At 33.9% G+C, this 115,343-nt stretch carries 99 protein-coding genes and 2 tRNA genes (2 of these 101 running past the window's edge); 43 read left to right on the forward strand and 58 right to left on the reverse strand.

Features of this window, described 5'->3' with window-relative positions; genetic code table 11:
- The 4 genes from BUA98_RS19250 to BUA98_RS19265 all read right to left on the reverse strand — a co-directional run.
- A protein-coding gene (locus BUA98_RS19250; protein ID WP_072975544.1) for a glycoside hydrolase family 125 protein crosses the window boundary here: on the reverse strand, positions 1-390 show its 5' end (the start). The gene continues 1,071 nt to the left of window position 1, outside the view; the window shows 390 of its 1,461 coding nt (coding positions 1-390); its start codon is at positions 388-390; its stop codon lies beyond the left edge, outside the window.
- Between the two features lie 4 nt (positions 391-394).
- On the reverse strand, positions 395-2,677 hold the full coding sequence (locus tag BUA98_RS19255) for a GH92 family glycosyl hydrolase (RefSeq protein ID WP_072975176.1): 2,283 nt from the start codon (positions 2,675-2,677) through the stop codon (positions 395-397).
- Between the two features lie 60 nt (positions 2,678-2,737).
- Entirely contained in the window at positions 2,738-5,014 is a 2,277-nt protein-coding gene (locus tag BUA98_RS19260) for a GH92 family glycosyl hydrolase (protein ID WP_072975178.1), read from the reverse strand.
- Between the two features lie 390 nt (positions 5,015-5,404).
- Positions 5,405-6,415 carry a LacI family DNA-binding transcriptional regulator gene (locus BUA98_RS19265; RefSeq protein ID WP_072975180.1) on the reverse strand — a complete coding sequence of 337 codons (1,011 nt, stop codon included), beginning with the start codon at positions 6,413-6,415 and terminating at the stop codon, positions 5,405-5,407.
- Positions 6,416-6,723: 308 nt separating this feature from the next.
- Between BUA98_RS19265 and BUA98_RS19270 the strand changes: the two genes are divergently transcribed.
- From BUA98_RS19270 to BUA98_RS19295, 6 genes are all read left to right on the forward strand, one after another.
- Complete coding sequence (locus BUA98_RS19270; RefSeq protein ID WP_072975182.1) at positions 6,724-8,250, forward strand: glycosyltransferase family 39 protein; 1,527 nt, start codon at positions 6,724-6,726, stop codon at positions 8,248-8,250.
- Entirely contained in the window at positions 8,251-8,787 is a 537-nt protein-coding gene (locus BUA98_RS19275; RefSeq protein ID WP_072975183.1) for a DUF4269 domain-containing protein, read from the forward strand.
- Positions 8,788-8,914: 127 nt separating this feature from the next.
- A tRNA-Met gene (locus tag BUA98_RS19280) sits at positions 8,915-8,987 on the forward strand.
- Positions 8,988-9,266: 279 nt separating this feature from the next.
- Positions 9,267-10,751: a hypothetical protein gene (locus BUA98_RS19285; RefSeq protein WP_072975185.1), complete on the forward strand. Its 1,485-nt coding sequence runs from the start codon at positions 9,267-9,269 to the stop codon at positions 10,749-10,751.
- A gap of 23 nt (positions 10,752-10,774) precedes the next feature.
- A complete protein-coding gene (locus tag BUA98_RS19290; protein ID WP_072975187.1) occupies positions 10,775-11,494 on the forward strand; it encodes a hypothetical protein in 720 nt (239 codons plus the stop codon).
- Positions 11,495-11,545: 51 nt separating this feature from the next.
- Positions 11,546-11,983, forward strand: a complete 438-nt coding sequence (locus BUA98_RS19295) for a peptidase associated/transthyretin-like domain-containing protein (protein WP_072975188.1) — start codon at positions 11,546-11,548, stop codon at positions 11,981-11,983.
- Between the two features lie 410 nt (positions 11,984-12,393).
- On the opposite strand, the gene BUA98_RS22660 is transcribed toward BUA98_RS19295, so the two are convergent.
- From BUA98_RS22660 to BUA98_RS19345, 10 genes are all read right to left on the reverse strand, one after another.
- Entirely contained in the window at positions 12,394-12,591 is a 198-nt protein-coding gene (locus BUA98_RS22660; RefSeq protein ID WP_086065458.1) for a CPBP family glutamic-type intramembrane protease, read from the reverse strand.
- On the reverse strand, positions 12,579-12,848 hold the full coding sequence (locus BUA98_RS19305) for a hypothetical protein (protein ID WP_072975190.1): 270 nt from the start codon (positions 12,846-12,848) through the stop codon (positions 12,579-12,581). Before BUA98_RS19305 ends, BUA98_RS22660 begins: the two co-directional genes overlap by 13 nt.
- A gap of 111 nt (positions 12,849-12,959) precedes the next feature.
- Positions 12,960-13,412, reverse strand: coding sequence for a hypothetical protein (locus tag BUA98_RS19310; protein ID WP_072975191.1), 453 nt, complete (start codon positions 13,410-13,412; stop codon positions 12,960-12,962).
- Between the two features lie 229 nt (positions 13,413-13,641).
- The gene (locus BUA98_RS19315; RefSeq protein WP_072975546.1) at positions 13,642-14,277 is read right to left on the reverse strand and encodes a hypothetical protein; all 636 of its coding nucleotides are present in this window, start codon (positions 14,275-14,277) and stop codon (positions 13,642-13,644) included.
- A gap of 306 nt (positions 14,278-14,583) precedes the next feature.
- Positions 14,584-17,022, reverse strand: coding sequence for a DUF4982 domain-containing protein (locus BUA98_RS19320; protein ID WP_072975193.1), 2,439 nt, complete (start codon positions 17,020-17,022; stop codon positions 14,584-14,586).
- A 283-nt stretch (positions 17,023-17,305) separates the two neighbouring features.
- Positions 17,306-18,337: a glycoside hydrolase family 53 protein gene (locus BUA98_RS19325; RefSeq protein WP_244279232.1), complete on the reverse strand. Its 1,032-nt coding sequence runs from the start codon at positions 18,335-18,337 to the stop codon at positions 17,306-17,308.
- Between the two features lie 5 nt (positions 18,338-18,342).
- A complete protein-coding gene (locus tag BUA98_RS19330) occupies positions 18,343-19,440 on the reverse strand; it encodes a glycoside hydrolase family 53 protein (RefSeq protein WP_072975195.1) in 1,098 nt (365 codons plus the stop codon).
- Positions 19,441-19,548: 108 nt separating this feature from the next.
- Positions 19,549-20,616 (reverse strand): SusE domain-containing protein, encoded by a 1,068-nt coding sequence (locus BUA98_RS19335; RefSeq protein WP_072975197.1) that lies wholly within the window; start codon positions 20,614-20,616, stop codon positions 19,549-19,551.
- A 31-nt stretch (positions 20,617-20,647) separates the two neighbouring features.
- Complete coding sequence (locus tag BUA98_RS19340; protein WP_072975550.1) at positions 20,648-22,255, reverse strand: RagB/SusD family nutrient uptake outer membrane protein; 1,608 nt, start codon at positions 22,253-22,255, stop codon at positions 20,648-20,650.
- A 10-nt stretch (positions 22,256-22,265) separates the two neighbouring features.
- On the reverse strand, positions 22,266-25,208 hold the full coding sequence (locus BUA98_RS19345; protein ID WP_072975199.1) for a SusC/RagA family TonB-linked outer membrane protein: 2,943 nt from the start codon (positions 25,206-25,208) through the stop codon (positions 22,266-22,268).
- 938 nt (positions 25,209-26,146) lie between these two features.
- On the opposite strand from BUA98_RS19345, the gene BUA98_RS19350 reads away from it, so the two are divergent.
- Positions 26,147-30,205 (forward strand): hybrid sensor histidine kinase/response regulator transcription factor, encoded by a 4,059-nt coding sequence (locus tag BUA98_RS19350; RefSeq protein WP_072975201.1) that lies wholly within the window; start codon positions 26,147-26,149, stop codon positions 30,203-30,205.
- 526 nt (positions 30,206-30,731) lie between these two features.
- The gene (locus tag BUA98_RS19355) at positions 30,732-31,826 is read left to right on the forward strand and encodes a Ppx/GppA phosphatase family protein (protein ID WP_072975203.1); all 1,095 of its coding nucleotides are present in this window, start codon (positions 30,732-30,734) and stop codon (positions 31,824-31,826) included.
- Positions 31,827-31,955: 129 nt separating this feature from the next.
- Here the strand turns inward: BUA98_RS19355 and BUA98_RS19360 are convergent, their stop codons facing one another.
- From BUA98_RS19360 to BUA98_RS19375, 4 genes are all read right to left on the reverse strand, one after another.
- Complete coding sequence (locus BUA98_RS19360) at positions 31,956-32,261, reverse strand: hypothetical protein (protein ID WP_072975205.1); 306 nt, start codon at positions 32,259-32,261, stop codon at positions 31,956-31,958.
- 187 nt (positions 32,262-32,448) lie between these two features.
- Entirely contained in the window at positions 32,449-32,979 is a 531-nt protein-coding gene (locus BUA98_RS19365; protein ID WP_072975207.1) for a hypothetical protein, read from the reverse strand.
- Positions 32,980-32,981: 2 nt separating this feature from the next.
- On the reverse strand, positions 32,982-33,599 hold the full coding sequence (locus BUA98_RS19370) for a cysteine hydrolase family protein (RefSeq protein WP_072975208.1): 618 nt from the start codon (positions 33,597-33,599) through the stop codon (positions 32,982-32,984).
- A gap of 251 nt (positions 33,600-33,850) precedes the next feature.
- On the reverse strand, positions 33,851-34,564 hold the full coding sequence (locus BUA98_RS19375; protein WP_072975210.1) for a leucine-rich repeat domain-containing protein: 714 nt from the start codon (positions 34,562-34,564) through the stop codon (positions 33,851-33,853).
- A gap of 180 nt (positions 34,565-34,744) precedes the next feature.
- Between BUA98_RS19375 and BUA98_RS19380 the strand changes: the two genes are divergently transcribed.
- Positions 34,745-35,233, forward strand: a complete 489-nt coding sequence (locus tag BUA98_RS19380; RefSeq protein ID WP_072975211.1) for a DUF1761 domain-containing protein — start codon at positions 34,745-34,747, stop codon at positions 35,231-35,233.
- A gap of 117 nt (positions 35,234-35,350) precedes the next feature.
- Positions 35,351-36,496 (forward strand): peptidogalycan biosysnthesis protein, encoded by a 1,146-nt coding sequence (locus BUA98_RS19385; protein ID WP_072975213.1) that lies wholly within the window; start codon positions 35,351-35,353, stop codon positions 36,494-36,496.
- A gap of 14 nt (positions 36,497-36,510) precedes the next feature.
- Here BUA98_RS19385 and BUA98_RS19390 read toward each other — a convergent pair whose 3' ends face one another.
- The gene (locus BUA98_RS19390; protein WP_072975214.1) at positions 36,511-37,380 is read right to left on the reverse strand and encodes a diacylglycerol/lipid kinase family protein; all 870 of its coding nucleotides are present in this window, start codon (positions 37,378-37,380) and stop codon (positions 36,511-36,513) included.
- 62 nt (positions 37,381-37,442) lie between these two features.
- On the opposite strand from BUA98_RS19390, the gene BUA98_RS19395 reads away from it, so the two are divergent.
- On the forward strand, positions 37,443-38,405 hold the full coding sequence (locus BUA98_RS19395) for an App1 family protein (RefSeq protein WP_072975216.1): 963 nt from the start codon (positions 37,443-37,445) through the stop codon (positions 38,403-38,405).
- 253 nt (positions 38,406-38,658) lie between these two features.
- Here the strand turns inward: BUA98_RS19395 and BUA98_RS19400 are convergent, their stop codons facing one another.
- Positions 38,659-40,572, reverse strand: coding sequence for an ABC-F family ATP-binding cassette domain-containing protein (locus BUA98_RS19400; RefSeq protein WP_072975218.1), 1,914 nt, complete (start codon positions 40,570-40,572; stop codon positions 38,659-38,661).
- Between the two features lie 66 nt (positions 40,573-40,638).
- Here BUA98_RS19400 and BUA98_RS19405 point away from each other — a divergent pair, with 66 nt between their 5' ends.
- A complete protein-coding gene (locus BUA98_RS19405) occupies positions 40,639-41,022 on the forward strand; it encodes a DUF983 domain-containing protein (RefSeq protein WP_072975552.1) in 384 nt (127 codons plus the stop codon).
- 2 nt (positions 41,023-41,024) lie between these two features.
- Here the strand turns inward: BUA98_RS19405 and BUA98_RS19410 are convergent, their stop codons facing one another.
- The 8 genes from BUA98_RS19410 to topA all read right to left on the reverse strand — a co-directional run bounded on the left by BUA98_RS19410 (position 41,025) and on the right by topA (position 52,062).
- Positions 41,025-42,074, reverse strand: coding sequence for an NAD(P)/FAD-dependent oxidoreductase (locus tag BUA98_RS19410; RefSeq protein ID WP_072975219.1), 1,050 nt, complete (start codon positions 42,072-42,074; stop codon positions 41,025-41,027).
- A gap of 76 nt (positions 42,075-42,150) precedes the next feature.
- A complete protein-coding gene (porN, locus tag BUA98_RS19415) occupies positions 42,151-43,134 on the reverse strand; it encodes a type IX secretion system ring subunit PorN/GldN (RefSeq protein ID WP_072975554.1) in 984 nt (327 codons plus the stop codon).
- Positions 43,135-43,394: 260 nt separating this feature from the next.
- On the reverse strand, positions 43,395-44,384 hold the full coding sequence (gene porN, locus BUA98_RS19420) for a type IX secretion system ring subunit PorN/GldN (RefSeq protein WP_072975221.1): 990 nt from the start codon (positions 44,382-44,384) through the stop codon (positions 43,395-43,397).
- 45 nt (positions 44,385-44,429) lie between these two features.
- On the reverse strand, positions 44,430-45,968 hold the full coding sequence (gene porM, locus BUA98_RS19425; protein WP_072975222.1) for a type IX secretion system motor protein PorM/GldM: 1,539 nt from the start codon (positions 45,966-45,968) through the stop codon (positions 44,430-44,432).
- A gap of 52 nt (positions 45,969-46,020) precedes the next feature.
- Positions 46,021-46,668 (reverse strand): type IX secretion system motor protein PorL/GldL, encoded by a 648-nt coding sequence (gene porL / locus BUA98_RS19430; protein WP_072975224.1) that lies wholly within the window; start codon positions 46,666-46,668, stop codon positions 46,021-46,023.
- 61 nt (positions 46,669-46,729) lie between these two features.
- The gene (gene porK / locus BUA98_RS19435; protein ID WP_072975225.1) at positions 46,730-48,127 is read right to left on the reverse strand and encodes a T9SS ring complex lipoprotein PorK/GldK; all 1,398 of its coding nucleotides are present in this window, start codon (positions 48,125-48,127) and stop codon (positions 46,730-46,732) included.
- Between the two features lie 263 nt (positions 48,128-48,390).
- Entirely contained in the window at positions 48,391-49,542 is a 1,152-nt protein-coding gene (locus BUA98_RS19440) for a formimidoylglutamase (RefSeq protein ID WP_072975227.1), read from the reverse strand.
- Positions 49,543-49,545: 3 nt separating this feature from the next.
- On the reverse strand, positions 49,546-52,062 hold the full coding sequence (gene topA / locus BUA98_RS19445; protein WP_072975229.1) for a type I DNA topoisomerase: 2,517 nt from the start codon (positions 52,060-52,062) through the stop codon (positions 49,546-49,548).
- A 611-nt stretch (positions 52,063-52,673) separates the two neighbouring features.
- On the opposite strand from topA, the gene miaB reads away from it, so the two are divergent.
- From miaB to BUA98_RS19490, 9 genes are all read left to right on the forward strand, one after another.
- Positions 52,674-54,119 (forward strand): tRNA (N6-isopentenyl adenosine(37)-C2)-methylthiotransferase MiaB, encoded by a 1,446-nt coding sequence (gene miaB, locus BUA98_RS19450; RefSeq protein WP_072975231.1) that lies wholly within the window; start codon positions 52,674-52,676, stop codon positions 54,117-54,119.
- Positions 54,120-54,162: 43 nt separating this feature from the next.
- Positions 54,163-54,552 carry a GxxExxY protein gene (locus BUA98_RS19455; RefSeq protein ID WP_072975232.1) on the forward strand — a complete coding sequence of 130 codons (390 nt, stop codon included), beginning with the start codon at positions 54,163-54,165 and terminating at the stop codon, positions 54,550-54,552.
- Between the two features lie 108 nt (positions 54,553-54,660).
- On the forward strand, positions 54,661-55,917 hold the full coding sequence (locus tag BUA98_RS19460) for a sigma-54 interaction domain-containing protein (RefSeq protein WP_072975556.1): 1,257 nt from the start codon (positions 54,661-54,663) through the stop codon (positions 55,915-55,917).
- A 154-nt stretch (positions 55,918-56,071) separates the two neighbouring features.
- Positions 56,072-56,590, forward strand: a complete 519-nt coding sequence (locus BUA98_RS19465) for an LptE family protein (RefSeq protein WP_072975234.1) — start codon at positions 56,072-56,074, stop codon at positions 56,588-56,590.
- Between the two features lie 92 nt (positions 56,591-56,682).
- Positions 56,683-58,431, forward strand: a complete 1,749-nt coding sequence (locus BUA98_RS19470) for a tetratricopeptide repeat protein (RefSeq protein ID WP_072975236.1) — start codon at positions 56,683-56,685, stop codon at positions 58,429-58,431.
- 3 nt (positions 58,432-58,434) lie between these two features.
- Entirely contained in the window at positions 58,435-58,773 is a 339-nt protein-coding gene (gene secG, locus BUA98_RS19475; RefSeq protein ID WP_026985706.1) for a preprotein translocase subunit SecG, read from the forward strand.
- A gap of 141 nt (positions 58,774-58,914) precedes the next feature.
- Positions 58,915-59,190 carry a co-chaperone GroES gene (locus BUA98_RS19480; RefSeq protein WP_012023920.1) on the forward strand — a complete coding sequence of 92 codons (276 nt, stop codon included), beginning with the start codon at positions 58,915-58,917 and terminating at the stop codon, positions 59,188-59,190.
- Positions 59,191-59,260: 70 nt separating this feature from the next.
- Positions 59,261-60,889, forward strand: a complete 1,629-nt coding sequence (groL, locus tag BUA98_RS19485) for a chaperonin GroEL (RefSeq protein WP_072975237.1) — start codon at positions 59,261-59,263, stop codon at positions 60,887-60,889.
- 281 nt (positions 60,890-61,170) lie between these two features.
- On the forward strand, positions 61,171-62,376 hold the full coding sequence (locus BUA98_RS19490; RefSeq protein WP_072975238.1) for an alkaline phosphatase family protein: 1,206 nt from the start codon (positions 61,171-61,173) through the stop codon (positions 62,374-62,376).
- A 97-nt stretch (positions 62,377-62,473) separates the two neighbouring features.
- On the opposite strand, the gene BUA98_RS19495 is transcribed toward BUA98_RS19490, so the two are convergent.
- The 5 genes from BUA98_RS19495 to BUA98_RS19515 form a co-directional block, all read right to left on the reverse strand.
- Positions 62,474-63,313 carry an SDR family NAD(P)-dependent oxidoreductase gene (locus BUA98_RS19495; protein ID WP_072975240.1) on the reverse strand — a complete coding sequence of 280 codons (840 nt, stop codon included), beginning with the start codon at positions 63,311-63,313 and terminating at the stop codon, positions 62,474-62,476.
- Between the two features lie 89 nt (positions 63,314-63,402).
- Positions 63,403-64,311, reverse strand: a complete 909-nt coding sequence (locus tag BUA98_RS19500) for a helix-turn-helix domain-containing protein (RefSeq protein WP_072975241.1) — start codon at positions 64,309-64,311, stop codon at positions 63,403-63,405.
- A gap of 119 nt (positions 64,312-64,430) precedes the next feature.
- Entirely contained in the window at positions 64,431-65,960 is a 1,530-nt protein-coding gene (locus tag BUA98_RS19505) for a SulP family inorganic anion transporter (protein ID WP_072975243.1), read from the reverse strand.
- 333 nt (positions 65,961-66,293) lie between these two features.
- Positions 66,294-66,710 (reverse strand): DoxX family protein, encoded by a 417-nt coding sequence (locus BUA98_RS19510; protein ID WP_072975557.1) that lies wholly within the window; start codon positions 66,708-66,710, stop codon positions 66,294-66,296.
- Positions 66,711-66,838: 128 nt separating this feature from the next.
- On the reverse strand, positions 66,839-67,447 hold the full coding sequence (locus tag BUA98_RS19515; RefSeq protein WP_072975244.1) for a YkgJ family cysteine cluster protein: 609 nt from the start codon (positions 67,445-67,447) through the stop codon (positions 66,839-66,841).
- Positions 67,448-67,736: 289 nt separating this feature from the next.
- Here BUA98_RS19515 and BUA98_RS19520 point away from each other — a divergent pair, with 289 nt between their 5' ends.
- Entirely contained in the window at positions 67,737-68,255 is a 519-nt protein-coding gene (locus tag BUA98_RS19520; protein WP_072975246.1) for a peptidylprolyl isomerase, read from the forward strand.
- 309 nt (positions 68,256-68,564) lie between these two features.
- On the opposite strand, the gene BUA98_RS19525 is transcribed toward BUA98_RS19520, so the two are convergent.
- Complete coding sequence (locus tag BUA98_RS19525; RefSeq protein WP_072975248.1) at positions 68,565-68,960, reverse strand: hypothetical protein; 396 nt, start codon at positions 68,958-68,960, stop codon at positions 68,565-68,567.
- Between the two features lie 90 nt (positions 68,961-69,050).
- Between BUA98_RS19525 and BUA98_RS19530 the strand changes: the two genes are divergently transcribed.
- The 5 genes from BUA98_RS19530 to BUA98_RS19550 all read left to right on the forward strand — a co-directional run bounded on the left by BUA98_RS19530 (position 69,051) and on the right by BUA98_RS19550 (position 73,896).
- The gene (locus tag BUA98_RS19530) at positions 69,051-69,257 is read left to right on the forward strand and encodes a hypothetical protein (protein ID WP_072975249.1); all 207 of its coding nucleotides are present in this window, start codon (positions 69,051-69,053) and stop codon (positions 69,255-69,257) included.
- 30 nt (positions 69,258-69,287) lie between these two features.
- Positions 69,288-70,343 carry a hypothetical protein gene (locus BUA98_RS19535; RefSeq protein WP_139257027.1) on the forward strand — a complete coding sequence of 352 codons (1,056 nt, stop codon included), beginning with the start codon at positions 69,288-69,290 and terminating at the stop codon, positions 70,341-70,343.
- Positions 70,344-70,633: 290 nt separating this feature from the next.
- A complete protein-coding gene (locus tag BUA98_RS19540) occupies positions 70,634-71,683 on the forward strand; it encodes a hypothetical protein (protein ID WP_139257028.1) in 1,050 nt (349 codons plus the stop codon).
- 442 nt (positions 71,684-72,125) lie between these two features.
- Positions 72,126-72,497 (forward strand): nuclear transport factor 2 family protein, encoded by a 372-nt coding sequence (locus tag BUA98_RS19545; RefSeq protein ID WP_072975255.1) that lies wholly within the window; start codon positions 72,126-72,128, stop codon positions 72,495-72,497.
- A gap of 166 nt (positions 72,498-72,663) precedes the next feature.
- A complete protein-coding gene (locus BUA98_RS19550) occupies positions 72,664-73,896 on the forward strand; it encodes a TMEM143 family protein (protein WP_072975257.1) in 1,233 nt (410 codons plus the stop codon).
- 109 nt (positions 73,897-74,005) lie between these two features.
- On the opposite strand, the gene BUA98_RS19555 is transcribed toward BUA98_RS19550, so the two are convergent.
- Entirely contained in the window at positions 74,006-74,560 is a 555-nt protein-coding gene (locus BUA98_RS19555; RefSeq protein ID WP_072975259.1) for a DUF4494 domain-containing protein, read from the reverse strand.
- Positions 74,561-74,872: 312 nt separating this feature from the next.
- Between BUA98_RS19555 and BUA98_RS19560 the strand changes: the two genes are divergently transcribed.
- From BUA98_RS19560 to BUA98_RS19615, 11 genes are all read left to right on the forward strand, one after another.
- Positions 74,873-75,574, forward strand: a complete 702-nt coding sequence (locus tag BUA98_RS19560) for a gasdermin (protein WP_072975261.1) — start codon at positions 74,873-74,875, stop codon at positions 75,572-75,574.
- 62 nt (positions 75,575-75,636) lie between these two features.
- Positions 75,637-76,287 carry a DUF6624 domain-containing protein gene (locus BUA98_RS19565; RefSeq protein ID WP_139257029.1) on the forward strand — a complete coding sequence of 217 codons (651 nt, stop codon included), beginning with the start codon at positions 75,637-75,639 and terminating at the stop codon, positions 76,285-76,287.
- A 55-nt stretch (positions 76,288-76,342) separates the two neighbouring features.
- Positions 76,343-76,807 (forward strand): Mpo1 family 2-hydroxy fatty acid dioxygenase, encoded by a 465-nt coding sequence (locus BUA98_RS19570; protein WP_072975265.1) that lies wholly within the window; start codon positions 76,343-76,345, stop codon positions 76,805-76,807.
- A gap of 361 nt (positions 76,808-77,168) precedes the next feature.
- Positions 77,169-77,921 carry a hypothetical protein gene (locus tag BUA98_RS19575; protein ID WP_139257030.1) on the forward strand — a complete coding sequence of 251 codons (753 nt, stop codon included), beginning with the start codon at positions 77,169-77,171 and terminating at the stop codon, positions 77,919-77,921.
- Between the two features lie 111 nt (positions 77,922-78,032).
- Positions 78,033-78,713 (forward strand): metal-dependent hydrolase, encoded by a 681-nt coding sequence (locus tag BUA98_RS19580; RefSeq protein ID WP_072975268.1) that lies wholly within the window; start codon positions 78,033-78,035, stop codon positions 78,711-78,713.
- Positions 78,714-78,873: 160 nt separating this feature from the next.
- Positions 78,874-79,782: an alpha/beta fold hydrolase gene (locus BUA98_RS19585; protein ID WP_244279233.1), complete on the forward strand. Its 909-nt coding sequence runs from the start codon at positions 78,874-78,876 to the stop codon at positions 79,780-79,782.
- Between the two features lie 271 nt (positions 79,783-80,053).
- A complete protein-coding gene (locus BUA98_RS19590; RefSeq protein ID WP_072975270.1) occupies positions 80,054-83,293 on the forward strand; it encodes a VIT domain-containing protein in 3,240 nt (1,079 codons plus the stop codon).
- 638 nt (positions 83,294-83,931) lie between these two features.
- Positions 83,932-84,534, forward strand: coding sequence for a hypothetical protein (locus BUA98_RS19600; protein WP_072975271.1), 603 nt, complete (start codon positions 83,932-83,934; stop codon positions 84,532-84,534).
- 94 nt (positions 84,535-84,628) lie between these two features.
- Positions 84,629-85,087: an SRPBCC family protein gene (locus BUA98_RS19605; protein WP_072975273.1), complete on the forward strand. Its 459-nt coding sequence runs from the start codon at positions 84,629-84,631 to the stop codon at positions 85,085-85,087.
- Positions 85,088-85,244: 157 nt separating this feature from the next.
- Positions 85,245-85,616 carry a hypothetical protein gene (locus tag BUA98_RS19610; protein ID WP_072975274.1) on the forward strand — a complete coding sequence of 124 codons (372 nt, stop codon included), beginning with the start codon at positions 85,245-85,247 and terminating at the stop codon, positions 85,614-85,616.
- 4 nt (positions 85,617-85,620) lie between these two features.
- Positions 85,621-86,163, forward strand: a complete 543-nt coding sequence (locus BUA98_RS19615) for a hypothetical protein (RefSeq protein ID WP_072975276.1) — start codon at positions 85,621-85,623, stop codon at positions 86,161-86,163.
- 69 nt (positions 86,164-86,232) lie between these two features.
- Here BUA98_RS19615 and BUA98_RS19620 read toward each other — a convergent pair.
- The 15 genes from BUA98_RS19620 to mraZ form a co-directional block, all read right to left on the reverse strand.
- Positions 86,233-86,306 (reverse strand) — tRNA-Arg (locus BUA98_RS19620).
- 76 nt (positions 86,307-86,382) lie between these two features.
- A complete protein-coding gene (locus tag BUA98_RS19625; RefSeq protein ID WP_072975278.1) occupies positions 86,383-86,832 on the reverse strand; it encodes a GatB/YqeY domain-containing protein in 450 nt (149 codons plus the stop codon).
- A gap of 201 nt (positions 86,833-87,033) precedes the next feature.
- Complete coding sequence (gene ftsZ, locus BUA98_RS19630; protein WP_072975279.1) at positions 87,034-89,031, reverse strand: cell division protein FtsZ; 1,998 nt, start codon at positions 89,029-89,031, stop codon at positions 87,034-87,036.
- An 84-nt stretch (positions 89,032-89,115) separates the two neighbouring features.
- The gene (gene ftsA / locus BUA98_RS19635) at positions 89,116-90,540 is read right to left on the reverse strand and encodes a cell division protein FtsA (RefSeq protein ID WP_072975281.1); all 1,425 of its coding nucleotides are present in this window, start codon (positions 90,538-90,540) and stop codon (positions 89,116-89,118) included.
- 6 nt (positions 90,541-90,546) lie between these two features.
- On the reverse strand, positions 90,547-91,269 hold the full coding sequence (locus BUA98_RS19640) for a cell division protein FtsQ/DivIB (RefSeq protein ID WP_072975282.1): 723 nt from the start codon (positions 91,267-91,269) through the stop codon (positions 90,547-90,549).
- Positions 91,256-92,605, reverse strand: a complete 1,350-nt coding sequence (gene murC / locus BUA98_RS19645) for a UDP-N-acetylmuramate--L-alanine ligase (protein ID WP_072975284.1) — start codon at positions 92,603-92,605, stop codon at positions 91,256-91,258. Before murC ends, BUA98_RS19640 begins: the two co-directional genes overlap by 14 nt.
- Before the next feature lie 154 nt (positions 92,606-92,759).
- Positions 92,760-93,845 (reverse strand): undecaprenyldiphospho-muramoylpentapeptide beta-N-acetylglucosaminyltransferase, encoded by a 1,086-nt coding sequence (murG, locus tag BUA98_RS19650; protein WP_072975285.1) that lies wholly within the window; start codon positions 93,843-93,845, stop codon positions 92,760-92,762.
- 42 nt (positions 93,846-93,887) lie between these two features.
- Positions 93,888-95,201 carry an FtsW/RodA/SpoVE family cell cycle protein gene (locus tag BUA98_RS19655; RefSeq protein ID WP_072975287.1) on the reverse strand — a complete coding sequence of 438 codons (1,314 nt, stop codon included), beginning with the start codon at positions 95,199-95,201 and terminating at the stop codon, positions 93,888-93,890.
- A 76-nt stretch (positions 95,202-95,277) separates the two neighbouring features.
- Entirely contained in the window at positions 95,278-96,609 is a 1,332-nt protein-coding gene (gene murD / locus BUA98_RS19660; protein ID WP_072975288.1) for a UDP-N-acetylmuramoyl-L-alanine--D-glutamate ligase, read from the reverse strand.
- Entirely contained in the window at positions 96,610-97,842 is a 1,233-nt protein-coding gene (gene mraY, locus BUA98_RS19665; protein ID WP_072975290.1) for a phospho-N-acetylmuramoyl-pentapeptide-transferase, read from the reverse strand.
- A gap of 81 nt (positions 97,843-97,923) precedes the next feature.
- Positions 97,924-99,387, reverse strand: a complete 1,464-nt coding sequence (locus tag BUA98_RS19670) for a UDP-N-acetylmuramoyl-L-alanyl-D-glutamate--2,6-diaminopimelate ligase (RefSeq protein ID WP_072975291.1) — start codon at positions 99,385-99,387, stop codon at positions 97,924-97,926.
- A complete protein-coding gene (locus BUA98_RS19675) occupies positions 99,384-101,390 on the reverse strand; it encodes a penicillin-binding protein (RefSeq protein ID WP_072975293.1) in 2,007 nt (668 codons plus the stop codon). Before BUA98_RS19675 ends, BUA98_RS19670 begins: the two co-directional genes overlap by 4 nt.
- On the reverse strand, positions 101,381-101,728 hold the full coding sequence (locus tag BUA98_RS19680; RefSeq protein WP_029273288.1) for an FtsL-like putative cell division protein: 348 nt from the start codon (positions 101,726-101,728) through the stop codon (positions 101,381-101,383). The genes BUA98_RS19675 and BUA98_RS19680 overlap by 10 nt, the downstream gene beginning before the upstream one ends.
- Before the next feature lie 15 nt (positions 101,729-101,743).
- On the reverse strand, positions 101,744-102,652 hold the full coding sequence (gene rsmH, locus BUA98_RS19685) for a 16S rRNA (cytosine(1402)-N(4))-methyltransferase RsmH (protein WP_208858006.1): 909 nt from the start codon (positions 102,650-102,652) through the stop codon (positions 101,744-101,746).
- Positions 102,627-103,100, reverse strand: a complete 474-nt coding sequence (mraZ, locus tag BUA98_RS19690; RefSeq protein WP_026985666.1) for a division/cell wall cluster transcriptional repressor MraZ — start codon at positions 103,098-103,100, stop codon at positions 102,627-102,629. Before mraZ ends, rsmH begins: the two co-directional genes overlap by 26 nt.
- 378 nt (positions 103,101-103,478) lie before the next feature.
- Here mraZ and BUA98_RS19695 point away from each other — a divergent pair, with 378 nt between their 5' ends.
- The gene (locus BUA98_RS19695) at positions 103,479-104,243 is read left to right on the forward strand and encodes an alpha/beta fold hydrolase (protein ID WP_072975295.1); all 765 of its coding nucleotides are present in this window, start codon (positions 103,479-103,481) and stop codon (positions 104,241-104,243) included.
- 42 nt (positions 104,244-104,285) lie between these two features.
- A complete protein-coding gene (gene yihA / locus BUA98_RS19700; RefSeq protein WP_026985664.1) occupies positions 104,286-104,906 on the forward strand; it encodes a ribosome biogenesis GTP-binding protein YihA/YsxC in 621 nt (206 codons plus the stop codon).
- Between the two features lie 124 nt (positions 104,907-105,030).
- On the opposite strand, the gene gldC is transcribed toward yihA, so the two are convergent.
- Both gldC and gldB read right to left on the reverse strand, forming a co-directional pair.
- Positions 105,031-105,366 carry a gliding motility protein GldC gene (gldC, locus tag BUA98_RS19705; protein ID WP_026985662.1) on the reverse strand — a complete coding sequence of 112 codons (336 nt, stop codon included), beginning with the start codon at positions 105,364-105,366 and terminating at the stop codon, positions 105,031-105,033.
- Complete coding sequence (gldB, locus tag BUA98_RS19710; RefSeq protein WP_072975297.1) at positions 105,366-106,322, reverse strand: gliding motility lipoprotein GldB; 957 nt, start codon at positions 106,320-106,322, stop codon at positions 105,366-105,368. The genes gldC and gldB overlap by 1 nt, the downstream gene beginning before the upstream one ends.
- Positions 106,323-106,421: 99 nt before the next feature.
- Here gldB and nadE point away from each other — a divergent pair, with 99 nt between their 5' ends.
- Positions 106,422-107,228 (forward strand): NAD(+) synthase, encoded by an 807-nt coding sequence (gene nadE / locus BUA98_RS19715; protein ID WP_072975298.1) that lies wholly within the window; start codon positions 106,422-106,424, stop codon positions 107,226-107,228.
- 96 nt (positions 107,229-107,324) lie between these two features.
- On the forward strand, positions 107,325-107,954 hold the full coding sequence (locus BUA98_RS19720) for a response regulator transcription factor (RefSeq protein ID WP_026730588.1): 630 nt from the start codon (positions 107,325-107,327) through the stop codon (positions 107,952-107,954).
- On the opposite strand, the gene dnaG is transcribed toward BUA98_RS19720, so the two are convergent.
- From dnaG to BUA98_RS19745, 5 genes are all read right to left on the reverse strand, one after another.
- Positions 107,951-110,014: a DNA primase gene (dnaG, locus tag BUA98_RS19725; RefSeq protein ID WP_072975563.1), complete on the reverse strand. Its 2,064-nt coding sequence runs from the start codon at positions 110,012-110,014 to the stop codon at positions 107,951-107,953. The genes BUA98_RS19720 and dnaG overlap by 4 nt on opposite strands.
- 128 nt (positions 110,015-110,142) lie before the next feature.
- Entirely contained in the window at positions 110,143-111,234 is a 1,092-nt protein-coding gene (locus BUA98_RS19730; RefSeq protein ID WP_072975300.1) for a porin family protein, read from the reverse strand.
- Positions 111,235-111,278: 44 nt separating this feature from the next.
- Positions 111,279-112,007 carry a hypothetical protein gene (locus tag BUA98_RS19735; RefSeq protein WP_072975301.1) on the reverse strand — a complete coding sequence of 243 codons (729 nt, stop codon included), beginning with the start codon at positions 112,005-112,007 and terminating at the stop codon, positions 111,279-111,281.
- Positions 111,994-112,554 (reverse strand): RNA polymerase sigma factor, encoded by a 561-nt coding sequence (locus tag BUA98_RS19740; protein ID WP_072975303.1) that lies wholly within the window; start codon positions 112,552-112,554, stop codon positions 111,994-111,996. The genes BUA98_RS19735 and BUA98_RS19740 overlap by 14 nt, the downstream gene beginning before the upstream one ends.
- 198 nt (positions 112,555-112,752) lie before the next feature.
- Positions 112,753-113,730, reverse strand: a complete 978-nt coding sequence (locus BUA98_RS19745; protein ID WP_072975305.1) for a polyprenyl synthetase family protein — start codon at positions 113,728-113,730, stop codon at positions 112,753-112,755.
- Positions 113,731-113,888: 158 nt separating this feature from the next.
- Between BUA98_RS19745 and BUA98_RS19750 the strand changes: the two genes are divergently transcribed.
- Positions 113,889-114,749 (forward strand): hypothetical protein, encoded by an 861-nt coding sequence (locus BUA98_RS19750; protein ID WP_072975307.1) that lies wholly within the window; start codon positions 113,889-113,891, stop codon positions 114,747-114,749.
- An 87-nt stretch (positions 114,750-114,836) separates the two neighbouring features.
- Here the strand turns inward: BUA98_RS19750 and rlmN are convergent, their stop codons facing one another.
- Positions 114,837-115,343, reverse strand: partial view of a dual-specificity RNA methyltransferase RlmN gene (gene rlmN, locus BUA98_RS19755; RefSeq protein WP_072975309.1) — the final stretch only. Its footprint extends 537 nt past the window's final position; the window shows 507 of its 1,044 coding nt (coding positions 538-1,044); its start codon lies off the right edge, out of view — the gene reads right to left on this strand; it ends in the stop codon at positions 114,837-114,839.

Consider the following 115,343-nt stretch of genomic DNA (forward strand, 5'->3'; position numbering starts at 1 on the left):
TTTATCTTCTTTTACAAACGGAATATAAGGCCAAATTTGAGCTGTACTATCACGAAGCCACATTGCATCGATATCACCGGTAATTACATACGTATCTGGTTTTCCATCGATAATTTCAAAATCGACTGTGGTGTCCAATGTGTTTGGAAAACAGTTTTCGAACAGCCACGCCAGTTCCGGATTTGCAATTTGTTTTTTAATTCTGGTAATTGCTGCTTCGACTGCTTTACTTGTAAATTTTCGCTCTGCTAATGGAGGTCTTTTGCTAATAAAATCTTTAAGTGCAAAATTAAAAGCATCTGACTGCATTCCAAAAACATCGGTTTGGAGTGCCAATAATCCTGCTGAAAAAATTCCGGTGTTTCTGATAAATTTTCTACGTGATTGCATAGTATTATTTTGAAGTTGAATAAGAATATGGAAAGGCACTTGCCGACGTTCCTCTTTGTAAATTTGGCTCACTTGTCATATCAAAATTCAATTCTCCACCTTTTAAAATATCAAAATGGTTGATGAAATTTTTAGTATAACCTGCATTATCCCATTTTAAATCCTGAACATATTTATTGGTTTCTGAATTTTTTGGTGCATTTATAGTAAGTTGTTTTCCGTTTTCTAGTTTCAATATTAATTTCTTAAACAATGGCGCGCCCAAAACATATTCGTCCGTTGCCGGGCAAACCGGATAAAATCCCATTGCGGAGAAAATATACCAGGCTGAGGTTTGTCCATTATCTTCATCACCGCAGTAACCATCAGGAGTTGGTTTGTACAAACGGTTCATAACTTCTCTGGACCAATATTGTGTTTTCCAAGGTTCTCCAGCATAATTATACAAATAAATCATGTGTTGAATGGGCTGATTTCCATGTGCGTATTGTCCCATATTCATGATCTGCATTTCGCGAATTTCATGAATTACTGATCCGTAATAACTGTCGTCAAAAACTGGAGGAGTTGAGAAAACGGCATCTAATTTTGCTGTGAATTTTTTCGGTCCTGCCATTAAATCAATCAATCCCTGAATGTCGTGAAAAACGCTCCAGCTGTAGTGCATGGCATTTCCTTCTGTAAAAGCATCGCCCCATTTTAACGGATTGAAATTTTTCGGAAAACTTCCATCTTTATTTCTTCCACTCATAAAACCAATTTCAGGATTATAGAGCTTTTTATAATTCATCATTCGTTTCTCAAATACGCTGATTTCCTTTTTAGGACGATTTAAAGCTTTTGCTAATTTCCAAATTGCAAAGTCATCATAGGCATATTCCAATGTTCTGGCTGCGTTTTCATTGATTTTGACATCATAAGGCACATAACCTAAAGTATTGTAATACGAAACTCCCGTTCTTCCAACAGCATCCATAGGCCCTTCATTATTGGCACCATGAACCAAAGCTTCATATAAAGTATTGATATCGTAACCGCGTAAACCTTTCATATAAGCATCTGAAACCACAGAAGCTGAATTATTTCCCACCATTACGTTTCTAAAACCAGGACTTGACCATTCTGGTAAAAAGCCACCTTCCTTATAATCATTAATTAAACCTTCCTGCATTTCTTTATTTACAGAAGGATAAACCAAATTCAGCAATGGATAAAGAGCGCGGAAAGTATCCCAAAAACCAGTTCCGGCATACATATAACCTGGCAAAATATTTCCGTTATACGGGCTGTAGTGCACCGTTTCTCCTTTTGCGTTTATTTCATATTGTTTCTGAGGAAAACAAGTGGCACGGTACAAGCAAGAATAAAAGGTTTTTAACTGTTCGTCATTATTACTTTCTACGGCTATTTTATCCAAAACTTTGTTCCATTCTTTTTTAGAAGCTGTGACAGTTTCATTGAAAGAAGCGTTTCCTAATTCTGATTTTAAATTCAGTTCTGCCTGTTCAGGACTAATAAAAGAAGAAGCTACTTTTACGTTTATTATTTCGCCTTTTTTAGTTTTAAAACCAACCACTGCTCCGGCATGATTGTCCTGCAATTCTAATTTATCTTTTTGCAAGCCTGCATCATTCCATGTAGAATTTGATGCAAATGGTTTATCAAAAACCAAAACAAAATAGTTCTTGAAATTAGTTGGAACTCCTCCGCTATTACGGGTTGTATAACCGATAATTTTATTTTCAGAAGGAATAATTTTAACATAAGAACCTTTATCGAATGCATCAATTACAATAGAAGATTGCTCATTTTCAGGAAATGTAATCTGAAAATGGGCCGCTCTTTCTGTTGCTGTAATCTCTGTCGTTACATCATAATCTGCCAAATAAACGCTGTAATAATAGGGTTTTGAAACCTCTGCTTTATGACTGAACCAGCTCGCTCTGTCTGCTTCGGCGAAAGCCAGTTTACCCGTTACCGGCATAATCGAAAACTGACCGTAATCGTTCATCCACGGCGATGGCTGATGCGTTTGTTTGAAGCCTCTAATCTTTTCGGCTGTATAAATGTAAGCCCATCCATCTCCCATTTTACCGGTTTGCGGTGTCCAGAAATTCATTCCCCATGGCCTGCAAATTGCCGGATACGTATTTCCGTTGGAAAGACTGTGCAGCGATTGTGTTCCCATTAATGGGTTAACATATTCTACCGGTTCTAAAGTTTTAACTTGTGCATTTGCAGCAAAACACTGTATTAATCCTAAAATTATTAAACTCTTTATTCTCATATTTTTATGCTTTAAACTAAGTAATTCTTAAATCTAAAATCTGAACTCTTAAATCTAAATTTAAAGAGGTCTGTCTTCTTTTTTTACTCCAAAAGTTGTTGATGGCTTACTTCCCATATACAATTTCAATTCACCGCCTTTCACAATCATATCGTGTGTGATATATGATTTTGTGTACGGTTTTCCGTTATATTCTGCTTTTTGGATGTACATATTGGATGCGTTGTTATCAATTGCTTTTACTGTAAATGAAATTCCTCTTTTATGATGAATTACCGCTTCATTTACCAACGGGCTTCCGAAAACATAAATCCCGTTTGCAGGATTAACGGAATAAAAACCCATTGAAGATAAAACGTACCAGGCAGACATTTGCCCTAAATCTTCATTACCACATAATCCGTCTGGTTTTGTCGAATAGAATTTATCATCGATTTCACGAATTAATTTGGCTGCTTTCCAAGGTTCTCCGGCATAAGCATACAAATACGGAATATGGTGATTTGGTTCATTTCCTTGTGCATATTGTCCGATCAAACCACTAATATCCGGTGAAACTTCTTCCCCTTCTACTTTATCTGTTATTAGAAATAGTGAATCTAATTTGGCTAAAAATTTACTTTCATTTCCAAATAAATCAATTAAACCATAAGGATCCTGCGGAACCAACCAGGTATATTGCCATGCATTTCCTTCAACATAATCGTCTTTACGGTGCGCCGAAGAAAGCGGATTGAAGGGCGTTCTCCAGTTTCCATCGGTTAATTTACCACGCATAAAAGTGGTTTCTTTATCAAAATAAAGCTTGTACAAATTGGCTCTTTTTGAGAAATAAGTATAATCTTCGGTTTTGTTTAGTGATTTTGCCATTTGTGCTACGCAGTAATCGTCAATAGCATATTCTAAGGCGTTTCCAACCGTTTCCAGCATTTTATCAGCCGGAATATATTCTAATTTTTGCACGTAATCCATTCCGTCACGTGTTTGCATAGCCGTTTTTTTGATGGCTTCGTAGGCCAATGCCACATCATAATCACTGTATCCTTTTAAATAGGCATCAACAATTACGGCGATAGAATGATTTCCGTTCATCGTATTGGTTTCATTCCCCATTAAATGCCAAACCGGCAATCTCCCTTGTTGTTGGTAAATGGCTAAAAATGATTTTACAATATCATTAATTTTATCCGGCTGCGTGATGGTGTATAAGGGATGCAAACCTCTGTAAGTATCCCAAAGTGAAAAAGTCGTGTAGTTGGTGAAGTTTGCCTTTTCGTATACTTTTTTGTCTGTTCCTCTGTAATCGCCATTTGCATCATTAAAAATAGAAGGTGCAAAAGCAGTATGATACAGCGATGTATAAAAAACTTTCATTGTTTTATCATCTGCTTTGATCTGGATTTTGCTTAATTCTTTATTCCATTTTGATGTTGCTTCTTTAACCGTTTTATCAAAATCCCAATTCGGAATTTCGGCTTTTATATTCGCAGCAGCATTCTCATAACTTACAGGTGAAATTCCGACTTTTACTAAAACCTGTTTGTTTTTTAAAGAAGTAAAATCCAAAACAGCTTTCATTTTCAAGCCTTCGCCCTCAGTACCTGAAACGGCAGTTTTATCATTATACAATGACAAACTTGAAATGGGTTCTGAAAATTCCATTGCAAAATAAACACGCTGATCTGTAGCCCATCCTTCTGAAAAACGATATCCGACAAGTGTCGTTTCGTTTATTTTTTTGATGAATGTTTTTACCGGTTTATCCCAGCCCACACCATCGGCAAGGTCTAATAAGACATGAGAATCTGTAGCAGAATTGAAAGTATATTTATGAAAACCAACTCTTTCGCTGGCTGTTAATTCGGCTTTAACTTTATATTTATCTAATAAAACGCTGTAATAACCAGGTTTGCTTACTTCATTTTCATGCGAAAAATAAGAGCCATAACCGTTTACCATATCTTCTTTTGTGCCTTTAAAAAGAGGCACTTTTCCTGAAACCGGAAGCAAAAGAATATCATTTAAATCCCCAATTCCGGTACCACTTAAATGTATATGTGTAAATCCTAAAATGGTATTGCTGGCGTAGTTGTAACCGCTGCACCAATCCCAGCCTTCAAAAATATTTACAGGTCCTAACTGAACTGCCCCAAAAGGAACATTCGCCCCCACAAATACGTGACCATGACCCGCAGATCCTATAAACGGATTTACATATTGCGTATAATCTGAATGCGTTGCTTTCGCCTTTTTTTCCTGTGAAATGGAGGTATTGGCAAAAAATAGGTTTAAAGCTAAAATTCCGCTCAACGCTATTTTATGGTATTTTATAAACATATTCTATTCTATTTTTTTATTTGACTTATTTAATGGAATGCGGATTAATCGAATTTAAACTGCTATTTCTTTCTTAAAAACTTAACTCTGAATTTCATAAATGAAACTACATAACTTCAAAAAATAAGCCGGGAGGCACAGGTATTCCAACCGGCTTAATTCAAAACTAACTAACCACTTTTTAAACTTTTCTTTATTTCGCCAATTTCTATTATTACTCCAAAACTTTGGCACTATTTCCTTTAACTAACTGAATTGCAACAGTCTTATTTTATTTTAAGAGCCAATCATTAATTTCTAAATTTTGCCTCTAAAAAATCTAAAACGATTTAGTGAAACGATTAAAAAAAACGAATCGTTTTCTTTTAATTTTAAAATCGTACTACTCTTTTAGACTGACTCTCTGATAATCAAATTGCCTTTCTTCAGGCGTTTTTCAACTTCAAATTTTTCAAGATCGATCATCTGGCTTGTTAACAATTGTATAGCATTAATTGCAATATCTTCAATTGGCTGTGCAATTACACTTATTGTTGGTGTATGCAATTTAAAACTATCATGATCATCAAAACTAATAACCGATATATCTTCAGGAATTCTAATCCCCATTCCTTTAAAAGCCTGAAGACCTGCTAAACCCATATAATTTGCTAAAAACAGAACAGCATCTATTTTAGGATTTTTATTGAAAAAATTTACGAGTTCTTCAATTCTTGTTTCTTCGTTACTGTGATAATTTACATGAAGAACAAGTGATTCATTATACATACCCGCTTCTTTTAAGGCATCTCTGTAACCGTCTTCTCTTAATGTCATCTGAATCATTTCAGAAGTAATATTAACAACAGCTATATTTTTACAGCCTTTCTCAATCAAAAATTTTGTAGCCGAATGCGATGCTTCATAATTATCCATTACAACATGGCTTACTTGCTGTCCCGGAAAATATCTATCGACCAGTACAACAGGTTTTTTCAGCTTTAAAAGAAGATCAATTTTGTCCTCCAATTTTCGTGTTGGTGTAATAATAAAACCATCAACATTTGCCTGCAAAAGACTATGTATCAATTCTTCAGAACGTTCATCGTCATCACCCGTACTACAATAAAAAACTCTGTAATCTATATTTTTGGCCTCATCTTCAATAACCCGCGCCAAATCTGCAAAAAACTGATTCGATATATCCTCCACAATAAGCCCAATAGATCTTGTTTTTCCAGTTCTTAAACTGGTTGCAATCATGCTTGGTCTGTAATGAAGTTTCTCCGCTATATCCTGCACTTTTTTTATAACAGCAGCACTGATTCCCATTTTCTCTCCCTTACCATTTATGACAAAAGACACAGTGGATATTGATACTTCAGCCTTTAAGGCAATATCCTTAATAGTAATCTTTTTCATTGAGAGAGTTCTTTTTACATCTGTTAAATATACACAAATATATACTAAAATAGAATTACTAAAACGATTTTGTAAATATTTTTTAAACAAATCGTTTTTTTACAGTTAATATAAAACACTATCCTCAGCATTTTTTGCACTTTCATGTTAAATTAGAGGCTGTTTTATCCAAAAACAAGCATTTTCACGAAATAGAGACTTAATTTTTGAATCCGGAATTCAGGTAAAACATTTATCCTGAAATTCAAAATAAATGATATATTAGCTAAAGAATTCATGACACTTAAGTTATTTACAACAAAACCTTTATGACCAAAAAAACTATAATTCTGATCGCATTTATTATACTGAAATTTGTTTTGCAATATGTACTGATAAGTCCTGAATATGACTTGCAGCGCGATGAATACCTGCATCTTGATCAGGCACATCATTTGGCGTGGGGATACTTATCTGTTCCACCGGTTACTTCGTGGTTTTCTTACCTGATATTCTTACTGGGGAATTCTGTTTTCTGGGTTAAATTCTTTCCTGCACTTTTTGGCGTATTGACTTTAATAATGGTCTGGAAAACGATCGAAACACTTAAAGGCAATTTATATGCTTTAATTCTGGGTGCAACCTGTATCTTGTTTTCCTGTTTATTGCGACTCAATACATTATACCAGCCCAACTCCTTAGATGTTTTATGCTGGACTGCTTTTTATTATGTTCTTATTCAATATATAACTACCGAAGAAAAGAAATGGTTTTATATAGGAGCGGTTTTATTTGCTTTTGGCTTTCTAAACAAATACAATATTCTCTTTCTGCTTATAGGACTCTTGCCTGCCCTTTTACTTTCCAGTCAAAGAAAAATTTTAGCAGAGAAAAAGCTTTATTTTGCTTTAATTTTGGGATTATTATTGATTCTTCCAAATTTAGTATGGCAGTACAACAATCAATTTCCGATCGTGCATCATATGAAAAAACTGGCCGAAACACAATTGGTTAATGTTGATCGGATTGATTTCTTAAAAGAACAATTGTTGTTTTTTATTGGTTCTTTTCTTGTTATACTTTCAGGATTATATGCTTTGCTGTTTTATAAACCGTTTGCCAAGTATAAACTCTTTTTTGCGTGTATAATTTTCACACTGCTTGTCTTTATTTATTTTAAAGCAAAAGCATATTATGCCATTGGACTCTACCCTGTTTACATTGCTTTTGGTGCTGTTTTTCTTTCGAATATTTTAAACACAGGATGGAAAAGATATTTACAACCGGTTTTCATTCTGATTCCGCTATTGTTATTTATTCCGATGTACAATTTGGCTTTCCCAAATAAAAGTCCTGAATACATAGCGCAGCATCCTGATAAATATAAAGACCTTGGAATGCTTCGTTGGGAAGATGGAAAAGAGCATACTTTGCCTCAGGACTTTGCTGATATGTTAGGATGGAAAGAATTGGCCCGCAAAACAGATTCTCTTTATGCTTCTCTTCCAAATCCGGAGAAAACATTGGTACTTTGTGATAATTACGGACAAGCCGGAGCAATCAATTATTACTCTAAAAAAGGAATCAAAGCCGTTTCTTTTAATGCCGATTATGTAAATTGGTTTAATCTTGATGTGAAATACAAAAATGTGATCAGAGTTATAGAATACGAGGAAGCTGAAGCTGAATTTAAGGAAACTAGTCAGCATTTTGAATCTTCTGCCTATGCGGGTCAAATAACAAATAAATATGCAAGAGAATATAAGACCTCTATTTTTACTTTTATAAATGCCAAAGTCGATATTAATAAAATACTAGAACAAGAAATCAAAGAAGTAACAGATTATAGTAAGTAAATGGTTGATTTTAGCACTATCGAATATTTAAAAAATGGAAATCAGAAACAGATTTTGGCTTATGAGATCTTAACCCGAAATAATGTTTTAGATGATATTGCTGAATTTGAGCCTATTTTAGTTGGCACTATTCCGATAAATATTGATATTGAAAACAGTGATCTTGATATTATTTGTTACTGGAAAAACAAAACTGATTTCAAAACCAAAATTCAGTCTATTTTTGGTAATGAAAAAGAATTCAAAATTCGGGAAACACAAATTGGTGATCAGGAAACGGTTATTGCCAATTTTAGAATTGATCCGTTTGAAATTGAAATCTTCGGACAAAACATTCCGACGAAAAATCAAAATGGCTATAAACATATGATTATCGAAAACCAGATTCTGGCATCAAAAGATGAAAATTTCCAATTAGAAATCATCAAACTCAAACAAAAAGGGTACAAAACCGAGCCCGCTTTTGGCCTTTTATTGGGTTTAAAAAATGATCCTTACCTGGAATTACTTCATTATAAAATTGATTCTAATAAGTAAATCATTTGTTTATACACTTCAAACAACTGTATGTTAAGTAGTTATTAAAATTTCTAAACTCTAAAAAAATATTTCCGTAATTTCTTGCCACAACCGTATTTACTGCTTATCTTTGCACCCGAAACATCGCGGGATAGAGCAGTAGGCAGCTCGTCGGGCTCATAACCCGAAGGTCACAGGTTCGAGTCCTGTTCCCGCTACTAAGAAAAATTAAAAGCCGAGAAATCTAGATTTCTCGGCTTTTTTTGTGGTTCGAAAAATCTTGTTTCAATTTTTTAAAATTTGAAACTCCTGTATTTTCAAGAGAATTTGGTTCGAGTCCTGTTAAGTTAAAAATTTAAAATATTTAAAAATTTATTTTCATTACCGCTCCCAACCTTTTAGATCAAATAATCATCTATCTAAATAGAAACTGGAAACAAAACAATTATTCCTTCTTCTAAAAAATGCTATCTTTCTCCAATTAAATTGATTATTTGATGATTGCAAAATACCCTAAGAAACTACTTTTTATTTTTGTTCTCCTAGCTCAGGTTTGTTCCGGACAAAAAGTTTTTAAAATTAAAGAAGGACAACTTGAGTTTATAAATCTTGAAAAAGGGATTTTCATAAAAAAAGGAAATTCATATTATGAAATAAGGTTAGAGAAAATTAACGATTATGACAAGTTTGCCAGAGATTCTAAATACGAGTTACAAAGTGTGACAATAGAAGAAATAGAAGCTGTAAAAAGAGATAGTTCAACTATTGCTTCACCTGACATCGTAACTTATGACTTTAAAAATTTTGAAACCAAAAAGTTCACAACGATTAATCATGATGGTAATTATCAATTCTATAAGTACAATAAAAATTTCTTCGGAATAGATTTTATAAAAGATTCTAAACAGAAACCCATAAAAGCAAATATTTTTCATTACTGCATTTTAGATTTTGGCAATAACAAGAAAATTATTTATCACGAAGGAGGGTTTATTATTCCGACAAAAGAAAAAATTATTTTTTTGTTTAAAGAAAATGACTTAACTACATCTTTTAGAAATTTCAGAATTTCAGAGCTTAAAAACTTAACAACAGCAGAAGTTTTTTCGTTACAGGTAGAAAAATTAAGACTTAATGAAAATTTCTATAAAATTGACAGCTTAAAAAACAAACGCGTAAAAATTCTAGATGTCTATAACCAGAGAGCTGTCAATAAAACATTTGATTCAATTATTTTTAATGACTACTTTGTAATAGCGTATCAAAAAGCAAAAATTAATCTTTATAATTATACATTTCAGGAGATAAAAATTGCAAATTTAAAAGCGGTTGGTCAAGAAAGATTTTATCCGGTTTTACAGATTATTGAAGGCAATTCAGTAAGAAGAATAAACTTAATTGGAGAAAATTTTAATGCTGGAGATATAAGATACATTCCCGACTTTTCAAATTATTTTGACTCTTCTAGAGTTGAATTTAAAATCACTAAGGAAAATGATCATTTTTATCTGTATACAGATAATATTTTTTCGCTTGTTCCGCGTTTAGCAAGTTTTGAAAATCATTTTAAGCTATTCAATGCTGATGAATACGAAACAATTCAATTTTTAGATGAAAATACTTCTATAACATTAAATTCTGAAATGATGGATTTTAGTGTAAATTTTCCAATTATGATTTATGCAAAACTCAAAAACGGAAAATATAATTTGAGCACAATTGAATATTTAGGGACAGAAAATCCCAATAATGAAATTGTAATATTTAATACTAAATTACCCAAAAACTTAGATGATATTAAATTAATATCTCCTCAAACTTATTTTATTGAAAAAGATGGATTATGTACTCTTTATCCAATAATGAAAAAGATTAAATATAAAAAGTTGGAGAGTTTCCAAAAGAATTTTGCTCGTTTTGAGTTGCCAAATGGGCAAAGAGGCTGGCTGGATTTAAAAGGAAATGAATATTTAGATAACTAAATTAGAAAAAAACATAATTACCTATGAAAAAGCTATTTCGGTTATTATATTCTCTGCTGTTTGTTTCCTGTATTTCAGAAAATAAACCGCTGGAAATTGAAACTAAAAATCCTATTGGAATTGGAATATTGGAAATTAACTCCCATGAAGCGTTACCTATATATTTATCTAAAACCCTTGATGAAGTAATCGATACCATAACCTTTGATCGGGTTTATCTGGGAAAAAACAGTGGAAGCCTCGAAATTAACTCAAGTGTTTTAAAAACAAAATTCAAACCTTATGCTATATCTGCCAGTTCAGGCACAGCCAAAAGTGAAGGCCTCATCAATTCAGGTTTAGCTAGTTATGGAACTACTTTAAAATTTACGGTAATTGAATCGAATCCTAAATATTTTAAAGTCATATTAAATGAAACCACTAAAGAAATCGGATACATTAAACCAATAAAAAGCATTAAAAAGCAGTACGATTATAAAAGCTGGAAAAGTTATCTGCAAAGTGTCCAGATGATAAATCTTTTTAGTAAAGAAGTACTTTATGACAAACCTATGGGATCAAAAACTATTATACTTGATTATCATTGTGCTTTCAAAGTAATAGATGTTCAAAATGAATGGGCAGAAATTAAACCTGTTGATTATAACGTTGGAAGTGAAAAGTGCAAAGATATTCAAGGCTGGATAAAATGGCGAAATAATGATAAAATAACGATTAAAATAATCTTGCAAATTATAGACTAAAAGAACACAAATGTATGTTTCAAATATTATAAATTAACTTCAAAAGTATTTATGAAAAAAATTATATCTCTATTATTCTGTCATCTGGCTATTTTATCATTTGGACAGGAAGCAGTGACAAAAAGCAAATTAATCAGAGGGTTTGTTTTTGATAACTCCGAATATGCAAGCATTCCTTTACCAGTTGTTGAAGTTCCTATTGAAATAATAGGAACGGAAAGAAAGACAAAAACAGACGATGATGGCAAATTTGAAATTGAAGCAACAGAAGGTGACGTTTTAATTATTCAAGGAGACTTTCTTAAAACCCAAAAGGTTTTAATTACAGATAAAAACTGTTATGAGATTAATCTAGGCACTGTGACTGGTACTTACATGATTTCTTTTCAAAGTAAAAAATCCGCTAGACAAAGTAGTCGGTTCTATCGCAAACTCGTAAAGAAATTACTAGAAAAAATTGAAAGCGGTTTTTACGATTGTCGTGATTAAAAAATATTATTTAACCTGATTCAATACATTTAACAATAATTTAAATAGAGACAATGAAAAAATCAATTTACATATTTTGTTTCGTTTTAGGAGTGATAATAAACTGCAATTCTCAAAATCAACTTTCAAAACCAGACAAAAGTCTCCCGACTTTTTACGATTAGTTCTTAGATTTTTTTCGCATCTGGTAAACAGCATTCTAAGAAAATTAGTTTTAAAGTCGGAGGCTTTGAGAGGTTTTCGTTTTTTAATTACATTTGTTTAAAATGGCGCAAAGTCGGAGACATTTGCGCAGCGTGAATAAGGAATACTTCATAGAGCGGGGGATTTCATGGATGTGTTGTTAGTTTTGAACAATTTAGGCTGTACAGTTACTTATAATCTAACTTTTAGAGCAGTGCTAAATAAGCTTACACTACAAATAGATAGCCATACAAATTGTACATAGAGTGTAAAAGAACTGTCAAAACAAAATATAAATTGGTTTGGGTCTTACATTTGATGTAAAACGTATTTAATAAAATACCGCTAAAAAAAGTCATTACAATATATATTGGATTATAGTAATGACATGCTGCAAATAGTATACTTGGTATTATAATAAGTATTTTTTATTTATAATTTTTAATTTTTCAAGAGCTTCATTTGGCAAATATTGAAAAATCAAGGTTTCAATGATTGGCCCTACAATTATAATTATTATAAATTTTTCAATAATTGAAAAATCTTTTAATCCATTTTCAGAATTATTATTGTAATTAAAAAAAATATCATTTATCCAATTAAAAAAATAGCCATTTAAAAGTGCAAGAAATAAAATTATGGAGAACATACATACTAAAAAAAATGCTTCATTGTTTCTCATACCCTCTATTTGAAAATTAAAGACTATTAAATAATTAATAGTCTTTAATAAGTTAAAATAATTTTATCCCCCGATCTCCGAAGTCTTCTCATGAAAAGCTACGCAAATATCTTACAGCATTTCTTCTTTATGAATCTCTTCTATTAAAACTCGTTTTAGGTTTTCAAAATCGGCTGTACCGACAAAAAAAGTTTTTGTCTTATCTTTTGATTTTAAAAGTATGGCATTTCCAAAATTCACATTGTACAACCATCCGTGGTTTGTAATTCGAATTCCTAAACCTGTTAACCAATTAACTTTAATCATTTGAATACTTGCAATATCAATATCTTGTATAGACATTTCTTTTTTAAAAAAACCAAATCCAAAATAAGCAGAAATTTTACTTTCATTCAATGTGATGGTCAGTTTGTGAAAAATGATAAAAATGATAATCAAAAATAAAGCAGGAAAATACAAATTCGTTTTATCCGTAAAAGGATAAATTACTAGTAAAAAAGTAATTATAAAGATTATTAAAATAGAATACGAGAATTGAACATTTTTGTATTTAAGACCTGGCATGAATAAATCTTTTAAAGAAGTTACTATTTATCTCTTTATGTAAAGTAGTGGTATTTTGATTTTCATCGTCAGCGCTAGCATTTGAAAACGATTTTTTTTAAGTAGCAAATACTGATACTTGCTTCATAAATTTTTAATGTAACGTCTAAAATTATTAGCTATAAAAATTTCATTCATTCACATCAAATATAACAATTAAACATTTTCAATAATAAGATTTTTCGTGTTTTTAATTGGGCTTCTCCTCTCTTTGTTCTCCCGATTTAATTTGTATAAAGTCCTCATAATTGGTAAAATACTCCAACCCTAAAACTAAGAGCAGCGAGCTTACATTATATACTTTCTGCATTATGATTGCTAAACCTAAGTAACCAAAACCAAATAGCGTAAAGAAACAGTAAAAAGTCAATAAACAAATAATACAGCAAAATTTAAGAAAATGACGTTTTGACTTTATGATAAATATGGTAATAATAAATAAACCAAGCAATGTTAAAATGATCGATATTGTTCCGAGGTCATGGAAGGGAGTTGCAATTAAGAAAATAAATAATAGGTTAGCAACGCCTATAAATTTTAAAACTTTAGCCCACTGTCTCAAAGGTATTTTTTTTGACATAGTGATAAAAAAAATACCATAACCAACCGAGTGGAATGCCATTCCGATAATTGCCCAAATCCTGCCCGGGTTTTCTAAACCGTTTATCGCTTTTGCGGCAAATAAATTGCTTACGAAATTTTTTGACCAGTCAAAGCCCACAGAATTTTTGTCAAGCAATGAGCCTCCTGGATAAAGTAACGATGCTATTACTAACAAAATCACGGAAATGATCAAACATATCAAAACCGAATATTTTTTTATCATTTGCTTAATTGTTAAACTTTCCATTTGTCAAGTAAATGAGGTGTTTTTTGTATCAAATTATTTTGCAATGGCCTCGAAATTATTTGTATGTGTGATAAAACCTGCCCCTGCTCCCCGAAATATGCCTCAGTAAAACTACACCTTTCTGAAATCCTTCTGGACTGACTTTATTCCATTTTAGACAAATATAAATTAAAAACAGATACATTATAAAGTCGAGAATTTATAAGAAACAAAAAAAATGCGCAAAAGTTATTTGCGCATTTTTTTATAAGAACACTGTTTCATAAAACAGCAACTCTAATATTAAAGTTCTGACTTTAAGTTTACTTTACCTTTCTGAAGCCCTTTACCTGTTACTTCCAATTGGATTGCGCCTGCTGTTTTGACTGCTTTAACCAGGACCACTAATTTACCACTGAAAAGCTTCATTTTGTTTTCATGGAATATTTCCAGCGAAGTTGCATCACCATTACAAGCGGCTCTGTACGTTGCTGCTCCGGTTACCTTAAATTGTAATTCATTCACTGCTGTTGGACATGGAATGCCATTTTTATCTACAACTGAAACCGTTACAAAAGAGATATCCTCACCATCAGCTTTGATAATTTTGCGATCTGCTTCCAGAACAATTTTATACGGATCTCCAGCGGTTTTAACTTCACTTTCGGCAGCTATTTTTCCATTTGAATCAAATGCTACAACTTTTACAGTTCCAGGCTCATATTTCACATCCATCCACATCAAGCGATAGCGGTTTTGTGGAGTAGAATTGTTTTTTTTCTGAACTCCCATGCTTTTTCCGTTTACGAAAAGTTCTGCACTATCATAATTTGTGTAAACGAAAACGGGAGTAATTTCTCCTTCTCTTCCTTTCCAGTTCCAATGTGGTAATATATGAAGCGTTTTATCCTCCTTATTCCATCTGCTTCTATAAAGATAAAAACGGTCTTTCGGAAGTCCTGCTAAATCTGAAATTCCAAAATAAGAACTTCTTGAAGGCCATTTTTCATCATAAGGCGTTGGCTCTCCCAAATAATCAAAACCAGTCCAGACAAACTCGCCGATGACCCAAGGTTTGTCATCCTGAAGTACAAAATCTTCATCAGGAACATTTGACCAGCTGCAAGCTTCTAGATCATACGATGAACTTTGAAAATCATCGTATTGCTTTTCTTTTTGCTGCACAACAGGAAATTTATAAATTCCTCTTGAACTCACTGTTGAAGCTGTTTCTGAACCCAAAATAAATCCTTGTGGGAATGATTTATAAGCTTCTTCATAAAGATGCACTCTGTAATTCAGCCCAGGTACATCCAATAAAGATCCAAAACCTGAGGCCATAGTCTGTTTTACCTGATCCATTCCGACAGTTACCGGACGCGTAGGATCTTCTCTATGAAAAACATCCTGTAAAAATTTAGCTCTGGTCAGACCTTCAGCTCCATATTGATCCGGAACTTCATTTCCTGAACTCCACATTACAATACAAGGATGGTTTCGTGTGGCTCTCACTAAATTTACAATATCTTTTTCTGCATATTCTTCAAAAAAGCGATGATAACCGTTTTGTACTTTTGGCTTTGCCCATTCATCAAAACTTTCAGCCAGAAACATAAATCCCATTTCGTCAGCCAATTCAAGCTGTTCAAAAGAGGGCATATTATGAGAACTTCTGATTGCGTTACATCCCATGTCTTTCAAAATCGTAAGCTGTCTTCGAAGTGCCGCTTTATTTACCGCAGCACCAAGAGGCCCAAGGTCATGATGAAGACAAACGCCTTTAAATTTCGTCACTTTTCCGTTAAGGCTAAATCCTTTATTAGGTTCGTATTTGATTGATCTAATTCCGAATTTTATACTTTGTTCGTCTTTTAAAGTTCCATCAGCGGCGTACAATTTTGTTATTGCTGTATACAAATATGGCGTTTCAGGACTCCATAAATGAGGTATGGCAACAGCAATACTTTGATGAAATTTTCCGTCTTTCATTTCTGTAGCTTTCTGTGTTGCTACTACATTATTGTCCGCATCTTTTATTTGGGTTATCATTGACACATTATTGCCCTTAACCTCAGCTTTAAGATCAACAACAGCGGTATTTTCTTTGATGTCGGGAGTTGTAATAAAGGTTCCCCACTGTACAAAGTTTTCTTCTTCTTTTACGACAATACTCACTTTTCTGTATAAACCTGCTCCGGGATACCATCTTGAAGAAAACGGCATATTGGTTAATTTTACAGCCAATACATTTTCTGAACCAGCAAGGAGATCATTGGTAATATCAATGATAAAATAACTGTATCCATAACCCCATTCTCCTACCTTTTTTCCATTTAAATAAACCTGAGGTTCGCTCATGGCGCCCTCAAAAATAAGAAGCGCTTTTTTTCCTTTTTTAAATTCGGGAATGGAAAATGTGTTGCGATACCAGCCTGTACCAATATGTGGCAGCGCACCGGTACGACCTGTTTTTTCGGTTGGAATTGTTTCTCCATTTTGTTCAATTGCCGAAACTTGTTTGTCCCATTCTTTATCAAAAGGTCCATAAATAGCCCAATCGTGAGGTACGCTCACTTTTTCCCATTTGGAAGCATCGAATTTTACTGAAGATGCTTCTTCTTTCACTTCTTTAGAAAAACGCCAGTTATCTTTTAAAATAACGGTAGTGGATTGTGACCTCATTTCTCCGGAAGAAAAAATTAGTAGAAATAAGAATACTATTGATTTAAAAATTGATTTCATTTTGATTTTGTTCTCTTACTATCAAGAAACTACGTTTTTAAAGATTAAATCTCCTAACTCGTTGGAGGTAATGCATTAAAATTTAATTAAACACATAGAAACATAGATTTTATGATTTTGAAAAAAGAAAATCAAAAAGAAACTCGTTTCTCACACATAGCTATGTGTGTTAATGCAAGTGAAACGCCTTTTTTTGAATCCAATATGCTACATCCTATGTCTTAAAAATAATTACACCTAATGGGTTAACTTAGTTTCTTAATGGCAAAATTTAATTGTTTATTTAATTTTTGAAAGCATCCAATGCCGGTGATGGTTTTCCATCAGGAAGCCAGGCGTTTAACTGATAACCACTCCAGCTTTTTTCGCCTTGTGGTTCCCAATAAATAACACCTAATCCTTTGTTATCAGGTACACTTTTTACGGCTTTTATTGTGGCTTCAAGCATTTCTTTGGTGTTTTGTACTTGTTCAAAGTCACCACCAACTTCGACTACCATCACTTCTTTGTTATAGCGGGAGGCCATGTCTTTTAGATTATTTTCTAAATCTAAAATGGTGCTTTGATAATCGGTTTTGATCCAGTACGGATAATACGACAAACCAATTACATCATATTTTACCTTATTTTCAGTCGCTTTATCAAAAAACCATCTGAATTTTTCACTTTTATTTCCTTCGTCTAAATGAACGATTACTTTAATTTTTGGGTCGATGGCTTTTGTTGCTTCGTATCCTTTATCTAATAATTGTGCCAACTGATTAAAATTGTCTGTGTGTCCTTCCGGCCAAAGCATGCCACTTGGAATTTCATTTCCAACCTGAACCCATTCCGGCGTTACTCCTGCTTTTTTCAACAGTTTTAGAACATCGTAGGTATGTTGATACACATCGGTTAGCAATTCCGGAAAAGAATGTTTTGCCCATGCAGCAGGTTTATTTTGTTTGCCGGGATCTGCCCAGGAATCGCTGTAATGAAAATCGATCATAATACGCATTCCCATTTTTTGAGCTCGAACTGCCATGACAACCGTTTCTTCAGGGCTGCAGTGTCCGCTAGCTTTATCATCATTGGGATTTACCCAAACACGTAACCTAATGGTATTTATTCCGCGATCTTTTAATAGTTGCAGACAGTCTTTTTCAGAACCTTCTGCATCATAAAATTTATAGCCGGTTGCTTCCATTTGGGGCAGCCAGCCAACATCTGCTCCTTTTGAAAAGGAGTTTTTTTCGCTAATCATTTTTGATTTACAAGAAGTAAATCCAAATATAATTAACATCAAAAAGGATACAATTTTAAGTGATTTTTTCATGTGTCTTAGTCTTTACTAAAAGCTTGCATTACAGATAGGGCGTTATTATCAAAACTATACAATGCCTGATTTTCGAAAGTAGAACCACTTGCCGATTGTGGCCCTTTAAAAGCAACCCATTCTCCGCCCCAGTACGCAAATCCTTGTCCAAATTCTGATATTTTTACGATGTTTTTAATATCCATAACAAAAGTTCTTTGTCCTGTTGGCGTTGCCGGATATCCAGGCACTAACTGATCGTTTGTTCCTACAATATTATTCGTCTGGTCATTGTACAATAGGGTAAAAGGATAAGCAGTTTCTGCAATCAACACTTTTTTACTGAATTTCTTTCCTAAAGCATCAATGGTATTTTTTACTACTGTTAAATCTTTACCATGCCAAACAGGATAATAGGATAACCCAATATAATCGTAATCAATACTTTTCATTTTGGTAAAAAACCAATCAGTAGCATCACCATCTACACCTGCATAATGAATCATTATTTTGGTGTTTGGTGCTTTACTGCGAACTGTTGCGCTTGCAGCATTTAATAAAGCGATACATTGTTGTTCGTTACTGATTAGATTTCCTTGTGGCCATAATAATCCACTATTGATTTCATTCCCAATTTGAATAATATCCGGATTGATTTCCGTAATTATTGTAGCGGTATAATCAGCAACTGCTGTTTTTAAATCGGTAAAAGATAAGTTTTTCCATTCTTCAGGAATAGTTTGAATGGCTGGATCGGCCCAATTATCAGAATAGTGAACGGTAAGCCAAACTCTTAAACCGGCTTGCCTTGCTTTTTGAGCCAATTGTTTTACTTCACTTAGACCAGAACGGCCATTTACAGGATTTTTCCATACACGCATTCGGACAGTATTACAACCTGCATTTTTTAGTGTGGTAAGCATTCCTTCGGCTTTGCCGTTGCTGTAAAATTTAGTTCCTAAAGATTCCATTTGAGGAAGAAAAGAAACATCTGATGCCCTGATAAAAGTATCTGTCGCATCTGGTGGGTTAACCGCTTCTGTGTCTGCAGCATCATTACTAGAACATGAAAATTGAATTGCAGTTATAGCAAGTAACCCAAGGATTTTTATATATTTTCTCATGGTATGAGTTATAATTAGTAGAGTTTTGAATTTAAAAGTAAGTTCTTTTTAATGCAAAGAAGAAGCCTCAAAATAAGCTTATGAGGCTTCTCTTCTTTTTTAATTCAATTATGGAGTTGCGATAAACATATAACGTCCATCTAAGTCATTGAACCAGATTTCATATTTTCCAGCCTCAACAATAATATCTCCGCCATTATCACCCCAACTAACATCCCAGCTATTGTTTGCTTTGAATTTCATTTTTCCGGCTTTTAAAGTTTGAGTAACTTTCCAGATATGGGCATCAAAATCAGATTTCACTAAAGGTACTTCTGTGTTCCAACCGGTATCATCGCCTGTTAATACAGAACCAGTTAGACCAATTGTTGCGTACGTTGTCATTGGCCCTGTATAAGGCTCTATTTTATAAGTTAGTTCTTCAAGATTAATTTCAAAACTATAATAACCTGAAGCTGTCGTTGGGAATACACCCGGATCAGGATCGCTTTCTGTTGCTCTGTATTGTACTTTAGCACCATTTGTTCCATAAGCTGGAGCCCAGAAACCAATTTGCTCAATTAATTTGAAACCATCTTTATTAAAATATCCTGTGTAATAGAACTTTGCAGTTTCTTTTGTATCTCTGTAAATTGGCATGTTATTGCTCGTTACACTCCATCCCGCAGCAGTACCAGGTCCTACTAAAAACAAATCAATTTTAGGGAATACACCTCTGTAAGGAGTCAATGCAATCGTAATTGGTGTAGAAAGTTTTGGTTCTGAAAGTGTTGTTCCAACCGTTGATTTAATTCTAACATCGATTGTTCCTTCAACATCAGGCGTAAGACCCAATTCAAGTGCTTTTGCATTAAGCTCCGCAACTGAAATAGACGCATGTGTACTTGTAGAAGTTGTAATATCTATCGGCGCTGCAAACTCAGTATTACTGGCTGCAAACTGTACGGTATAGGTAACTATTGTAGGTGTTCCGTAACTTACTTTTTCCCAGGTAAAAGTGAGGGCAGTGTTGTTAGGTGTGTCTTTATTCAAAATAGTCGAAGAACCATTTTCAGGTGTAATGATTGCAAAAGCCGCTTCCTGAGGCTCTAAGATCATCAAATCTGTTTCGTTTTCACAAGACCAAAGTCCTGTAACTAAAGCAATCGCTATAAAAATTTTATATATGTGTTTCATTTTTCGTATCGTTTATGTTTTAAAAAAAATTTTAGTAACCCGTATTTTGAGTTAGATTTCTATTGGCTCCCAATGATCCTTCCGGAATAGGGAAAACACTCATATAAGAAGGAATAGAGATTCCTTTTGAAGAATTTCCTTTCCACGCCCAATTGTAAGATCCTCCGGTATATTTTCCAAAACGAATTAAATCTTGTCTTCGGTGTGCTTCCCAGTGTAATTCGCGTGCTCTTTCATCAATTAAAAAATCAAGAGTTAATTCGCTTTGCGCAATGTTTCCAACAGTCGAATTACTATTAGCTCTTTGTCTTAAAGCATTTACATAATTTAATGCCTGAGTAGTTGTTCCATTTCCGCCTCTTAAAGTCGCTTCTGCATACATTAAATACACATCCGCTAATCTGAATAATGGAAAATCAGTATCAGCATAAGTAGAACTTATTCCGTTCACTCCTGTAGACGTTTTATTAGAAAATTTAGATAAAATATAGCCTTGTGTTTTTACACCAATATCTTCAATATCAATAGATCTTTGTTTTCCGGGATCACCCTGAACACCTTTTCCTATTGTATTTCTGGTATCCTGACTGAATTTTGTTCCGTCAAATTTTTGAGCAAATTCTTTTCTGATTCTAAGTGCTCCTGTCCAGCCACCAATTCCAAAGTCGGCACCATTATTTTCCCATGCCCCAATTTGCCCGTTTGTTAAAACAGTTGTTGCTCCCCAGTTTTGAGAAACTGCTCCATCTGACTGGATTCCGAAAATAATTTCTGCAGAGGTATTGTTATCTGCTTTAAAGTTGTCCAGGTATTTTGGTTTCAAAGTATAACCGCCTGCAATAACTTCATTACACATTGTAATACAATCATCAAAACGATCCGCCTGAATGTAAACCTCAGCATTCAAATACATTTTTGCCAAAATCATACGTGCCATAGATTGGTCTAAACGTCCGTATTCATTTGTTCTGGCCGCTTTTAAATCTGGTAAAACAGCTTTAAGTTCCGTTTCAACAAAATCAAATAATTGTTTTCTGTTAAACTCAGGTCCTGTAAAATTTATTGGATCATTTTCAGTATACATTGGTGCTTTTCCAAATAAATCCATCATGTTATAATAAGCGTACGCTCTTAAAACACGAACTTCCTGGCGGTAAAGTGCTATATCAGCCAAAGTTGCAGTATTAGTAATACCTCTTGAACTTAACTTTTCTGGTGTACTCTGACGCAAAAATTCATTTGCATAAGAAACAGAAACCATCGCTCTGCTAAACATTCCTAAAATAACAGGATTTGCGGCTGTCCAGATATTACGTTGTAATTCTGCCGTTCCTCCATCATTTTCATAACTCCAAACCAATTCGTCCGTAGTTAATTCCTGCAAGTACAATAAACATCTTGTAAACTGGCTCGTTCCTGCATCTACACCTTCAAGCGATGAATTATCAGGGCCCAATACTCCCGTTAAAGTTAGATTTCCGTATACTCCTGCAAATGCTTTTTTGTATCCGTCAGGTGTAGAAAATAGTACATCAGAAGAGAGAACGTCGTCATCTTCAGAGACTACGTTTAAGTCATCTGTACAAGAATGAAAAACGGTAGTCAATGCTAAAATTGTTATTAAAATATATTTTTTCATCTTTTCGCTATTAAAATTTAAGATTAAGACCAAATAAGATTGATCGTTGTCTTGGATAAATCGTTTTGTCTACACCGTTATTTGTAATTTCAGGGTCTAAACCACTGTATTTTGTAATTACAAAAACGTTCTGAACTCCAGTTGACACTCTTAATGAAGCTTTACTGTTTACCCAGTTGTTCAAAGTGTATCCTAACGTAATATTGTCCATTTTTAAGAAAGAGGCATTCTCTATATAAAGATCTGACAATACAACATTTGAGGTAGTCTGAAAATTAGTTTCTGTTACCTGAGATGGAATATTACTTAAAACCCCTCCGTTTTCCATAGCATCATATTGTGCTCTGCTGGCGTCTACAGCATTAAAAATTCGGTTACCAACACTTGCTCTTAAATTGAACGAAAAATCGAATTTCTTATAATTCATGTTAGATGCAAATCCTAATGTAAAATCAGGATCAGGATTATTATAAATGTATTTATCTGAATCGTTTTTGATGTTATCTCCATTTAAATCTGCAAAAGCCCCTTCAATTGGTTTTCCTTCGTTATTGTATAATTGTTTGTATACGTAGTACGAATAAGGAGTGTAACCTTCTCTGAAAATTTGCCCCGGAGTTCCTGTTCCTGCAATGTTGTCTCCTAAAAAGATATCGGTTCCGTTTACCAGATTTTTGATTCTTCTTTCGAATTTGGCCATATTAAAGTTCATGTTCCAGTTAAAATTTTCTGTTTTAACGGCATTCGCATTAATCGTAAACTCAACACCTTTTGTGGTAAAGCTACCTACGTTTTGATACACGCGATTAGAGAAATTACTACCATCAGATATAGCTGCATTTACTAACAAATCTTTAGATTCTTTGTAATACACATCAAGTCCGGCAGATAAGCGATTGTCTAAGAAACCAAAATCAAGACCTGCGTTGTAGGAAGTAGTTTCTTCCCATTTCAAATTGTTTGTTCTTTTTGAAGGAAGTGCAACCGGAACCGGGCTTTCGCCGAAGTAGTATTCAGAATTCCCACCACCAACCTGGTATTTTTGCAGGTATCCGTTTGGCTCAGGAATGTCCTGTTGTCCTGTTATACCCCAACTTAACCTTAATTTTAAGTCAGATAATGTACTGCTGTCTTTAAAGAAATCTTCTTTGATTTTCCATGCAAAAGCTGCAGATGGAAAATTCCCCCAACGATTGGCTTCCTCAAATCTTGATGAACCATCTCGTCTGTAAGACATCGTTAATAAATACTTATCTCTAAAATTTAGATTTGTTCTGGCAAAGAATCCTATTAAAACAACATCTGTATCGAGAGTGGTTTCAGGAAATGTTGATGGCAAATCAGGGTTTAGGATATTACCTGTTTCAAATCTTGAACTTTGAAATTTTTGATACGAATAACCACCAGTAGCTTCAAAATTCAATGCATTAAAAGTTTTATTATAAACTAAGTAACTATCTAATAATTTGTTTTTTCTGGTTGCTTCTGTATATTCATTTGTCCCGTAAGGAATGTTATTGTTTGATGGAGCAGAACCGGCATCAGCACCAACCAATCTTGTTCTTTCTCCATTTGATTCATCATAACCAACATTCATAACAGCTCGTAAAGCAGGCAAAAAGTGAAATTTATAATCTATTTCAAAATTTCCAAAAATTCTGTCATTCGTCCCTCTATCGTTTGTATTCAACAATTGCGAAACAGGATTTCTTGCTGCAGTTGATACTAATGGATAATTTCCGTTGGCATCAATTCCGGTAGTATATTCAAAATAACCGCCATAAGGTGCGCCTTCCACTTTTATTGGCTGCGTTGGATCAAAACCAATAGCAGCTCCCTCAACAGCATCTGTAAATCTGTTTTTTTCATCTGTATAATTAGCTGAAAGCCTTAATTTTAAATGATTGTCAAGAAACGCCGGATTCATTACTAAACCAACCGTGTTTCTTTTGAAAGTGTTCGTTAAACGCAATCCTTGCTGATCTGTATTTCCCAGTGTTAAACTTGTTGGAATGATATTGAATAAACTTCCTCTAACGGCTAAACTTTGGTCTACCGTTCCGGTATTTCTGTAAATTGCTTTTTGCCAATCTGTATTTGCCGTTCCCAGTTTACTTAGATCATCGCTTCTTCTGTCTGCAATAACGCTTCTAAATTCATCTGCACTAAAAACGTCAACCGTTTTAGTTAATGTACCAGCTGCATATTGAACATTATAATCTACAGATAATGTTTTGCTTCCTTTTTTAGTAGTGATAATAATAACACCATTTGAAGCTCGGGAACCATAAATCGCAGAAGCTGATGCATCTTTTAAAACCGTAATAGATTCTACAGTTGCAGGATTTAATGAGGCTAAAAAGGAAGAAGATCCTGTATTGGTAGTATTATCAAGCGGTAATCCGTCAATAACAATAAGAGGATCATTACTTGCAAAAAGCGAACTTCCTCCTCGAATTCTAATTTGAGAACTAGAACCCGGAGCACCAGTTGAATTTACGGTCAAACCAGCTACTCTACCGTTAAGCAGATTTTCTGTTGTAATATTATTTCCTTTATTAAAGTCTTTGGTCGTAAGTGCCGTAACAGATCCTGTTGCATCTTTCTTTTTTACACTTCCGTAACCGACCTGAACTACTACTTCTTTTAGTAGATTGGTATCTTCTTCAAGATAAACCGTTATGTTTTTTTGTCCGGTAACTGAAATAGTCTGATTGGAATAACCGGTATAAGAAAACGTAATTTGACTATTTGCTTTTACTCCGGATAATTGAAATTTTCCATCGAAGTCCGTAGAGGCACTAATGTTTGCCCCTACTACTTTTATGTTTACTCCTGGTATGGGCTGTCCGGAGGCTTTTTCCAGGACAACTCCGCCTATTGTGTTCTGGGCAAAAACACAAAAAGGAAGTAAGAGTAATAAAAGTAAAAATTTGGTTTTAATTATTTTCATACTTTTTAAATTGGGTTGGTTTAAGTTAGTGTTTATTACTATAAGTGTTGGTTACAAAATGATCGAAAGAATATTAGTCTGCTCTTTCTTTTACAATGAGAAAAGGTTTCCCGATGTCAATTTTAATTGGAATGTTGGTCATGTTTAAATTGTTTTTGGTTAAGATAATTGGTTAGTTTGTTTGCATTGACTTACGCTGAATAAAAAAATAACATTATTACTCAAACGTTATAGCTTATCAATGCACTCTGCAAATTAAGTACAGAGCATCTTATTAAGACAGGGAAAAAATCATTTATAAAAGGGGACAATTTCGTAAAAGTGTACACACGACACTTTATAAAAGCATATTCTGTAATTTTTTAGTTTAAAAAAAATCAAAACACGAATTATTTACCTTTAAAATAATCGATTTAATAATTAAACAGCCTGTTGTTTTTAATCGGTTTATTCTCAAAAAAAACAAACCCATCTCAAAATATTTGTAGAGAAAAAAAATTACCACAGAGTTCACAAAGGAATTCCACAAAGTTCACAAAGGTTTGGACCAAGTCAATCATGTATAGCTTTGCGAACTTAATAAAGCCAATTACAAAGACACCGAAAAAAATACTTTGCGTGCTTTGCGGTAAAATTTACCACAGAGTTCACAAAGGAATTCCGCAAAGTTCACAAAGTTTAGATCAAATCAATCACATACAGCTTTGCGAACTTATTAAAGCCAATTAGAAACACACCGAAAAAATATTTTGCGTGCTTTGCGGTAAAATTAACTGCAAACAAAACAAATGTTATTTTTAAGCATTACATAATAATGTGTTAATTTCGCAAAGTATCAAATTTCAAATATATTCACTTAAAAAATTGATTCAGCTTTTAGATCGCATCCCTTTTATTTTTCGTATATCAGAGAACAGCATGCTTTTAAAAAAATTTCTATGAATAAGTTAATGTTCTTTCTTGTTATTAGTCTTTTGCACCTAAATGCATCTGGACAGAATTACCCGATAAGACATCTTGATATTTCATCAGGACTTTCGAACAATTCTGTTGCCTCTATATATCAGGATCAAAACGGTTATATGTGGTTCGGAACTTTTGATGGATTGAACAGATATGATGGAAATGATTTTAAAATTTACCGCCATATTCATACTGATCCAAATTCTATTCAGGGAAATGCTATTAGCTGTATCGAAGGTGACTTTCAAAATAATTTGTGGATAGGAACAACGGCAGGGCCAGTAGTTTTTAATGCTGAACGATCTTCTTTTAGTCCGCTGCAATATTATGATACGAACAAAAAAATCAAACCTTTAAACGTTACCGCCTACGAAATAATTGCGGTACATTCTTTACACATCATTCTCGTTGCTACAAAAGAGGCAATCGTAGTTTATAAAGAAGGTGAGAAAATTGGAACAGCGATACCTTTCAACGGAAAATTAAATTACATCGCAAGATCAATATCTTATAACGCGAAAAAACAAATTTTCTATGTTTTTATTACCGGAACTGGTCTTTGTCAATATGATATTAAATCAAAAAAAATAACGCTTCTCAATAATACCATTACAGGTGCCAATTGCATTAAACTGACAAATGAAGGGCTCTGGATTGGATCAGACGAAGGGGCATACTTGTATAATCACAATCAAAATACTTATTCTGAAAATTACTTTTCGGAAAAAACGGTTGTACGCGATTTTTATCAGCAGGAAAACAGACTATGGATTGCCACTGATGGAGCTGGTCTTTACACCATTACAAAAAATCAGGATGTTCCTGTTCTTTATCGTGCTAACGGCCCTGTTTCATTGCTTAACAGTAAATCTTTGTATGATATCCTTCAAAGCAAAAACGGCGAAATGTGGTTTGGAACCTTGCGTGGCGGCGTAAGTATGATGGGCAAAAAACCGCTCGATTTTAATCATTTTAAAAGCAAAGATCCCCTGACCAATAAGGAAGATGAAGATCCTGCCGCCAACTTCATGCTTTCTTTCTGCGAAGATGAAAAGAAAAATATCTGGATTGGTACTGATGGGGCCGGAATGCGCTACTGGAACAGAAAACAAAACACTTACGACGTTTACTCTACAACCTCGTCTGCGGGTAGAAAAATTCAGAGCAATTTTGTTACAAGCATCGTCTGGGATTCTGAGAATGCCATATGGGTTGCTATGTGGAAAGGCGGAGTTTGCCGTATTGATCTCAAATCAAAAGCAATTCAGAATTTCTCCATTTACAATCAAATCACTAAAAAAGCAGAACAGGAATCCTGGCTGCTGTTTATCGATTCAAAAAAAACACTTTGGCTTGCCGTTACTAACGGTGGAGCACTATATCAATTTGATAAAAAGCAAAATAAGTTCGTCTGTTACAGTACAACTTTGCGAGATGTTACTTGTCTCTATGAGACCAAAGATGGAAAAATATGGGGCGGAACATTTAATTCTTTTTTTGAGATCGAACCCAAAACAAAAAAAGTAAAAAACTATCATTCCGATTATACTATCAGATGCATAACAGAAGATCAGAACAAAAATCTTTGGATTGGTACTGTTGAAGGAGGTTTGCTTTTATTCAATCGAAAAACGGACACTTTCAAAAAGTATACTACACAAAACGGTCTTTCGAGCAATACAATACTTCGCCTTTTAGAAGACAAAAAAGGAGATTTATGGATGAGCACGTATCACGGAATTTCAAGACTGAATCCTAAGAATAATACTTTCAGAAATTTTGGTGTTTCTGATGGACTTCAGGGCAATCAATTTAGTTGGAATGCCGGCACCAAACTTTCTACTGGAGAATTTATTTTTGGAGGTATAAACGGATTCAATGTTTTTGATCCGGACAATATAAAAGACAAAAAAAATACCGGCAAATTTTTATTAAATGATTTATTGGTAAACAACCAGTCTTTAAAATTAGACAGTCCTTATATCACAGAAAAAAAACTCGAGATGATAAGTGCTGCCGAACTTCCTTATGAAAAATCGGCATTGAGTTTTGATTTTGTTTATCTTGATTATGTTAATTCTGAAAAAATTAATACCGCTTATTTTCTCGAAGGCTGGGACAAAGACTGGAATTATACCTCAAAGAATAACAGGGCAAATTATTCCAGGTTGACGGAGGGAACTTATACTTTCAAGGTAAAAACAACCGATGTTTTTGGAAACTGGACTAACGAAGTAACGCTGGCAACGGTAAAAATCCTTCCACCGTGGTACAGAACATGGTGGGCTTATACCTTTTATCTCATCGCTGCTGCAGGTGCCATTTATGCGTACGTAGGTTATCATAAAAATAAAGAAAGACTGCGCTACGAAATAAAACTGACCCGTATGGAGCATAAAAAAGACAAAGAACATGCTGAAAAACAGTTTTCTATGTTTACTTATATGGCTCATGAATTGCGCACTCCCCTTTCTTTGATTATAAATCCGCTAAAAAGTGCTATTGAGAGAAAAAACCGTTCTGAGGATGATCTTGACTTGAATCTTGCCTATAAAAATGCCAAGAGATTGTTGAGCCTTACCGATCAGTTACTGTTGTTTAGAAAAGCAGAAACGGATCTCGATGAACTCAAAATTTCAAAGATTAATCTAAACAGCTTGTGCCGTGAAATCTATGACAGCTTTACTCAAATGGCGGCGGTTAAAAGTTTAAATTATCAGTTTATTGAAGAAAAAACACCCGCCGAAATATATGGCGATTATGAAAAAATAGAGATTACACTGTTTAATTTAATTTCAAATGCTTTCAAATTCACGCCTAACAAAGGATCTATAAGCATTGAGATAATAGAGAATACCACTGATGTTTCTATTATTATATCAGACACCGGGAGCGGAATTGCTGAGAATGATATTGATACTATTTTTGAAGAATTCAAGCAAGGTCAGTCTAAAGCCAGCAACGGTTTTGGAATAGGTCTCTACGTTGCCAAATATTTTGTAACTAAACATCATGGCGAAATATCGTGCAAAAGCGAAGTAGGAAAAGGCACTTCGTTCACTATTGTACTCCCTAAAGGAAAGACTCATTTTGCAGAAATGAGCATCAATGAAAATTATCCGAAAATGTCGCCTCTTGTAGGGGAACTTCTGGAAGGAATGCCTGCAGATAATCAAAATAGAAATCAATCCTCAACTCCTGAAAATATACAGGAGGAATTAATCAGTACAAAAAAAGTATTGCTGATTGTGGAAGACAATCCCGAAATGAATCATTATCTGGTACAGCTTTTCTCCAATAATTATATTGTTTATTCGGCAGCAAATGGACTTGAAGGATTAAAACTTGTCGAAAAACACATGCCTGATATTGTACTAAGTGATATTTCTATGGAAGGTATGAACGGTATGGATTTATGCAAAAAAATCAAACAAAGTGATGATTTAAGCCATATTCCGGTAATACTTCTTACGGCTACAACCAGCAATGATATTCATTTAAAAAGCATTACTGAAGGTGCAGACGATTATGTCACGAAACCTTTTGACAGCGATATACTTCTGGCGCGTGTAGATGCTGTTCTTCGAAACAGAGGACAATTGCGCAAGTATTTCTTAGACAGCATTACACTTCGTGAAAATGTCAATAAGGTTCCTACTGAATACAAAGAGTTTCTTGACAAATGTATCGAAATCGTAGAGGCCAATCTTGAAAACAGCGAGTTTAATCTAAAGACTTTTTCTGCTGCAATGGGTATGAGTCATTCCAGTCTTTACAAAAAGATTAAAGCAATTTCGGGACAAACCGTAAATGTTTTTATCAGATCGATTAGAATTCGTAGAGCGGCAGTAATTATGCTTACTGAGAATATTAATATCGCGCAGGTTGGCCCTCAGGTTGGTATAGAGGATCAGCGCTATTTCCGTCAACAATTCGTGAAATTGTTTGGAATGAAACCTTCAGAGTATATCAAAAAATATAGAAATTCTTTTAACAAGGAATTGAATATTATTCAGAAGAGAGATATTACCTAATTAGAATTCTTCCCGATAGTAAGGCAAAGCTTCTGAGAAATCTGGAGCTTTTTTTTTACACGGAAACCAATCTCTTTTTAGATTTCTAAAGAAAAAAATCTTACTCAAAATCTCCCTTTCTTAAGTCAAAAATCATTCACAAAATATAAAAAAATCCGGCGTTTTTTCGGCAGGTTTTCAATTTAACGCAAATAACAAAACATACGAAATCAACAATATTTTACTATTTTTAGAAGTTAACTTTAAAAAATAACAAGCAATACCCATCCATAACTAATAAAACATCTAACGTTTACCATTCTCTATCAGTAGGTTAGAAATGTAAAATCCTTATGTTCTATTTTAAAAAAAATCCATATTAATTTAATGCTATGTTTTCTTGAGAACTAGTCTATTTTACTAAATGATTTTATAAATTTGCGATCTTATTTTTAATACTTATTTCACAGTATTTAGACCTGATAATCAAACTATTCTTTCAGACTTTACTTAAAAATAAATAATAACATAACTACAATTAAATCCAATGCTTAAAAAAAACAAATCCCAAATTTTATTTTTTATTCTTTTCAATTTATTTTTTTCAATTACTTCATTTGCTCAAAAAAATCTTTATGCCGGAATTGAAATTGGACGAAGAGCTATAAAAGTTTCAGTTCTTGATGTTAACAATATCAGAAAAGCTGATTATGATATTTTGTATTTTTCAAATGACAGATTTAGTTTTGCTGACCATATTACGGCGAACGGCGAACTTACTCAGGATGATATTACCCAAGCTGGTGTTACAGTTATTAGCCAATTGAGTAAAATAAGAAAAGAGTTTAAGCTTCTTGAAGAAAACATTTTTATAGTTGCTGCTCCGGTTTTTGCATCTGCCCGTAACATTGATGTTTTAAAAAATAAAATCACTTCTTTAACTAATAAAAAGCTTGACATACTTAATGTTAATGAAGAACCTAAAACGTTGGTTAAGGGTGCTATTCCACCTGTAGATTATGCTAATGCTTTCCTTCTTGATATTGGTGCGCAAACTACCAAAGGAGGATACATCGATGAACTTGAAGATGACAAATTAGAATTTATACCTCTTGAACTGGATTTTGGTACAATGACACTTACTGATGCTGTGCAAAAAACAGTTTCCAATCAAAATCAAGTGAATGATATGTCGGTATATCAGGAAAAATCTTTTGACTTTAACACAGTTCTGCGCAAGAAGATCAAAGACCTACTTGATAAAAATCCTCTTTTATTAAAAAAAGAAAAAATCTATTTATCAGGTGGAGCTGTATGGGCCTTTGCAACATTGTATTATAATGAAAACATTAAAGAGCATTATGTTGCTTTAAGTATGGAAGACGTTCTTAATTATGATGCAATCCTGAAAAATAATTTCATCAAGTTTACTACCCTTTCTAAAACCAATAAGGAAGCCGCCAGAGTTTTAAGTACTTATGACCAGAAATACCTTATTTCTGCAAATAACATATTGGTGAGCCTCCTTGAAAGCATTCCAAATTTAGAGACAAAAAAAATATTCTTTGTAAAAGACGGACAAACAATCTGGCTTATCTCACATATTGCAGATCGTTCTAAAAAAGTAAATACTAATTTTTAGAGTATTTCTTTCTAGTCAGAATATTAAACCATAGCCTCAGATTTCTCTGAGGCTATGGTTTTTTTAACATAATAAAAAAAGACCGTTCTTGAGGAACGGTCTTTTGCTATTTTCAGCATTATAAAAAGCTTAAGCTCTAAACAAAGCGTATTTATTGTAGTTGAACAATACCTGGTCATACGGCACAAAAAGCGATTTTATTTTCTCTGAAGAAGCATTAAATGTGATTCCGTTATGTTTTCTAAACAAATAGATTTCTTTCAGACAGTTCGACAAACTTTGGTGTATTTCTGATGTAAAAGTTGGTAATTGTTTATCTCCTACTAATAAATCTATTTGATAATTAGAACTACTTTTAGACAAGTTATTTCCAATAATTCTTATTGTAAAAGTGGTCGCTTTTCCGTGTTGTTCACCTTGATACTGTACTACCATAATTTTAGTATTAAAAGTTTTAAAATTAATTTTTTCATCACTTCAACCTAATTTCAGTTGAATCGAATATTAAAGTTATGAAAAAATATAAGTTGTTTTACAAACTGATCTTAAATTATCAATTTGTGACAAAGTTATATAAAATTCTATTTTCAGAAATTCTTTACTCTTCTGTTTTTACAGAAATTTAATCCCACTTTCCAGCTAATACTTTATTGTGAATATCAGCTGCAAATAAAGGTGTTTCTTCATTATTATGCGCTTCTACATTTTGTAGCATCTGACTCTTTACCATTTCGAGATTTTCAATATTAGCCGCTTTTAATAAGGCTAAAAATTCGGGTGTTGAAATCACCATAACCTTATTTACAAACTCACAGCTATTTGCGGTTTTAGGTATAATTTTAATTTCCCATGTTATTCCTAATTTGGTTATTCCTAAGTCAGAAATCGAATCTGAAACCGAATTAAGCCTACAATGATTTTTCTCTCCAGTTTCTTCTATATAATGTTGTACAAGAAGATTACCTGCAATACGTTCAACATTTATTGACATCCTTTTTCCGTCCTGCGAAAGCGAAGTTCCTCCCGCAATATGGCTGACGGAGCAAGATTGATATTCCTGATCTTTTAACGTAAAAAGCCAATCTGCAATATCTATTTTTTCTGCCACACAATGAATTATTGCCGTTGCAGTACATTCAGCCAATATTTCCATTTTTATGATTCTAAAGTTTTAATAAATTCCTCTGCAGATAAAAGAGAATGTCCGTAATTCGGGAAATTTGTTTCTACCGTGGCTCTTATTTCTTCCTGATTAAAAGCTCCAATTCCATCCTTAATTAAAGTTACATGATACCCAAGTTCTACTCCGTATCTGGCAGTCGAATCAATACAGGTATTGGCGCGCATTCCGGCAATTATAATATGATCGATGTCGTACATTTTTAAAAGAAAATCGAGATCCGTATTGGCAAAACCACTCGCTGTCCAGTGATTTTGAGCTATCAAATCACCTTCTACAGCTAGGAGTTCGGGATGAAACTCAGCTCCCCAGCTCCCTTTTTCAAAAACTGTAAAATTTTTAGTCCCATTATGCGAGGGTGAAAAGAATTTCCAATTTAAATAATCTCCCTTTTGAGTATGCCTGTGAGGCGCATAAACTACCTGAATTTTATGTTTTCTGGCAGCAGTCAAAACCTTTTTTAGGTTCGCTATAACATTTCCAGCTTCCACGGTTTCTTTTACAAAAGGCCATAATTTTCCGTTTTCCGAAAGAAAATCATTAAACGGATCAATTAATATCAAAGCTGTTCTTTCATTTTGGTAAGTACTCATGATTTGAAATTTAGAAGTTACTTTAATTCCTCCTCAAAATTCAAACCCTACTATAATTGACTGATTAACAAATAGATAACTCATATTAAATTATTGATATACCGCTAATAACCTGATACACTTCGAAATATCAAAAAAACATTAAAATTTCAGGGCACAAAAAAAACCGTAATGTCTTACGGTTTTCAGCAATTAACTAAATATATTTAATCAACTTGTTTAACGAGAGTAATTTTCATTCATAAGCACGATTAATTTTGGGTAACAATGGTAGTTTCTTTTTCAGTATTAATTTCTAATAAATGTGGGGTTCCATCCTCATCAAACATAGTCATATTAAGCGGATCTAATAAGGCCAGGTTTTTCGAAACAGTTCCTTTAAATTTATTATAAGAAAGATTCATTTCAGATAAATTATGTAATTTTTCAAGTCCTTTCGGAATTTCGCCTTCAAAGCTATTATCAAACAAACTTAGGTTTTGCAAAGCGTGAAAATTTATTATTTCACTGCTCAAGGTTCCAGATAAATTATTGCTGTTTAAAAGTAAAACTTTCAACGTCGAAATTTGATAGATAGAACCGGGTAAATCACCCTGGATTTCATTATTAAATAACGAAAGTACTTCGAGTTGCTTTAATTTTCCAATCTCTGCGGGCAATTTTCCCTGCAAATTATTTTTATGCAAATCGATAGTTACTAAATTTATCAGATCAAAGAATTCAGCAGGCAACTCTCCTGTCAAATTATTATCATCTAAATACAGTCCAATTACTTTTCCATTTTCAGCCTGAACACCGTACCACGTTGACACAGAAAGCGATAAATCCCATTTAATTTTCCAATTTGCTCCATTTGTCGCATGGTAAAATTTAATTAAGGCATCTTTTTCTTTATCTGAGACAGTATCTGCATAAATATTCAATGAAAAAATAAAAGCTATAAAAAATAAGGTTAAGCTTTTCATAACAAAATTTGGGATTTGTTTACGGTTTAAAATTATGCAATTTCTAGATATAAAGCAGTAAATGTCGATAAAGTGTTAATAAGTATATATTTAACACTAATTATACTACTATATAAAAATCAACGAAGTGAATTGTTTTTTTGATTAAATTTGACCAACTAATTCTAAAAACCTCATATTATGGAAATTAACTTTATTGCATTGTTACTTGCTGGAATTGTCACACTTGTAACTGGTTTTATTTGGTACAATCCAAAAGTCTTTGGAACCATCTGGATGAAAGAAAACAATCTAACTGAAGAAGATCTCAAGACCGGAAATATGCTTAAAATCTTCGGATTTACTTATATTTTCTCTTTAATGATCACCGTAATTTTGATGGGATTAACCATTCATCAATCGGGAGCAGTTGGGATGGTAGGCGGCCCACCTTTGCTAGAAAGTGCAAAACCTTCATTTGCCGCTTTTATGGCAGATTACGGAACGGCTTATCGCACTTTTAAACATGGAGCACTTCATGGTTTCATGTCAGGATTGTTTTTTGCTTTACCGATAATTGGTATTAATGGTTTGTTTGAAAGAAAATCATGGAAATATATTTTTGTTCATGCCGGATATTGGATGTTAACTCTGACTTTAATGGGAGGAATTATCTGTGCTTTTGCATAAAATCATACATACAAAACCCGTTTGATATTCAATTTCAAACGGGTTTTCTTAATAATAACTTAAACCAGATCAGTTATTATAAATATTATCTAATTTTGAAAAAATTAGCTTCCACTTTTGACTACAACTTATTCTTTCGAAATATACAATAGCGCATCATTACTGCCTCAGGAATGGAATTCGCTGACATCTAATAACATTTTTTTGACGCGGGAATATCTTACGGTTCTTGAAAATTCGTGTCCGGTAAATATGATTTGCCATTTCATAGGAATTTTTGAAGAAAAGAAACTTGTTGGAATTGCCATAACCCAATTTTTGTTCGCAGAAAAACTAGAGTCTTTTGGAGATCGCGATCAGTGTTTAAAAACTTCGGTTCGTAATTTTGCTTTTAAAAACTTCGCTTCCCATGTTTTATTTGTTGGTAATAACATGCTAACAGGTCAGAATGCTTTTGCTTTTGATGAAGATATCAAGCAAGCAAAAGCAATTACAACACTCCATAAAGCAATTAATCAGCTTAAAAAAGAATTGAAAGCGAAAGGTAAAAAAGTACATATTACCAGTATAAAAGATTTTACTGAGACAGAGATTAAACCGCTGCAAGCCGAATTCAAAAACAATTATACGTTTTCGACACAGCCTAATATGATTTTTGAAATCAATGAAAACTGGAAAACGGAACAAGATTATATTGACGCTTTGTCTAAAAAATATCGCGATCAATACAAACGTGCGCGCAAAAAAGCGGAGGGAATTATAAAACAGAAAATGTCTTTAAATGATATTTTAAAATACGAAGACATCATTTATGATCTGTATTTTCATGTTGCAAAAAATGCTCCTTTTAACACCTTCTTTTTAGCCAGAAATCATTTTAGCTTTTTTAAGGAAATCATGAAAGATGATTTTTTACTGTATGGTTATTTTTTAGATGGAAAACTAATCGGCTTTAACACCTTAATAAAAAACGGAGCTATAATGGACACCTATTTCCTGGGTTATGACGAAAGTATTCAGCGTGACAAGATGTTGTATTTAAACATGCTTTACGACATGATTGCTTACTCCATAAATAAAGGTTTTAGAGAAATTGTTTTCGCCCGAACCGCACTTGAAATCAAAAGTTCTGTTGGTGCAAAACCGCTAAAAATGTATGGGTTAATTACACACAGTAATACACTGATCAATCATAATATTGCTCGTTTTTTTAATTATCTGGAACCAAAAACTGACTGGCAGGAACGTAATCCGTTTAAATAGTAAACTTTCGAAGTTTACGGAATGGCAATTTTCATCTGCTTGTGCAGAATATGAATCTCTAAGTCCGTTTGCGCTCCGCAGTATTCGCCATCAATTTGAAAACTCACCGGATAGTCAGTCTTTATAGTGGCTTTCTCTGTTGAGATAATCACAACGTCATCTGTATCAATTGGCATGTTACCGGTTATAATTTTTCCAATTAAAAGCAAATCAAGGTTTTTTAAAATGATCAGCTCAAATTTTCCGTCATTCATCGCTCCATTCGGATTAATCACTACACCTGTTCCGTACTTTTGAGAATTGGCAATAACAATCATTCTTGCGGTATGTTCGACAGTTTCATTATTTGCCGAAATTGTGGCTAAAAAAGGTTCATTAGAATCTTTTAAAGTAGTAAAAGCCTGAAGTGCATATCCCCAAATTCCGCGTAAATCGCCCTCTTCATAATTCTTAACCAAATCAGCATTGAGTCCAATATCACTTAAATGAATACTCTTTTTACCGTTGATACAAATCATATCCATTTCGATATAACGATTCAAAAAAGCAATTTTGAGATTCTCTTCAATCGTCGGCGGCAAATTTAAATCAACCGATAATCCGTTTGCAGAACCTGCTGGAAGGATTCCGATAATTACATCGTGTTCTTCCATTGCCTCAGCCACCATTTTTATGGTTCCGTCGCCACCTGCAACTATAATTCGTTCCGGTTTATATTGATTATAAAGCGTTTGTATGTTTTTCTGGTCACTTTTACCGGTAGTTTCATAAACCTCCAGATCAAAACGATTTGTTGTTGCAAACTCCTCAACAGCCTCGATTAAATCGGATTTATCAAGGTCACCAGATATAGGATTTACAACAAATATGATATTCTTTTTCAAAATTTTATTTTTAAAGTCAATTAAAATAATTAATTTACAACATATATAAATATACGTAATTAATGAAACCTATACTACAATTATATCGCGGTTATGCCAATGAACAAGAATTGATTGTTATGGGACATGTTTTCAAAAGAACTTACAATTATGATTTCCAGAAGAAAAACTTCAAAAATGCCCGTTCAATTATTAATCAGTTTAGGATAAAAACACTTCAAAATTTTGATGTTTATCTTAAACTTGGCGATCAGGAAATCCACTCCAAAACACTGGATGACGGTTATTTTAAATTTTGTATTCCGCTTGACAAAGAATTTAGTTTTGGATGGATGGAATATGAAGTTAGCATAAAATACAAATCGGAAATAATAACAGCAATTGGCAGTTTTATTAGACCTCACAAAGGAAATCTCGGAATCATTTCAGACATTGACGATACTTTTTTGATTTCCCACACCAGAAATGTCTTCAAAAAAATGTATATTCTTTTGTTTAAAAATGTAAATGATAGAAAGGTTTTTAAAGATGTTGTACCACATTTTCAAGCCTTAAGTTCGGCTGGAAGAAACAATAAAGAAGAGGAAAATGCTTTTTTTTACATCTCTAGCAGCGAATGGAATTTATACCGGTTTATTGTAAAGTTTACGAAAATACATAAGCTACCAAGAGCGGTTATTTTACTAAAAGATATTAAACGCGGCATTACTGATTTCTTCATGAGCGGAAGAGGCAATCACAATCATAAATTTGATAAAATAAAACATGTTTTGGAATTTTATCCGAATCTTAAATATGTTTTATTGGGAGATGATTCACAGCATGATCCGTTTTTATATGAACAAATCTGTAAAATATTTCCTGTTACCGTAAAAGCGGTTTACATAAGACAAACAGGTAAATTTCAAAAAAAATCTACGAAAGCTATTTTGAAAAACTTAGAAAACTTAGAAGTTTCTGTTTGCTATTTTAAAGATAGCAGTCAGGCAATTATGCATTCTAAATCTATTGGGATTATTAAGTAAATATTGTGGCTATTAGCACGCGGATGACGCGGATTATAGCGGATTTATTTTGCAGATGAAAAACTTGATACAAAAATTTTCAATTGAAACCGATTGTCCTAGCCCAGATTGAAGAGAAAAGCCCGGAGCAAAAAAAGCCAATTTTTCTTGCCGGAAAACAGCGACCAACGGAAGCTCGTTTTATGGCTTAGAAAAATTAGCTTTTTTTGTGAGGACTTGAAACGAAAAGCTAGATCAGCTCCTGAAAATCATCTTAAGCATTAAAATTATCAATTTCTTCCTGAACGATTTCCCAGTCCAAAAGTAATTGATCTAAATCTGCTTTCTTTTTATTATATGCAGTAAAAAAAGAGGCATCTTCGATATGTTTATCATAATTAGAAGCCAACATTTTATCGTCGTGCTGAATGTCTTTTTCTAATTGTTTGATCTGACTCTCCACTTTACTCAATCGGTTTTGAAGCGATTTTCCTTTTTTCTGATCTTCGTATGACGCTTTGTTCGTCTCTTTTGGAGCAGCAGCTTTGGCAACATCTTTTTTCTCGACTTCACGCATGTTTTCAAGATTGCGCTGTTCTAAGAAATAGTTGATATCACCTAAATATTCTTTGATTTTTTGGTCTTTGAATTCGTACACGATATTCGACATTCCCTGAAGGAAATCCCTGTCGTGCGAAACCAATAATAAAGTTCCACCAAATTTTTGAAGTGCCGCTTTCAATACATTCTTAGATTTAATATCTAAGTGATTCGTAGGCTCATCCATTAGCAAAACGTTGATTGGCTGTAGTAATAACTTACAAAGTGCCAAACGGTTACGTTCGCCTCCTGAAAGTACTTTTACCTTTTTCTCTACATCATCTCCACGGAACAAAAATGACCCTAACATGTCACGAACTTTAGAACGGTTCGTGTCCATTGCAGCATCTTCCATCGTTTGAAGTAACGTAATTTCTCCATCCAAATATTCAGCCTGATTTTGAGCAAAATATCCTAATTGAACATTGTGGCCCAATTTGATATTACCCTGATATTCAAATTCATTTACAATGGCTTTAATAAAAGTTGATTTTCCCTGACCATTCTGACCCACAAAAGCAATTTTACTTCCACGTTCTACCAGTAAATCAATATCTTTTAAAATAACTTTATCACCGTAAGCCTTCGTTACATGCTCCGCTTCTACCACTACTCTTCCAGGTTCTTTTGAAACTGGAAAAGAAATATTCATTACCGAATTGTCGTCTTCATCAACTTCAATTCGTTCTACTTTATCTAACTTTTTAATCAACGATTGCGCCATCGAAGCTTTAGAAGCTTTTGCACGGAATTTCTCGATTAATTTTTCTGTTTCTTCAATTTTCTTAGCCTGATTCTTTTGAGTTGCCAATTGCTTTTCACGAATTTCATGACGCAATTCCAAATATTGAGAATAAGGTTTATTGAAATCGTATGCTTTTCCTAATGAAATTTCAATCGTACGATTCGTAACATTATCAAGGAACATTTTATCGTGCGATACAATCACCACAACTCCGGGATAATTACGAAGGAAACTCTCTAACCAGATGATACTTTCGATATCTAAGTGGTTGGTTGGCTCATCCAGAAGCAATACGTCATTGGATTGCAATAATAGCTTCGCCAATTCGATACGCATTCTCCAACCTCCTGAAAATGTTTCGGTTTGGTTATTGAAAACTTCTCTTTTAAAACCAAGTCCTAAAAGAATTTTCTCTGTATCTCCCACATAATTATAACCTCCAAGTAGGTCAAAACGATGGGTATAATCAGATAAATCTTCAATGATCTGGCTATATTCTTCACTCTCATAATCGGTTCTGGTAACCAATTGATGATTGATTTGTTCTAATTTTTTCTCTACAATCTTAATTTCAGTAAAAGCTTCATAAGCTTCTTCTAATACAGTTCTTCCTTGTTCAAAATCGATATCCTGACGTAAAAATCCCATTCGGATATCTTTCTCCTGGGAAATAACTCCAGAGTCAGGAGCAAAATCTCCCGCTAACATTTTAAGCATTGTAGACTTACCCGCTCCGTTTTTACCAACAAGACCAACGCGGTCCCCGGCTCCTAAACGAAAAGTAACTTCTTCAAATAAATATGTTCCACCAAAAGAAACTGAAAGATTGTGTATATTAAGCATAATTTGTGACTATTGTTACAAGCAGTAAAGGTTTAAAAAATGTACCTTTGTTTAAATTTTTTGCAAATGTTAAAAAAAGGATCCAAACTAAATAGTATTTTAACAGGAAGTTGTCCAAAATGTCAAAATGAGAGCATGTATTCGGACAAAAATCCGCTTCATTTGACTAAAGTTCTCAAAATGAACGAAAATTGCAGTCATTGCGGATTAAAATATCAAATCGAACCTTCGTTTTTTTACGGTGCAATGTATGTAAGTTATGGACTAAATGTTGCTGTAGGAATTGCAGCTTTTATTGTTTCATTTGTTTTCTTTGGCGCTTCTATTGAACAATCGTTTTTAGCGATCGTTATAACCCTGATTGTATTATTTCCTTTCGTCTTACGACTTTCACGAAACTTGTACATTAATATGTTTATTTCATACGATCCAAATGCCGGAAAAAAATAATCCTATTTTCTTTTTTTATAGAATCGCTGAATGTCTATTGTAGGATCTAAAGGCTTGTTGTTTTCTATATAATCAAATAAATCCTTCGCCATTGCTGGCCCGAGCATCACGCCACGTGTACCTAAGCCATTTAATAAATGTAAGGAACTATACTTATCATTTGTCCCAATTATGGGTCTTCTATCTTTAACTGTTGGTCTTACGCCTCCAAAATGAGAAACGATTTCAAAATCGCAGTTGATAATTTCCTGAATACGTTCGACTAATTCCGTTTTTCCTTCTTCAGTCGGTTCATCTGTTTTGTCTTTCCAATTATATGTTGCACCCACTTTAAACAAATGATTCCCTAAGGGCAAAATAAAGACGCTGGTGTTGACAATTACATCTAAATCTAGTTCTGGTGCTTTTATAATAAAGAGTTCTCCTTTGGTGCCATCTAACGGCAAATCCTGAAAAAATGGATTTGCATGTAAACCAAAACCTTCTGCAAATATTATATGTTTAGCTTTGATGTCTTTGTATTCAACATGATCATCACTTACTACCAAAGTATCATGTTGAAATGATTCCTGCAGCAATAATTTATTTTCCATTAAATACGCCTGATACTTATCAAGTAAAAGTGATGTATCAACATAACCCGTATGCAAAACTTCACCATAATCAAAAGGAGAATCTATTCCGAAATACTTTTTGAATATTAATTTAGTCGAAAGAAACGGAGCTAACAACGGTTTATCTGAAGCTGCAAACCAGTTATTCTGTTCTTCAATAGAGAAAAACTTTCTAAGAATTGGAAGTTTAAAATTTACCTTCGCTTCTAGTTTAGCTTCAATAGTACTGTAGAAATCTTCCATCAAAACCAATTGTTCTTCTGCTTTCCAAACTTCACTAAAGCGTTTTAAGATCACTGGATTATACAATCCACCAGCAACTCTCGATGATATTTGAGATTTATCATCAATCACTAAAATAGATTTGTTGTTTTTAAGGGCAATTTCAGCAAAAGAAATCCCTGCTAATCCAGATCCGACAATTATATAATCTAACATGTAGTATAGGTAAAAAAATAGAAAAACTCTTACTACAAAGGTAGTGAGAGTTTTTGTTATAATGTAATATAGAATCTTAGTAGTTCCACATATCCTGTTCGAAATTACGAATCTTCTCTTTTACTCTCTCAGATTCTAATAACTGACTTTGGGCATCATCTTTAATATAATCTTTTATCTCCCGATCTCCATATACATTTTCCTCTCTATAAATAATTGAATTAAAACGTCTGGAATTTAGGATCTGATCAAATGAAATATTGGCTGCCGAATTTTCAATAAACGCTTTTGCCTCATGTAAAACATCCCTGGCATTAGGAAAGAAAACCCAAAATAACTCGATATAATCTTTCTCATCACTATTCATTGTATAAACGTCGGGAGTAACAGGACAAATACCAATTAAACGATACTTCAATTCACTTTGACGTTTGTCAAAATACCAGTATCCTTTAATTTTGTATTGTGTAACGTCCTGAGCTGTTAAATCCTGCTTCAGTATATACTCAGAAGGAACTGTTCTTGTAGCTCCTACTGTCTCCTCAACATAAGTGACCACTTTCTTTTTACCAGTACCCGTAACTACTTTTTTCTTCACAACGTGCGTTTTGTAGTCATCAGGGTATTGATTAATTAATTCCCTACCGGCATCTGTGGTATCAATACGCGATAATGATCCTTGTATGTCTTTTATAGATTTTTTAGTATTGAAATAACTGTCTGTATAAACTTCAGTTATTCTTCCACTCCTAATCGCTTTAGTCAAAACATCGTAAAGAGAACGCCTATCCGAACCAATGTTAGCTGTATCTACAGGAAAATATAATGGAAAATTGATTTTCTCATTTAAGTCAATAATCTCCCAGGTAGTTTTTCCCATCAAAACATCTCTGTCATTGACATACCCATAAGCCAATGGCTTATCATTATCAGATATTAACCGGGCAGGAGGCTTTTTACCTATTTGATCAGCTGTTTTTGCATTCAGCAAATTAGATTGCGAGCTCGCGGTAACGCATACCATAAAAACAATAGGCAACAAAAAACTTTTCATCTTCATCATCATATAAATTATTTATAATTGACTCAACGAAGTTTTAATTATTTTATTGTATTTTTCCTACAAAAAATAAATTCAAGAACAGATGAATAGCTTTCAAGAGTAAAGTCCAACAAGAAATTACTTAATTTCTAATTAAACTCAAAACGGCAAACTCAACCTTCTATCCTCATACAAATAGTCCAAAGCAAAATCGATAAAATAAAAAAACTCTTACTACAAAGGTAGTAAGAGTTTTTATTATATTGTAATATAGATACTTAGTAGTTCCACATATCTTGTTCGAAATTACGAATCTTCTCTTTTACTCTTTCAGATTCTAACAATTGGTTTTGTGCATTATCTTTCATGTATTCTTTGATCTCACGATCTCCGTACAAGTTTTCTTCTTTATAGATTACTGCATTAAAACGTCTTGAATTTAAGATCTGATCGAATGAAATTGGCAATGCTGAATTATTGTCGTTAAAAGCTTTTGCTTCATGTAATGCTTCTCTAGCATTCGGGAAGAAAACCCAGAATAACTCAATATAATCCTTCTCATCACTGTTCATCGTATAAACGTCAGGAGTAACTGGACAAATTCCAAGTAAACGATATTTCAATTCACTTTGACGTTTGTCAAAATACCAGTACCCTTTAATTTTGTATTGCGTAACGTCCTGAGCAGTTAAATCTTGTTTAAGAATATACTCAGAAGGAACTGTTCTTGTAGCTCCAACTGTCTCATCAACATAAGTTACCACTTTCTTTTTACCAGTACCTGTAACTACTTTTTTCTTCACAACGTGAGTTTTGTAGTCATCTGGATATTGGTTGATAAGTTCTCTACCAGCATCAGTTGTATCAATACGAGATAATGATCCTTCGATGTCTTTCATAGATTTTTTAGTATTGAAATAACTGTCAGTGTAAATTTCAGTTACTTTACCACTTTTGATGGCTTTCGTCAAAACATCATAAAGAGAACGTCTGTCAGAACCAATATTAGCTGTATCTACTGGAAAATATAATGGAAAGTTGATTTTTTCATTTAAATCAATGATCTCCCAAGTTGTTTTTCCCATCAAGACATCTCTATCATCTACATAACCATAAGCCAATGGCTTATCGTTGTCTGAGATAAGTTGTGCAGGAGTCTTAAGTCCTATCTGATCTGGTGTTTTTGCATTAAGCAAATTCGATTGCGCATTAGAAGCGAAACCGCCTGCGATAGAAACTATAGCTATTAAAAAATTTCTTACTTTCATCATGATATCATTATAAGATATTGAACGTAGTTTTACCTACTTATATTATTGTATTTCGTAAATTACCGGAGCTGTACGTGGTAATAAATAACTACCAGCTCCAACAAGTTTAGTTTTAATTTCAGAAATAGTAACCTGATCTCCTCTTCCAGCTTTAGAAAGAACTGATTTACATTGTGCATTTAATCTGTTACCGTTAACAACAACTGTAGGTTGTCCAGCAATTTTCAGGTTAAATCCAACAACATCTAAACCAACTTCGAAATCAAAATCAAGTAATTTAGCACCAATAGTAGCAATCTCTAAGTTAGATTTAGGTCCTTTAACAACACCCATTTCTCCTCTAATTGTACCTGTTGGACCAGGAATACCTTTAATTCTGAATGATTTCTTATCTGTAACTTTATCACCGTTTGGTAAAGTTCCTGTAACTGAAATTGTAGTTTCAGTACCTGAACCAGGGCTCATGTTATATTTACCAGGTTTTCCAGCAGAAGCTAAACCTGGAGCACTTGCAACAATTTTGTTAGCATCAACACCAGCGAATGAAACAGAGATAGGGTTAACAACACCTCTATAAACAACATTCATTTTATCAGCAGAAATAGTAGCTGAATTTGGTTTTGGCACTACAACGTATGTTCCTTTAAATTTCAAAGGAATGTTTTTCCCATCCTCTAAGAACGTAAATTGTCCATTGATATCCTGTTCTCCAACACCACCAGCAGTTAATGAAATAACAGCTTGTCCGTTAACGATTTGTCCAGGACCTTGGAAAGAAGTTGGTTTAGTGTTTTCGTCGTAACGACCTAAAACTACCTTACCTGTAACTTTTTCTCCTTGGAAGTAAGCATTTTTGTCTAAAACAACAATTGCCTGGTAATTGCTATAAGAAGCAGCAGCAACCGCAGCTTTTCCTAAAGCAGCACTGTATACATCAGATTCTGCTTTTTGAACGTCATTTTGCCAAGCTGAAAGTTTAGCTAATGAAGCAACTGCAGGGAAACCTTTGAAGTGGTAAGCTAAATACTTATCTTTTAAACCTTCTTTGTTTTTTACATCAGAAACATCAAATTTCTTTTCAATCTCAGCAACAATAGCAGCATATTTTTTATCTGCTAAAGCAGCCTTCATAGCAGCTTTGTATGCCTCGATATGAGCGATAATGTCATTTCCTTTTGCAGTATATCCTTCTCCTGTAAACCAGTTGTCGATATTATCACCTTTGTCCATAGACTCATAAGGTAATTTACCAGTTTCTTTGTCAGATTCAAATCCTTTTAAAACATCACCTTTCAAAGATCCGATGTATGCGTAAAATTCTTTCGAAGCTGTTTCAACTTTATGAGCAGTAACTGCAGCGATAGCGAATTCTCCTTTTGCTTCAGCCGCTTTTTGATCTAAAGACATCAATAAACTAGCATTTGATTGTTCAGAAGAAGTGTTAGCGCTTTCAAATTTTTCATTCATTAATCCAAAAGCAGATAAAACTTCTTTGGACATATTCATTGCTAACATTGCGATGAAAACCAGGTACATCAGGTTAATCATCTTCTGTCTAGGGGTTAATTTTCCTCCTGCCATTTTTTTCTAATTAGTTCTTATTAATAAATTTAATATAATAGTTAAAAACTAATTATCCTTTGTTACTCATTGCGGAAAGCATACCACCATAAACACTGTTTAAAGAAGCAATGTTTGCAGTCATTGATTGCATTTGTTCTTTTAATTTAGAAGCATTTTCAGCAATTTCGCTGTTTGCTTGTGCATTTCTTGAAGCACTTTCTAATTGTACTTTGTATAAGCTGTTTAATGACTCCATTTGTGCAGCAGCCATAGACATTTCTTCAGCATATTTCTTTTGTCCTGCAATAGAATCTACTGTTGGAGAGATAGCTTTTGCAGCTCCTTCAAAGTTTTTAATTGAATTTCCTAAGCTTGACATTAATTCTCCGTCAATTTTAGCTTCTTTCAACATAGCATCTAATTTTTGAGACAACAATCCTTGGGCGTCAGTTGGAGTCTCTACTTTGTCAGCTTTTTTTCTAGCCTGACCATTAGCTAATTCCGGGTAAACAAGAGTCCAGTCTAATTCTTCATCTACTGGTTCGAAAGCAGAAAGAGCAAAGATTAACGCCTCAGTTACTAATCCAATTGAAAGCATCAACGTTCCTGTTAACGGTCCGATTTCAAAGTGTGTAATTTTGAATAATGCTCCAATGATTACTACTGCCGCTCCCATACCATAAGCGAAATTCATTGCTTTTTTACTTAATAATGCCATAATACTTTTTTTTAGGTTTTAATAAAATAGATTTGATTTGGTTATTGAATTTAATTGTAATTTACTTTTTCTTTTTGCCTCCTGTTACCTGAGTTCCCATGTAATCTTGTACAGTTCTGAAACCAATATAACTTCTTGCAGAGTCAGCATATTCGTGATCACGTGTACTTACCTGTAGGAAATAAGCAACGTCTTTCCAAGATCCACCACGAACTACTTTTCTTTGGTTGTTTCCATCGATAACGTTTGGATTCATCGTTGAAACATATTCATATGCATTTGGATTGTAAGCTGAATCTGTCCACTCTGAAACGTTTCCTGCCATATTATACAATCCGTAACCGTTTACATCGTAAGATTTAGCTTCTACTGTATACAAAGCCTCATCAGCAGCATAATCTCCTCTGCTTGGTTTGAAGTTTGCTAAGAAACATCCTCTGTCACTCTTAGTATAAGGACCTCCCCAAGGGTAAGTTGCAGACTCCAGACCTCCTCTTGCAGCATACTCCCATTCTGCTTCTGTAGGTAATCTGAAAGCATTTACTAAGTCACGTCCTTTTTTCTTAGATTTAATGTAACTGTTTTTGTTTAAAGTTCTCCATGCACAGAAAGCTTTAGCTTGTTTCCATGTCACACCTACTACAGGATAATCTCCGTAAGCTTTGTGCCAGAAATAATCATTGTGCATTGGCTCATTGTATGAATATGCGAAATCCTTAATCCAAACTGTTGTATCAGGATAAACACTAACTTGTTCTGTTTTAACGAAGTCTTTTCTTTTTCCAACTTTAGCTTTTGCAGCAGCCTGAATATCCATCCAAGAATAACGGAATTTCAATTTATTTACATCAATTGTTCTCAAACCATTGTACGATTCTTCAATTGGCAAATACATAGAATCCATTACTTCAGTGTAATACTCATCCGGATAAGCTTTAGTATCTTTAATTAACTTAACTTTTTTATTTAGTTTTCTACCAGCATAAGGATCATCTTTCGTTCCTACACTATAATAGTTATCATACATGTATTTATCATAAGCTGTCATTTTATCTGGCTCAGAATCATTAAATGCATAATCAGCGATACTACCGCCTTTACTACCTTTATCACCTGTAGCTTTTTGTCCGGTTTCATCAGCTAAAATAGCCAAACGAACTCTCATTGTAGAGTCTTTTACCCACTCCACAAACTGACGATACTCGCTATTTGTGATCTCAGTTTCATCCATATAAAATGAACGAACTGTTACCGTTTTAGTTGGAGCGTCTTCTACATTAGCTAAATCAGCATCTGATTTACCCATAATAAAGGATCCACCTGGAACTAATGTCATTCCATAAGGTTTCTCAGGATGCCATTTCCCTCCTGTAACACCAACTAACTCACCTTTGTCACCTGACTTACCACAGCCGATTACTAGTGATAACATTGCTGCAAATGCAAAAAACTTCTTCATATAAATTTGGGATTATCTATTCATTATTATAAGTCCGTAAACGTATTTATTATTTATCTAAAAAACAATACTAGTTGCGAAATTTATTTTACCGTTCAAAAATAATGTTAAATAAAATAAAAAAAAAATATTTTATCGACAAACTAGCATAAAAAATCGACGTAAAACGTTAAATTTTATATTATATAATTATTTTCCTACTAAAATATCTTAAATTATTTTTGATAATTTTAAAATTTTAAGATATTTTATAAAATTATCCTTTATAAAGCATTTTTTCTTTGTGCTTTCCACCATCTTTCTGGCAATTCTTGGTTACAAGCGCACAAATATTCGTCGTACGAACACGGTAATAACGTATTTCTTTTCAATTTATTGTTCCCATTCGACACAAAGGGAATTTCGATCCACCAACGGTCTGTTTTATCACTTTTGTAAAAAATCAGCTCCTCATCTTCCAGCGGCACAATATATTTTAAATAGTTCGTTCGGCTACCAAACGGGTATTCTTTAGAACGGTAATGATATCCTTCAATAAAGTACCACACAATCTGAGCAATCATACTCGATTCATGTGCTGTACTATTGTGATTAAAAACACCAAAGGACGAAACTTTATCGCTTATTCCGGCATATCTTGCCAGAGAACAAATCTCTTTTCCGTTAAAACCATTAGGCTCAAAAGTAACAGTATTTCCTGAAGCTGAAGATTTTACAGAATTCAAATCGATACTTACCAAATCAGCATCTCTAAAAACTGGCTCTGCCAAAGCAATCTTATTTGAAATCTCACCTAAACGATAGGCATCAAAGAACAATTTCTCAATCAAATCAATTTCTTCCTGCGAGTTATAATAAGTCTGATATCCTATATTACAATAGTTAAACAGATTATTTGGCTCATCTATAATGATTTTAGTCAAATATGAATTAGCAGAAACTGTTTCATTTTCTTTACCAAAATCAAATCGATTATCAACAGCAACCATGTTTACCATTTGCTCCAAATCATCGTAAGCACGATACAAAGCATAAGTTAAATCCTGCGAACCTCCCAGGACTATAGGAATCACTTTATTCTTGATTAAAGCAGCAGTCACCTTTTTTAATGCGAAGTAAGTATCCTCTACAGAATCTCCTGCAAGAATATCACCCAAATCCGCAATAGAAGCATCCCAATTACCAGGAAACATACTATAAAGCTTTTTACGAACAGCAGTCAGGTTAACTTCATTAACCATATTGATATTCCTGCGATCTTCTAAAACACCTACTATAGCTATCTGCACCTTGCTAATGTCAGGGAATTGATCCTGAGTATGCAAGACAATCTTACTACCCAATTCTTGTGAAGACAACGAACTAATGAATTGTAAAATTCCGTCGTTAACTGGTTCTAGAAAATCAAATTCCATTTATTATTTCTTTTTAGCGGCTGGTTTTTTAGCCGGAGCTTTCTTTGCTGTTGTTGCTTTTTTTGCTGGTGTTTTCTTTGCCGGAGTCTTTTTCGCGATCATTTCCTGAACTTCTTCCAATGTTAATTTTGTTGCATCAACATCCTTACTCAATTCAATTTTAATCTTTCCTTTTGTAATAACAGAACGACCCCAACGTGCTTTCTCAACCAGAATTCCTTCGTCTTCCCAATTGTGAAGCACTTTATCAATGTTTTTCTGTAATTTATCTTCAATTAATTCCTCAACATCTGCTTGCGATAAATTATCAAAATTGTATTTTTTACTCACATTTACAAAAAGACCATTCCATTTGATAAACGGACCAAAACGCCCCACTCCTTTTTGAACTGCTTCTCCTTTGTAAACTGCAATTGGCGCATCAGCAAGTGCTTTTTCGTCAATTAATTCCTGAGCTCTTTCTTTTGTAACCGCTAATGGATCTTCACCTCTTGGCAGTGAAATAAAAACACTTCCATGACGTACATAAGGTCCGTAACGTCCATTACTTACTTCAACTTCTTCTCCTTTATATTCACCTAAATTTTTAGGCAATAAAAACAAATTCAAAGCATCTTCTAAAGTAATATTTCCAATATTTTGATCTGCCATTAAGCTGGCGAACTTTTTATCTTCATCATCCGCTTCTCCAATTTGAGCCATTGGGCCAAATTTCCCTAAACGAACAGATACTTGTCTTCCATCAGCATCTTTACCCAAGATTCTTTCACCACTTTCTCTCTCAGCATTTGCTTCAACATCTTTAACATTTGGATGAAACTTATCGTAGAATTCCTGCATCATGGTTGCCCAGTCAATATTTCCTTCTGCAATTTCGTCAAAATCCTGCTCTACTTTTGCAGTGAAATTATAATCAAGGATGTTTCCAAAATTCTTAACAAGGAAATCAGTAACGATTGTTCCAATGTCTGTAGGAACTAATTTTCCTTTATCAGAACCTGTATTTTCTTTCAGTAACTTTTCACCTACTTTATCAGCTTGTAAAGTAAGTTGTGTATAATTTCTTTCCTGACCTTCCAAGGTTCCTTTTTCAACATAGTTTCTGTTGATGATAGTCGAAATAGTTGGTGCGTACGTAGACGGACGACCAATTCCTAATTCTTCTAATTTTTTCACCAAAGAAGCCTCTGTATAACGTGCAGGAGGTCTTGAATATCGTTCTGTAGCTGTAATATAATTGTTAGCTAGCTTTTCGTTTACTTTTAAAGCTGGCAACATTCCTTCTTGCTCTTCCTCGTCATCATCATGTCCTTCAAGATATACTTTAAGGAAACCTTCAAAAAGTAAAACTTCTCCTGAAGCTGTAAAAATTTCACTGTGATTATTAGCCTCAATTTTTACGTTTGTTCTTTCTAATTGTGCATCGCTCATTTGAGATGCCAATGTTCTTTTCCAGATCAAATCATACAAACGGGCTTGGTCGCGATCAATATTTACCGTATGACGTGACATATCAGTCGGACGAATTGCTTCGTGCGCTTCTTGTGCTCCTTTGCTTTTGTTAGCAAAAGTTCTCGGTTTAGAAAACTCTTTTCCGTATGATTTTATGATTTCAGCTTCAGCAGCGTCCATTGCATCTTTAGAAAGATTCACACTATCCGTTCTCATATAAGTAATAAGTCCGGCCTCGTATAAACGTTGTGCAAGCTGCATTGTGATTCCTACTGGCAAATACAATTTTCTGGCAGCTTCCTGTTGAAGTGTCGAAGTAGTAAAAGGTGCTGTTGGAGATTTTTTGGTAGGTTTAGTTTCTAAATCGGCTACCTTATATTTAGATCCGATATTTTGTTTTAAGAAATCTTCGGCTTCTTTTTTAGTATTGAAGTTTTTTGGCAATTTCGCTTTGAAAGCTTTTCCTGCCTCATTTACAAATTCTGCTACAATTGAATAACTGGCAACTGCATTAAAATTCTGAATTTCGCGTTCTCTTTCTACAATCAAACGAACAGAAACTGATTGTACACGTCCGGCAGAAAGTCCGCCTTTAATTTTTCTCCATAAAACCGGAGACAATTCGTAACCTACTAAACGATCTAAAACACGACGTGCCTGTTGTGCGTTTACTAAATTATAATCAATTTCTCTTGGATTGTCGATTGCTTTAAGAATCGCTGATTTGGTAATCTCGTGAAAAACAATTCGTTTGGTTTTTTTAGTATCTAGTTTTAATTCTTCCGCCAAGTGCCATGAAATAGCTTCTCCTTCGCGGTCCTCATCACTTGCTAACCAAACCATTTCGGCATTTTTAGACAGTGTCTTTAGTTTACTTACCAGGGCTTTTTTATCAGGAGAAACTTCGTATTTAGGTTTAAATCCATTCTCTACATCTACTCCTATTTCCTTTGATGGTAAGTCGGCTATATGTCCATAACTTGACTCGACCTGAAAATCACTTCCTAGAAATTTCTCTATCGTTTTCGCCTTTGCAGGTGATTCCACTATTACTAAATTCTTTGCCATTGATCTATTTTTCTGCAACAAAAGTAGAAGTTTTTTTTAAATATCAACCTTGATAATGCATTTTTGAGGTATTTTGATATTATGTTTCTAAAAATTGCAGATTTATCTGTAATCTCACCTATTATATATATAGGTATAATTTTAAATGGATTATGGATCAAGAATGTGCTTTTAACCCGAGTGCCCTAGCCCAGATTGCAATGTAAAGCCCGGAATAAAAAAAGCTAACTTTTCTTGCCAGAAAACAGCGACCGAAGGAAGCTCGTTTTATGGCTTAGAAAAATAGCTTGTTTTATGAGGACTTGAAACGGAAAGCTGGAATAGCTTCTTAAATAAAAATTTAACCACAAAGTCCACAAAGATTTACACAAAGTTCGCTAAGTTTTAATTTAAGCTGAAAAGTTTCAGAGGAAGTTCACAAAGCTTTGAGAATAACTTTGAGTTTTAATCTTCTGGTTACTATATTTTAAATTCCTTACTTACATTAAAAAAGATCTTTTACGGCCCCTACAGCTAGATCTAAAATCTTAACTCTAAAATCTAAAATCTTTTCTCTGCCATCTTGTCATATTTATACCTTTTGCGTTATCTTTGCACTTTGAAATTATACAATGGAAAAGATTATTGAAGAAAGCAAGCAGGGCGAAAGTCTTGTTTTGGAGAATAAACCTGAGAATACTAAGAAACTTTTTATAGAAAGTTACGGTTGTGCGATGAATTTTTCGGACAGTGAGGTCGTAGCTTCTATTTTATCGATAAACGGATATAACACTACACAAACCCTTGAAGAAGCTGATTTAGTTTTAGTTAACACCTGCTCCATTCGAGATAAGGCAGAACAAACTATTCGTAAGCGTCTGGAAAAATATAATGCTGTAAAACGTATTAACCCGAAAATGAAAGTTGGCGTTTTAGGCTGCATGGCCGAGCGTTTGAAAAGTCAGTTTTTGGAGGAAGAAAAAATAGTCGATCTTGTTGTTGGTCCTGATGCTTACAAAGATTTGCCAAATTTATTGGCAGAAGTGGAGGAAGGACGCGACGCCATTAATGTAATTTTATCGAAAGAGGAAACATACGGGGATATTTCACCAGTTCGTTTGATGAGTAACGGAATTACGGCTTTGGTTTCAATTACTCGTGGTTGCGATAATATGTGTACGTTTTGCGTTGTACCTTTTACACGTGGTCGTGAGCGTAGCCGTGAACCTCAAAGTATTATGACTGAAATCCAGGATTTATGGGATAAAGGCTTTAAAGAAATCACGCTTTTAGGGCAAAACGTTGACAGTTACCTTTGGTACGGTGGCGGTTTGAAAAAAGATTTCGTAAATGCTTCAGAAATGCAAAAAGCAACTGCAGTAGATTTTGATCAATTACTGGAAATGGTTGCGGTTGGTTTCCCAAAAATGCGTATCCGATTTTCGACTTCGAATCCGCAGGATATGCACGAAAGTGTTTTACATGTTATTGCGAAATATCCAAATATCTGTAAACATATTCACTTACCGGTTCAGTCTGGAAGCAACAGAATTTTAAAAGAAATGAATCGTCTGCACAGTCGTGAAGAATATATGACTTTGATTGATAAAATCAGAACTATTATTCCGAATGCTTCGATTTCTCAAGATATGATTGCCGGTTTCCCAACAGAAACAGAGCAAGATCACGAGGATACCATGAGCTTGATGGAATATGTAAAATATAATTTCGGTTATATGTATTCGTATTCTGAGCGTCCTGGAACTTTGGCAGGAAGAAAAATGGAAGATGATGTCCCAGAAGAAACTAAAGCCAGAAGATTACAGGAAATTGTCGACTTGCAACAAAAACACGCCTGGTTTAGAAGCGAAGAATACGTTGGACAGGTTGTAGAAGTTTTAGTGGAGAAGGTTTCTAAAAAATCAAAAGAAGAATTCTCAGGAAGAAATTCACAAAGTATTACGGTTGTCTTCCCAAAAGAAAACTATAAAATTGGAGATTTCGTAAATGTAAAAATTACAAGTTGTACTAGCGGAACTTTGAAAGGTGAAGCGGTGGGATTAAGCAGCATGAATTAAGTTTTAACCACAAATTACACAAATTTTCACAAATTAATTCTTCATGATTAATACAACCGAATATTATTATAAAAAAGAGGAAAACTACCAAATAGTCGGCATCTGTATGGAAGTGCATCGATTATTAGGACCGGATTTACTCGAGATTGTATATAAAGATGCGTTGGAAATTGAATTTAAAAATCATAGAATTCCTTATCACCGAGAAAAGGAATTTTCAATTGAATACAAGGGAGTTATTTTGCCCCATAAATTTTATGCGGATTTTATAGTTTATGATGACATAATTTTAGAAGTAAAATCTGTAAAGGAAATTTGCAATGATCACCTTGCTCAAACATTAAATTATATGAAACTTGCAGATACTCCTGTTGGAATAATTGCAAACTTTCAAAACAAATCATTAATACATAAACGATTAATAAATTCTTAAAATGAATTTGCGAAAATTTGTGTAATTTGTGGTGAAAAAATATCACTATTTCAACTATCAGTTTTGTCAAGAAACCTGAAACAAAAAAAACTTGAAACAAAAAAACACATGGAAACAGTTCAAGCAATAAAACAACGATTTGAGATTATTGGGAATGACCCAAAATTAAATCGCGCCATTGAAAAAGCCATTCAGGTTGCTCCTACTGATATTTCGGTAATGGTAACTGGGGAAAGTGGTGTTGGTAAAGAAAATATTCCGAGAATAATCCATTCGCTTTCACACAGAAAGCATGGTAAATATATTGCTGTAAACTGTGGAGCTATTCCAGAGGGAACAATTGACAGTGAACTTTTTGGTCACGAAAAAGGTGCTTTTACCGGTGCAACCAGCACCCGTGAAGGTTATTTTGAAGTAGCGGATGGCGGAACCATTTTTCTGGATGAAGTTGGTGAATTACCGTTAACGACTCAGGTTCGTTTGCTTCGTGTTTTAGAAAATGGTGAATTTATAAAAGTTGGTTCGTCTCAGGTTCAAAAAACCAATGTGAGAATTGTTGCGGCAACGAATGTCAATCTATTTAATGCCATCGAAAAAGGAAAATTCCGTGAGGATTTATACTATCGTTTGACTACAGTCGAAATTACTTTGCCTCCGTTGAGAGAAAGAAATGAAGACATTCATTTGTTGTTCCGAAAATTTGTGGCCGATTTTGCGCACAAATATAAAATGCCTCCGTTGAAGCTTGATGATGACGCGGTTCAACTTTTGCAAAAATTCAGATGGAATGGAAATATTCGTCAGTTGCGAAATGTAGCTGAGCAAATTTCTGTTTTAGAAACGAATCGTGATATTACTCTTGCTACTTTAAAATCGTATTTACCAACCGAAGGAACCAATTTACCTTCTGTAATTAGCGATAAGAAAAAAGATGATTTTAGTACGGAAAGAGACATTTTATACAAAGTGCTTTTTGATATGAAAAGCGATTTGAATGATTTGAAGAAACTTACTTTGGAATTGATGAAAAACGGCAGTTCAAAAGTACAGGACATTAATCCGAATTTGATTCAGAAAATATACGGCTCTCAGGAAAATGACAGCGAAATTGATTTTGAAGAAGAACCGAGAACGGCTGTAATGACACCGACAACCCGTGAAGATAATTATCGCATACAAGATGACAATAATTATTTAGACGCCGAAACCATTGAAGAAGAAGAAATTCTGCGTCTAGAACAAAAAGAAATCGAAATGATTAAAAAGTCATTAGAAAAAAATAAAGGAAAACGAAAAGCGGCGGCTGATGAATTGGGAATTTCGGAGAGAACTTTATATAGAAAAATTAAACAATTTGATTTGTAAATAGGAAAAATTCCAAAAAATAAATTCCAAATTCCAAATTAGTATATTTGAAAAAAAATACAACTCCATTGGAATTTGGAATTTAAAAATTGAGATTTTCCATAGAATTGGAATTTGGAATTTAAAAAATTGGAATTTCCCAACTATTGATTTTATGAAAAAAATATATTCTTTATTAGCCTTTATCAGCCTTTTTTTATTAAGTGGCTGCAACGTTTACAACTTTACCGGAACAGGAACAATCGATGCCAAAACTTTTCAGGTTAACTTTTTTCAGAACAACGCTGATTTAATTGAGCCCGGAATCGACAGACAATTTACACTGGCCTTGCAGGATTTGATTATGAATCAAACCAATTTAAACCTGGTAAGCAACAGTGGTGATTTAACCTATGAAGGCGAAATTATCGATTACAGAATTACACCAATGACAGCTACAGCTGTGACATCAAATGGTGATGCCGGAGCGGCACAAAACCGTTTGACAATTCGTGTAAATGTTAGATTCACTAATAAAAAGAAAGAAACAGATGATTTCGAGAAACCGTTTGAATTTTATTATGACTTTGCCGGAACATCACTACCAACCGGATCTGTGTTAAATGCTGCAATTACCACTATTTTTGAAAGAATCACACAGGATATTTTCAATGAGTCATTGGCAAAATGGTAAAGAATGTTGATTTGTTGAATCGGTTAATCGTTAAATCGGTTCACAAAAAAACGGTTAAACAGTTAAACAAATAAACGATTAAACAATAAAGAATGAATGTAACTGATTATACACACTTAATGAACAAACCCGATGCTATTACAGAAAAGCAGGCGGAGGCATTAGGCAATGTTTTGAATGAATTTCCGTATTTTCAAAGTGCACGCGCATTGCGATTAAAAGGTCTTTACAATCAAAATAGTTTCAAGTATAATTATGCTTTAAAAGTTACAGCAGCTCATACAACTGATCGCTCGGTTTTATTTGATTTTATTACTTCGGAAACTTTCACTTCTATTCAGGGCGAATATTACGATCAAAAACTTAAAGACCTTTTAAATATTACCGTTTTTGACAGCGAGATTGTCTTAGCAGAAGAAAAGAAGAAACTGGAAGTTCGCATTGATCCAATCGAGCAGTCCATTTTAAATTCTATTAAAGAAGCTACAGGTGTTACTTATGAGGAGCCTGTAAAAATTATAGAAAAACCTACTTTAGATTCTTTTACAGAAGCAACAAACATCAATATTGATGAACCTGTAAAGGATGAAGAAAAACCAGTTGCTATAATTATCGAAGAACCGACATTAGATTCTTTTACAGAAACAACAAACGTTACTGTTGAAGAGCCTATAAAAGTTCAAGAAGCAATAGATTCTATTATTGAAGAGCCTACGACAGATACTTTTGCAGAAGCATCAAACAGTTCTACTGAAGAGTCTGTAAAAATCGAAGAAAGATTATTTGATAGCATTATACCAACTTTAGATTCTTTTCAGGAAGTAACAACCGTTACTCTTGAAGAACCTTTACCAGTTGAAGAAAAAGCAATTGAGACCGTTACCGAGCAAGCTATTTTAGATACTTTTAAAGAAGTAACCGCCGTTACTTTTGAGGAACCTTTGATAGTGGAAGAAAAAATAATTGAAGCAATTATCGATCAACCTACTTTAGATTCTTTTGAAGAAGTAACAACGACTACTTTTGATGAAGTTGAAGAAAACCCGATGGAGCTAGTTATCGAAGAGCCTACTATAGATTCATTTGAGGCAGTAACTCCAACTATTGAAGATACTCCTATTATTGAAACAACTCCAATTGTGGAAACTACACCTATTATAAAGGAACCAACTCCAACTTTCTTTGATGAAATTGTTGAGGAAGAAATTCCAAGTGTAAGAGTGGAACCAATTGAAGAATCAACATACAATGCACTACAAGAAGCCACAGCAATTGTTTTTGAAGAAGCGCCTGTAGTTGAAGAACCAAAAGCTATTGAAGAGTTAAAAGAAATAGAAGTTTCAGAAACAGTAAAAACGGCCGAAGAAAATCTGGAAATCGGGAAACCTTTGGATTTTTCTGTTAGTGAAAAACACTCTTTTCAGGAATGGCTTCAATTAGCCAAAACAGAACCTATTGATCGTAGCAAAGAGGCGCAGGACGAATCAGAATCAATTGAAAAAGTTGAAAATACGGCTAAAAATGTAGCTAAACCCGAAACAATTGACGAAGAGAAAAAGAAAAAAGCAGAAATAATTGATAAATTTATTGAAACAAATCCAAAAATTTCTCCAATAAGACAGACTGCAATAACGCCGGCGGTGCAATTAGACAATGATAAAGAAGAGAATTCTTACCTAATGACTGAAACTTTGGCCAGAGTATATTTGGAACAAAAAAAATATACAAAAGCGATACAAGCATATGAAATATTAATTTTGAAATATCCAGAAAAAATTAGTTTCTTTGCAGACCGTATTTCGGATATTAAGATTTTACAACAAAATAACAATAATAATTAAGCAATGAGCACATTTTCAATTTTTTTAGTTTTAATCACAATAGTTTGTTTTCTATTGATCGTAGTAATCATGGTTCAAAACCCTAAAGGAGGCGGATTATCGTCTACTATCAGCGGAACTCAAATGTTAGGTGGAGTACAAAAAACAACTGACTTTTTAGATAAAAGTACCTGGACACTAGCTACTATTTTGATTGCTTTAATCTTGCTTTCAAGCTTAAGTTTCACAGGATCATTAAGTGATACTGATTCTAAACTTATTGAAAAAACAGAAGCTCCTGCAACTACACCAGCTGCACCAGTTCAACAAACTCCTGCTCCGGCAACGCCAGCAGCGAAATAATAGTTTTGAAATAAATATAAAATGCCAGCCTGTCAAAGCTGGCATTTTTTTTAAGAAATAATGTCAGTTTTAGGAGCATGGCACAATTTCTGAAAGTTTATTGAACATTAAAAAACGTATAACTTATAACATTATAAAATCATGGCCTTAAACATTAAACCGCTTTCAGACCGCGTACTAATTGAGCCTGTTGCAGCTGAAACAAAAACTGCATCAGGTATTTTTATTCCAGATACTGCCAAAGAAAAACCACAAAAAGGAACTGTTGTGGCAGTAGGAAACGGATCTAAAGATCATACAATGACCGTAAAAGTTGGCGATACTGTACTTTATGGTAAATACGCAGGAACAGAATTAAAATTGGAAGGAACTGATTATTTGATTATGCGCGAAGATGATATCTTAGCAATTATCTAAGAATAATAAGTCTTAAGAATAAGTATCGGGTGAAACCTGAAACAAATAAAACTTTAAACTAAATTAAAAAATGGCAAAAGATATAAAATTTGATATTGAAGCACGTGACGGATTAAAACGTGGTGTTGATGCATTAGCAAATGCTGTAAAAGTAACTCTTGGACCAAAAGGTCGTAACGTAATTATCGGAAAATCATTTGGTGGACCGACTGTTACTAAAGATGGTGTTTCTGTTGCAAAAGAAATCGAATTAAAAGACCCATTAGAAAACATGGGTGCGCAAATGGTTAAGGAAGTAGCTTCTAAAACTAATGATTTAGCGGGTGACGGAACTACAACTGCTACAGTTTTAGCTCAGGCAATCGTTAAAGAAGGTTTGAAAAACGTTGCTGCAGGTGCAAATCCAATGGATTTGAAACGTGGTATCGATAAAGCAGTTGAAGCTATCGTAGCTGACTTAGCTAAACAAGCTAAAGTGGTTGGAAGCGATTCTGATAAAATCAAACAAATTGCTTCTATCTCTGCAAACAATGACGAAGTGATTGGTGAACTTATCGCTACAGCTTTTGCTAAAGTAGGAAAAGAAGGTGTTATTACTGTTGAAGAAGCTAAAGGAACGGACACTTTCGTGGATGTTGTTGAAGGTATGCAGTTTGACAGAGGATATCTTTCTCCTTACTTCGTAACAAACCCAGAAAAAATGGAAGTTGAATTAGACTCTCCATACATCTTATTATATGACAAAAAAGTTTCTTCTTTAAAAGAATTACTTCCAGTTTTAGAGCCAGTTGCTCAATCAGGAAAACCATTATTAATTATTGCTGAAGATGTTGACGGAGAAGCTCTTTCTACTTTGGTAGTAAACAAATTAAGAGGTGCTCTTAAAATTGCTGCTGTAAAAGCTCCAGGTTTTGGAGACAGAAGAAAAGCAATGTTAGAAGATATCGCAATCCTAACTGGTGGAACTGTAATCTCTGAAGAAAGAGGATACACATTAGAAAACACTACAATCGAAATGTTAGGAACTGCAAAAAGAGTTTCTATCGATAAAGACAACACTACAATTGTAAGTGGTGCTGGTGAAGCTGATATCATCAAAAACAGAGTAAACCAAATCAAAGGTCAGATGGAAACAACTACATCTGATTACGATAAAGAAAAATTACAAGAGCGTTTGGCTAAATTAGCTGGTGGTGTTGCTGTTCTTTATGTTGGTGCTGCTTCTGAAGTGGAAATGAAAGAGAAAAAAGACAGAGTTGACGACGCGTTACATGCAACTCGTGCTGCTGTTGAAGAAGGAATTGTTGCAGGTGGTGGTGTTGCTTTATTAAGAGCAAAAGCGGCGCTAGCAGATCTTAAAGCTGATAATGCTGACGAGGCAACCGGAATTCAAATCGTAGCTCGTGCTGTTGAATCTCCATTAAGAACTATTGTTGAAAATGCAGGTCTAGAAGGTTCTGTAGTAGTAGCAAAAGTTGGTGAAGGTTCTGGTGATTTTGGATACAATGCCAAAACTGACGAATACGTAGACATGCTAAAAGCTGGAATTATCGATCCTAAAAAAGTAACTCGTGTTGCATTAGAAAATGCTGCATCTGTTTCTGGAATGATCCTTACTACAGAATGTGCATTAATTGATATTAAAGAAGAAAGCGCTGGCGGAATGCCAATGGGTGGCGGTATGCCAGGAATGATGTAATCGTTCTTTTCTTAAAACTTAAAACGCCAGATTCTTATCTGGCGTTTTTTTTTAGCCACGAATTCACGAATTAAGTATTCAAATCTTTGTGCTTAATTTTTTGTGCTACAGATTACACAGATTATAATCCTTTTAATCTGTGAAATCTGTGGCTACTAATTTTTTTCAAACAAAGCATTTGCAAAAAATTCGTGAATTCGTGGCTATTTTTTTATTTAACATTCTCTTTTTCTTTAAAAAATCTCTTATCTCTACCTTTGCGGTTCTATTAAAATTGCAAAATGAGAAAATTTACTACTCACCTATTATCTTTTACATTCTTATTCATTTCCACTTTTTCCTATTCACAATCTGCCAAGAACAATTATGTCGTTTTAGTTTCTATGGATGGATTCCGTTGGGATTATGCGAAACATTTCAAGCTTCAAAACCTCAACAAAATAGCCAAAGAAGGCGTTCACGCCAAATCTATGAAACCTTCTTATCCAAGCAAAACTTTCCCGAATCATTATGCGATCGTAACCGGACTTTATCCGGATCATCATGGGATCATCAATAATGTTTTTTATGATAGTGCTTTAAACGAATCTTTTTCATTGTCTACTAAAGCCAAAAATGATTCCCGTTTTTATGGCGGAAATCCGATTTGGAATGTAGCTGAACAACAAGGTGTAAAAGCCGCTTCTTTTTTCTGGCCTGGATCTGATACGGATCAAAAAAGACCGGGTATTTATAAAAATTATGATGATAAGATTCCGTATGGCAACAGAATTGATACTGTTATAAAATGGTTAGAACTTCCTGAAAAACAACGCCCACATTTGATTACGTTATACTTTGATGAACCTGATCACACGGGACATAACTTTGGTCCGCTTTCTCCTGAAAATGAAAAAATGGTTTACAAAATGGATTCAATTATGGGACAATTATCATCCAAACTAGATCAATTGACTATCGGCAAAAAAATCAATTTAATCATTGTCTCTGATCATGGAATGGCCGACATCAGTAATGCCAAAAAAGTAGCTGTTTTAGATTATTTAAAACCAGAATGGTTAGGTTACAAAGCTGTAATTAATCCAATTATGAGTTTACAGGCAGAACCCGGCTTTCAGGATTCTATTGCAAAGGCATTAAAAAAAGTACCCCATATCAAATTCTGGCGATCTAACGAAGTTCCAAAAAGATTGCATTACGGAACCAATCCGCGTGTGCATGATTTTGTTATTGAAGCCAAAAAAGGCTATAGTTTAGTGAGCAAAGAAAGTACGCATATAAAAGGCGGAACACACGGTTACGATAATAAGGAAAAAGACATGCACGCTATTTTCTACGCAAAAGGCCCTGCCTTCAAAGTAAATAAAGAAGTTAGCACCTTTCAGAACGTTTCGGTTTATCCTTTAATAGCGCATATTTTAGGATTAAAAATCGAAGAAGTTGATGGTAAGTTTAGTGAAGTTAAAAACATGCTGCTTAATAATTAGATAATATGTCAATTAGATAATTAGATAATGCTATTCACAATCTATGGAATTATCTAATTATCTAATTGGCACATTCCCTCATTTACAAATTGACACATTAAAACCCTGTCGAAACCGAAACGGCTTTCCATTGCTCTAATTGACTCTGAACGCTTGCAATCTTTTGATTGGCCATATCATAAGCATCTTGTCCTAAAAATAAATGCAAGGCAGGATTTTCTTCATGACTCATTTTAATTAATACTTCAGCTAATTTTTCAGGATCTCCCGGTTGATTTTCATTAATACTGCCTTTATGCGCATCTTCAGAGGCTCTTACTTCTTTATAAGCTGCAATTGGATGCTGAGGCAATAACAAGGAGCTATCTTTTAAGAAATCAGTTCTAAAATAGCCCGGATAAACCAACGTTACATTCACTCCAAATTCTTTTACTTCAGCAGCTAAGGATTCCGTTAAACCAGCAACTGCAAATTTTGTAGAGCAATAAATCCCCCAACCCGGAAACTCGCCATAATAACCTCCAACAGAAGAAATATTAAAAATATGTCCCGCTTTGTTCGCACGCATATAAGGCATTGTATTTCTGACTACATTTAGTAATCCAAAAACATTTACCTCGTAGTTTTTTCTGGATTCTTCATCTGTCAATTCTTCCAATGCTCCCAGCAAACCATAACCCGCATTGTTTACTAAAACATCGATTGTTTTAAAATGACTTGCTGTTGCTTCAATTGCTTTTTTGACACTTCCTTCATCTACTAGATCCATTTCTAAAGGCAGAAATTTCTCTGATGAATTTCCCAGAACTTTAATCAATGATGCTTCACTTCTTGATGTGGCTGCTACCTTGTAACCTTTTGATAATAATTTTTTAGCCAATTCTAATCCAAGTCCTTTTGAGGCACCTGTGATAAACCAAACTTTGTTATTTTCCATGATTTTAATTTTGATGTTTAATTATGGTACAAAGGTATCAGCGAAGTCCTTATTCCGAATTAAAGCAATCAAATCAGAAGTTACGAAAATCAAACAATTTCTGTTACGCGATAGGCTTTTGGTGAAAGCTGAACATTTTTCTTAAAGAAGTTGATAAAATGAGACAATTCTTCAAAGCCTAAACACCATGCAATTTCATTAATGTTCCAATTGGTTTGTTTGAGTAAAATCATGGCTTCCTGAATAATCCTTTCCGAAATAATTTGTGAAGTTGTTTTTCCGGTAGTTTCTTTCAACGCTTTATTTAAATGATTTACATGCACATTTAACTGATTTGCAAATTCTGAAGGGGAACGGAAATTAATTTGTTGCGATATCGATTCAATAGGAAATTGTCTTTCTAATAATTCTAAAAACAAAGAAGAAACCCGAATCGTGGCATTCGATTTACTGTATAATGAAGTAGTTACCGTTTGTGTTTTTAAAGCCAAATGAATAATTTCGAAAACCAGATTGCGGAGAACATCATATTTAAAAGCGTAATCCGAATTGATTTCTTCTAACATTTTCATGTATACTACCTTTAAAGATTCTGCCAGTTCTTTTGAAACCGGAACAATTGGATTCCCGCCGGGCTGAAATAAAGGATATTCTTTTAAATTCCCAAACTGACTAAAAAACGCATCTGTAAAAATGCAGAAAAAACCGGTTTGATTTTCATCAATATGTTCCCAACTGTACGGAATTTGTGGATTTGCAAAAAACAAAGCCTGCTCTTCAATCGAAACAACCTTATCAGCATAATGTACTTTGTTTTTTCCGATGATTAAGCTTATTTTATAAAAGTCTTTTCGCGTATAAGGCAATGGATTACAAGTAGTACCAATATAATCATCCAACTTAAAAACATTAAAATGTCCGATTTCTTTTTTAAGATTCTCGGGCATTCCGTTTATTTTAATCGTATAAAAATCTTCTAAGGTTTCTGTAAATTTCATTTGACAAAGTTACGAAAATCAATCTTTATAATTAGAAAATGAGATAATTTGTCAATTAGATAATTCTATAGATTGCGCTTAATCATTATCTAATTATCAAATTATCTCATTTTCTAATTTCAAGAAACCACTTTGTAAGTAGGATCTTCAATTACATTGACATTTATTACGGCATCGGCATTTTTAAGTAATTGCCTGCAGTCTGCGCTTAAATGCTGTAATTCTATCTTTTTATTTTCCTGACTGTATTTCTTCGTCAAATTATTCAAGGCTTCTATGGCCGACATATCAGCAATGCGGCTTTCTTTGAAGTCTATAATAATATGATTGGGGTCGTTTTGGATGTCGAACTTTTCCATGAAGGCAGCAATTGAACCAAAAAATAACGGACCGTAAATTTCATAATGTTTGATTCCGTTTTCGTCGATAAAATTTCTGGCTCGGATTCTTTTGGCACTTTCCCAGGCAAAAACCAAGGCTGAAATTATTACCCCGATTAATACCGCCAAAGCCAAATTATGAAGTAGAATAGTCACAACGGCCACCAGGATTCCAACGAAAATATCGTGTTTAGGCATTTTGTTGATGACTTTAAAACTAGCCCATTCGAAAGTCGTAATCGCTACCATCATCATAACGCCAACCAAAGCCGCCATAGGCAATTTCCCAATTACAGGCGCTCCAAAAAGAATAATTAATAAAATAGTCAAAGCAGCAATAATTCCCGAAAGTCTTGCTCTTGAACCGGCGCTCAGATTCACCAAAGTCTGTGCGATCATTGGGCATCCTCCCATTCCGAAGAAGAAACCATTTAAGATATTTGAACTTCCCTGTGCGATACATTCCCTGTTACTGTTTCCGCGGGTTCCGGTGATTTCATCGACTAAATTCAGCGTAAGCAAACCTTCAGTCAAGCCAACCGCAGCAACAATTACAGAGTATGGAAAAATCACTTTGAAAGTCTCAAAAGACAAAGGAATATTCGGGATATGAAAAGGCGGAAAACCGCCCTGAACAGAAGCTATATCCTGAACTGTTTTGGTATCAATATTGAAGATGAGTACAATCGCAAAAACCACCATAATTGCAACTAAAGATGCTGGAACTGTCTTGGTTATTTTAGGAAAAAGCAATACAATACCAATAGTTAACGCTACTAGACCCACCATAATATACAAAGGTGTTCCCTGCAACCAGGCAACTTTTCCATCGTACATGGTTTTAAACTGTTCTAATTGCGACATGAAAATTACCACCGCCAAACCGTTTACAAAACCAAACATTACAGGCTGCGGCACTAACCGAATAAATTTTCCGAGTTTAAAAAGCCCGATACAAATTTGCACTACACCACCCAACGCGACGGCTGCAAAAACATATTCTATGCCGTGCGATTTCATCAAGGCGATTAAAACAATAACCGTTGCACCTGCCCCACCCGAAATCATTCCGGGTCTTCCTCCAAAAATTGCTGTTACCAAGCCTGCAATAAAAGCAGCATATAAACCCACCAAAGGCGGAAACCCAGCCAAAATAGCAAACGACAACGATTCTGGAATCATCGTCATGGCAACTGTTAAACCGGCTAAAATTTCGTTTTTGTAATTGACTTTTTGAGTGAAGTCGAAGAGTTGGAAAGCTTTTTTCATAAGTCGCAAATTTAGGAAATTTGGGAATTAGATAATTAGAGAATTGAGAAAATATGGGAATTAGATAATTAAACAACGAGTATGCACAATCTATAAAAATTTTCTAATTATAGAGTTTCCATTATTACGACTAAAGAAGATCGCACAGATTTGCAAATGCGTGTACGCAAAGTTTTTCTCATACTGAGAAAAAATTATATCTTTAAAGATATTTTTCAAGTATACAGACATGAAAAAAACAGACGCAGCAAATAAAAAGAAAAACTGGCTAAAAATAATTGTCGAAATCGTATTAGATTTTATTCTAATGTCACGATAATACAACCTGAAAAATTACCTTTTTTTTAACAAAAAACCAAGTGCCCCAGTAGACCATAAAGCCCACAAAATCAAAACAGGTTGAAAAAACAATCGAATCAATCGAGCCTGATCAGTGTTCATTCCTAGTGCATCTGTTCCGTTTAAATATTGGGCAATATTACCCGGAAAAACCAGCACATAAAATATAGCAAGACCAATACCCAATTGTATTTTATAACGGGTTAGGAAAATAAAAGCCAAACCTATTACCATTTCGACAATTCCGGAAAGTATTACCACCAGATCTTTATCCATAGGAACCCAATTTGGGACCTGCGCCTGAAAATCTATTCGCTGAAAAGTAAAATGACCCATTGCTGCTGCTATCATAAAGACTCCTAAAAGTATTCTGAAGAAATTTTGAGTTGTGGTAGTCGTGCTATTTTCCATCTGTTGGTATTTATTTACGATTGGATTAAATTCCTTTTCTGAGCGCTTTTTCAAAATTACGTAATCCATCCTAAAATACTTTTTAGATTTCTGAACGCATTGTTGTGTAATCTCCATGTCAAACTAATCTAAGCAATATTCTCCAACCCACCCGGAAAAGGCCTGTAAGCATAATAATGTAAAACCTCTTCAACCGCTATTTTCAAAGCTTCATTTATCGGTAATAAGTTAACACCCATTCTAAGATCAATTTGGGCTAACCTCATATAATAATCGGTAAAAATGGGAATTGATGTTCCTTTGTTGATTGCTACTTCGGCTTTAGTAAAGTTGTCCCCTTGTTCTTCTTTTATGATTTTGCAAGTGGCCAATCGCAATTTTCCAAATTTATCTGTTGTTGCGCCGTAACCAAAAAGACGGCAAATTAAACCGCGATAACGGTAATTGCTACAGCTTCCTTTGTGGTATTCCAAAACCGAAAGCGGGCGGTACAAAAAGCAACTTTTAGTAGAAATACTGTTTAATTCTTTTAGGGTTTCTTCGGCTTTGCCATTTAAAAACAAATGAAAGGCCCAGGGTAAAAATTCTAAAGGAGAAGCGTCGATATTAGGTGTTGAACAGCACTTGCCGCAACCTGCCTTGCAATGCAAATTTGTATCAGACTGAAAAGCTTTAATTTCAATTTCAAGACGATCAAACAATGCTTCAACCTGCCTAACCTTCTCTTCTATTGACATTTGTTTTTTGGTAAGGTAGGCTAATAGAAATGGCTCAAGTCACAATTGTGGTTTTATTGGGAAGAGTTTAATTTTTTTCGCTTTGCTCCAATCAAAACACTTCTGCAAAGTGTAATCTAATAGTAAAGATAGCTTTCTCCTTTAAACAAATTAATTGCGAAAGTTTTCGATATATTTATCTCCGATAAATTAAAATTATTCAGACACCAGATCTAAGTATAGTGGAATGACAACGTTTTCAAAATTGAGAAAGTCATTATAAAAGTAAAACCCGTTAAACAAATCAATAATGAACAAAATTAAACTTGCCTTACTATTGGCTGCTATTTTTATCTTTATAGTATCAATTGCATTAGGAGGGAGAAGTTTAACATTCTACTTTAAGAATAAGGAAATGTTTCAAAATCCTCAGTCTTATCAGAAAGAATTTGTTGTTATTGATTCCACTTATACCAAAACTGTAGGCCAGAAAAATAAAAAAGTTTTAACCTATGGCTTATCTAAAAAATTTGACAACTATAAAACCATTTTTGATTTAAATATCCCGGACGGAAGTGCTGTTATAGAAAACAATATTAGTGTTGAACCAATTGCAGATACATTAAACCAAACTCAGATTAACTATTACGCCTGGGTAAACAAACAAAAGGAAAAAGGTTATATCTGTAATGAGGATGAAAAATCTATTCAGGATAACTGGATTTTTTCAGATCAAATCTTATATATAAGAGCCTCCATAGTTATGATTGTATTTTCACTTGGTATCTTTTATTGGTTGAAAGCCTATCGAATTTTCATGAAGAAATAAAACCTGAAAAAAAAAATCTATCCCAATAAAAAACCCGTATAAATACGTGGTGCTCAGTGCTTAATAATCCTTAAACTTGCTGTCAATATGGTGGAGCATATTTATCATGGTTTTTCAGTAGGTAGAAAACCTTGAATGTTTAATACTTTTTTTTGGGGAAAAAGTGAGATTGTAATCGATAACGATTATGGATCTCACTTTTATTTTTATTTTGAACTTAAACCATTGCCAAATAGTTTTATTTAAAAAGCGCAAACGTCCAGGACATTTGCGCTTTTATTGTTCTTCTAAAAGATTACATCCAAGATATTACCCTTTATTTTGATTGGCTTCTGCCAGTTGATCCTCCAGATAAATAATTATTTTTTTTAGACTTTCAATAGTTTCTTTGCGGGATTCGGCTAGTTCTTTGTAGTTAATAGCTTCTTCAGGATTTACTTTATTGATTTTATTATACGGTGCCGGTGCTTCGTTTAAAATATCCTCCTTTAGCATATTTCCATTACCCGTTAAGAGCCAATCAATATTAACATCTGTATATATTCTAAGAATTTTTTCTAATTTATCAACACCAATTGTTTTATCGTTTTTTAATTGACTAGCAAAAGAACCGTTAGAAAAGCCAATCTCTCTTTCAAAAACGCTAACCCTAATACCTTTTGAATCTAGATATTGTTTTATTCTTTTTAAGGTGTTTTCATTCATAAGTGCAAATATTTTAGAAAATGTCTTATTTTGATACTTTTTTAGAAAATGTCTTACTAAATTTGTCTTATTATTAATACAAACTAAGCAATGGACAAAAATATAAAAACTAAACCAAGTTACAATCAAGATGTCCTAAAGATTATGAAAGCCAGACACGGATATTCGTATGATTATATCCGAAAGTCGATTCGCGGCGACCGGGTTGGTATCATTTGCGACATGCTGAAAGAGGAATATAATAAACTTAATAACGAATCAAAAAAAGCAATAGAAAATCAAATCCATAAACTATAAGCCAATTAGTAAACAGTTAAAATTATTAAAATGAAAAAGATTACATGCCTATTGTTATTAATCCAAAGCGGATTTATAATGGCTCAAACCAAAACAGTAGTTACACAATTTGGAGAAAAGTTAACTATTAGTCCTTATGCAAACAATGGTTTGACAGCCAATAATGGTTATATTCAATTAGGAGGACCTTTAACAAAATCTTCTGTTTTAACGACCACTTCTTCATATACTCTGGCAATACAAGGTTTACAAACAGGCGACACATCTGACAATGTGCTAGTAACCGATGCTAATGGTGTTTTGAAATATGTATCAAGAGCTAGTTTTGGCGGAGGTGCTGATAATTTGGGAAATCATATCGCTACGAAAGATCTTGAAATGTCGACGTTTAGTATTCTTAATATAAAAAATGCGTATGTTAAAAACGAAGCACAATTTGCAGATCGCGTTACTAGCAATACTAATTATTTTGGCATATATAAAAATAATGGATTCTTTGGAATTTGGAATAATTTGAAAAATGCAAATGCCTTAACCATTGACGAAACAACAAATAAAACCACATTAACTTCTGCACAAATCGCAAAAGGTACAGATGGAGCGGCTCCTGTTCCTGGTTCTATAGCTACTGCGGCAGATGCCACGGGTAATATAATATGGACGCTTCCTACGGTTGCTCCTGGTGTAGTAACTCCAAGATTAGTTGGTTTTGCAAAAGTGAACACAACGAGAACTTCAGGATTAAAAGTATTTTTTGATACAAATGTCTTAAATCCTGAAAATGCATTTACTGGCGATCTGACTAATGGAACTACTTATAATATAAAAAAGGCTGGATTACATCAGATTTTTGTCAATCTTACTGTTGCAACTCCAACAGCAGATTGGTATTTAAGAATTAAAAAGAATGGAACTCCTATCGCTGCAATTGATGCTACAAAGGCGGCTGGTGCATCAGCAGTAGTATTTGCTATTGATGACTTTGCTGCAGGTGATAAGATTACAGTAGATATGGGTGGAAATGCAACAGGTTATACATCTTCACTCACTAGAATTGCAGTTTTTAGATTTGACCAAGCAAATTAATACATTATAGTGACTTGAATGTTAATTATGTATATCAAGAATAATGAAATTGCAGGATCCTCCATTAAGCAAAGCTTTTACTTTAAAAGCAATTTTTTAACTTTTTTCTAAATAGTCCTATTTTGTCATAACTAGAACTTCTAGAGGTAAGAGCTTCTTTATGATGCAATTAATTTTGCCGTTGATTTTATGAGAAAAAATATAAAGATGTAAAAGTACATTTTAGTCCTAATATTTGATCATAATATAACATGAATATCATAAAAAAGACAATAGCTAAATTACTTAAAATGAAAAAAATTACATGCATGCTGTTATTAATCCAGAGTGGGTTTATTATGGCTCAAACCAAAACGGTAATAACACAAAACGGTGAAAAAGTAGCCATTAGCACTGGTGCAAACAATGGACTTACAGCTAATAATGGCTATATACAATTAGGTGGTGCTTTGACTCAACCATCAATTTTGACCACAACTTCAGCTTTTACTTTGGCTATTCAAGGACTTCAGACAGGAAGTTCTTCTGATAATGTACTAGTAACAGATTCAAATGGTATTTTAAAATATGTATCAAGATCTAGTTTTAGTGGCGCTGATAACTTAGGAAATCATATTGCAACTACGGATTTGAATATTTCGGATTACAGCATTTTTAATATAAAAAATGCTTATGTTAAAAACGAAGCACAATTCATAGATCGTCTTACCAGTAATACTAATTATTTCAGTATTTTTAAAGAAAATGGAGACTTTGGCATTTGGAATAGTCTAAAAGGTACTAACGCTCTAACTATTAACGAAACAACAAACAAAACCACACTAACTTCTACACAAATTTTAAGAGGTACAGATGGTGTAGCTCCTGTTCCTGGCGCTATAGCTACTGCGGCAGATGCCGCAGGTAATATAATTTGGAAAGCTCCTGTAGTAGTTCCTGGTGTAGTAACCCCAAGATTAGTTGGTTTTGCAAAAGTGGGCACAGCTAGAAGTTCAGGAATAAAAGTGTTTTTTGATACAAATGTCTTAAATCCTGAAAATGCATTTACGGGTGATGTAACTAATGGAACTGTTTATAATATAAAAAAAGCTGGATTACACCAAATCTTTGTAAACTTAACTGTTGGTAGTCCAAGTGGAGCATGGTATCTACGAATCAAAAAGAATGGAACTCCTATCGCTGCAATTGATGCAACAACCGCCTCTGGTGCTTCAGCAGTAGTTTTTGCAATAGATGACTTTGCTGCGGGAGATCAAATTTCAGTCGATATGGGTGGAAATGCAACAGGTTATCAAGCGTCACTTACAAGAATAGCAATTTTTAGATTTGACAGTAATTAAGGACTTAAAAACATTATAATATAAGAGAGAGCTTTTGCTCTCTCTTTTTTCTTTACTTCTAATTTGAGATTTCTTACCACTATTCTTTGCTAAACCTAATAAACTAAAAAACTTTTGTCTTTAAGGATTGGTAACAAAAAATCACAAACATGACACGGGAACATTATATTCCCTTTAATAAGGAACTCTTAACCGAGCAACTTATTGCTTGTTCGCAAAATCCTCAAAAGGTTGATCATTTTAAAAAGTTGCTTGATTTGCCTGATTTTGAGCTGGTATAAGGAATAAATAAGACAAAAATCATCTTCCTATCTTATGTAAAATACTTGTAAGCAGTAAATTAGCTTATTACGGTTATTGATTAAATCTATGTTAAAATCATATATCCGATTTAATATTATTGTAAACTTTGTATTACTGTTTAACCCAAATAAAGATAATTATGGAAACACAAATTATTGAACTGGAAAAAAAATATTGGCAGGGAATGGAAAATCACGATTATGAAACGGTAAAAAAGCTTACTCATTTTCCTTGTATAATAGCAGGCAAAACTGGTCTACAAAGTGTAGACGAAGCCACGTTTAAAAAGATGTTTGAATCAGCAGACGGCAATAAAATAAAAGTATTGAATATTGCTGATGTAGAAACACAATTACTTGCTGGAAATACTGCAATAACAGCATACCAAATAGAACTAGAAATGGCAGACGATAAACAAAAATCTCTGAAATGTGTCTGCACCTCAACCTGGATTAAAGAAAATAACAATTGGGTTTGTGCACTCCATACCGAAACAGAATTGTCACAGTAGTAGATTGTAATCAAATTTAATTAGTTATTTTCTCAAATATATCCGTTACAGGCTTAAAATTAAGATATATTTATAGTGTATCTTTTCTTTGCACCTTTGTCACTATGAGCCTATGAACCTTAAAAGATGTATCTTTGAACCTTAGTACCCGAAGAACCTACAAAACATGACACGAGAACATTATATTCCCTTTAATAAGGAATTCTTACTCGAGCAACAACTTGCTACTTTCTCTCAAGATCCAAAAAAAGTTGATGATTTTAAAAAATTGTTTGATATTATCGAACATTATTTTCATTACGAGGCATTTAACCTCAACCGAAATCTAAAACAAAACTACGCTTTGTTTGATCCGGATTTGAGCAACAAAGAGCGAAAAAGTTTTATTGGCAAAAGTGATTTTAAAGTTTTTAAGGAAACACTTTTGACTGTTTTAGCACTGGGAAATTATACACGTATTGATCAGGAAACTTTAGATATTGCTTTTAAGGAATCTGATTTGATTGGCCTGAATCTTTCTATCGATTTTAATGCTTTTAAGGATTATGAAATGTATGTACGCGGGCAACATACAGCCAAAGAAAAGGTAAAAAAATATTTCTTCTGGAAGAAAGAAGTCGAAATCGAGTACTACGATCGTGTACTGATTTACCTGCATTACAACGACACCAATTTCCTGAAAGAAAAGAAAGTCAAATTGGGAAAAATGCCAGTTGAACCGGGTTCGGTTGTTTTGAAAATCTTTAAGCGTGTTCCTAAAAACGATTTGGAAACTATTTTTCCAAACGCGATTCCGAGAATGTCTTTGAAAGATAAATTATTGCTTTGGGTTCCTGGAATTTTTGGTGGAATTTCATTATTAAGCGCGAAAGTAATTCCGGCACTGGTTAATATGTATAAGGCTTATGAAACTGGTGAAGCGATTGATTTATTAAACAGTAAAACTTCCTTAAATCAGGGATTAATAGCCTTGGGAATCTTATCTCTTTATTGCTTCCGTCAATACAATAATTTTATAAACAAGAAAATCAGATATTCTAAAATACTTTCGGATAGTTTGTATTTCAAGAATCTCGGAAATAACAGCGGCGCTTTTTATTCGCTTTTAAATTCGTCTGAAGAAGAAGTGCTTAAAGAAACGATTCTGGCTTATACTTTTTTATACAAAAGCGAAACTCCTTTAACCGCCGAAGAACTCGATACTCAGATTGAATCGTGGTTTGAAACAACATTAAAGACACCTCTTGATTTTGATGTAAAAGATGCTTTGGATAAACTAAAAAATACCGGTCTTGGCGTAGAAACTAATGGAAAATGGGAAGTCGTTTCGTTAGAGAAGGCACTTGTCACTATTGATGCTTTGTGGGATGGGGTTTTTGAATATAATTATCAATTGTAAATTGTAAATCATTAATTGTTAATTTTCTGCACGCCAAACTTAGCTAAAGCTTTTAAACAAAAAAAGAGGACCCAAAAAGTCCTCTTTATAAATTTATGATCTTGATGGATTACTCGCTATCAGCTTCGACCAAATCTTCAATATTTTCGCCCATATCTCCTACGGCTACTAATTCTGGTTTTGATCCTTTAAGCGCATTGAATCTTTCGATTTGTTCTAAATCTCCTTCTTCTCCACTGAAATATGGAAAAACATCCATAATTGGTGATTCAGAAATAGCCGGGATGGTATAATCACCCATTGTACCTTTCATCACAGAAACTGTGTTATCGTAGGCTTCTTTTACGTCATTTGCCTGAACTAATAAATACATATTGGTTTTGCGTTCTTTTCCGCTTTCTTCGTCAAAAGCAATTAAAGAAACTTTTGATTTAAACCAACGATCTGCATTTTCGAACGGATGAATCTCAGCATAGTTCGCTACTTTTATGTTTGTGATTTTAAATTCTTCACTAACATAAGCCGCCATTTCTTCATTAATTCTGCTTTCGGCTTCTGTATAGGATATGGCATCTACTAAATAAGGTTCTGTCGTAACCTTTTGTCCACCAATATCATCTGTTTTTCTATATTTTACTTTGCATTCGTACCAAACTGCGCTCATTTCTATTTAATTTAAGGATGTCAAAGATAGATTTTAACGCAAATAAAATCGATTAATTGCGAAATAGATATTCACAATTTGAGTTAAATTTTGGTATTGAATTACTCTCGTTTTTTAAGTTACTATTTATCAAATAGTAAGGCATAAAGGAATCATAAAATTGAGAATTAACTTATAAATATTTAATAAATTTGTAATAACTAAATCCTATTAAATGAGAATATTAGATTCCAATTAATTTTCTAAAAAAGAGTAACCAAAAACAAATTTATCGGATGACCCCAACTACTAATAAACTTAAATACCACTACGATGAGACTATCAACATTTTTAACCGAACAAGGTTATGATTTAATTGAAGGACCAGTTAGAAATCATAAACCATTGCAATTATGGCTGAAAAAACCTTTTGATGAGGCTCAGCTTTACTACGACAATATCGGCCATGCTTTTAAGAGCGAAATTGTATTAACTGAAATCGAGAACGCAGCCCTAAATGTCGATTATACCAAAAAGGATGAGTACGGATTTAATATCGGGATTACACTTTTGGGAGAAATTTTGAAAACACTTGGACTCGGAACACTCGGAATAACGTCAAAAATACAATCCGGGAAATCGGTAACGATTAGTTATGGCAATTCGGTTACCAAAGAATATACAATTGGTAATCTTGAAGAATATTTTTATGGAGCCGATTTTCTGCATCCGAATCCTTCTCTTCTAAAAAACATCAATCAAAATTATCTTTTGTTGACAACAGGAACCGTTTTTGCTCAAAACCTTGTGGTTGATATTGAAACTGATTTTACCTTAAATGCAGATTTTGTTGCCAGCCTTAATGAAACTGCCGAAGGCAAACTTGATTTTTCAACAAGCAATCTGAATAAATTAAAAATGAACTCAAATGTGGGTATTTCATTTCCGATCGCGGTTAAAGCAAGCCGAATTGATTATGACAGAAGCCGATTTAAAAAATTAATTCAGGTTACAGATACTAATAATATATTTTGATACAAGGATTCAAAATATTTAAAAACCTTACTACTCGCCTTAACATACTCTAAAATATGACAATGAAAAACTGCATTCTAATTTCAACTCTTTTTGCATTCCTTACAAGCTGTGCTCCAAAACTGAGCACCGCAACTCAAACTGAACTAAAAACAGAACTTAAAGAAATGGTCAAAATTGATCAGGTTGCTGCTTCGCCGCCAAAAAACGGAAATACAAATTATGATAAAGAAAAATGGAAATCTTTTAAAGACAGTGTTTTTACAGTTACCAAAAATCAACTCGAAAAAATCTATAAAAAATATGGTTTTTTAGGTTTTGACCAGGTTGGAAAAGATGGCTCAAATGATTTCTGGCTTTTAATACAGCACTTAGATAAATATCCTGAATTTCAGCAACAGGTTTTAGGATCGATGCAAAAAGAAGTTAAAAAAAGAAATGCCAATCCAGAAAATTATGCGTTTTTGTATGACAGAATAAAAGTAAATGCAGGCGAAAAACAGCTGTTTGGAACCCAGGTAACTTATGAAGTTAAAGCAACAGTTAGTGCTATTCCTAAAAATGGGCTTTCAGATCCAGATCACGTTGATGCGCTAAGAAAAGAATACAATCTAGAGCCCTTAAAGGAGTATTTGAATGCAATGACTGAAATGCATTTTGAAATGAACAAGGCCCGATATGAAAAAATAGGAGTAACCAAACCAAATTTATAGTAATACAATTAGTTACAAAAAATTCAATAGATTTACATACCTAAATCCAAAAAAAATGAGAACTTTAGACCAATGGTTTGCAGAATATGCTGTAAGCCATCAAAACCCGAAAAACAAAGCGATTCATTATGTTTGCGTGCCTGCTATTTACTTTTCGATAGTGGGTTTATTGATGAGTATTCCAAGCGGAATAATTGCTAGTACTTTAAAACTGAACGCTCCTATTATCGAAAATTGGGCAACTGTTTTTTTAATTTTTGTGCTCGTTTTTTACATTCGCTTGTCAGTTGCGATGGCGATTAAAATTGCTGTATTCTCTACTATTTGTCTGGTGGTGAATTATTATATCGGCCAGTTGGTACCGTTGTGGATGTTCTCCATAGGCGTGTTTGTGATCGCGTGGATCGGTCAATTCTACGGACATAATATTGAAGGCAAAAAACCTTCGTTCCTAAAAGATCTTCAGTTTTTAATGATTGGCCCGGCTTGGGTTGTAGAGAATTTATTTTCAAGAAAATAAGTTTTTGAATACTGATTTGATAGCGTCCTACTCGCCGATTTATATGAATTACAATCACACTGCTAAAAACATAGCCAATGGTTTCAACCATTGGGACGCAATGTATTTCCCTATGTATTTTTATGATGCAAAATACATTTCCATAATCCGTCTCCCACGGTTGAAACCGTGGGCTATATTTAAATGCGAATAAAATCGTAAAATTTCAAAAGCGTTCTGGATTTACTGCACCAGTCCCTATCGCTTGAATATCATTCCTCTTAATGATACAAAGATCACCAAACCATTATTACACGCTAACTTTCAAATACTTACAAAATAATCTCTTAACTTTATCTTTCTAAACCAAATCACATTGGCTATGAAGATGAAGTTCAACAACGAAGAAGTTAAAATTGAAAGCTTTGATATTTTTACCTACAGAAGAATCAGGCGTGCTATTGGGTATTTAGGCATTAGTCTGCCGATACTTTTAGTTGGGTTATCTTATATCTCTTTTTTCAAAACGCCGCTTCAGCCTTCTATAAGCAATTATTATTATACCAATCTCAGGGAAATTTTTACGGGAACTTTGGCTGCAGTTGGATTGTTTTTAATTCGGTACAAAGGTCATGGTAATGCTTCTATTTGGAAAAATGACAACCTATTAACCAATATCGCCGGAATTATGGCGATTGGCGTTGCACTGTTTCCTATGAATCCGGAAGATTCTTTCAATAAAATTTATACGTTGATTCCATACGCTGAAAAGTGGCTGGGCTGGCTTCATTATGGTTTTGCAGCTTTACTTTTCTTAATCATGGCTTTACTGGCCATTAACGTTTTTACGATTGGTCAGGAAAATGAAACCAGAGATCCAAAAAGCATGTTAAACGAAAACAATATTTATCGCTTTTGTGGTTATTCGATTATTGTTTTTGTGATTCTGGTTCCCATTTCTGAGACTTTTAAACTGTTCCGATATTCTACTTTGATTCTCGAGGCTCTTGCCCTATTTGCTTTTGGAAGCGCCTGGCTGATTAAAGGTCGTGCTTTGGGCGACAGTGGTGAAATTGGTAAAAAACTATATCAGGAAAATAATCCGGTGGATACTGAAAAGGTTTTTGAAGAATAGTTGTTTGATTATTCACAGCAACTAAAGTAGATTTCAGTGGTACATTTTTTGGATAAAAGAAGACAACTATTTCGATTATAAGTCATTATTAATTTATAAATCTATTTTATCATGAAAGTAACTTATTACGGTCATTCCTGTTTCTCTGTTTATGTCAATGGAAAACATATTCTTTTTGATCCTTTTATTACACCCAACGAACTGGCAAAAGATGTTGACGTCGACGCCATAAAAGCAGATTATATTTTTATTTCACATGCACATTACGACCATATTCAGGATGTGGAAAGAATCGCCAAAAATACCGGAGCGAAGGTTTTGGGGAATTTCGAAATCTATGGCTGGCTTTTAAAAAACGGAATCGAAAATGCGCATCCGATCAATCCGGGTGGGAAATTTGATTTTGATTTTGGACGCGTAAAATGCGTGATTGCGCAACATCCGAGTAGTTTTATGGATGGAAGTTATGGCGGAATTGCCTGTGGTTTTGTACTTACGACTGCAGACGGAAATTTCTATTATAGCGGCGACACAGCCCTGACATTAGACATGCAAATTATTCCAAAATTTACTAAACTTGATTTTGCTGTTTTCCCAATTGGCGACGGCCTCACGATGGGTGTTGAAGAAGCGATTGAAGCTTCAAAATTAGTTGGGGTTACCAAAATTCTGGGTGTGCATTACGACACTTTTGGTTTCATAGTAATGGATCATGAAAAAGCAATGACAGATTTTACAAATGCCAATCTGCAGCTTTATTTACCAAAAATAGGCAGTACAATAGAGATCTAATTTTTCTAAATATCGCTAAAGTACCTTTCCCTTAGCGAAATAAAACAGAAACCAAAACTATTAAACAGCTCCATATCTCAAAAAAACACCGGATTATAAATATTTTAACCAAGGCATTAAAATTGTTTCTGGATTTGTCGCAAACCAAAATTCAAAGACAATGAAAACATTAAAAATCTCATTTGTTTTTTTGATGCTTATAACAAATTTATATACTATGAATGCACAAAAAAGTAGCGCGCTGAATTCAACCACCGAATTTGCCGATGTTCCTGGACGTAAAATTGCGTATCGCTCTATCGGACAAGGAACGCCGATTATTTTAGTAAACAGGTTTAGAGGAACTCTTGATACCTGGGATCCTTTATTTTTAGACAAACTTGCTGATAATTATCGTGTCATCACTTTTGATTACAGCGGAATTGGTTATTCAACCGGAACTTTACCAACCGATTTAAAAGAGGTTGCCAAAGACGTAAAAGATCTGGCCGCTTTTCTAAAAATTGAAAAAACAATCATCATGGGCTGGTCTTACGGAGGATTGGTAACTCAGGTAGCCACGCTCCTATTTGATGATCTTATTACACAAACCGTATTGTTAGGGACTGGGCCTCCGGGCGAAAGAGTCGTTCCGTTAGGACAGGCTTTTCTGGATGCAGCCCTAAAACCTGTAAACGATTTTGATGATGAAATTGTGTTATTTTTTGAACCTTCGTCAGAAGCCAGTAAAATAGAAGCCAAAGCATCGCACGACAGAATTGCCAAACGAATTGATGTTTCTAAAATTCCGTCGACTATGGATGTTTTTCAGCTTTATTTTCAAGGCAGTGCCGGTTTAGCCGAAGACAAAGATGATTTTAAAGGAAAACTGAAAACAACCAAAACACCAATTTTGATCATTTGCGGAGATAATGACATTAGTTTTGCAGTCGAAAACTGGTATCCTTTAACACAGCAATTACCAACAGCACAACTTATTGTTTTGCCGCAAACCGGACATGCACCGCATCATCAGCATGTGAATTTGGTCGTAAATTATATTCATGCTTTTCTGGAAAATTCAAAATAAAATCGGAATACTATAAAATAGAAAAATAATACTTCTTTTGAAAAAGAGTCCCTAGCCCAGACAGAAGCGGCATCCTTTTGGGGCGGGGTTCGCCCCAAAAGATATAGCGGATGGCTGGAAACAGCTCCTGAAAAAACTACTAAAAATTAAAACAAAACTTCTTTATAAGACTTTTTATGAAGAAGTTTTTTTATTCGTCCCAACCTTTTTATAAAAATAGTACTCTATAGTAATAGAGAAGTTTCTTCTGGAAAACTTAAAACTATATTTTATGAAAAACATACTTCTAATTTCGCTGTTATTCTTCGGATTTTTTAGTCAGGCACAAAGTCCGCAATTGAATGTAAAAGGAAAAGATTCTTCTTTAGTCCGACTAAACCAACTTAAAGTTACCGTAAAAATCGTGGGCAATATTGCGTACACGACAACTGAAATGCATTTTTATAACGGAACCAAGCGCCAGATGGAAGCCGAATTGATGTTTCCGTTACCGGAAGGGGTTTCGGTTTCGCGATATGCGATTGATATTAACGGAAAAATGCGTGAAGCGGTTCCGGTAAATAAAAACAAAGGAAAACAGGTTTTTGAAGCCGTTGAGCATCGTCGTGTCGATCCGGGATTACTCGAAAAAGTAGAAGGAAATAATTTCAGAACCCGCATTTATCCTTTAATGCCAGGAAAAGAACGCATTGTAATTATTGGTTACGAACAGGAATTAAGCAGTTTTGATGCGACACATTTGTCCTATCAAATGTTGAGTAGTTATTCCGGGAAACTGGATACTTTTGAGTTGAATGTCGCGGTTTTGGGGGCAACCGCGGCACCAACCATTGCTAATGATGAAGGAGTTCTGGCATTGGAAAATCAGAATCAGTCTTATGTGACTTCGGTTAAAAAAGTGAATTATCAGCTTAAGGATAAACTAGTTATTACGATTCCAATTCGTGCTGAAATTCCGAGTGTCGTAACCCAAAGCGTTAACGATCAACATTATTTTTATGCCAATACTATTTTGGATAATCCTAAAATTCTAAAGAAAAACCCAGCTACTATTGGTTTAATCTGGGATGTTTCACTAAGCTGCAAAAACCGAAACGTTAAGAAAGAGCTGCAATTGCTTTCCGCCTATTTTAATCAATTGAAAAACGTATCGGTGACTTTGTATTTTGCCGGTTATAACTTTGATAAAAAGAATACTTATACGATTCAAAATGGCGATTGGTCTGCCCTGAAATCAGTTTTAGAAAACGTGGTTTATGATGGCGGTACGCGTTTCTCAAAAATCAAATTGCCGGTTCATGACGAGTATTTATTCTTTACAGATGGCTTGTCTTCTTTGAGTGCAAATCTATTGACTACAACCAAAAAACCAATTTATACGATTAGTTCGCTTGGTTCCTCAGATTATGCTTTTCTGAATTATAATGCGATAAAAACGGGCGGAAATTTCATCAACTTAAATGAGTTAAAAATTGAAGATGCTTATGATAAATTGATGTATCAGAGTTTGAAATTTCTGGGAATCAAAGAAAATTATCTGGTAACCGATTTATATCCAATGACCGGAACACCTGTTTCAGGAAGTTTTAGCGTTGCCGGAATTTCATTAAAAAGCAAGAATGATGTGGTATTGCTTTTTGGTTATGACGAAAAACCTGTTTTAGAAAAAACAATTCATATTGATGCTACGATTCCGGTTTCGGGCGAAATTAGTATCGAAAAATTGTGGGCGCAAAAGAAAATTGCCAATCTCGAAATTCAGTACAAAACAAACGCCGATGAAATTGAAGCGCTCGGAAAACGATACGGAATTGTAACGCAAAACACGTCGCTTATTGTATTAGAAAGTCTGCACGATTATATTCAATATGATATTATTCCGCCAGCCGAATTAAGAGCGGAGTTTGATAACGTTATGAAGCAGCAAATGGCAAGCGCTCAGGCAAAGAAATTTAGCAATTGGGAAAATGTAGCCAGTTATTACGAACAGCTTAAAATATGGTGGGACAAAAACACGAAATACACTATTCCGAAACCAGTGCCTGTGCCAAAGAATCCAAAAAATGTGAGCAATATTACTGGTAATATAAGAGGTGTTGTTTTGGATGAACGTGGTATGCCCCTGCCAGGGGCAAGTATTTTAGTAAAAGGCACTCGTCGTGGCACCACTACAGATTTTGATGGCAAATTTGGTATTGATGCTGTAAGCGGCGATAAACTGCAGGTTAGTTATATTGGGATGGATGGCCAGGAAATCAGAGTTGGAAGAGGAAGAAATTATAGCATTACACTGAAAGACGCTCATCACGAATTACAGGAAGTTGTGACTGTTGCATACGGAATAAGCCGCAGCCAGCGAGAGGATGTTGAAGAGGATGAAGAATCAGATCGCAAAGAAAAAAGAAGTTATAGTACTGCTGCCACAACAATGGTTCGTGCAGAAAACATCACACGTCCTGCTCCGAGCATTCAAAAGGCACTGGCCGGAAAAGTAGCCGGAATTGCTGTTGGTTCTGGTACTGCAATTGCCGCTGACAATATTCAGAGTCAAAATGTTGTGGATTCCAATCTGGATGTTACTGTTGGTTATTCCAGTTTTAATCAAACAAAAACAAACACCTGGAATCCGGACCGAATTTATTTGAAAGCATTGGCCAATGCTCCTGCAGAAAAAAGATACAGTGTATATCTTGAATTGCGTGCCGACCAAATCAACAATCCGAATTTTTATTTTGATGTGGCTAACTACTTTTATGACAATGGCGACAAAGAAAAAGCCTTGTTAGTATTAAGCAACATTGCCGATTTAGGTTTAGAGAATCATCAGTTATACAAATCGCTGACTTATGTATTACGTCAGTGGGGAACCTATGAAGATGCTTTGTTTACTGCTAGCCAGGTTGCAAAATGGAGGGAGCAGGAACCACAAGCGCACCGTGATTTGGCGTTGACGCTGGAAGACAACAAACAATATCAGGCCGCTTTTGATGAGTTGATCAAAGCCTTAGATGTAAATTATTTCGGTGAAATGAGCGGACAATATTCTGGTGTTGAAGATATTATTTTAATGGATTTGAACAGAATGATTCAGGAACACAGCGGCATTAAAACAGACAAACTGGACAAAAAATATCTAAACAAAATGCCAGTTGCCATTCGTATTATCCTAAACTGGAATCAAATGGATACTGATATCGATCTTCACATTATAGAACCAACCAACGAAGAATGTTATTACGGACATCGCGATACTGAAATAGGTGCTCGTTTCTCTAAAGATTTCACAGAAGGCTACGGTCCGGAACAATATTTATTGAGAAACGCTGTTAAAGGAAAATACATCATCAAATCGAATTATTTCGGCGAAAGAACCTTAACCGAAAACGGCCCAACAACAGTTATGGTTGAAGTGTATACTTCTAAAAACGGTGTAACTGAGCGAAAACTGCAAACGATTCAGCTTGGTAGAATTAAAGAAAATCAAAACTTAGCAGAAGTTGTGATTGATTAATTATATAATTCATTTTACTGAAAAAGGTTTTAATTGACGTATGAAAATATGTTTATTAAGACCTTTTTTCTTGTTTGTTTTTTTTATTTGGAGCAGAAGAATTTCGTTTTCAAAACACGTTTCGTCCCGCTATCCGCTATATTCCCAATTAACAAAAACTACGGCTAAAAAGCCTTGTTTTTCTAAATCGGGAGATACCGCTGCTATCGGGGCTAGATTAGAGCGTTTGTTTTTTCATCACATTTACATCCAAAAAAAAATATAAATAATTTCTTATTCTTTCCTATCTTCGTTATTAATTATTTTTTGAAATTGTAATAAAAACGATAATTCATACACTTATAAAACACTAAAAATCATGGAAAATAAAAAAGTAGTCAACTTTATCTTTTGGATTTGTGCAATCATCTTAGGCGTAACATTATTTAAGCAATTCGATTTTGAAACTTTTAAATTTGAGAAGCCGGCACTGGCAGTTATTTACTTCTTGTGTTTTGCATTTTCAGTTTTTATTTTGGTGAAGAATTCTAAAAAGGGATCTGAGAAATAGGAAAAACTAGTCCTAAAAAATATAAATACAATTGAATCAGGAACTCCAAATTAACAAAAAGGCAGTTGGATAGCCTTCTAACGAGAATATGAAAAAGCTTATATGCCTATTATTGCTATTTGTATCTTTTTTTAGCAATCTATCCTATGCTCAAGACAAAAGAGAAGCTATAAATGACTTTTTACAAGCAATTGTTCCAGATTATAATCAAAAGATATTTATAATTCAAGAGAAGACCAGTACCAATCATGTAATTGATATTTTCAAAGGAAAAACGTCTAAAGACTCTCTAACCAATGAATACAAAAGAGAAGAAAGAGAAGAAATCAAACCGCCTCTCTATAATGAAGAACATTGGGCAGTAATGAAAAAAGAATATTATCTCAAAATTGAAAAACACAATTCATGGGTTGCTAATGATTTTAATTATAAAAATATTGAGTTCTTCTCATCTCATTTATTTATAGAATTTATTGTCAGTCACTTCGAAAAACATCTTCCAATCACTAATGTTTTTTCTTTTTCAGAACCTATCTTTTATAGTGCTAATAAGTATTTAGTTTTTAAAGTGGGTCAGGGAACCACTGAATCAATTAATGGCTTAACAGACAATTATTTAATAATCATGAAAAAAGAAAATGGAAAATGGATCGTAATGAGTAAATCTTACCAACTTGATCTATTTTATTAGACATTACAATTTTTTTTATTTTAACTTTAAACTTATAAAAGAAAAACAACAGCTAATAAAATTTAAAGATCAGTCTAACCAAATATTAAACATTATGAAAAAGTTACAATTCAAAGTAAGCATCAAGGCACCTGTAACCAAGATATATGATTTTATGCTTGGCATTACCAATAAATCAACTTACGAACAATGGACTGCCTTGTTTAACCCCACTTCTACCTACGAAGGAAGTTGGGAAAAGGGAAGTAAAATTCTATTTATTGGTGTAGATGAAAAAGGAGAAAAGGGAGGTATGGTTTCCAGGATAGCTGTAAACGTTCCACATCAGTTTGTCTCTATTCAACATTATGGACTTTTAAAAGATGATAAGGAAATAACTGAAGGACCAGATGTAGAAAAATGGGCAAACGGATTTGAAAACTACACCTTCGAAGAAAACAATGGAACTACAACTGTTACTGTTGACTTAGACACAGTAGAAGAATTTGTAGATTATATGAACGAACACTATCCAAAGGCACTTGACAAGCTGAAAGAAATTTGTGAAAAGTAGCAATTAAAAAAAGCCTGAGAATCTATATTCTCAGGCTTTTTGTTTTCTATAGTTAGACTGAGGTACAGAATGTGAAGCTGTTATTAGAAGAAACTTAAAGATTATAAATTATTAAATCTTAAAATGTAACTTTAACTATGATACATAAAAAAACACAATGAGATTAATAGGCGTAATTAGTGAATATAATGATGAATTGAGTGGGAAGAAATTTCATGATTATAAAATAAGAAGCGATTATCAGAATAAAGAAACGATTCTTAATTATTTGAAAAAAGGAACTTCGATCGCAGTTACTATGCAAGTAGTAAAATCATTAATAAAAGATGATAGTTCTATAATAGGTGGAGTTAGTTATTTAACAGACGGATATTGGATTTGGCCTAATTATCTCCACTTTTATGTTGATAAGCTATCTATTGAATTACCTTCAGATTTTCTAAATTTTATTTCTAAAAATGAACAAATAAAATTAATAAGTGATGGCCAAAAGCTTGAAGCAATTAATTTTTTAAAGTTATTAAAATAGAATTATGCTTGAATATTTAACAAAACTTGAAATTAATAAAAATCTGCGAATCAATTATTCAAAAGAGTTTCTGGATAAAGAAAATACAGATTTCATCACGATGCCTTTAGAAAATTTTCTTCAAAAATATTATTCGAAATTAGATGCTTTTGATGAGGAAGTCTGGGAAAAGACACTTTTAAATTTAGTCAAATTAGCCTACGACGAAAAAACATTTAACAAGATGGTGGAAAATTTTGGTTATTCCTCTATTGAAAAACATGATTTTAAAAAACAATTTGATTTTTTTGATGAATTAAAAAATGATAATAGATTAGATATTGACACAAAAAAATTTATTGGATTTATGGCTGGCAATCATTTTTTTGATAAATATGTTTTTTCAATTAAGGATTGGTTTAATTCATATTATTGGGCCAATCCTTATCTGTCAGTAACAAATTCAACAGAGAAAGCGAATTTTACCATAAATCATATTTTGAGTTCACCATACGGTCTTAATTATCTAAAAAGTGTTTTACCACGATTAAATCATTGGAGGCGATAATAAAATCGATAATGTTTAAAGATAAAAAAAGCCTGAGAATATAGATTCTCAGGCTTTTAAATTTTGTAGTGACCGCGGAGGGGTTCGAACCCCCAACCCTCAGAGCCGAAATCTGATATTCTATCCAGTTGAACTACGCGGTCAAATATTAAATTCCAAATTTTTTAAATTCCAAATTCCAATTTGAGCATTGGAATTTGGAATTTTTTTATTGGAATTTTAAACTAATAGTTTTTTTACAATTGCCGAAATGGTTTTTCCTTCAGCAGTTCCGCCTAATTGAGCAGAGGCTAATCCCATAACTTTACCCATTGAAGCAATTCCTGAAGCTCCAGTTTCAGCAATGATTTTTGCTATTACTGCTTCTACTTCTTCCTCACTTAATTGAGCAGGCAAAAACTTCTCGATTACAGCAACCTGAGCCAATTCTGGTTCAGCTAAATCAGGACGATTTTGTTCTGTAAAAATTCTGGCACTTTCTTTACGGGTTTTAACCAGTCTTTGAAGTAATTTAACTTCATCGTCTTCTGTTAATTCTTCTTTTGATCCTGAAGCTGTTGCAGCCAGTAACATTTCAGATTTAATAGCTCTTAATGCTTCTAATGCAACTGTATCTTTTGCTCTCATGGCCGTTTTAATTTCGTCCATGATTAATGTTTGTAAACTCATCGTTTTATTTTATTTAAATAAGCCAGGCTTATATATTGTTATAATTATTTGAATTATTTTCGACTTCACTTCAAATGACAATAAGATTCACTTTAAAAGTGTACTAAAGAAGTCAAATTTTAAAATTCTGTGCGAAGATAAAAAAAATAACCCGAAAATTAAATCCAATTTTCGGGTTATCCTAATATTATGAATGTAAAATTAATCTACGTTGTCGTGCAAAAATGAATTGTTTGAACGCAATTGCAAATCGTTATTACTATCAGTACCAACAGATATTCTTGAATTGGTTGTATTCGACTGATTATTTGAAAGATCGATACCTAATCTTTTGTAAGCAGGCTCTTTTTCAAGTTCATCAATTCTCGAAACATTATTATGGAATTTATAGTTAAACTCCTTTAGTTTCTTTCTTCTTTCTTCTGCTCTTAAACGTAATGTTTCTTCGATAGTTAATTCCATTGGAGAAACATTTGAAGTTGTTGAGAAATCAGCTTCCTGAGCAAAATCAACCTTTTGTTTCAACTGAATATTCAATTCAGCAGGAACAACATCTTCTACCACTTTTTCAACTGGTTTTGATGACATTAAATTGTCCTCAACCTCCATATATTCTTCTAAAGAATATTTGATAACTCCGTTTTCAGCAACTTCTGTTACCGGTACAAATTGTACTGGATCGTTAACTTTGATATTACGAGTTTCGTTTGATAATTCGAATAAAATTTTAGTCTCCTCAACAACCGGTTCTTTTTTTACTTCTGGCTCAGATCTGAAAAGAGGCAAATCAAAAGAGAAAGTCGTTTGTTCTTCTCTTTCAAAAGTTCTTTGCTGAACTGGCTTTACTTCCTGAACAAATTCTGCAGCAGGAGATGAAATCGTAAAATCGATATCTGTAATTGGCGAAACGATTTCAAAAGTCACATCAAGATTTTTGATAAACTCTGACATCACCACTAATTCTTCCTGATTGATAGTTGGAGCAACTGCAACTGGAGCAACAGGAGTTGGAACTATAGGATTATGAGTATTAGCAAAAGGCTCATCTTCCATTAATTCAAAAACAACTTTTTCTTCTGATTTCGCAGTAGGTGTTTCAGCATTTAAATCAAAAGAAGTAACCGTTTTGTTCGTTAAATTATGAACACTTCTTTGCTCATCTTCTAACGTATGAATGATTTTTTTAGGTTCTGTATTTACAATTTCATTTTGTTGTTCAACATCAAAACCAGTAGCAATGATAGTTACCGCAATAGCCTCACCAAGAGTTTCGTCTTCACCAACTCCCATGATAATATTCGCGTTGTAACCCGCTTCTGCCTGGATATGATCGTTGATTTCTCCAATCTCATCAAGCGTGATTTCATTAGATCCAGAAACGATAAGCAACAATACGTTTTTGGCTCCTGTAATTTTGTTGTCGTTTAATAACGGAGAGTCCAAAGCTGAAACAATAGCTTCTTTCGCTCTGTTTTCACCTGTAGCAACAGAAGATCCCATGATCGCAGTTCCACTGTTTGATAAAACAGTTTTTGCATCACGTAAATCGATATTTTGAGTATAGTGGTGCGTAATTACTTCAGCAATACCTCTGGAGGCTGTTGCTAATACTTCATCCGCTTTAGAGAATCCTGCTTTAAAACCAAGATTTCCGTATACTTCTCTTAACTTATTATTATTGATTACGATTAACGAATCGACTTGTTTACGTAATTTTTCGATTCCTAAAAGAGCCTGTTCCTGACGAACTTTCCCTTCAAACTGAAATGGAATTGTTACGATACCAACCGTTAAAATCTCTCTTTCTTTTGCTAATTGTGCAATTACCGGAGCAGCACCTGTACCGGTTCCACCACCCATACCAGCGGTAATAAATACCATCTTAGTACCACGGTCCAACATTTTTTCGATATCAGCGATACTCTCAATAGCAGATTGTTGTCCTACATCAGGATTTGCTCCTGCTCCAAGACCCTCTGTTAGGTTCATACCTAACTGAATTTTATTTGGTACAGCACTATTCTGAAGTGCCTGCGAGTCTGTATTACAAACGATAAAATCTACCCCTTTAATACCTTGTTTAAACATGTGGTTGATTGCGTTACTTCCGCCTCCACCTACACCTATTACCTTGATTACATTTGATTGGTTTTTTGGTAAATCAAATGAAATACTTCCAAATTCTGAGTTGCTCATCATCTTTTTGGTTTTGAAATTCTTATTAAATACATTTTTTACTTCTTGACTTGGGGCCAATAGTAATCCTTTTCGTCTATTATTATTTTATTCTGCGTTGTCTAAAAAATCCTTGATTTTATCGACATAGCGATCAAAAAATGATCTTCTTATTTTTGTTTCGGTAGATTCTGCTTCAACCTTCGTGTTACTTCTAACTTCTCTTGGCTGTTCAATAGTTTCTACTCTTTCAACGTAGTTTTCTTCAACTTCGTATCGTTGTTGTACTGGCTGTTGTTGCTGCGGTGGAACATTTCTGTAAACCACTTTTGGCTGTTCGTTAACCAACTCCATTCTAACAGCACTTTGTGTACTGTTTTCGATGCTGTTCATTACCAAACCAACTGCAGTTGCAAACAATGGGCTAGAAATTTCTTCGCTTGAATTCCCTGCTAAATGCTCATTTGGATAACCAATTCTGGTATCCATTCCGGTAATGTATTCTACTAATTGTTTAATGTGTTTTAGTTGAGCACCACCACCTGTAAGAACGATTCCGGCAATTAATTTTTTACGAGGATCTTCGTGTCCATAAGCCTTAATTTCTGCAAAAACCTGCTCCACAATTTCCACCACACGGGCATGAATAATTTTAGATAAGTTTTTAAGCGATATCTCTTTTGGCTCTCTGCCTCTTAATCCAGGAATAGAAACAATTTCGTTGTCTTTATTTTCTCCCGGCCAGGCTGATCCGAATTTTATTTTTAAAAGCTCAGCTTGTTTTTCAATAATTGAACAGCCTTCTTTAATATCGTCTGTAATTACATTTCCTCCAAAAGGAATTACTGCAGTGTGACGAATGATTCCATCTTTAAAAATGGCTAAATCCGTTGTTCCGCCACCAATATCGATCAATGCTACACCAGCTTCTTTTTCTTCCTGACTCAAAACTGCATCTGCAGAAGCCAAAGGCTCTAATGTCAATCCAGACAATTCGATTCCTGAACTCTGAATACATCTTCCAACATTTCTGATAGAAGAGGCTTGTCCAACCACTACGTGAAAACTAGATTCCAGTCTTCCACCGTACATTCCGATTGGTTCTTTAATTTCAGATTGTCCGTCGATTTTAAATTCTTGTGGCAAAACGTGAATGATTTCTTCTCCTGGTAACATAGCCAGTTTATTAACCTGGTCAATCAAAAGCTGAATATCTTTTTCGCCAATTACTTCCTCCGGATTACTACGGCTGATGTAATCTGTATGCTGAATACTTCTGATGTGTTGTCCTGCAATACCCACGACCACATCTTTTATTTTATAACCTGAATTATTTTCTGCTTCTAAAATAGCTTGTTGAATTGATTGGATTGTTTGCGTAATGTTGTTTACAACACCTCTCGCAACTCCCAAACTTTTGGATTTCCCAATACCCAAAATTTCCAACTTGCCATACTCATTCTTCTTGCCTATCATGGCAACGATTTTGGTGGTTCCAATATCTAGACCTACTGCAATGTTATCTTTTTCCATTTTCTATTATTTTGTGCAAACTACTTGTTCCGTAAACCTAAGGTCAATCTTTTTGTATTTATATAACGAACTATCTAAAACTGCTTTTTGAAAAAAGGCCTTATAGTTTCTAAATTTCTTATCAACATTCATCGTTCTGCCAAAGTCGATGAAGTAATCATAATTTCGATTAAACATTTTTAAGCTGCCATTAGGCATAATTTGAATCGCAATGATGTTTTTTTTCAAAAACGCATCGTCATAAATTGTGCGAAATAAAGCAGCTAAATCTTCGTTATTTTTTTCATTTATTGCCCCCGAAACAAGAGGAACCCGAGCTGTAAAATTGTCTGATAAAGGCATTTTATGTCCTTCATAGTCAATATAAAAAGAGTTATCACCATCATAAACTCTCGCTATTGGTGTCTTCTGTTTTACTCTCGCTTTTAGAACTCCATCGATACTTACAAAAACATCTGACTTCTCAATCATGTCTTGCGTATCAAGGTTTTTTTCTATCTTATTCAAATCTACTTCATCTTTTCGGATACTGGAAGCGTCTCTTTTATTTTCTATTAACAATTTATTAACCGATTCCTGCTTTACAAACAGCGTGTTTTCTCCTACAAAAACAACCATAGATTTCTTCAGTTTTCGATCACCATTTCGATGCTGTGCGAACGAATACAAAAAAAGTACAAGCCCAAAAATGAGAATCAATCGAATATTTGTCCAATTAAATATTTTCATTTAGCATTTTTTTAATTGATGGAACCATTTCACCAATATCTCCAGCTCCTATTGTTACAATTATTGGCGCATCACTGGCTTTGATTTCCGCTAATAAATCATTTTTTGCAACAATTTTCTTATTCGAACTTGTCATTTTACCTAGCAACCAATCCGATGTAATCCCTTCCATCGGTAATTCACGTGCCGGGTAAATATCCATTAAAAACACTTCATCAAATTGTGATAAACTTTCTGCAAATCCATCAGCAAAATCTCTCGTTCTGCTAAATAAATGCGGTTGAAAAATCGCCAAAACTTTACGTCCTGGATACAATTCGCTAACAGCCTGATGTACAGCATTTATTTCTGTTGGATGATGTGCATAATCATCTATATAAACTAAATTTTCAGATTTAATCTGATAAGAAAAACGTCTTCTGATTCCGTTGAATGAAGCAATGGCTTTTGCAATTAAGTCGGTCGGGGTGCCAAAAGTCTTAGCCATTGCAATAGCCATTAATCCATTCATTAAATTGTGTTTTCCTGGTAATCCAAAATGCAAGTCTTTCATAATTTCTGATGGCGTTTGCACATCAAAAACATAACTTCCATTTTCAATACGAACATTGAACGCCTTATATACAGCATCTTCATTTATAGCACATTGCACTCCTTCAAGAGGCAATTCTTTGGTTATAAACAACTTGCTTTTATCTTCAACTTTCGAAGCAAATTCTACAAACGAAGCCTCAATAGCATCGCTGGTTCCGTAAATATCTAAATGATCAGCATCCATAGAAGTGATACAGGCAATATTTGGATGCAAATGCAAAAATGAACGGTCAAATTCATCTGCCTCTACAACCGTTACCGTTTTTCCAGTTCCAATTAAATTAGAATTGTAATTCTCAACTATTCCACCCACAAATGCGGTAACATCTGCTCCACTCTCATATAAAATATGTCCTAGTATACTTGAGGTTGTTGTTTTTCCGTGTGTACCGGCAACTGCAAAACTAAAAGTGTCTTTCGTAATAATTCCTAAAACTTCAGCACGCTTTTTAATTTCGTAATTTCTTTCGATAAAGTAATTCCACTCTGAATGTGATTTTGGAACAGCAGGCGTAAAAATCACCAATGTATTCTCTACAAAATAATCACTTGGAATCAAATTAATATTATCTTCAAAATGAATATCAATTCCACTTTCAATCAATTCATTAGTTAACATCGAAGGCGTTTTATCGTAACCTGAAACCTGTTTCCCGATATATTTAAAATAACGAGCCAGAGCACTCATTCCGATGCCTCCAATACCAATAAAATAAACGTTCTGTATTTGATTTAAATTCATTTTAATTTTATTTTTTGGGCTATTTGTTTCTACTCTTATTTTGTAAAAAACTAGTAATTAAGCCTTTGTATTTTTTCTCCTTTAATAACCCAAAATGCCTAAAATAGCATTCTGTTTTCTTTTTTGTGTTGTATAATTTTAGACAAACTTTATATTATAACAACTTTTTAATCTCCTCAACAATAACTTTCGTTGCATTCGGCATCGCCAATTTTTTTATATTGGCACTCAACTGTTTTTGCTTCCCGTCATCTTTCATTAAAGCTTCAAAAACAATACTAAACTGACTGTCTAATTCTGATTCTTTCAATAAAATAGCACCTTTTGCATCTACAATAGCCTGTGCATTTTTTGTCTGATGATCTTCAGCAACATTTGGTGATGGAATAAAAATCACTGGTTTTCCAACAATACATAATTCCGAAACCGATGATGCCCCTGCACGTGAAATAATCACATCAGCTGCAGCGTATACAAAATCCATTCTTTCAATAAAATCAACCACTCTTACGTGTTGCTGATTGTATTTTTTATAATCCTCAAAATATAATTTCCCGCATTGCCAAATGATCTGAACGTCTTGCGAAAGCATATTCTGTAATTCCTTTTCTATTAACTGATTGACTCTTCTCGCACCTAAACTTCCACCTAAAACCAATAGTGTTTTTTTATTTGGATCTAAACCGTAAAAAGCGATTGCTTCGTCTTTTTTACTTTCAATATCAATCAAATCCTGACGAACAGGATTTCCAGTCAGAACGATTTTTTCTTTTGGAAAAAAGTGCTCTAAATTTCCATAGGCTACACAAATTGCATTCGCTTTTTTGCTCAACAATTTATTTGTAATTCCGGGGAATGAATTCTGTTCCTGAATTACTGTCGGAATTCCGGATGAACCTGCTGCTTGTAATAAAGGCCCACTCGCAAAACCTCCCGTACCTATAACGACGTTAGGTTTAAACTGCTTAATGATCCTTCTTGATTCTAATAAACTTGTTGCTAATTTTAAAGGAAACATCAAATTCTGCAATGTCAATTTTCGCTGTAAACCTGCAATCCAAAGTCCTTTTATCTCATAACCTGCCTGAGGCACTTTTTGCATTTCCATCTTATCCTGTGCCCCTACAAAAAGGAATTCTGCATCAGGAAATTGTAATTTTAATTCATTCGCAATTGCAATCGCAGGATAGATATGTCCTCCTGTACCGCCACCACTTAATATGAATTTATAATTTGTCATCTTTAAAAAATTTTACTCTTTAAAAACTATACTGTTCTTAACTTATTTATTTAAAACCGCATTCATAGGATTTCTTGAATTGTCTTCAATCGAATACATTAATCCCTCTTCTTCATATATTTCATCAGCAGGTAAATCTTCTTCTGCTAGTTCTTTATCAATCAGTCTCTGAAGCGCTTCTTTTCTTCTTTCTTTTTCTTCTTTTTCTTCGGCAATTTCTTCATCTTTCTTAGTTACACTGATGATAATTCCGAGTGAAAAACAAGTCATCCAAATCGAACTACCTCCACTACTAATCAACGGAAGCGTCTGACCTGTTACCGGCAATAATTCCACTGCAACCGCCATATTAATCATCGCCTGAAATATCATCGGAAAACCGAGTCCGACGACTACTAATTTCCCAAATAACGTAGTTGCTTTATGTGATGCTATTACAAATCGGAACAATAACAATAAATACAAAATTAAAATCGAAACTCCTCCAACTAAACCATATTCTTCAACGACAATGGCATAAATAAAATCGGAAGAAGATTGTGGCAAAAAGTTCTTCTGAACACTTTTCCCTGGGCCTAAACCTCCTAATCTTCCAGATGCAATTGCGATTTTTGCTTTTTCGATCTGGTAATCATCTTCATCAGGTTTATCTGTGGTAAAGTTTGCAATACGACTTTCCCAGGTTGATACTCTGCTAAAGAATCTCGAATCCGGAAATGCTTTAGCTACCAAAAGGAAAAACGCCAACATTGCAATTCCTGAACCGATAATAAAACCAATATACTTTAATGGATATTTTCCAATGAACGTTAACATCATAACCATAGCAAAAATCAATGCTGTGGTAGAAAAGTTCGCTGGTAAAATAAGTGCCAATGTGATAAAAACCGGCAACCAAAGCTGTATCAGTGAAACCTGAAAAGGTTCGTTTTCTTCTTTCGTTTTAGACAAATAACGCGCCACAAAAATAAATAGCACGATAGAAGCCAATGTCGAGGTCTGAAACGTGATTCCAATAAACGGAACCTGAATCCAACGACTCGCATTTGCTCCGGCAATTACAGTTCCTTTAAGCAATGTATAAAGCAATAAGAACCATACAATTGGTAAAGCAATTTTTGAAATCGCCCTGAAATAATGATACGGTACTCTATGTACCCAATAAATAATCAGGAAACCAATACAAATGTGAGCCAGATGTTTTACCAAATAACCCAATGTATTCCCAGTTCCATGGCCAATGTACGCCAAATTACTACTTGCACTAAAAACAGGCATAAACGAAAACAGTGCTAATAAAGCCACGAATGACCATATTACTCTATCTCCTTTTAATTTGTTAACCAATTCTTTCATAGTGCTTAGTTTCAGGTTTTTCTTGTTTAATGTTTCAGGTTCATCCTAATGTGAAACCTGAAACATGAAACTATTTTTATAAATTATGAACAGCTTGTTTAAACTGTTTTCCACGATCTTCGTAGTTTTCGAATAAATCGAAACTTGCGCAGGCTGGAGACAATAAAACAGCATCGCCTTTTTCTGTTAATCTCTGTGCTGTTTTTACAGCATCACTCATATTATTTACTTCAACCATGATATCAACTACGTTGCCAAAAGCTTCGATAATTTTATGATTATCTATTCCTAAACAAATAATTGCTTTTACTTTTTCACGAACTAATGACATTAATTCGTTGTAATCGTTTCCTTTATCAACACCACCAACAATCCAAACAGTTGGCACATTCATACTATCTAAAGCAAAAAAAGTAGCATTTACATTTGTTGCTTTTGAATCGTTGATATATTGAACATTCTGAATTTTTAATACTTTCTCTAAACGGTGTTCTACACCTTGAAAATTAGATAAACTTTCGCGAATTGTTGCATTCCTAATTTGCATCAATTTCGCTACAGAGCTTGCTGCCATTGCGTTTTTCATGTTATGTTTTCCTTCTAACGCAATGTATTCTGTTTCCATTGTAAACTCTTCTTGGTTGATCTTTATTTCCATTTTGTTGTTATTTATAGAAGCCCCTTCATCGAATTTTTTAGTCAGCGAGAAAGGAATTAATTTTGCTTTTGTTGTGTTGTTTTTTAACCATTCTGCGCTTGCCTCATCGTCTGCATCGTAAATAAGGTAATCGCTTTCGGTCTGATTCATTGTTATTCTGAACTTTGAATCGATATACTTGTGATATTTATACTCGTATCGGTCTAAATGATCTGGACTGATATTCGTAATAATGGCAATATCCGGCCGGTATTCTATAATTCCGTCAAGCTGAAAACTACTTAACTCGAGCACGTAGGCATCGTATTTATTCTCAGCAACCTGCCAGGCAAAACTTTTTCCGATGTTTCCTCCCAAACCTACATTCAAGCCAGCTGATTTCAACAAATGATACGTCAGCATTGTTGTGGTAGTTTTACCATTGCTTCCGGTAATTCCAATTGTAAGTGCTTCTGTAAAAGGTTTTGCGAATTCAATTTCCGAAATCACTTTTACTCCGGCTGCAACCAGTTTTTTTATTATGGGAGATTTTTCTGGAATTCCCGGACTTTTCATGACCACATCGGCATTTAAAATCAGGTCTTCAGTATGTTGCTCCTCTTCCCATGCTATTTTATTAATGATAAGAACTTCTTTATAACTCTCTTTTATCTTTCCAAAATCCGATACAAAAACATCGTATCCTTTTTTCTTCCCAAGAATAGCAGTACCTACACCACTTTCTCCTCCTCCTAAAACTACTAGCCTCATCTATCTTAGTTTTAAAGTAACGATTGATAATATGGCTAACATAATCGCAACAATCCAGAATCGGGTAACAATTTTACTTTCATGATATCCCTTTTTTTGATAATGGTGATGCAATGGTGACATCAGGAAAATTCTTCGTCCTTCACCGTATCTCTTTTTAGTAAATTTGAAATAACTCACCTGCAAAACCACTGAGAAATTTTCCACTAAAAAGATTCCACACAATAACGGAATCAATAATTCTTTTCTAACTGCAATTGCCAAAACGGCAATGATTCCACCAATAGTTAAACTTCCTGTATCTCCCATAAAAACAGATGCGGGATAAGAGTTGTACCAAAGAAATCCTATTAACGCTCCCACAAATGCAGATATAAAAACGGTCATTTCTCCAGAATTTGGGATATACATTATATTTAAATAATTGGAGAAAATAATATTCCCGGAAACGAACGTAAATATTCCAAGTGCGAGGACGGATACTGCTGACGTTCCCGCGGCGAGACCATCAATACCATCTGTTAAATTAGCTCCGTTTGAAACAGCCGTTATAATAAAAATTACCACAGGAATAAAAATCAACCAAGCCCATTTTTCATATCCTTCACCAGTAAAAGCCAATATTTCAGCATAATCAAATTCATTGTTTTTTACAAAAGGAATTGTCGTTGCAGTTGATTTCTCCTCCACAGGAGCTGGTAAAACTACTGTTGTATTAGTCGAAGATTTAAATACATCTGTTCTTCCCGTATCAGTTCTAACTGTTACAGCTGGATTAAAATAGAGAACAGCTCCAACAATAATTCCCAAACCAACCTGGCCAATTACTTTAAAAATCCCTTTAAGACCTTCTTTATCTTTTTTGAATATTTTAATATAATCATCTACAAAACCAATCGTTCCCATCCAAAGAGTAGTCACAATAAGTAATACAATGTAAATATTATGCAAACGAGCAAATAACAAAACAGGCACAAGGGTTGCAAAAATGATAATCAGTCCCCCCATTGTTGGAGTTCCTGCTTTTTCATTTTGCCCTTGAAGACCAAGCTCACGAACGGTTTCACCTACTTGCTGATTTCTCAAAAAGTTAATGATTCTCTTTCCGTAAATCGTTGATAAAAGCAACGAAAGCATTAATGCTAAAGCCGATCTGAAAGTGATATACTGGAAAACACCTGTTCCCGGTATATCTAATGTTTTGTCTAAATATTCAAATAAATAGTATAGCATATATCTTTTATTTTAAATTCCAATTTTGAATTAAATTCCAAATTCCAACGTCTAAATTCGAATCTGAAATTTCCTTTTTTGTTATTTCTTTAGTTGATCTAAAATTTCTTTTACCGTTTCCATATCATCAAAATGATGACGAACACCATTAATTTCCTGATACGTTTCATGACCTTTACCGGCGATTAAAATAATATCATTTGGCTGAGCCAATTGACAAGCTGTCTTAATAGCTTGTTTTCTGTCGGTAATTCTCAATATTTTTTTATAATTATGAGCTTCCACTCCTTTTTCCATTTCATCTAAAATCACTTCAGGATCCTCGTTTCTTGGATTATCAGAAGTTAAAATTGCCTTATCACTAAGATCTGAAGCAATTTTAGCCATAATTGGTCTCTTTGTTTTATCTCTGTTTCCACCACAACCCACAACTGTAATCAATTGTTCGTTTTTGGTACGGATATCATTAATTGTTTTTAATACATTGTCCAATGCATCCGGCGTATGTGCGTAATCAACAATTGCAGTAATGTTGCCTTCTGACACAATATATTGAAAACGACCCGAAACACTTTCTAAATCAGACAGTAAGCGTAACGCTTCAAGACTATCCATTCCTAGTTCAATTGCAGTTCCGTAAATTGCCAAAACGTTGTAAGCATTAAAGGTTCCAATCAGTTTTACCCAAACTTCATTTTCATTTACTTTTAGCAATAATCCAGACAATTGGCTCTCTAATATTGTTGCTTTAAAATCAGCATAAGATTTTAAAGCATAGGTAAATTTCCTGGCAACCGTATTTTGAAGCATTACAGTTCCGTTTTTATCATCAATGTTTGATAAAGCGAAGGCTGTTTTTGGCAGTGAATCAAAAAATGACTTTTTTACATCTCTGTATTCTGCAAAAGTTGGATGATAATCTAAATGATCATGTGAAAGATTCGTGAAAATTCCACCTACAAAATGCAAAGCTTCTGTTCTCTTTTGATGAATTCCGTGCGAACTCACTTCCATAAAACAATGTGTCACTCCAGCTTCGATCATTTCATTTAAATAATAATTGATCGTAATAGAATCCGGCGTTGTGTGGGTTGCTTTATATTCTGTTTCATCAACCATGATTTTTACTGTTGATAATAAACCAACTTTAAATCCTGCTTTTTCAAACAATTGAAATAATAAAGATGCTATTGTTGTTTTTCCATTTGTACCTGTGACACCCACTAATTTTAATTTTTCAGAAGGGTTTCCGAAAAAATTAGCTGCCATAAAAGCCAAAGCTGTATTTGTATCTTTTACTTTTATATACGTAATTCCTTTTTCAATATTTTCTGGTAATGTATCACAAATAACCGCAATTGCTCCTAACTGAATTGCTTTTTCGATATAATCGTGCCCATCAGAAAGTGATCCGCGAATGGCGACAAAAACATCATTTGCTTCAATCTTTCTTGAATCAAAATCAATTTTGTGTACGTCGATTTCTGTCGAACCTGTTACAGATTCAATCGCTACTTTATATAATATGTCTTTCAGTACTTTCACGATAATTCTAATACTATGGTTGTGTTTTTACTAATAGTTTGTCCTGGCTGAATGGACTGTTTTTTCACTTTTCCAACACCAATAACTTTTACCTTCAAATCAAGATTTTCAAGTAAAGCAATCGCATCCATTCCTGGCATTCCTTTCAAATTAGGAACCTGATTCGTTTTCTTATTTACTTCAGTGGTATATTTTTCATAGCTGGAATCCTGCTTTGGAACTCTCGAATCCAGTTGTTTAATTTTATTTGTTGAAGGGGCATCTGTAAATATCTTTTGAGCAATTCTTTTAAAAACCGGCCCTGCAACATCGGCACCATAATAGTTATTGTTCGCTGTATTTGGTTTATGAACCACAACTATACAAGAATACTTTGGATGATCGGCCGGAAAATATCCAGCAAAAGAAGAAGCATAATACATTCCTTCTCTTCCTGCTTTACCATAATTTACCATAGCTGTTCCTGTTTTTCCTGCCATAGAAAAATCTTTCGAATATAACTTAGAACCTGTTCCCTTTTTTACCACATTTTGCAAAACTGCTCTTACTTTTTTAAGCGTTTCTGGCGAACAAATGCTTGAATTCATTACTTCTGTATCAAACTTTTTAATCGTTTTATTCCATTCTTTAATTTCTGAAACAAATTGTGGCTTTACCATTACACCATTATTTGCCACTGCATTATATAGTGTTAAAGTCTGCATTGGTGTAACCGAAACTCCATATCCAAAAGCCATCCATGGAAGTGAAACTCCTGACCAATTTTTATCTTTTGGATGCGGAATAATAGCTCTTCCTTCTCCTTGAAAATGCAGTCCTAAAGTTTTATTCAGACCAAAATTCCTGATGTGATCTACAAATTTTGATGGATTACTTTTGTAATTATTATAAACTGCCTGAACCATCACTGTATTTGATGAAAGTTCAAATCCACGAGCTAACGAAATCTTACCATAACCACCTGTATGCGAATCACGTACAGATCTTCCGTAATACTTAACTACTCCACCGTGACTATCATAAACAGTACTCGTATCTGCTACTTTGTCTTCTAAAATCGCCATCAAATCTACCAGCTTAAAAGTCGATCCTGGTTCGTGAGATTCTGCGACAGCATAATTTGTAGTTTCTTCATACGATCCATCTTCCATTCTTCCTAAATTGGAAATCGCTTTTACATAACCTGTTTCTGTCTCCATTACTACAACACAACCGTGATCTGCTTCGTAATCTTCTAGCTGTTTCAATAAAGCGTGATGTGCAATATCCTGAATAAATACATCAATTGTCGAAATGACATCATAACCATCAATCGGGTCAACTTCATTAACATCACGAATAGGTTTCCATTGTCCTTTTGCGATTTTTTGTTTTAGAATTTTACCATCTTTTCCGTTCAGATAACTTTTAAAAGCCCATTCAATCCCTTTTCCAACTTCAACGCCAGTTGCGGGATCGATTCGGTCGTAGCCTATCGTTCTTTCGGCTATTTTTCCTATCGGATGTTTTCTAACCGTTTCCTGCTCCACTATAATTCCACCTTTGAAAGCGCCCAAATTGAATAATGGAAAACCTTTAATTTTCACATAGTCTGTGTAACTCAATTTACGGGCAATCAAATAATAGCGGTTTTTATTGGCTCTGGCTTTTCTTAATTCCTGTTCGTAATAACCTCCCGGTCTATCGAGAACAGTAGCTAATGAATCTGATAGTGCTTTTACGTGTTTTTCGAAAGTTTCTGTTTTTGGCGCTTTTGCATCAAATCTAATTTCATAATTAGGAATTGAGGTTGCCAGCAAACTTCCATCAGCCGAATAAATATTTCCTTTGTTTGCCGGAATCACAAAATTTCTAACTGTACGCTGTTTCGCCAGTTTTCTATAATAATCTCCTTCAACCCATTGAATATTGGTTAATTTAACGACAATAGCAATTGCCATCACGAAGATGAAAACTGCTACGAGGTAAATTCTGTAGGATATATGTTTATCGTCTACTGCCATATTCTTTTAAAGAAACTTTTTTCTTCTTCTTTTTTAACTTCTATTTTTACTGGAGGAACTGTCGATGGAAAAATCTGTTTTTCAAGCATTTTATCCGATATCGTTGATTCCATTTTTAATTTCATTAATTCTGAACGTCGGTCTACAAATTCAGATCGCAATTCTTTTACTTCATTGTTCAGCTTTGCAATTTCAAAAACCTTTTGTTCGTATCGCTGTGTATTGGCAATCATTATTATGGCAAGCAAAATGATAAAAACAATGAATCGCCAGTTTTTAACTGCGTCATCATTTATAAGAAACCTTGCTTTTAATATGCCAAATACTCCACCTTTCATTTTTCTACCTTTATATTATATCTTCTCAGCAATTCTTAATTTTGCACTTCTTGCTCTATTATTAATTTTGATCTCAGCGTCATCAGGAACAATCAATTTTCCAATCGTTTTAAACGGAACTGAAAAGTTTCCATAAAAATCACGTTCCGGCTCTCCTTCAAACATTCCGTTTTTAATGAATCTTTTAACCAATCTGTCTTCTAAAGAATGATAAGAGATTACTGAAAATCTTCCTCCCGGATTTAGAATTTCTAATGACTGCTCAATAAACTCTTTCAAAACATCCATTTCCTGATTTACCTCAATTCGAATTGCCTGATAAATCTGGGCCAATATTTTATTTTTAACTCTTTCAGGTAAATATTTTGCCAAAACTACTTTTAATTCGTCTGTCGTTTTGATTGGATATTTTTCTCTTGCTTCTACAATTGTTCTTGCCAAGGCAGGTGCGTTTTTCAACTCCCCATAATCAAAAAAAACACGACGTAAATCCTGTTCTTCATATTCGTTAACCACCCGGTAAGCATTTAAATCATTTTTTTGACTCATCCGCATATCAAGCTCGGCATCAAATCTTGTAGAGAATCCTCTTTCCGGAACATCAAACTGATGTGATGAAACTCCTAAATCGGCCAGGATTCCATCTACTCCTTTAACACCATGAAAACGCAAAAACCTTTTTATAAATCTAAAGTTCTCATTAATTAAGATAAACCTTTCATCCGGTAATGCGTTTGCAAGCGCATCTTCATCCTGATCAAAAGCAAATAATTTACCGTTTGGCCCTAATCGTCTCAAAATTTCTTTTGAATGCCCACCGCCACCAAACGTAACATCTACATAAATGCCATCAGGTTTAATATTTAAACCATCAACTGTAGGATGAAGTAAAACCGGATTATGATATTCCATTGTCGTCGTCATTAATATTTCCCATTACTTCTTCGGCCAGATCTGCAAAATCCATATCTTCGCCGCTTATTGATTTTTCATATAAATCCTTATCCCAAATTTCCACAATATTAACCGCAGATGAAAAAACCACATCTTTAGCAATACCAGAAAAAGCTACCAAATCTTTTGGCACCAACAATCTCCCTAATGCATCAATTTCTACCATTTTAACTCCGGCAGTAAATCTTCGAATGAAATCATTGTTCTTTTTTACAAAACGATTCAGCTTGTTGATTTTTTGCATCATCAGGTTCCATTCCTCCATCGGATACAATTCTAAACACGGTTGAAAGACCGAGCGCTTCAAAACGAATCCGTCCTGAAGAGAAGAAGCCAATTGCTTTTTCAAAGGCGCAGGCATCATTAGCCTCCCTTTAGCATCGACTTTACACTCATATGTTCCAACAATTGTGTTCAAGAAAAATCAATTAATATGTTATAGGACAAAAATATAAAAAATATTACCACATTTTACCACAATATACCACTTTGTTAATAAGTTTAACCACTTTACTCCCACCATACCTAATTTACAACCAATCAATACATTAGCTAATTATTACTGAATTTCCAATTACACTAATCAATTGAAAAAATTATGCACCATTTTTCTTAAAAAAATGTCTATTATGCAGATTTCTTAACATTTGGCAATTCCACCAAAAACACCTCTAAAATCTGATTTTTAACCACTTAGATGTTCTACGAAAATTATCTAGTTAAAAAACGGTAGCAAAAATTCATTTTTATTTATTAAACCCTATATTTGTCCAAATTGAAATTGGCATTAAATTAGATGGACAAACACTACAAAAAAGAAGGCAAATACAGCTATTATGAAGCTGGAGAAGGTACTCCTATCGTTATTTTACATGGCTTAATGGGAGGCCTTAGCAACTTTGATGCTGTAGCCGAATATTTCCCAACAAAAGGATACAAAGTTGTCATCCCTGATTTGCCAATATACACTCAAAGCATTTTAAAAACGAACGTAAAAAGCTTTGCAAAATATGTAAAAGACTTTATTACTTTCAAAGGTTTTGATCAGGTAATTTTATTAGGTAACTCACTAGGAGGACATATTGCACTTTATCACACAAAATTATATCCTGAAAAAGTAGCAGGACTTGTAATTACTGGAAGCTCTGGTCTTTACGAAAGCGCTATGGGAGATAGTTACCCAAAAAGAGGTGATTATGAATACATCAAAAAGAAAGCTGAAGATGTATTTTACGATCCTGCAATTGCCACTCCGGAACTTATTGATGAAGTTTATGCAACGGTAAATGACCGCATTAAATTAATCAAAACCCTAACGATTGCCAAGAGTGCAATTCGTCATAATATGGCTAAAGATTTACCAAAAATGACAGTAGAAACCTGTATTATTTGGGGTAAAAATGACGCTGTTACACCACCAAATGTTGCCGAAGAATTTGATAAATTATTGCCTAATTCAACTTTGTATTGGATAGACAAATGTGGACACGCTGCTATGATGGAACATCCTCAGGAATTCAACAAACTTCTTGAAGAATGGCTCATTAAAAAGAATTTATAGCATCTAACTTTCGACTTTTAGGAGGTTTTAAAAACAAAAAACATGAAAATTACAACCGCCGAATTTATTGTCAGCAATTCTGAAGTTGCAAAATGTCCTGCGGAATTTTTGCCGGAATATGCTTTTATCGGAAGATCAAACGTTGGTAAATCTTCGTTGATCAACATGCTTACCAATCACAAGAATTTAGCAAAAACTTCAGGAAGACCTGGAAAAACCCAATTAATAAATCACTTTAAAATCAATAACAATTGGTTTTTGGTCGATTTACCTGGTTATGGCTACGCGAAAGTGTCCAAAAAAACAAAATCAGTTTTCCAGCAATTTATTACTGATTATTTTGAAACCAGAGAGCAATTAGTTTGCGCTTTTGTTTTGATTGATATTCGTCATGAAGCTCAAAACATAGATATTGAATTTATGTCTTATATGGGTGAAAGCGAAATTCCGTTTTGTATTATTTTTACGAAAGCAGATAAAATCAGTAAAACAAAAATTGATTCACATATTGCAGCATACAAAAAACAAATGTTTGCTAATAACTGGGAAGAAATGCCTCAATATTTTGTAACCTCATCTACAGAATCAACTGGAAAAGAAGATCTTTTATCTTATATCGATGAAGTAAATCAGGAAGTATTTAAAAACAATAGTCAGTTTTAAAATTCCAATTTTAAAAATTCCAAACTCCAATCCTTCGACTTTTCTCCGGATGGCAAAAAATAAAAAAATCCCAAACTCCAGTTTAATTGGAATTTGGGATTTTTTTATTTTTAGAATTTGAAATTTATTTAGTCAACTCCAATTTCTCTGCAAAATAATCACAGAAATCTTTCATGGTATCTGACATTTTCTCATCATCAGTTGCACGCTTAAAAGTATCTGACATCGCTACTAAAGTCTGGTGAAAGAAAATCTTCATTTCATCAACCGGCATATCTTTTGTCCACAAATCAATACGCATTGTTTCTTTAGCTTTGCTATCCCAAATAGATAACATAATTGCTTTTGCTTCTTCAGCCTGTACACCGCCATCTTGCGCGCTCCAGGTTAATTTTTCCGGAACACGGTTTTCATCTAATTCTATATTGAATTTAATTTCTGAATTTATTGTATCTGACATTATTTCTTAGGTTTATATTTTGACTTCTCGAAAATCTCTTTACTACTTGTTTTTAATAATTCAGGCAAAGTAACATTATTGTTCTTCATATACGAACGTACCATTTGCCATCCAATCCACGCCCCAACTTTTCCTGGGGTATCATTATCTATTTCCAGATAAAATTTTGAAAATGGTGCGGGTGTCATAAATCGGGTTGTTAATTTAGGATCATCACTGTAGAGCATTTCTTTTTCAAGAAAATAACGCCACATATACGCTTCATTTTCTTCACACCATTTTATCTGCTCAGGGGTATAACCAATTTTATCGGCATCTGTATATTCTGGCAATAATAAATCTTTTGCATACAATTGTTTTCCTTCAAATATCATTTGAGAAACTAAAGTTCTATCCGGAAACGCTGGAATATTTCTGTAAGCAAAACTTGAAACCACATCCGGCATAATTTGTTTTTCCTCAAAATTCTGTTTCAGATAATTTGGAAATTCATAAAATTTATGATCTTTCCCCAAATACAACTCCAAAGCTACAATTACTAGACTATCTGCATAAATTGCTTTGGCATTATAATCCATTTCGCCAATTACAGTAATTACTTTTGGAGTTTTAGTTTTAGGAAAATAATATTTAACATGCTGAAAAAGCGAATTAAACTCCTGACGTACAGGTTCAAAATTTGCATACTTTTTCTGCACTTCTTCATATACTTCTCTCCAAATTGGTTCCTGCATTTTCTGCAACCAAACTGAGTCATCATTACCTGCAGGAAAAAAGAAAGGATATTGTCTTTTTACTTTGGCTAAATCCTCAGGTTTTGTTTCAAAAAACACTTTATCAAAACGTTCTACTTTAATATCAACCGGAATTCCCTCTACTTCTTTTTCGACTTTGCTTTTTTGATCACAAGACAAAAAAAACAGGGATAGAACTACTATAAAGCGATATATTTTCATTTTATTTTAATTAGATTTGTGTTGCATAAATTTAAATACAGACATACTTAAAAATATTTGTGCAAATATACATCCCTGTATCTTAAAACTTGAACTATTATGGCTAAAAAAAGTACAATTCAAACAGAAAAAGTAAATACCCACATTGTAGATTGGTTAAAAAATTATGCTAACAATGCAAAAGTAAATGGTTTTGTAATTGGAATTTCCGGCGGAGTTGATTCTGCTGTAACTTCTACATTATGTGCCCAAACGGGTTTACAGGTTTTATGTGTTGAAATGCCAATTCACCAGGCCGCAAGTCAAGTTTCAAGAGGAAGAGAACATATTGACCAATTAAAGAAACGTTTCCCAAACGTATCAAGCATAGAGACTGATTTAACAGCCACTTTTGAAGCTTTTAAAAGCTCCATTCCTAAAACAGAGGACGAGGCCAAAGTAAGCTTATCTTTAGCCAATACACGCGCTCGCATCAGAATGACGTCTTTATATTACTTAGCCGGCATTCACGGACTTTTAGTAGCCGGAACCGGGAATAAAGTGGAAGATTTTGGAGTAGGATTTTATACTAAATATGGCGATGGCGGAGTTGATTTAAGTCCAATTGCTGATTTAATGAAATCTGACGTTTATGCTCTGGGAGAATTTTTAGCAATTCCAAATTCAATTTTAACAGCAGCTCCAACAGATGGCCTTTTTGGTGATAACAGAACCGATGAAGATCAATTAGGAGCAAGTTATGATGAACTTGAATGGGCCATGTTGGCGGCGGAGTCAGGAAAAACGGCAGGTGACTTTAATGGGAGAGAAAAATCTGTCTTTGAAATTTATAAACGATTAAACACCAGCAACAAGCACAAAATGGATGCTATACCTGTCTGCATAATACCAAAAACGTTAAAATAAAACTTTTTAACATTTACCTTCGATTAATTACAGAATTTATTTATTAATTTTACAGCTCCAAAAACATGATAAAACAATTCTAAAAAGGTAAAAATTATGATTAAAGTATGTCTTGCAGACAATCATCCTGTGACTCACTTTGGCGTTAAGTCTTATTTTAAAGACCACGATCAAATTTCAATTGTTGCCAATGTGGGCAATTTTTCAATGGTTAGAGATATTCTTCAAACGAAGGAAATTGACATCCTAATTCTAGATTTAGAGTTAGAAGGTCTTTCTAGTATCTTTGAAGTTAAATCAATCCTGAAAAACTTCCCAAAAACAAAAATTGTAATTTTTAGTGACCTCGCTGAACAAATGTATGCTCCAAATGCAATTAAAGCAGGAGTTTCCGGGTATGTACACAAAACTGAAAAACTTGAAACTTTAGGTCTTTCTATTATCAAAGTACATGAAGGAAAAATTATCATTAACGAGACTGTACGTAAAAACATGGCTCTAATTGCTAAACAAAGCAAAAGCGAACGTTTGTACAGAAAACTGTCAAATCGCGAGATTGAAGTTTTACGTTATTTAAGTGATGGTAAGAAAAACAATGAAATCTCTAAAATCTTAAATCTGAACGAAAAAACGATCAGCACTTACAAATTAAGATTATTGACTAAATTGAATGTTACTAATTTAGTTGACTTAGTTAACAAAGCGAAGACTTTAGAAATTATTTAATGGTATCTCGACATTACTCTTCCGAGTTTTTTCGAGAATGAATTAACTAAACTTGAGTAATCCATTACCATAGACAAAAGCTCTGTATTATCTGAATTATCAGGTTGTATAGAGCTTTTTAATTCTTCAATAATTTTACCCACTAAAAACCAACGCATAGACATAACTGTTTCAGTTACATATTGCGCTATCGTTTCATGTTTTCCCTTTGTGAAAATATTCTGCCCTTCCCAATCATGTAGGCCCAATCTTTCATCTTCCATTAAAATATCTGTAACTTCCTGAGCAAAATCAGGCTGTAAACGCATTAAATATTGTTCCAGACTAAACTTTTCATTTTGGTGATAAAAAGCAATCAAATCGGTAAAAATATCTCGAAATAAATTATTTGAAAGTTCTACCTCATCTTCCTGCAAACTCAAATAAATTCGCTGGAAAACTTTATATTCTCTCTTCTCAGAGACCATGACAATCTCACCTTCTTCATTATTTTTTAAAAGTACATCTTCAAATTCTTCGGTTTTATCTCCATAAAGCAATAAAATTTCAATTACTTTTCGTTCCAGACGATATAATATATCAACCTTTTCAGCTTGTTGCTGTTGCGGGTATCCTGGCTCTTCATAATAACCTTCAGGTGGTCCATTTCTTGGATCCTCCGGATCTCCTCCTGAAAAACCAGTATTTTTGGGATTCTGGTTTCTAACAACTTCAAAAGGTTTTTGTTCCTGCTTTTGCTTTTTATTGGCTTCTGTAAGATCTTTTTGAATCAACTGTGCCAAAGTGCTTACCAAAACCTGCTCCGAGATATCCATTATTCGGGCGCATTCCTGAGTATAAACTTCACGCTGAATACGATCCGGAATTTTCGAAATACTAACAACCATATCACGAATCAAATCGGCTTTTTTTATAGGATCGTTTTTGGCCTCTTTCATTAGGAGAGAAGCTTTAAACTGTATAAAATCTTTACTGTTCTCTTCTAAATAAGCTACTAAATCATCATGCGAATTTTTTCGGGCAAAACTGTCCGGATCTTCTCCATCAGGAAAACCACAAACTCTTACATTCATTCCTTCTTCCAGAATCAAATCGATCCCACGAATAGAAGCACGAAGTCCTGCAGCGTCGCCATCAAAAAGTACGGTAATATTTCTGGTCAAACGATTTATCAATCGGATTTGGTCCGGCGTTAAGGCTGTACCGGAAGAAGCCACAACATTCTCAATTCCAGCCTGATTAAACTGAATAACATCTGTATACCCTTCAACCAAATAACAATTATTTTGTTTTGCGATAGATTGTTTGGCCTGATAAATTCCATAAAGCACTTTACTTTTATGGTAAATATCACTTTCTGGCGAATTTAGGTACTTCGCCGCTTTTTTATCATTCGTTAAAATACGTCCTCCAAATCCCAAAACACGTCCCGACATGCTTTCTATCGGAAACATTACACGTCCTTTAAAACGGTCAAAAGGGCGGTCTTCTCGAGGAATTGTCAAACCAGTACTTTCCAGAAATTCCAATTTATAACCTTTACCTAAAGCTTCTTTAGTTAAAGCATCCCAGATTTCCGGAGAATAACCCAAACTAAACTTTTTAATCGTCTCATTTGTAAATCCTCTTTCTTTAAAATACGATAGTCCAATAGCTTTTCCTTCCTCCGAATTTAAAAGTGTTTTATGAAAATAATCTTTTGCAAATTCCGAAACCAAATACATACTCTCGCGAACATCGGTTATCGCTTTTTCAGCATCCGTTTGTTCTGTTTCTTCAATCTCGATATTGTATTTTTTAGCCAAGTACCGAATAGCTTCCGGATAGGTAAATTGCGAGTGTTCCATTAGGAATTTAACAGAGTTTCCTCCTTTTCCAGTACTAAAATCTTTCCAGATTCCTTTTGCAGGCGACACCATGAACGACGGAGAGCGCTCATCTGAGAAAGGACTCAATCCTTTAAAATTACTTCCAGCACGTTTTAAATTGACAAAATCACCAATAACCTCCTCTACACGAGCAGTTTCAAAAACAGAATCAATTGTACTTTGTGAGATCAAAACGTAAAATAATTTAAAAGTTGAGAGCTTGTAAAAATACATAAATCCATCTTGAAATTTATCGATTTGTCACATAAAAAAAGCGCCTTTTTCAAAGCGCTTTCCTTACTAACTAATTTAATTTTTATTTAATTAAAATCGAAACGTATACCTAATGAAATATTATTCTCCTTTACCGGATTGTCTTGAAATATCGGGTTCAAATCATATTTCAAATATAAACTTGTTTCCTTATAACCTATATAGGCACTTAGCCCGTAAATAAAGTTATTTGTATTAAAGTCTCCTTTCGTTTTTTGTGTCGTTTTATAATCATTGTCTTCATACTTTAAAATCTGTTTCGATTTTACATTAATTCCTGTATATCCTCCAACTCCTAAACGAAACCCTTTATGAGTTCTAAAATAGCTTTTACCTTCATAATTACCATCTTTTGAAAAATCAAATTCTAAATGTACAGGAACCACCAAATAAACATTTCTAAAGCGAGATTCTTTTAAATTTATAGGATTTGTAACCAATTCTGTTACAGCGCCATTAACAACAAAACTGCGATTATCTGTTGGTCTAAGGTTATTATACATTAAAGAAAGTCCGTATTTAGCATGCAATAAATTGTTATCAGCCAGTATTCTCGAATTAAATGTAAAGCCCCATTCATAGAAATGTGAACCTATAAAACTGTAATTTGAATCCTGAAGTTTTCCGTCCACCATCGTGCTATTTAACCCGGCAGCAAACACAAATTGAGATGTCGTTCTTTTAGATTCTCTTTTAACTTTTGCCTCTTTGCCTTCATAAACTTTCATAGAGGGAATGTTAATCTCTGTTTGATTCGCTCTAATAGAATCATTGCTTCCGCCAAGTAAAATAACGGTTCCTCCACGTTCTTTTTTATAATCTATTTTGCCGTCTACCTTTTCCTGAACTAATTCTTGTAATTTATCCTGCTCTATTGCAGTTCTGTTCTCGATGTTACGTGCTCTAATTTCAGCAAAAGATTTCTTTTTCTTTTCAGCTTCTTCCTTAGAAATTGTTCCTTCAATTAATTGACTGTTTACCTCGTCAATTTCTTTTTTTAAAGCTGCTTTTTCCTCAGTAGTGATTTTTTCAATGCTTACAGCTATTGCTTTTGCTTTGTTCTCAAAAGTTTCCTGCCCTATCATTTTATTGACTAATAAGAAGAATAAAATAAATAAATAAATGGTAAAATTTTTCATGATTGTTTTTTTTTGATTGATGATTTGATTGATGATTTTAATAATTAATCTTTAACATTTCTATTGGCAACAGCCACTTTGACTGTTTGATAATTTCTATTGATTTTAGAAATAAGTTTTTCTCTGAAAGAGAGTTCTAATTCTCCATCGACCTGATTAAGCAAATCATTAGCATTTATTTTTACTCTTGATTTTGGCTTAGTCGAATTTTCAGCAATTATTGTTTTTTCGGCCGAATCCAATAATTGATCTACTGTTTCGCTTTTAGAAGTTTCGACAACTGAAGTTTGATTGTTGATTGCTTGTTTTTCCTGATTGTTTTTGATGATGATTGAAGACTCCGCTATTTGATTTGATTCATTTTTAATGATTTTATTTGTGTTTTGATTATGATTTATTTTTTCTGCAATTGATTTTTTTGCTGAAGTTTGGGTTCCATCTTTTTCAGAAACGGCAATTTCCGTTTTAACCGAATCAATTATGTTTAGAGTTGGTTTTACTACTGAATCTCTCTTTTGATCTTCTTTAATTACAATAGTGTTTTTTGGCGTTTCAGCCTTGCTTTCCTTCTGATTAAAAAAGAAAGTTCCAACCAATAAAAACCCAACAAGGCTTGCTGCGATATACAACCATTTGTAATTCTTTTTTGGCTGTTTCTTTTCTTCAGCAACACTCAACATTGCATCCAATCGATCCCAGGCTTTATCGCTTGGTTCAATTTTGCGCTCGTTTAGTTTTTCACGGAAATCCTTTTCAAAATTATTCGGTTCCATTATCTTGTTTTTTTAAAATAGTAATTTGTGTTTGCAGCATCTTTTTGGCGTGCGATAATTGCGATTTCGATGTTCCTTCATTAATCCCTAACATCTTGGCAATTTCATTATGTTTATAACCTTCAATGGCGTATAAATTGAAAACCATTTTATAGCCGTCCGGCAAAGCATCAATTAAAAACTGAATCTGATCTATTGAAAACTGACTATCAATTGCATTGAAACTTTCTTCAACATAAATTTCATCTTCAGTAAATTTTACTTTTTTCTGAACTCTTATATAAGAGATACATTCGTTCACCATAATTCGACGAATCCAGCCTTCAAAGCTTCCTTTATGTTCAAATTTGCTTAAGTTGGTAAACACTTTCATGAAAGCGGTTATCATTACATCTTCGGCCAATTGAATGTCTTTTATATATTGTCGACAAACGCTTAACATTTTTGAAGAAAACCGACTATATATTTGCTGTTGTGCTTGCCGATTATTTTCGACAGCCAACTTTATAAGTTCGGTTTCTTCTTGATGTAAATGAATAATTTTCATTTATAAGCTTTTCGATTTTGGTTTACTAACAGACTTCTATTAGCATAGACGAGTTAGGTTGAGAAATGGTTGCATCAACTGTAGAAAATTTCAATAAAAAAAATCCAAATTCCAAATTGAGATATCAAAACCCTTATTAATAAAGGAATAAATACAATTGTCTAATTGACAAATTTTCTAATTATCTAATTAAAAAAATTATTTCTTTCTCTCAATTACGTAGTTCACCATCAAAGTAAGTGCAGCTTTAAACTCAGAATCAGGGTAATTCTCTAAAAGTAAAAGTGCTTCGTGCTGAAATTGCACCATTTTATTTTCGGCGTAAGCCAAACCGTTATTATCTTTTACAAAAGCAATAACTTCTTTGACACGTTTTTTGTCTTTGTTGTGGTTTTTGATGGAGTTGATCAGCCACTTTTTTTCTTGTGGAGTACAAGTGTTTAAAACATGGATTAAAGGCAAAGTCATTTTTTGCTCTTTAATGTCGATTCCCGTTGGTTTACCTATTGCTTCTTCGCTGTAATCGAACAAGTCATCCTTGATTTGAAAAGCCATTCCGATAAGCTCACCAAATTTTCGCATATTTTCTACCTGAATATCATCTTCAATTACCGATTTTGCACCAAGCGCACAACAAGCCGCAATAAGTGTAGCGGTCTTTTTTCGAATAATTTCGTAATAAACATCTTCAGTAATATCGAGTCTTCTGGCCTTTTCTATCTGAAGTAATTCTCCTTCGCTCATTTCGCGAACGGCAACTGAAATAATTCGAAGTAAATCAAAATCACCATTGTCAATAGAAAGCAATAATCCTTTTGAAAGTAAATAATCCCCAACAAGAACAGCAATTTTATTTTTCCAAAGTGCATTGATCGAGAAAAATCCACGACGGCGATTACTGTCATCTACCACATCATCATGAACTAAAGTAGCGGTATGAATTAATTCAATAACCGAAGCTCCGCGATACGTTCTTTCGTTTACAATACCTTCAGAAACCATTTTTGCTGTCAGAAAAACAAACATCGGACGCATTTGTTTTCCTTTACGATTGACGATATAATACGTGATACGGTTTAGTAATGCAACCTTTGAGGTCATCGATTCATGGAACTTTTTTTCAAAAAGTTCCATCTCGTTAAAAATGGGCTGTTTTATTTGAGAAGTAATATTCATTTCGATTCCAAATATACTATTTTAAATAAAAAAACGTTGTGTATTTTACGTTAGTATATCAACAATTTGTACACTAATGTAAATTCACCACCCAAAACATAATCTGGTTAAAGCCTAATTTGAGTTCATTAATTAAAATCACGTAAAACTAATTTATTATGAAAACAAAATTTTTATTTATTGGATCATTAGTCGCTTTATCTTTTTTTATCAGCTGTAATTCTGATGAAAAAACAAATGACGGATCATCTGCAGCAATTACAAAAGATGAAATAGTTACAAATTCTAAAATTGACGCCTCAATAGATGATGTAACTAATATTGCTGAAGATCAATTTAGCGCACAACAAAATGTAACAAGTAAACCAAGCGGACCGGTAAAAAATTTCCTTCCGAGTTGTGCTACAATAACAACTGTTTTAACTAACAATACCTGGACCAGAACAGTCGATTTTGGTATTGAAGGCTGTACATTGGAAAACGGCAATACCGTAAAAGGAAAAATGGTTATTTCGTTCTCTAATGATTTTTCGGCTTCAACACAGACCATTAGTTATACTTTTGATGGATTTTATCATAATGGCAAAAAACTTCAGGGGAGTAAAAGCATCGTACGAACTGTAAAAACAACCGATTTACTAGCAACAGTACATCCTGTATTTACAGCTGCAATTGATATCACCATTACTTTTGATGACGGAGGTGTTTATGTCAGAAAAGGCTCTATGGTTAAAGAAATGGTAGAAGGTTATGATACCTGGTTCAATTGGGAAGATAATGCTTATTTAGTAACCGGTAGCGGCACAACCACTTTCCCAAATGGAGATACCTTTTCAGCTGAAATCACCACTCCTTTAGAATTTAAAGCAATATGTAAAAAATCATTTGCTGTAAAAGGAATAGTTTCTGTGACTAAAAACGGTGCTTCAGCAGTTATTGACTATGGAGATGGAAGTTGCGATACGCTAGCAAAAATCACAAAAGACGGAGTAACGGAAGAAATTGATTTGAAAAAATAAGAATCCTTTTTGCCCAGAAAAAAAGCATTAAGAACAAGAAGATCTCTCGTTTTTAATGCTTTTTTGTTTATTTAAAATTTCAGGAATTTATCCTTCTTTATTTGCCAATTGTCCACAGGCAGCATCAATATCTTTTCCGCGACTGCGGCGTACTTTTACCACTACTCCAATATTTTCTAAAGCTTTTATGTAGGCCATAATAGATTCTTCTGAAGCTTGTTGAAACTCACCGTCATCAATCAGATTGTATTCAATTAAATTGACTTTACAAGGTACGTATTTACAGAATTTCACCAAAGCATCAATCGAAGCTTTGTCGTCATTAATTCCTTTCCAAACCACATATTCGTATGAGATTTTGCTTTTTGTCTTTCTGTACCAATATTCTAAGGCTTCACGTAAATCTTTTAAAGGAAAATTTACACTGAAAGGCATGATTCGGGCGCGAATTTCGTCGATTGCCGAATGTAATGAAACTGCCAATTTGAATTTTACATCATCATCAGCCATTTTCTTAATCATTTTCGGAATTCCGGAAGTCGAAACCATGATACGTTTTGGAGACATTCCTAAACCTTCTGATGACGTAACCAT

Origin of the sequence: Flavobacterium saccharophilum (assembly GCF_900142735.1) — a bacterium.
Taxonomy (GTDB): Bacteria; Bacteroidota; Bacteroidia; order Flavobacteriales; family Flavobacteriaceae; genus Flavobacterium; species Flavobacterium saccharophilum.

Bases quoted from the DNA above. Each gene is read 5' to 3' on its own strand.
- murD (WP_072975288.1), bottom strand. From the start codon at position 96,609: ATGAGGCTAGTAGTTTTAGGAGGAGGAGAAAGTGGTGTAGGTACTGCT.
- BUA98_RS19550 (WP_072975257.1), top strand. From the start codon at position 72,664: ATGACACGAGAACATTATATTCCCTTTAATAAGGAATTCTTACTCGAG.
- secG (WP_026985706.1), top strand. From the start codon at position 58,435: ATGAGCACATTTTCAATTTTTTTAGTTTTAATCACAATAGTTTGTTTT.
- mraY (WP_072975290.1), bottom strand. From the start codon at position 97,842: ATGCTATACTATTTATTTGAATATTTAGACAAAACATTAGATATACCG.
- BUA98_RS19545 (WP_072975255.1), top strand. From the start codon at position 72,126: ATGGAAACACAAATTATTGAACTGGAAAAAAAATATTGGCAGGGAATG.
- BUA98_RS19470 (WP_072975236.1), top strand. From the start codon at position 56,683: ATGAATGTAACTGATTATACACACTTAATGAACAAACCCGATGCTATT.
- BUA98_RS19560 (WP_072975261.1), top strand. From the start codon at position 74,873: ATGAGACTATCAACATTTTTAACCGAACAAGGTTATGATTTAATTGAA.
- groL (WP_072975237.1), top strand. From the start codon at position 59,261: ATGGCAAAAGATATAAAATTTGATATTGAAGCACGTGACGGATTAAAA.
- porM (WP_072975222.1), bottom strand. From the start codon at position 45,968: ATGGCAGGAGGAAAATTAACCCCTAGACAGAAGATGATTAACCTGATG.
- BUA98_RS19400 (WP_072975218.1), bottom strand. From the start codon at position 40,572: ATGCTTAATATACACAATCTTTCAGTTTCTTTTGGTGGAACATATTTA.
- BUA98_RS19270 (WP_072975182.1), top strand. From the start codon at position 6,724: ATGACCAAAAAAACTATAATTCTGATCGCATTTATTATACTGAAATTT.
- BUA98_RS19465 (WP_072975234.1), top strand. From the start codon at position 56,072: ATGAAAAAAATATATTCTTTATTAGCCTTTATCAGCCTTTTTTTATTA.
- BUA98_RS19625 (WP_072975278.1), bottom strand. From the start codon at position 86,832: ATGAGTTTACAAACATTAATCATGGACGAAATTAAAACGGCCATGAGA.
- BUA98_RS19735 (WP_072975301.1), bottom strand. From the start codon at position 112,007: ATGGAACCGAATAATTTTGAAAAGGATTTCCGTGAAAAACTAAACGAG.
- BUA98_RS19605 (WP_072975273.1), top strand. From the start codon at position 84,629: ATGAAAAAGTTACAATTCAAAGTAAGCATCAAGGCACCTGTAACCAAG.
- BUA98_RS19575 (WP_139257030.1), top strand. From the start codon at position 77,169: ATGAAGATGAAGTTCAACAACGAAGAAGTTAAAATTGAAAGCTTTGAT.
- BUA98_RS19355 (WP_072975203.1), top strand. From the start codon at position 30,732: ATGCTTAAAAAAAACAAATCCCAAATTTTATTTTTTATTCTTTTCAAT.
- ftsA (WP_072975281.1), bottom strand. From the start codon at position 90,540: ATGGAAAAAGATAACATTGCAGTAGGTCTAGATATTGGAACCACCAAA.
- BUA98_RS19490 (WP_072975238.1), top strand. From the start codon at position 61,171: ATGAGAAAATTTACTACTCACCTATTATCTTTTACATTCTTATTCATT.
- BUA98_RS19455 (WP_072975232.1), top strand. From the start codon at position 54,163: ATGATTAATACAACCGAATATTATTATAAAAAAGAGGAAAACTACCAA.
- murG (WP_072975285.1), bottom strand. From the start codon at position 93,845: ATGACAAATTATAAATTCATATTAAGTGGTGGCGGTACAGGAGGACAT.
- BUA98_RS19655 (WP_072975287.1), bottom strand. From the start codon at position 95,201: ATGAAAGAATTGGTTAACAAATTAAAAGGAGATAGAGTAATATGGTCA.
- BUA98_RS19535 (WP_139257027.1), top strand. From the start codon at position 69,288: ATGAAAAAGATTACATGCCTATTGTTATTAATCCAAAGCGGATTTATA.
- BUA98_RS19330 (WP_072975195.1), bottom strand. From the start codon at position 19,440: ATGAGAAAATATATAAAAATCCTTGGGTTACTTGCTATAACTGCAATT.
- BUA98_RS19345 (WP_072975199.1), bottom strand. From the start codon at position 25,208: ATGAAAATAATTAAAACCAAATTTTTACTTTTATTACTCTTACTTCCT.
- BUA98_RS19380 (WP_072975211.1), top strand. From the start codon at position 34,745: ATGGAAATTAACTTTATTGCATTGTTACTTGCTGGAATTGTCACACTT.
- miaB (WP_072975231.1), top strand. From the start codon at position 52,674: ATGGAAAAGATTATTGAAGAAAGCAAGCAGGGCGAAAGTCTTGTTTTG.
- BUA98_RS19480 (WP_012023920.1), top strand. From the start codon at position 58,915: ATGGCCTTAAACATTAAACCGCTTTCAGACCGCGTACTAATTGAGCCT.
- BUA98_RS19555 (WP_072975259.1), bottom strand. From the start codon at position 74,560: ATGAGCGCAGTTTGGTACGAATGCAAAGTAAAATATAGAAAAACAGAT.
- BUA98_RS19260 (WP_072975178.1), bottom strand. From the start codon at position 5,014: ATGTTTATAAAATACCATAAAATAGCGTTGAGCGGAATTTTAGCTTTA.
- BUA98_RS19305 (WP_072975190.1), bottom strand. From the start codon at position 12,848: ATGAGAAACAATGAAGCATTTTTTTTAGTATGTATGTTCTCCATAATT.
- BUA98_RS19360 (WP_072975205.1), bottom strand. From the start codon at position 32,261: ATGGTAGTACAGTATCAAGGTGAACAACACGGAAAAGCGACCACTTTT.
- gldB (WP_072975297.1), bottom strand. From the start codon at position 106,322: ATGAAAATATATCGCTTTATAGTAGTTCTATCCCTGTTTTTTTTGTCT.
- BUA98_RS19325 (WP_244279232.1), bottom strand. From the start codon at position 18,337: ATGAAAAAATCACTTAAAATTGTATCCTTTTTGATGTTAATTATATTT.
- BUA98_RS19315 (WP_072975546.1), bottom strand. From the start codon at position 14,277: ATGATAAAAAAATATTCGGTTTTGATATGTTTGATCATTTCCGTGATT.
- BUA98_RS19365 (WP_072975207.1), bottom strand. From the start codon at position 32,979: ATGGAAATATTGGCTGAATGTACTGCAACGGCAATAATTCATTGTGTG.
- porN (WP_072975554.1), bottom strand. From the start codon at position 43,134: ATGAAGATGAAAAGTTTTTTGTTGCCTATTGTTTTTATGGTATGCGTT.
- BUA98_RS19295 (WP_072975188.1), top strand. From the start codon at position 11,546: ATGAAAAAAATTATATCTCTATTATTCTGTCATCTGGCTATTTTATCA.
- rsmH (WP_208858006.1), bottom strand. From the start codon at position 102,652: ATGACGACGACAATGGAATATCATAATCCGGTTTTACTTCATCCTACA.
- BUA98_RS19375 (WP_072975210.1), bottom strand. From the start codon at position 34,564: ATGAAAAGCTTAACCTTATTTTTTATAGCTTTTATTTTTTCATTGAAT.
- murC (WP_072975284.1), bottom strand. From the start codon at position 92,605: ATGAATTTAAATCAAATACAGAACGTTTATTTTATTGGTATTGGAGGC.
- BUA98_RS19525 (WP_072975248.1), bottom strand. From the start codon at position 68,960: ATGAATGAAAACACCTTAAAAAGAATAAAACAATATCTAGATTCAAAA.
- BUA98_RS19495 (WP_072975240.1), bottom strand. From the start codon at position 63,313: ATGGAAAATAACAAAGTTTGGTTTATCACAGGTGCCTCAAAAGGACTT.
- BUA98_RS19505 (WP_072975243.1), bottom strand. From the start codon at position 65,960: ATGAAAAAAGCTTTCCAACTCTTCGACTTCACTCAAAAAGTCAATTAC.
- BUA98_RS19565 (WP_139257029.1), top strand. From the start codon at position 75,637: ATGAAAAACTGCATTCTAATTTCAACTCTTTTTGCATTCCTTACAAGC.
- BUA98_RS19675 (WP_072975293.1), bottom strand. From the start codon at position 101,390: ATGGCAGTAGACGATAAACATATATCCTACAGAATTTACCTCGTAGCA.
- porL (WP_072975224.1), bottom strand. From the start codon at position 46,668: ATGGCATTATTAAGTAAAAAAGCAATGAATTTCGCTTATGGTATGGGA.
- BUA98_RS19610 (WP_072975274.1), top strand. From the start codon at position 85,245: ATGAGATTAATAGGCGTAATTAGTGAATATAATGATGAATTGAGTGGG.
- BUA98_RS19395 (WP_072975216.1), top strand. From the start codon at position 37,443: ATGAAACCTATACTACAATTATATCGCGGTTATGCCAATGAACAAGAA.
- BUA98_RS19680 (WP_029273288.1), bottom strand. From the start codon at position 101,728: ATGAAAGGTGGAGTATTTGGCATATTAAAAGCAAGGTTTCTTATAAAT.
- BUA98_RS19600 (WP_072975271.1), top strand. From the start codon at position 83,932: ATGAAAAAGCTTATATGCCTATTATTGCTATTTGTATCTTTTTTTAGC.
- BUA98_RS19265 (WP_072975180.1), bottom strand. From the start codon at position 6,415: ATGAAAAAGATTACTATTAAGGATATTGCCTTAAAGGCTGAAGTATCA.
- BUA98_RS19615 (WP_072975276.1), top strand. From the start codon at position 85,621: ATGCTTGAATATTTAACAAAACTTGAAATTAATAAAAATCTGCGAATC.
- BUA98_RS19740 (WP_072975303.1), bottom strand. From the start codon at position 112,554: ATGAAAATTATTCATTTACATCAAGAAGAAACCGAACTTATAAAGTTG.
- BUA98_RS19640 (WP_072975282.1), bottom strand. From the start codon at position 91,269: ATGAAAATATTTAATTGGACAAATATTCGATTGATTCTCATTTTTGGG.
- BUA98_RS19750 (WP_072975307.1), top strand. From the start codon at position 113,889: ATGAAAACAAAATTTTTATTTATTGGATCATTAGTCGCTTTATCTTTT.
- BUA98_RS19310 (WP_072975191.1), bottom strand. From the start codon at position 13,412: ATGCCAGGTCTTAAATACAAAAATGTTCAATTCTCGTATTCTATTTTA.
- BUA98_RS19590 (WP_072975270.1), top strand. From the start codon at position 80,054: ATGAAAAACATACTTCTAATTTCGCTGTTATTCTTCGGATTTTTTAGT.
- BUA98_RS19580 (WP_072975268.1), top strand. From the start codon at position 78,033: ATGAAAGTAACTTATTACGGTCATTCCTGTTTCTCTGTTTATGTCAAT.
- topA (WP_072975229.1), bottom strand. From the start codon at position 52,062: ATGGCAAAGAATTTAGTAATAGTGGAATCACCTGCAAAGGCGAAAACG.
- BUA98_RS19410 (WP_072975219.1), bottom strand. From the start codon at position 42,074: ATGTTAGATTATATAATTGTCGGATCTGGATTAGCAGGGATTTCTTTT.
- BUA98_RS19340 (WP_072975550.1), bottom strand. From the start codon at position 22,255: ATGAAAAAATATATTTTAATAACAATTTTAGCATTGACTACCGTTTTT.
- BUA98_RS19460 (WP_072975556.1), top strand. From the start codon at position 54,661: ATGGAAACAGTTCAAGCAATAAAACAACGATTTGAGATTATTGGGAAT.
- BUA98_RS19730 (WP_072975300.1), bottom strand. From the start codon at position 111,234: ATGAAAAATTTTACCATTTATTTATTTATTTTATTCTTCTTATTAGTC.
- BUA98_RS19275 (WP_072975183.1), top strand. From the start codon at position 8,251: ATGGTTGATTTTAGCACTATCGAATATTTAAAAAATGGAAATCAGAAA.
- BUA98_RS19515 (WP_072975244.1), bottom strand. From the start codon at position 67,447: ATGTCAATAGAAGAGAAGGTTAGGCAGGTTGAAGCATTGTTTGATCGT.
- yihA (WP_026985664.1), top strand. From the start codon at position 104,286: ATGAAAATTACAACCGCCGAATTTATTGTCAGCAATTCTGAAGTTGCA.
- BUA98_RS19745 (WP_072975305.1), bottom strand. From the start codon at position 113,730: ATGAATATTACTTCTCAAATAAAACAGCCCATTTTTAACGAGATGGAA.
- porN (WP_072975221.1), bottom strand. From the start codon at position 44,384: ATGAAAGTAAGAAATTTTTTAATAGCTATAGTTTCTATCGCAGGCGGT.
- BUA98_RS19440 (WP_072975227.1), bottom strand. From the start codon at position 49,542: ATGGAATTTGATTTTCTAGAACCAGTTAACGACGGAATTTTACAATTC.
- BUA98_RS19255 (WP_072975176.1), bottom strand. From the start codon at position 2,677: ATGAGAATAAAGAGTTTAATAATTTTAGGATTAATACAGTGTTTTGCT.
- BUA98_RS19405 (WP_072975552.1), top strand. From the start codon at position 40,639: ATGTTAAAAAAAGGATCCAAACTAAATAGTATTTTAACAGGAAGTTGT.
- BUA98_RS19335 (WP_072975197.1), bottom strand. From the start codon at position 20,616: ATGAAACACATATATAAAATTTTTATAGCGATTGCTTTAGTTACAGGA.
- gldC (WP_026985662.1), bottom strand. From the start codon at position 105,366: ATGTCAGATACAATAAATTCAGAAATTAAATTCAATATAGAATTAGAT.
- BUA98_RS19500 (WP_072975241.1), bottom strand. From the start codon at position 64,311: ATGAAATTTACAGAAACCTTAGAAGATTTTTATACGATTAAAATAAAC.
- BUA98_RS19370 (WP_072975208.1), bottom strand. From the start codon at position 33,599: ATGAGTACTTACCAAAATGAAAGAACAGCTTTGATATTAATTGATCCG.
- BUA98_RS19695 (WP_072975295.1), top strand. From the start codon at position 103,479: ATGGACAAACACTACAAAAAAGAAGGCAAATACAGCTATTATGAAGCT.
- nadE (WP_072975298.1), top strand. From the start codon at position 106,422: ATGGCTAAAAAAAGTACAATTCAAACAGAAAAAGTAAATACCCACATT.
- BUA98_RS19350 (WP_072975201.1), top strand. From the start codon at position 26,147: ATGAATAAGTTAATGTTCTTTCTTGTTATTAGTCTTTTGCACCTAAAT.
- BUA98_RS19285 (WP_072975185.1), top strand. From the start codon at position 9,267: ATGATTGCAAAATACCCTAAGAAACTACTTTTTATTTTTGTTCTCCTA.
- ftsZ (WP_072975279.1), bottom strand. From the start codon at position 89,031: ATGATGAGCAACTCAGAATTTGGAAGTATTTCATTTGATTTACCAAAA.
- BUA98_RS19585 (WP_244279233.1), top strand. From the start codon at position 78,874: ATGAAAACATTAAAAATCTCATTTGTTTTTTTGATGCTTATAACAAAT.
- BUA98_RS19510 (WP_072975557.1), bottom strand. From the start codon at position 66,710: ATGGAAAATAGCACGACTACCACAACTCAAAATTTCTTCAGAATACTT.
- BUA98_RS19320 (WP_072975193.1), bottom strand. From the start codon at position 17,022: ATGAAATCAATTTTTAAATCAATAGTATTCTTATTTCTACTAATTTTT.
- BUA98_RS19540 (WP_139257028.1), top strand. From the start codon at position 70,634: ATGAAAAAAATTACATGCATGCTGTTATTAATCCAGAGTGGGTTTATT.
- BUA98_RS19290 (WP_072975187.1), top strand. From the start codon at position 10,775: ATGAAAAAGCTATTTCGGTTATTATATTCTCTGCTGTTTGTTTCCTGT.
- BUA98_RS19570 (WP_072975265.1), top strand. From the start codon at position 76,343: ATGAGAACTTTAGACCAATGGTTTGCAGAATATGCTGTAAGCCATCAA.
- porK (WP_072975225.1), bottom strand. From the start codon at position 48,127: ATGAAGAAGTTTTTTGCATTTGCAGCAATGTTATCACTAGTAATCGGC.
- BUA98_RS19530 (WP_072975249.1), top strand. From the start codon at position 69,051: ATGGACAAAAATATAAAAACTAAACCAAGTTACAATCAAGATGTCCTA.
- BUA98_RS19720 (WP_026730588.1), top strand. From the start codon at position 107,325: ATGATTAAAGTATGTCTTGCAGACAATCATCCTGTGACTCACTTTGGC.
- BUA98_RS19520 (WP_072975246.1), top strand. From the start codon at position 67,737: ATGAACAAAATTAAACTTGCCTTACTATTGGCTGCTATTTTTATCTTT.